We start from the raw sequence: 115343 nt of genomic DNA, 5'->3' as shown, positions 1-115343 counted from the left end.
GCAGCCAAAATGAATTTGATAAGGAGATGTTATGGAAAACACAACAAAGGCCTATGTGGCAATTACGGTTCAGTCCCTTATTATCGGACTGTCCTTTTTAATTGTAAAAATCGCTCTGACCAGTGTGGGCACCATGGAATTATTGGCTCATCGGTTCACCGTTGCCGCAGTAAGCGTGTTGATTTATCAGGCAATCCGGCCCCAAAACATTCAGGTGCGCTGGTCAGATTTTCTCAAAATTGCTCCTTACAGCCTGGCTTATCCCATCGGTTTCTTTTTATTTCAAACCCTTGGGCTGCAAAGCATCTCTTCTTCCGAAGCTGGGGTCATTTCTGCTATTATTCCGATCTTAACCTTGATCATTGCCCATGTGGTGTTAAGAGAAACCATCACGGCTCTGCAAAAAGGTCTGATGCTTTTGTCGGTATCGGGAATTATCTTCATCCATGTGATGAATGGTTTCAGTGTTTCCAATTACAGCTATTGGGGATTCTTCTTTATTCTGCTGTCGGCTGTCGCATTTGCCTTTTATACCGTATTGGCCCGAAAGTTAACTACCCAGTATTCCGTATTAACCATTGTATATGTGATTAGTATTTTGGGCTGTATTGTCTTCAATGTAATTTCAATTGCCCAGCATCTGTACGCTGGCGAACTGAGTTCTTACTTTCAGCCTTTTACCGATTTTACTTTTGTCGTCGCCATTCTCTGCCTTGGGTTTTTATCTTCCTTTATTACTTCACTGCTTTCTACCTATGCAGTCAGCCGGTTAGAAGCCACCAAGGTGGGGTTGTTCACTAATTTCTCTACGGTTATCAGCATTCTGGCCGGCACCATCTTCCTGCATGAGCCGATGTATTATTACCACTACATTGGAATTGCTGCCGTATTAGCCGGAGCCATCGGGTTTAATCTTTTGAAGTCACCCCGCAGAGAATAACCGGCAGCCTACCCCAAAAGCCTTATTTTTTATGATCAGTAAAACCTTTTTATGCAAAAATAGAAATTTAATTTCTGGAGATACAAATTTGATCCAATCAAAAAAGTTTCATCATTTCGCAATCAGGAATAGAGAAAGGAAGTTTATAGGATGGGAAAATCAAAAAAAATGCTTGCCTGTTTATTGGCAGCGATTATGTCGGCAGCCCCTATCACTGCTTTTGCGGCAGACACAGATATCATCGGCAAACTGAGCATGGACACCACCAGTTATATCATGCCCCCGGGAGGAATTTACGATTTTAAGGCCTCTCTTGACAGTTCAATGCTCAAACAAGAGGACGTCAAAGTTTGGTCTTCCCGAGACGGAATTGCTAAAGTTACCCCTATTGCGGGCACGGGAAAATATCGCATTACCGGATTGAAGCCCGGCACAACATATATTACTTCTGAAATCAAAGGCGTTCATGCGTCGATTCAGGTAACAGTGGAAACCGGCGCAAAACCCCATGGGGTGACCAACTGGACTACCTCTTTCATTCATCAGTCTGATCTTTCGTCCACAGTCAATGTGACCTTTCCAGAAGGTTCCACGGTAATGAGCATTGCCGCTTTACTGGAAAAGAACCGGGTATGCAGTGCCAACGATGTCCTTGAAGCGGCCAAAAGCACTCAGTTTGACAGTTATTCTTTCCTGAGCACCTTACCGAATGCCTCTGCCCGCTATTATAAATTAGAGGGATATCTCTTCCCCGACACCTATAATTTTTATCGGGAAGACAGTGCAGCCAACGCCCTCAAGCGCCTGCTGAACAATATGCAAAACAAGCTTTCTACACTGGAGGCACAGGCTGCAGCAGCAGGAATGACCACAGATCAAACATTAACAATAGCTTCGCTGATTCAGGCAGAAGCCGCAAATACCAGCGATATGTATATGATTTCTTCTATCCTGCATAACCGCCTGAGGGACGGGGCACAGAACGGGATTCCCAAACTTCAATTTGATTCTACTATGTATTATCCCTACCGTTCCAAAGCAGAAATACCAGCCGGTTTTTCCAGCACTTATAATACCTATACTATTTCAGGTTTGCCGGCCGGGCCAATCTGCAATCCCGGCTCGAATGCCATCGATGCCACACTTCATCCCACAAGCACCAATTATTACTACTTCTGCCACTCTGCTTCCGGAACACCTTATTATGCTTCTACCTTAGAGGAACACAATCAGAATCTGATTCTTGCCGGACTGCGGTAAGCCGATAGATAAAAAAGAACAGCACAGCTTCTGAGAAGAGCTGTGCTGTTCTTTTTTTGGCTCTTTTCTTCCACTTGATGGAATGGGCTCAGAAATAATTGCGTTCCTAATAAAAGTTCTGTTCATCAGCATTGCGATTCCTTTATAACAAAAAGGCAAAGTGCCTGAGAGATCATCCGACCAGAAGTTCTTTGCCTAAAATTTTGTTCCCCTCTTAGAAAAAGGAGTTGAGCATCGCTATTTTTGAAGGAAAACCTTTTATGGAAAGCGCAAACCAAAAAGTCCCCGGTCAAAAGACCGGGGACAATTTTATGCGATAAAGGCAGTTATCAGCCAGTGATAACGCCGGTTACAACGCCGGAACCAACGGTACGGCCGCCTTCACGAATAGCAAAGCGGAGACCCTCTTCAATAGCGATGGGGGTAATCAGCTCAACATCCATATCAACGTTATCGCCAGGCATGCACATCTCGGTGCCCTCGGGCAGAGAGATAACGCCGGTAACGTCTGTTGTTCTGAAATAGAACTGAGGACGATAGTTGTTGAAGAAAGGAGTATGACGTCCGCCTTCTTCTTTGCTCAGGACATAAACCTGGCCCTTGAACTTGGTATGAGGATGAATGGAACCGGGCTTTGCCAGAACCTGGCCACGCTCGATTTCAGTTCTCTGAATACCACGCAGCAAAACGCCCACGTTATCGCCAGCCTCAGCGTAATCCAGAATCTTACGGAACATTTCAATTCCGGTAACAACAACCTTGCGGCGCTCTTCGGTCAAACCAACCAACTCAACTTCTTCAGAAGTTCTCAGCTGGCCACGCTCCACTCTACCGGTAGCAACAGTGCCGCGGCCGGTGATGGTGAATACGTCTTCAACAGGCATCAAGAAGGGCAGGTCAGCCTTGCGCTCAGGGGTGGGGATAAACGAGTCAACTGCAGCCATCAAGTCCATGATGCACTTGTACTCGGGAGCATTGATGTCTTTGGAAGCACATTCCAAAGCCTGCAAAGCAGAACCGCGAATAATGGGTGTATCATCGCCCGGGAACTCATATTCGTTCAACAGGTCACGGATTTCCATTTCAACCAGATCCAGCAACTCGGGATCGTCAACCTGATCAGCCTTATTCATGAACACAACAATGTGCGGCACGCCAACCTGGCGGGACAGCAAGATGTGCTCTCTGGTCTGAGGCATGGGGCCGTCAGCAGAGGATACAACCAGGATAGCGCCGTCCATCTGAGCAGCACCGGTGATCATATTCTTAACATAGTCGGCGTGACCAGGGCAGTCAACGTGAGCATAGTGACGGTTTTCAGTCTGATACTCAACGTGAGAAGTGTTGATCGTGATACCACGTGCTCTCTCTTCGGGAGCCTTATCGATGTTAGCATAATCAACAAACTCAGAACTGCCGGCCAGGTTCAAAACCTTGGTGATTGCAGCAGTTAAAGTGGTTTTTCCGTGGTCAACGTGACCAATGGTACCAATGTTTACGTGCGGTTTGTTTCTTTCAAACTTTGCCTTTGCCATTGGAAATCCTCCTTTTTATTATACAATATCAATATTTTCTGTTAAGCTACGCCTATTCTAACAAGATAAAAGTGAAAAATCAAGCCCATTTAGACAGGTTGTTTACTCTTTCTTGGAGCGGTCTGAAATGATCTGCTCGGACACAGATTTCGGCACCTCAGAGTAGTGCGCAGGCTCCATAACGTACTGTCCGCGACCCTGTGTTTTAGAACGCATATCGGTTGCGTAACCAAACATTTCAGAAAGCGGAACTTCGGAATTGATCTGCTGGGCACCGGAAACAGCGTCCATACCCAGAATCATACCACGGCGAGAGTTCAGGTCACCAATAACGTCGCCCATGTACTCATCGGGAACGATAACAACAACCTTCATGATCGGCTCCATCAGAACCGGATCTGCTTTTCTCATCGCCTCTTTAAAGGCCATCGAACCGGCGATCTTAAACGCCATTTCAGAGGAGTCAACCTCATGATAAGAACCATCATACAGGGTGACCTTTACGTCAACTACGTTGTAGCCAGCCAAAATACCAGACAGCATTGCGCCCTGAATACCCTGGTCAACTGCCGGAATATATTCCTTCGGAATCGATCCGCCAACGGTAGCATTGACAAATTCATAGCCCTTGCCCGGGTTGGGTTCGACACGGATCTTAACGTGACCGTACTGGCCCTTACCGCCGGACTGTCTTGCATACTTGGTGTCCGCTTCCGCATTTCTGCGGATGGTTTCCTTATAAGCAACCTGGGGCTTACCAACATTAGCTTCTACCTTGAATTCACGCAGCAAGCGGTCTACGATGATTTCCAAGTGAAGCTCACCCATACCGGCAATGATGGTCTGGCCTGTTTCGGTATCGGTATATGCCTTAAAGGTGGGATCTTCTTCCGCAAGTTTTGCAAGAGCGATACCCATTTTCTCCTGACCGGCCTTTGTTTTCGGTTCAATAGCAACACGAATAACAGGCTCGGGGAATTCCATGGATTCTAAAATAACCGGGTGCTTCTCATCGCACAGGGTGTCACCTGTAGTGGTGTGCTTCACACCAACCGCAGCGGCAATATCGCCCGCATAAACGGTTTCGATATCCTGACGGTGGTTTGCGTGCATCTGAAGAATTCGACCAATACGCTCGTTATTGCCTTTGGTGGAATTGTAGACAGTAGAACCGGCATTCAAAGAACCGGAATACACACGGAAGAAGCACAGCTTGCCCACAAAGGGATCGGTTGCGATCTTGAAAGCCAAAGCAGAGAAAGGCTCTTCATCAGAAGAATGACGATCCTCTTCCTCTTCGGTATCCGGATTCACACCCTTAATGGACTCAATGTCTGTGGGGGCGGGCATATAAGCAATAATGGCATCCAGCAGTTTCTGTACGCCTTTATTCTTATAAGAAGTACCGCAGCAAACAGGAACCATCACATTTGCAAGGGTTGCCTTGCGGATGCAGGTCTGAATTTCTTCCTCTGTCAGAGCAACACCTTCCAGGTATTTCTCAAACAGTTCATCATCCTGCTCTGCAACATGCTCCAGCAGCTCGGTGTGATACTTCTCTGCCAGTTCCATCATATCCTCAGGAATCTCTTCCTGGCGAATATCTTTGCCCATGTCATCATAATACACATAGGCTTTCATCTCAACCAAATCGATGATGCCCTTAAAGACATCCTCACTGCCGATGGGCAGCTGAATCGGAACCGCATTGCACTTGAGGCGATCCTTCATCATCTGGACAACGCGATAGAAATCCGCACCCATGATGTCCATTTTATTCACATACGCCATGCGGGGAACTTTGTATTCCTCTGCCTGACGCCAAACGGTTTCAGACTGCGGCTCCACCCCTCCCTTAGCGCAGAAAACGGTAACGGAACCGTCCAATACGCGCAGAGAGCGCTCTACCTCAACGGTAAAGTCAACGTGGCCGGGAGTATCAATAATGTTGATTCTATGCCCCTTCCAAAAGCAGGTGGTAGCAGCAGATGTGATGGTGATACCTCTCTCCTGCTCCTGTGCCATCCAGTCCATTGTTGCGGAGCCATCGTGGGTTTCACCGATTTTATGGTTAATTCCCGTATAATACAGAATTCGTTCTGTAGTGGTTGTCTTACCGGCATCAATATGAGCCATGATGCCGATATTTCTTGTCATTTGAAGCGATACCTGCCTAGGCATAGTTTCCTCCTTAAATCTGAAAAATGTGTCCGCTCATTATGCAAAACACGGAAAATCTTTCGGTCAGCGCCGGAAAATTACCACCTGTAATGAGCAAACGCCCTGTTAGCCTCTGCCATTTTATGCGTATCATCACGCTTCTTAGCAGCGCCACCGGCACCATTAATCGCATCAAGGATTTCTCCGGCAAGTCTTTCTTTCATGGTCTTTTCGGATCTCAGTCTGGAATACTTTGTCATCCAGCGCAGACCCAGTGTCTGTCTTCTTTCGGGGCGAACCTCCATAGGAACCTGGTAGGTAGCACCGCCCACGCGGCGAGCTTTAACCTCTAAAGAAGGCATCACGTTCTCCATTGCCTGCTCGAAAACCTCGAGCGGGTCTTTTCCTGTCTTCTCACTGATAATGTCAAATGCACCGTAAACGATTTTCTGGGAAACCCCCTTCTTACCGTCCAGCATAATGTTATTGATCAGTCTGGTGACAATCTTGGATTTGTAAAGCGGATCGGGCAAAACATCACGTTTTGCGATAGAACCTCTTCTTGGCACTTTACTTCCCTCCTTCACAATAATGATATCATAGGTACTCGAAAGGACAAACTCCCGTGGGCCAGGGAGACGTTCTTAATTTATAAAAACGCCGCCAGTGTGTAAAAACACGCAGCCGTAAGGTTTCTGTCATGTTCGGTCAGCCCTTATTTTTTCGCTGCGCCGGGCTTCGGACGCTTTGCGCCGTACTTAGAACGGGCCTGCATACGTTTCGCAACACCCTGGGCATCCAGAGTTCCGCGAATGATGTGGTAACGCACACCAGGCAAATCCTTTACACGACCGCCGCGAATCATTACAACGCTGTGTTCCTGCAAGTTATGGCCAACACCGGGAATGTAAGCACTCACTTCAATTCCGTTGGAAAGACGTACTCTGGCGATTTTTCTCAATGCAGAGTTAGGCTTTTTCGGAGTTGCAGTTTTAACAGCAGTGCAAACACCACGTTTTTGGGGGGAATCCTGATCGATTGCAATTCTTTTCTTAGAGTTCCAACCTTTCAGCAGCGCAGGGGCCTTGGCCTTTCTTTCGCTGACTTCTCTGCCCTTGTGGACCAGCTGATTAAATGTGGGCATATGACACCTCCTCACTTGAATTTTATATGTTAAACAGGCATATATTTCCCGTATTAACCGTAAAGATACTTTAATTGCTTGTCTTTGTTTTCACCCGAATGGAATGATTTAACAAAATTTTTAATTGATTTTTTCAATTGCCGGCTTCTAACCCAAGAACAAAAGCAAAAAAACAAGTGACGAATTTTGTAAAAAACTCACAAAAACACAGCGGAATCCTGCCCAAATTCACGATAGTTCGAGCAGGATTTTCGCTGTTCCATTCGTAAATCATCACAATTGGTTATTTTATCACGATACCGCGTCGTTTGTCAATACCGGCTTTTCCGAATCCACTTCCACATCACCATAGCACTTCATGCCGGTGCCGGCGGGAATCAGCTTACCAATACAAACGTTTTCTTTCAGGCCCAGCAGCGGATCGACTTTTCCCTTAATGGCTGCATCGGTCAGCACGCGGGTAGTTTCCTGGAAGGACGCCGCAGACAGGAACGAATCGGTAGCCAAAGAAGCCTTGGTGATACCAAGCAGCATGGGGGTGCAGGTTGCCAGGTGAAGCTCCGCCTCTCCTGCGTCCATACGCTGCTGAACCATCTCGTTCTCGGTTTCAAAGTCGCTCTTATCCACCAAAGCGCTGGGCAGCAGGTTGGTGTCGCCTGCATCTTCCACGCGAACCTTCTTCATCATCTGACGCACGATAACCTCGATATGCTTATCGTTGATATCAACACCCTGCATCCGGTAAACGCGCTGAACTTCCTGAATCAGGTAATCCTGCACGGCCTGCGGACCGCTGATGGCCAGAACGTCATGAGGATTGACAGAACCTTCGGTCAGTCTGGTGCCGGCCTTTATTTCCTGGCCTTCCTTCACGCTGATGCGGGAACCGAAGGGAACCAGATAAGACTTTTGATCGCCGGTTTCCCGGTCAGTCACGACAACATGGCGGTTTTTCTTGACTTCCTCAAAGGAAATCACACCGGTAATCTCACTGATAATCGCCAAGTGCTTGGGCTTTCTGCCTTCAAACAGCTCTTCAACACGCGGCAGACCCTGAGTAATATCTTCTGCACTGGCAACACCGCCGGTGTGGAACGTTCTCATGGTCAGCTGTGTACCGGGTTCACCGATGGACTGCGCTGCGATAATACCCACAGCCTCGCCCACGTTGACAGGCTGGCCGTTGGCCAAGTTGGCACCGTAGCACTTCTTGCACACGCCGTGCTTCGCGCGGCAGTTCAGAATCGAACGAATCTTGATGTGAGTGACTTCCTTGGATACGATCAGTTCCGCATCCTGCTCATCCATCAGCTTATCTTTCGAGACCAAAATCTCGCCAGAGGCTTCATCGATAAAGTCATCCACCAAATAACGACCCTGCAAACGCTCGGTCAAAGGCTCGATAGATTCTCTGCCCTCGCGGATATCAAAGACCTCCAGACCATCAATAGCACCGCAGTCGTTCTCGCGGATAATGACTTCCTGCGAAACGTCAACCAGACGACGGGTCAGGTAACCGGAGTCCGCCGTTCTCAGCGCGGTATCAGCCAGACCCTTTCGGGCACCACGAGAAGAAATAAAGTATTCCAAAACGTTCAGGCCTTCACGATAGTTGGCCTTAATGGGAATTTCAATGGTACGGCCAGAGGTATTTGCAATCAAACCACGCATACCTGCCAACTGACGAATCTGGCTCATAGAACCACGGGCGCCGGAGTCCGCCATCATAAAGATGGGGTTGTAGCGATCCAATCCGCTTTGCAGCGCATCCGTTACTTCGTTGGTGGTTTTTTCCCAGATTTTCAGAACCGCATTATAGCGCTCAGACTCAGAAAGCAAACCATTGCGATATTCGTCGGTCACCATGTCGATCTGATGATCCGCTTCTTTAATCAAAGCCTTTTTCTGCTCAGGAATGGTTGCATCGCAAACCGCAACGGTAATTGCGCTCTTTGTGGAATATTTATAGCCCTGTGCCTTCACGCTGTCCAGCACTTCTGCTGTTCTGGAAGTGCCATGCTTGCGGATGCACCGGTCAATGATTTTACCCAGCTGTTTCTTTCCAGCCAAGAAATCAATTTCAAATTTCAACAGATTATCGGGGTTAGAACGGTCAACAAATCCCAAATCCTGAGGAATGGGCTGGTTAAAGATGATGCGGCCCACAGTGGAATCCACCATGCCGGTTACCATCTGGCCGTTAATCTCCATGGTGCGGCGCACTTTAATTTTGGCGTGCAAGCTGACCACTTTGGTTTCATAAGCCATCAGGGCCTCTTCCACGTTGCGGAACACCTTGCCTTCGCCCATCTCGCCGTCCTTCTCCAGTGTCAGATAATAGGAACCCAACACCATATCCTGTGTGGGAACCGCTACCGGACGTCCGTCAGAAGGTTTGAGCAGGTTGCCGGCTGCCAACATCAGGAAACGGGCTTCTGCCTGAGCTTCTGCAGAAAGCGGAACGTGAACCGCCATCTGGTCACCGTCAAAGTCGGCATTGTACGCAGTACATACCAGCGGGTGCAGTTTCAGTGCACGGCCCTCTACCAAAACGGGCTCAAAGGCCTGAATGCCCAAACGGTGAAGAGTAGGTGCACGGTTCAAGAGAACCGGGTGATTCTTAATCACGATTTCCAAAGCATCCCAAACCTCGGGCTTGGCACGCTCCACGGCCTTTCTTGCCGCCTTGATATTCCCGGCCAGGCCGGTTTCTACCAAGCGCTTCATGACAAAGGGCTTAAACAGCTCCAGCGCCATTTCCTTGGGAAGTCCGCACTGATACATTTTCAGTTCAGGACCAACAACGATAACCGAACGGCCGGAATAGTCAACACGTTTTCCCAAAAGGTTCTGGCGGAACCGTCCCTGCTTACCTTTCAGCATATCAGAAAGGGACTTCAGGGGCCGGTTGTTGGGGCCTGTGACCGGGCGGCCGCGGCGGCCGTTATCAATCAGAGCATCCACCGCTTCTTGCAGCATGCGTTTTTCATTGCGGACAATAATATCCGGTGCACCGAGTTCCAACAGTCTTTTCAGACGATTGTTTCGGTTAATCACACGACGGTACAAATCGTTCAGGTCAGAGGTGGCAAACCGGCCGCCGTCCAGCTGAACCATGGGGCGCAGATCCGGCGGAATCACCGGAACCGAATTCATGATCATCCATTCCGGGCGGTTGCCCGAAATGCGGAATGCTTCAATGACTTCCAAACGTTTTAAAATACGAACACGCTTTTGGCCGGAAGCATTAATGAGCTCTGCCTTTAACTCAGCAGATTCTTTTTCCAAATCGATTTCTGCCAGTAAGGTCTGAATTGCTTCTGCACCCATAGTGGCCTGAAAATCGTCTTCATATTTTTCGCGCATATCGCGGTATTCTTTTTCGTTGAGCATTTGCTTTTTTTGAAGCTCACGCACATTGCCCGGATCCGTTACAATATAAAGGGCAAAATACAGAACCTTTTCCAGCATACGGGGCGAAATATCCAGAATCAGACCCATGCGGGAAGGGATACCCTTAAAATACCAGATGTGAGATACCGGAGCCGCCAGCTCAATGTGGCCCATCCGCTCACGGCGCACTTTGGCACGAGTTACTTCCACGCCGCAGCGTTCGCAAACCTTGCCCTTGTAACGAATTCTTTTATACTTTCCGCAATGGCACTCCCAGTCCTTTTGCGGCCCGAAAATCCTTTCGCAGAATAGTCCGTCGCGCTCCGGCTTCAGGGTTCGGTAGTTGATCGTTTCGGGTTTCTTTACCTCGCCATGGGACCATTCCCGAATGGTATCCGGCGATGCAAGCCCGATTTTCATTGACTCAAATACGTTAAATTCCATATTGCAACCCCCTACTATTCCATATCATCGCTGTCGCTGCTGAACGGATCCTCGTCATCCTCTTCCTCTGAAAACAGATCCGGCTCCTCCTCCACAGTTTCCTCTTCCAGATCCGGATCTTCCAGAGTATAGCCTTCAAAGCTATCCTGTGTGGAAACAGTCGGTTCGTCAAAGGCATCGCTGGTTGGGGTAAAGCCCACATCGTCATCGTCAAAGTTCTGCTTCAGGTCAATTTCTTCGTTGTTGCCGTCCAGAACCTTTACGTCAAGGGCCAAAGACTGCAATTCCTTAATCAGAACCTTAAAGGATTCCGGCACGCCGGGTTTGGGGATATTCTGGCCCTTCACAATGGCTTCGTAAGTCTTGACACGACCCACCACGTCATCAGACTTCACCGTCAGGATTTCCTGCAGGGTATAAGCCGCGCCGTAAGCCTCCAGAGCCCAAACTTCCATCTCTCCGAAGCGCTGTCCGCCAAACTGTGCCTTACCACCCAAGGGCTGCTGAGTAACCAGCGAGTAAGGTCCGGTGGAACGGGCATGAATCTTATCATCAACCAAGTGATGCAGCTTCAGGTAGTACATATATCCCACGGTTACGGGGTTATCAAAAAGCTCGCCGGTACGTCCGTCGCGCAATTCTACCTTTCCGTCATCCCTCATTCCGGCGGCTGTCAAGCATGCACGAATGTCATCTTCATGCGCGCCGTCGAATACAGGGGTCATAATCTTCCAGCCCAGTGCTTTGGCAGCACGGCCCAGATGAACCTCCAATACCTGCCCGATGTTCATACGGGAAGGAACACCCAAGGGGTTCAAAACAATATCCAAAGGAGTGCCGTCCGGCAGGAAAGGCATATCCTCCTGGGGCAGAATACGGGAAACAACACCCTTGTTTCCGTGACGACCCGCCATCTTATCGCCTACTGAAATCTTACGTTTCTGGGCAATATAGCAGCGAACCACCTTGTTGACACCGGGGCTCAGCTCGTCGTGGCTGTTCTCACGGGTAAACACTTTCACATCAACCACAATGCCGTATTCACCATGGGGAACACGCAGAGAGGTGTCGCGAACCTCGCGGGCTTTTTCACCAAAGATAGCACGCAGCAAACGCTCTTCTGCGGTCAGCTCGGTTTCGCCCTTGGGGGTTACCTTACCCACCAGAATATCTCCGGCACGAACCTCGGCACCCACGCGGATGATACCATTTTCATTCAGATCGCTGAGCAGATCCTCATTCACGTTGGGAATATCCCGGGTGATTTCCTCCGGCCCCAGCTTGGTGTCACGGGCTTCGATTTCGTATTCCTCAATATGGATTGAGGTATAAACGTCGTCACGAACAATTTTTTCATTGATAAGAACGGCATCCTCATAGTTATAACCTTCCCAGGTCATAAAGCCAATCAGAGCATTTTTGCCCAGAGCAATTTCGCCGTTTTCGGTAGCAGGACCGTCAGCAATGACTTCGCCGGCTTCGACCTGCTGTCCTCTTTCCACCACGGGAACCTGATTGATGCAGGTACCTTGGTTGGAACGCATAAACTTTGTAACATGATAGGTGTCCACTTCGCCGTTATCCGCAGTGATACGGATCTCATCCGCACTGACGCTGCGAACAACACCCGCGCGCCTTGTCAGCACGCAAACACCGGAGTCAACACCCGCTTTGTATTCCATACCGGTACCAACAATGGGAGCCTCTGTTTTGAGCAGCGGAACCGCCTGCCGCTGCATGTTAGAACCCATCAGCGCACGGTTGGCGTCATCGTTTTCCAAGAAGGGGATCATGGCCGTTGCCACAGATACCACCATACGGGGAGAAACGTCCATATAATCCGCGCGGGCGCTTTCTACCTGCACGAACTCATCACGGTAACGACCGTTGATTTTGGGATGAATGAAATGTCCTTCGTCATCCAGCGGTTCGTTGGCCTGTGCCACGATAAAATCATCCTCTACGTCCGCGGTCATATACACCACGTCAGAGGTAACGCAGCCGTTTTCTTTATTCACACTGCGGAACGGCGCTTCAATAAAGCCGTACTCGTTAATGCGGGCAAAGGTAGCCAAATAAGAAATCAAACCGATGTTGGGGCCTTCTGGGGTTTCGATAGGGCACATACGGCCATAGTGGCTGTAGTGAACGTCACGAACTTCAAATCCGGCGCGGTCACGAGACAGACCGCCGGGGCCCAAAGAGGACAGGCGGCGCTTATGCGTCAATTCCGCCAGGGGGTTATTCTGATCCATGAACTGAGACAACGGCGAGGAACCAAAGAATTCCTTAATCGCTGCAACAACCGGACGAATGTTAATCAGTGAATGAGGCGTCAGAATCTCCAAATCCTGTGCCTGCAGCGTCATTCTTTCCCGAATGACACGCTCCAAACGGGAAAAACCGATGCGGAACTGATTCTGCAGCAGTTCACCCACAGAACGGATGCGGCGGTTGCCCAAATGGTCAATATCATCAATGTGGCCCAGACCCATGGCCAGGCAGTTCATAAAGTTAATGGAAGAGAAAACGTCATCAATAATAATGTGCTTGGGAATCAGCTCGTCTGCTCGAACACGCAGAGTTTCTTTCAGCTCTTCCTCGTCACCGCAGCTTTCCAGAATTTCTACCAGAACGCTGAAACGCACACGCTCATTCAGGCCGCATTCTTTTTTGGCGTCAAACGAAACAAAATCGTTCACATTGACCATGCCGTTAGAAATCACTTTGACTTCCCGCTCGCCCATCTGCACATAAGCAGTAGAAACACCGGCGTCGTCAATTTCAACAGCCTTGCTGTGGGAAATCACTTCGCCCGCTTCTGCCATCAGCTCGCCGGTCAGCGGGTTGATAATGGGGCGCGACAGCTGCTGGTCGGTAATTCTGCCGGCCAAATTCAGCTTTTTATTGTATTTATAGCGACCCACACGAGAAAGGTCATAACGGCGTGCATCAAAAAACAAGCCGTTGATGTGTGTCTGAGCACTTTCGATGGTGGGCGGCTCACTGGGGCGTAATTTACGGTAAACTTCAAACAGAGCCTCTTCCGTATTTTTGCAGGGATCTTTTTCAATAGTAGCCAAAATACGGTCGTCTTCCCCGAAATACTCGCGGATTTCCTCATCCGTGCTGAGCCCTAAGGCACGAATAAACACAGTAATCGGAATTTTACGGTTTTTATCAATCCGAACATAGAACACATCGTTGGCGTCGTTTTCATACTCCAACCAGGCGCCCCGGTTCGGGATAACCGTAGCACTGAACAGTTCCTTACCGGTCTTGTCATATTCCATCTTATAATAGACACCGGGGGAACGAACCAGCTGCGATACAATGACGCGCTCTGCGCCGTTGATTACAAAAGTACCGCTGTCGGTCATCAGCGGAAAATCACCCATAAACACTTCAGACTCTTTGATTTCTCCGCTTTCTTTGTTCAGAAGCCGGGCTGTAACCCGAAGAGCCGCAGCGTATGTGGTGTCACGCTCTTTACACTCCTCTACGCTGTAATTCGGTTTGTCATCCAGTTTATAGTTCACAAAATCAAGCACCAAATTCCCGGTGTAGTCCGTAATGCCGGAGACATCCCGGAAAACTTCTTTCAGACCTTCGTCCAAAAACCACCGATAGGAATTTTTCTGTACCTCTATGAGGTTTGGCATGTCCAGGACTTCATCAATCCGAGAGAAGCTCATGCGAGTATTTTTGCCTAATTGTACCGGTTTGACATTCACCATTGGCTCAATCACTCCATTCATATATTTCACCATCTTTGTAAGATAAACAAACTTTCTGTTGGTGCACACCACCGCTTCGGTAAAATTTTAAAAGATGCTCTTGCCTTTTTGAAAAAACCATGCTAAAATAGGATTAAAGTTAAGAGAAAATCGATACGTTTCCATGATGATGCAGTATATTATTTTATTACAATATATTGTATTTGTCAAGTATATCCTTAAATATAATTGGAATAATTCTGGCATACTAATCATATTTGTATATTTTACGCCTTAATATTTAAATTTTAAAAGCAGCCCTTCTGTTTATTCAGAAGGGCTTTTTATTTTTGTGCTAAAAAATACACTGAATGTTTTTGTAAGAAAAACAGGGATTCTGTCACGGTTTTCTACTAAGATAGAACCCCCACGGCACAAAACCGGAACCCGAATCTTTTGTGGAACAAACAAAAAAACTCCCCCGCCCTTTGTGAACAACCAAAACGGGAATTCACAAAAAGCAGGGGCGAAATGGGGGCAAAGGATAAAAAACGGAGCAAATAAGTCCGTTTGGCTGCCCGGGCTGCCAAATGCCTTTTCAAAAGATTCTCAAATTCTGATGATAAGGCAAAAAAATAGGCGACCCCCGGCAGGAGGAGTTCTCCAAGCCGGGGGCATTATCGCCTGCGGATCTTATAATCACAGTAAACGCCCCCGGCTGATGGTATCTTCAATTGTTATTGTTTTCTATTCCATCAACACAACTGGAAACGCAATAGATGGCAAACCAAATCTCATCCATCTGATTCGTAATTAAAACTAATTTTCTTTACTGAATTTCTAATAATATGTAATTTTACGACATAATTATATGCAAATAAATAAACTTTGTCAATATAATTAAAAAAGATAATAATTTATTATAAAATGATTACAAAGTTTTTGTGATATCGCTGTGAAATCTGTAGTCCGTTTTATTGCTTTTATTCTTTTTCGATGGTATTAACGAAAACTTTTTTCTTAAAATAAGAATTGATCCTGTTGTTTTATTGCCAACACTAAAATCATATTACGAGTTTGTTTTACGCTTGCATTTTTTATAAAATCACTGCTTTTCGGGATGGAACCGGCGGTTGACTTTCCCTTAAAAGGGAGTATACTAACAATACATTTTATGTGATGATTTTAACACAAACAGAAACCAAAATTAAAGGAGCATGCAAACCATGAGCGATACCTGCAACCAGTCCTGCAGCAGCTGCAGCAGTGATTGTTCCCAAAGAACCGCCGAGCCGGCCAGCCTGTTGGAACAGCCGCATCCGCTCAGCCGCATTAAAAAGGTAATCGGTGTTGTCAGCGGCAAAGGCGGCGTAGGAAAATCCTCGGTCACCTCGATGCTGGCAGTGTTGGCAAACCGAATGGGCCTTGCCAGCGGCGTTTTGGACGCGGACATTACCGGCCCCTCTATCCCCAAAATGTTTGGTGTAAGCGAAAAGGCAGTGGCCAATCATCTGGGCATCGTTCCCGTGACCAGCGGCACAGGCGTTAAACTGATGTCTGTGAATCTTCTTTTGGACCACACCACCGATCCGGTATTGTGGAGAGGCCCGATTGTGGGCGGCGTGGTCAAGCAGTTTTGGAAAGATGTGCTTTGGGGCGATGTGGATGTGTTATTTCTGGATATGCCGCCCGGCACCGGCGACGTAGCATTGACGGTATTTCAGTCCATTCCTTTGGACGGGATTATTTTGGTAACTTCCCCGCAGGATCTGGTGTCTATGATTGTGGCCAAAGCAGTCAACATGGCCGAAAAAATGAACATTCCGATTTTAGGCCTGGTGGAAAATCTGTCTTATGTGCAGTGTCCAGACTGCGACAAAAAAATAAAAGTCTTTGGCGAAAGCCACGTGGACGAAATTGCCGAGCAGCACCAGCTTCAGGTTTTAGCCAAACTTCCCATTGATCCGGCCTTGGCTGCCGCCTGCGACAACGGAGACATAGAAGGATATTGCGCTTCTCTGCTGGAACCCACCATTCAACTGGTAATGAGCTGGGAAAAAGCACAAAAAGCATAGCTCTAACATCCACGGGGAAATTTTCTAATAACCAAAAGGGACTGCACACTGTTTTTAGTGTGCAGTCCCTTTCTTGATAGAAACCATAGACTAAATTCGAAAATCAAATTTACAATCGGATGGTGTGGAAGAAAACGTATTTTCTTTTTGAACATGAGCCGGTGCCCCAGAATTTAAATATTGACGATAATATTGATCCTCTGCCGCATTCAGTCTGGTAAGAAAACTTTGTTCCATCGCCTGTTCTTGGGGGGGGGCCACATAATACCAGCTGCCTGCCGCACAGCCCATAACTGTTTGCCCCAACGGGCCGCTTTTTATTTCAAAAGTATCTGGCTGCAAATCCGATCCGGAAAAAACCACGGTTGCACCAGATTGGGACATAACGCGTGCACGTCCCTCATTGGGGTAGGCTCCGATTCCATCCTTAATATTCAAATAATCAATCAAGTTTTTGGGATCCTCTGTATTTTTGGGGGGAAGAATTCGGCCGCGACATCCGCGAAGCTTCTTTTGCAAGAGCTTTTCGATCAGGTGATACCACCGAAACATACTGTGCGGTTGCTTTTTCCGCTATGGATCTTATATTTCGATATTTGCCGTCATTCTGGTCATAGCGTGCCTCTGCCAATGATTTCGCCAGCTTGTCAACAATGCCGTCAAACTCTGCTTCGGTTGGGCGCTTCATTCCTTTATGAGGAATCTTCTCCCAATCCGGCCCACCAAGCCTTTGTAAAAACGAGGAATTCCCGACACTTGCACCCGTCATTTTACCGATGCCAAAACCAGACATACAACAACCACCCTTTCTTTTTTCAAATCCACAATCAATCGATTTGTTTCTTCCAAACCGGATCTTACCGTCTCATCATTTTCTTAGCTCTGAATGATATATCGGCTGAATCACTAAGAGTTTGATATACAGTAATTACCCATTCAAATCACCATCATATCGGTTTTCATAAAACGAAAGAAACCCATTTGGAAGGGCTTGTTGGTTAAGGCAGAATTTTCTCTTTGATTTGTGGCTAACAGCGAATTACCGATTTTTCTGGTATCCCTATGCCTGTTTCTTAAAATAATCGGACAAAATATATGTCTGGAGCAAAACCCAAACCATTCGATACAAAGATTAAACAGAAAATTCGTCCTGTCCCGGTGATAGAAATTCAATAACAAGCCAGTCCAACAGGAAAATCCATCTTCTCAAAAAACGCAAACCCAATGGGAACTCCAACCTCTTTTAAAACCAGATTTTCCTTTGCACTGATGTTCTAACAAACCGCCCCTCACTTCATGCTATCCCCTTGCAGCGGCTTTGAAATGATGCAGTAATCGAATTGACACTGCTGATTTGAATGTGATAAGCTGTTTTTACTTCATAAAACCGTTCTAATTTCAACCAGTAACTTTTAAAATTCATAGAGTTCCTCATTCTAATTGTTAGTTTCTTCTAACCCAAAAAAGAAAGAGGTGCGCCCAATCCAATCCTCTTTGGGCGCACCTAAATTGTTTTTTACATGCTCTTCTATTCCAAACAACTTTTTCTAATTATGGCAACGGCTGAGAAAAACGCACCATCTTGATTACATTTTGGGGATGATTTTCAAAGAGCATCTGTGCGTTATACTGTTCGCGTACCCCATAGTTCGAGAAGATCACCTGTTCCCCGTTAGCGTCCTGCATCCACCCGGTAATAGTTACCCAATGCCAGGTATTCTCTTTCATTTCCGGTGCCCGATGCCGCAGAATCAGCAAAGCCAGCGGATTCTTTTGGGCAATGGATGTTTTGACAAAAGCGAGCCGTTCTTCCCAATTGTTTCGAGAAAACATGGTGTGTGTCTGAAAATTCACTCCTCGATCTGCCGCAAACCGCAAAAAACGATTCGCAAAGCGCCGAGCCACCGGGAATCCTGCCGGCCCCGGCGTCATATAGCGGTATACCGCCTCCATACCGGAAATAAATTCTTCTTTCGAAAATCGATCCGTTTGCCCTTCATACAGACTGGCACAGGCAGAAAACTGGGCACTATAATAGGCAGCCAGATTTGCTCCGGTTACGCTGGCACAGCCAGCCTTCCTCTGAAAAGACCGCAAAAACCATTCCTGATTCCCGCCATATCCTGCTTGTGAACCATTTTCCCAAATGATTGGAAAGGAAAGTTCCTGTGTAACCATAACCTCACACTCCTATCATTCACATCTCAGGCACAACCTGTTTTGTCAGCCAAATCATAGCCAAATTCTCCCTTTTGTACACGAAAAGATAGAAACACAAACCACCTATAATTACATTCCGTTTCTGTCGCTCAAATGGCATCGAACTTGATAGAATGCAGGGCAAATGTACCACGCATATGATGCCATTTCAAACGGCGTTCGGCAAGAAGAAAACATGCATGTCTCGTTTCTTCATAATATGCCGGCGTCTGCAAAGAAGCTTAAATGTAATTTAAATATATATGATTTATATGTTATAGTATCGTTCTCTTGCTATTTTGTCAATAAAAATTTAAAAATTTATTTTAATGTTGCTTTTGCAACATACATCAAATACTTTTACTGTTATACTGCAAATACAATCAAAAAGAAAATTCACTGCTGAGGCAATGACCAGAAAGGATCGATGATGATGGCCGATTATTTCAAAATAACCGACACTATTTATGATATTACAGAAAAATACCCGGAGACCATTGCCCTTCTGGCAGCTCACGGGTTTGAAAACCTGAAAAATGACGCGATGCGCAAAACATTGGGAAGAACCATTTCGCTGGAAATGGCATTGCGCAGCAAAAAAATGAATTCGGAACTCTTTTTAAAGAAAATGATAGATACCATTGAACAAGGGCAGTATGCTGCTTCCACCGGGCTGTCTGCCATGAAAAAAGACACCGGCGCTCAGGTGCGAATTGAGGGCGTGCTCCCCTGCCCCATCCGTCTTCCTCTTTTGGAAAAGCTGGAATCCTGGCTGGGGGAACACAGCGATTTGGCCGCCAATGCGGACTATGACCTGAAAGCCGCCAGCATAGGGCTGGATTCCACCAAAGAAAAGGTGTTGGCCAGCGGCGGCAACCCGGATTCTTTGTCCGACTTATATCTTTCTGCAGGGTTTGACCTGTTCTTCGATAAAACCTTGATGGGGCAATATAAAGATGCGGGTGTATTTAAAGATATTTCGGGACTTTCTCATCTGAACCCTGACTTTGAAAATGACAAAATCAATTTAAAAGATCCTTTGGGTCAGTATACGATTATCGGTGTGGTAGCCGCTGTTATGATGGTCAACACTGCCGCTTTGGGCAATCGTCCTTTCCCCGAAAGCTGGGAAGATTTAATGCGGCCCGAGTTTGAAAACAGCGTGTCTATTCCCGTGCGGGATTTGGACATGTTCAACACGCTGATTCTTCACATTTATCGCTTTTATGGGGAAGAGGGCCTTCGCAAGCTGGGGCGTTCCATGCTGAGCAGCATGCACCCGGCCCAGATGGTGAAATCTCACAAACAGCAGGAACAGATTCCCGCCGTTTCTATTACTCCGTATTTCTTCACCCAAATGATCGACCCCAAAAGCCCCATCATTCCCGTATGGCCCAAGGAAGGCGCCATTATCAGCCCGATTTTTCTCTTGTCCAAAGAAAAATCCAGCGAGCAGGTTAAGCCCTTTGTAGACTTCCTTTTCTCCAAAGACGTGGGCGAGCTGATGTCGCTTAACGGAAAGTTCCCCTCCACAAACCCGATGGTGGACAACCGCCTGCGGAAGGATCAGGGCTTCTTGTGGCTGGGTTGGGACTATATTCACGAACATGATATCGGGGAATTGATTCACACCACAGAAAAAATCTTTTTTGATGCTATGGAGAGGTAACCGTTATGAATCTAACTATTTTTTCGGGTCCTCCCTCTTCGGGAAAGACCTCTGTTATCCTAAAAACTATCGCCTCTTATCAAAGCCGCGGAATCAAAGTGGGGGTCGTCAAATTTGACTGCCTTTATACCGATGATGACATCGCTTATGAAAAAGCAGGCGTGCCTGTAAAGAAAGGGCTTTCGGGAGCCCTGTGTCCCGACCACTTCTTCGCTTCCAACATTGAAGAAATCGTGCGCTGGGGCAATAGTATTGGTCTGGATTTGCTCATCAGCGAATCTGCCGGCCTGTGCAATCGCTGCTCCCCTTATTTAAAAGAAATCAAGGGTGTATGCGTCATCGACAACCTGTCGGGTATTAATACGCCAAAAAAAATCGGCCCGATGCTAAAATCGGCCGACGTGGTGGTAATCACCAAAGGGGACATTGTTTCTCAGGCAGAACGGGAAGTATTCGCCTCGCGGGTCAGCTCAGTGAATCCACGGGCCATCACTTTGCATGTAAATGGGCTGACAGGCCAGGGCGCCTATGAACTGGGTACCTTGCTGTACGATGAATCCCAAAAAGTGGATTCCGTTCAGGGAATGCAGCTGCGCTTCCCCATGCCTGCGGCGCTTTGCTCTTACTGCCTGGGTGAAACCAGAATCGGCGAAGCGTATCAGCTGGGCAATGTGAAAAAAATCGATTTGGGGGTGGGGAAATCATGATGGACTGGAGCATTCAGCGTCTTTTAAAAGAGTCCCCTTTTGTATCTGATTATTTTGAACAGAATAAACTGGATGTTTCCGGTTACGAAAGCATGACCTTCTCCCAGTTTTTAGATCATTTCAGCATACAAGAGCTGGAAGATCAGGCAATTGACAAAGAACGTCTTTTAGCCGATTTACCTGTGTTCCTCCGCCAGATGCAGGAGTTTTTAGGAATGAGCCCTTCTGCTTTGGTTCATTCTCTTACCATCCTGCCGGGGCACGATAAATCAGGCAAGCCCGAGGGCTTTGAACGCCTTACCGTAAACACTTCTCAAATCATCTCTATCGTTGGGCCCACCGGATCCGGAAAAAGCCGCCTTTTGGCGGATATTGAATGGGCAGCACAGGCCGATACGCCCACCGGCCGCAGCATTTTAATCAACGAAGAAGTGCCGGACAACAAGTGGCGTTTTTCTTCCAATAACAAATTGGTTGCCCAGTTATCTCAAAACATGAATTTTGTCATGGATTTGACCGTACAGGATTTCTTACAGCTTCACGCCCAAAGCCGCCTGTGCGAAGATCCGGACACTGTGATTGCCCGCATTATTGAAGAAGCCAACCGTCTGGCCGGCGAACAGTTCCAGATGGATACCCCGGTTACCAGCCTGAGCGGCGGCCAGTCCCGCGCTTTGATGATTGCCGACACCGCCATTTTAAGCGCTTCCCCCATTGTTTTGATTGATGAAATCGAAAACGCCGGTATTGACCGAAAAAAAGCGCTGAAGCTATTGGTGGCAGAGGATAAAATCGTTCTGATGGCTACCCATGACCCACTGCTCGCTTTGATTGCAGATCAGCGAATCGTGATTCAAAACGGCGGCATCCACAAAGTTATTTCTACCAGTGAAGAAGAAAAACAGTTGCTGGAAGAACTGGAAAAAATGGATTCGGTCATTCAAGGCGCCCGCCAAAAACTGCGAAACGGCAACTTTTTGTCCACTGCCGATTTGGCATAACGAAAATGATAACCTCTGTTTTATCGTTTAAATTAGGCAGCGCCAAAATTGCACTGCCTGATTCAAACAGGGCTTCATTCTCCTGATTTTTAAGAGAACCACATCAATGTGGTTCTCTTTTTCTTTTTCCTAATCAAGAATCATAACCGGCTCTCTGGGTTGATTGCTGCAAAAACAGGAGAAAAAGCATCTATTTCTCACTTTCGCCACAATGCAAAATACGCCTTGATGTAGCTTTAAAAAGCCGCTTCAAGACGCATCTGTTTTTATTTTATCTTCCCATTTCCAGTATTGTGAAAAAGGGTCAAAACAGCCTTATCGCTGAAAGGGAATGGAGAAAAACAACGTGGGAACCTTTGCTTCAAAACGAAGGATTTCCCCCGTAACCGGATGCCGCAATTCCAAAATTCCGGCATGCAGCCCCAAGCGGTGAAACGGGTTGGTTTTTGCCCCATATTTTTTATCGCCCACCACAGGACATCCCAGTTCTTTCATATGAACGCGAATCTGGTTCTTCCTGCCGGTTTTCAGGCGGATATCTACCAAAGCATTCCCGGGGGCCATTCCCACCACCTGATAATCGGTAATCGCCTCTTGGCCATCGCCGCTGCGCTCACTGGAATACATGAGCGTGGTTTTTGTTTCTTTCAGCCAGGTGTGAACTCGGCCGCTCAACGGTTGGGGACAACCCTCTACCACAGCGGTGTAGCCCCGGGTGAGCACCAAATCAGCCCATTGTTCCTGCAGGGCATATTTCAGTTCCGGAGTTTTTGCGGCCAGCAGAACGCCAGAGGTATCGCGGTCCAGCCGGTGTACCACAAAGATCCGTTTATCGGGATCATTCTCCCGCACATGTTCTGTCATTAAATGATATGCCGTCCGTTTTTTTTCTTCATCTGTGGCAATCGACAGCAATCCGGCAGGTTTGTTGATTACCAAAAGCTCCTCGTCCTCATACAAAATTTCCAGTCGGCGCCCTCCTCTTTGCAGGGCCTGAGGAGCCCACCTGACCTGTACCGTCTGCCCCGGACGAAGCGGATGGTCATATCGTGCGGCGGGCCGCCCCTCCACCAGCACAGCGCCCCGGGTCAGCAGGGACTTTACATTGTTTCGGGATTTTCCCTTTAAATTTTTCACCAGAAAATCCATCAGCATTGCGGGTTCTTCCACCCGCAGTTCTACCGGTACACATTGCCTCTTTTTTCCTTTTTTCTCTATCCCTGTTCTTTCTATCATAGATCCCCCTTTCATTTGGTAAAGAGCGGCTGAAAACAGCCCGCCCTATCAACGAATAATATGAATGACGTCCTTTCGCTCGGCAGCCCGGGGAGTATCTTTCGGATACCCCAAAGCCAAGGTGCCGAATACCTTGTGGGTTTCTGGAATGTTAAGCTCGGTCAGCAGGGAGCGCACCCGCTGTGTGGGGGGAAGATTCGGCAAATGATTGAGCCAGCAGGAACCAAGGCCCAAGGAATGCGCCGCTAACATCATGTTGCCCAAAGCCAGCGCAGAATCTGCCATAGAGTTCACATTCTTCACTTCATTGGACACAATAAGATAAGTGGGCGCATGAAATAAGAACTCCGAATCCTCGCGTTTGGCTTTTTCAATCAGCCTTACCACATAGGGGTGCGTTTCGGGGCCCGGTGTAACTTCACGCAAAGCCAACCGGATGGTTTCATTTATTTTCCCCAAAACCTGCGGATTTTGCACAGCAGTAAATTTCCAGCTTTGCAGGCCCCTGCCGGAGGGGGCATAGCTGCCGGCCAGCAAAATCAAATCCAAATCCTCTGCCAAAACCTGCTTATCCTGAAAGGAGCGGATGCTCCGTCTGGTGATAATATTCTTCAACACAGCATTCATAGAACCACTTTCTCTCTCTACAAAAGGTTTTTTCTTATTTTACAAGGATTAAAATGCAAAATCTTGCTGATTTTGTAAATTTATTAAATAATAATGTACCCTATTTTAAAAAGGATAAGCCCGAATCCTGTTTATTCCAAAAAATGGTTCTTTTCTTCCCACACATCACTAACCTGCCGAACAGTAAACCGATTCTCAAATCATAACCCTATCCACAATTCCTATCGCTCTATTATGCTGCTGTTTTTAAAGATTTTTACAGTTTCGTTCTCATGGTTTTCATACATTCCTCAAAATCCATCTTTTCATACAGCGCAATTGCGCGTCGGTTTTGACTTAAAACACCGAGCTCCACATAATCAGAGCCCTTTTTTTTTGACCACTGTTTCACTTCTTCTATCAAAATTGTTCCGATACCTTTTTCCTGTTCCAAAGGGTCAACCACCAGATCCGTTAAATAGGTAAAACGATGGGGCACCATACATCGATAAGGCGGTGTCTCTTGCTGCTGAATCAGTGCAAACCCCAGCAGTTTCTAATTTTCTTCCGCCAGCAGCAGATCCGCTTCTTCCGCTTCGATTATCTTTTTTAAAAATGCAATGTCTTGTTCTGCATTTCTAAAATAGTCCGGCTGAAGTTCGGCCATCTTTTGAAAAAGGATTGGATATAAATCATTTACCGAATCAATATCCGCAGCAACCGCTTTTCTGATCTTCATTTTTCTTCCTTTCCGGATTCTGTGTCACGTTTTCATTTTGGAATCAGGACTTATTATAACGAATGAGCATGAAAAAAGATAGCATGGAATTTATGCCCGTTTTAATTTTTTAATTGATTTGAACATTCCCATCAAATCAGGCCGCCTGTCGATAAACAGGCGGCCTGACAAATTCAATGATAAAATAGATGGTTTCAGCTCATTTTTCATGAGCAGGGTTTGGGCTTTTTCAAGATTTTTCTACCGGATAGCAAACCTCGGTCACCAGTTCTTCCGGGTTGTTGGTCTGTGCCGGGCTTACATGATAAATGCAGAACATGGGGCCAGAAAAAACATAACCGTTATCCCGAACCCAATTGGCCACAGCCCGGTTTACCTCGGTCACCTGATCGTAACTTCCCTGATAAATGGCAGAAGCCACTTGCACGGCGGGCACGGTTTGAAACACCACATGTTCTGTGTTTTGGTATTTTCCCTCCACAGCCATTTGAATTTCCACGTCAGGCGTCTGCTCTTTATGCTCTGCATCGTGAAACACAGCCATTGAATAGCAGGGATTTGCATAGCGAAGCTTTTGGGGTGCCGTTTCTGTCATCATCTGCTGCCACAAAGTCCCCTCCTGCTCATAAGCCGGAATCACCTGCCTGACACTTGCCACATACCGCTGTGGTATCTCTTTCAGCGTTACATTGTACTCCATTCCTGTTTCATCCTTTCCCAATCGATTGATGGTGGTTTCCAGAATGCGAAGCTGACGGTTTGTTTTTTCCGCCTGATCCAAAATCTCCGACTTTCGCAGCTGAAGATATTCCCGAAGCGACTGGGGATCCCCATAGACTTTTAAAAGTTCGGTAATCACAGACAAGCCAAAGCCCATCTCTTTCAGTGCCTGAATTCGTGCGGCAAGCGGCAGCTGTGACTCGCTGTAATACCGGTATCCGGTCCATTCATCCACAGTTTGCGGAACAAGCAAACCAATCTCATCATAATGGCGCAGCATACGGATACTGATTCGGGACAGTTTAGAAAAATCACCAATTTTCAGCATAATGATAACCTCACATATCTGTGTGTTTTTGAGCTCCTGTTCAGTATAAAGCATCTCACAGTGAGAGAGTCAATCGCTTAAAAGAGAATAAAACAGAAATCTTTTCAAAGAAAGGTTGTCACGAAATAGAAGATAACACTCTGCACTGGCCAAAAGAAGCGCCCGGGCTTATCTTCTTTCGGCTTTGCGGCGGGTATAACAAACCTCCACCACGCCGTTTTCCTCTTTGCTATCCTGTAACGCCAAGGGAAAACAAGAGCGTCCTTGAGAAAACAAAGGAGTCCCCTCCCCCAAAAGAATCGGCATGATTGTCAGGCGGTACTCGTCAATTAAGTCTTCCTCCATCAGCTGGTGAATCAAATGGGCACCGCCACAAACCCAGATTTTCTTCCCCGGCTGCGCCTTAAAACGGCGTACCCATTGAGAGACATCCCCAGAAAGGAACTGCACGTCTTTTGTATTTTTTATTTGACGATGGGTAAATACATAACATTCCAGCCCCGGATAGGCCCATTCATCTGGGGAAAGCTCTGTGACCACCTGATGATAGGTATTCCACCCCATTAAAACCGTATCCACTTCTTGGATAAACTCCCCATAGCCGTAATCGCCGCCGTACTCTGTTTCATGACCGCCCAGCCATGCCACCCCGCCCTTTGCATCGGCAATATAGCCATCCAAACTCATCGCAATATATAAAACCGTCTTTCTTTCCACTTTGATTTCTTCGCCCCTTCTCGGGATGCTGTTTTTATCATCTGCCCGCTTTCGTTCTCAAAGTTCAGCGATAACGATGCCCTAAAATACATCTAAAGCACAATTGAAACATGCCGCACTCTGCGGTAACATAAATCACTTACAAAAAAGTGTCCCTATATGAAAGTATTATATACCTCCATACAGGGAGCAACAAGCAGTCTTTTATTCCATTTGGTTACTTGGGTTTTCGCCGAGCCGTATTTTGCTCAAGGGCAGCCTGTCGTTTCTCGCACATCCGGCAGAAAAAAGTTCTGAAGCCTTTTTTCACAAGAGGAATCCATCAAAAAATCGGATTGAAGCTTCCCTTCATCCAAATGAAGCACCCGACTGCACACAGCCGTTAAAAACTCATAGTCGTGAGTAACGACAAATATCATTTTTCCTTCTTGTGCCAAGCGAGAAATCAATTGAGACACCCGAATCATACTGTCATAATCCAAACCACTGGTGGGTTCGTCAAAAATTAAGATTTCTTTTTTGCAAATGACACTCACCGCCACGGCAGTGCGCTGTTTTTGCCCGCCGGACAGCGTGTTGGGATGTCGTTTGCGGTAAGGCTCCAGCTCCAGCTGGCGCAAAGTGGAATCGCACAAAGCCGAATCCGGGTTCCGGATTCCCAACATACATTCTTCTTCCACACTTTCGGCAAACAGCTGGTACCCCACGTCCTGCATCACCAAATAAGAAAGCTTTAACCGTTCTTTATCCCCGACCCGCTTTCCCTTCCACCAAAACTCACCTTCATATTGGCGGTGCAAACCACACAAAGTTCTTAAAAAAGTAGATTTCCCCGCGCCGTTATGCCCAATCACACCGATTACCTCACCCGGCGCTGCGCTGACAGAAATCCCCTCCAGAACACATCTGGATTTATGGAACAGGCTAAGGTTTTTGATTTCCAGAACAGGAGCCTTTTGCACGGGTTCCGCTTTTCTTACCGCCAAATCGTCCAGTTCCATAGTGCGAAGCCCCATCCCGGCTCTTTGCTTCTGAGTCAATTGCAGAAACTCTTTCGGCCGGTAAATTCCCGCAATCTTTTTTTCATCCATATAAACAATGCGGTCTACTAAATCTTTTAGATAATAGAGCCGGTGTTCTGCAATCACCACGGTTTTCCCCTGTTCTTTCAGCAGAAACAACGTTCTTTTAAAATCTTCGATGGCATCGGTGTCCAAATTAGAGGATGGCTCATCCATCAAATATACATCTGGATTCATGGCGTAAACCGACGCAAAAGCAATCTTCTGTTTTTCACCGCCGGACAGCTCAAAAATACTGTTGCCCAAAAGGTTGCCAATTTTCAGCTCCTCTGAAATCTGATTGAGCCGCTCCTCCATTTGTTCCCGAGGATACGAAAGGTTTTCCATACCGAAAACGATTTCACTGTCAGTATCCACGTTAAAAAATTGAGTGCGGGGATTTTGAAAAACAGAACCCACTTCCTGCGCAATTTGGCACATAGGGGTTTGCGCGATTTCCATCCCCCCTACCGTCACCTGTCCCTGTAACATTCCCGGATAAAAATGGGGAACCAGCCCATTTATCAAACGGGTGACCGTTGTTTTTCCACAGCCGCTCCTGCCACAGAGCAAAACACATTCCCCCGGCGCAATTGTCAGGCAAAAATTCTCCAGTCCTTCGTCCTTCCCAGACTGGTATTGAAAAGAAACATCTTTCATTGAAATCAATGGGTTCACCCCCTTTACCAAATGACCGCAGCGCCCAAAAGGACTGTGAAAAACAGTGCAAAAGCAGCGTCGGCAAACTGAAACCGCAGCGGTTTCAGGCAAGTCCTTTGCCCCGGATTTTCGATTCCCCGGGTTACCGCCGCTGCGGAAAGCTCGTCTGCAATTTTAGTTGCCGAAAGCAGAAGCGGCACATAAATACATTCCACTGTTAACATAGGACTGCGAAAAAAGCCAGCCAAATCCGGCGACACGCCCCGCATACGCATGGCATCCTTAATCATAGACCATTCTTCTGAAATCATGGGAAAATACCGCAGCATCACCGCAAATGGAATGGTCACACTGCGCGGCATATGAATTCGATTCATGGCCGCCATAAATTCATTGACGCGTGTGGTAGAAACCAGAATGCCGCCCAGCATCACACAAGGGAAGATTTTGCGCATGAAAATGGCAAAAGTGACAATTAAAGTCCCAAGACCATTGAGAAGATATTCGGCACAAACCAACTGTATGATAAGAATCATTCCATAGCCTGCCACCATTTTCAGGGAAAACCGGGTCACGCCGCTCAAAACACCAAACACCAAAATAGCTGCAGTCATTCCAATTTCAAAGGCCAGCGACGGGGTTACCATCACCGTAATATTCCCCACCAAAAGCAAAAACAACTTGGTGCGGGGGTCTATCGAGATTCCTTTGGAAGAAGAACCTGTTTTGAAAACGGGCTTCATTTAAACAACACCCGCTTTTTGAAATTGTTTTTTAAGAAGCTTTTTGCCAAGCAGCGCACTGGCCAAAGCGCACAGCGCCGTGCCCACAATCATGGCCGGCAGCATCCAGCCCTGCATGGTAGAAAGCATGGTGGTCATATAAGAAGGTTCCGTTCCCTTAGCAATCAGGTAATCAGCATACGCTTTTTGATTGATCCAAAGCATCATGTAAGAGCCGATGGGATTTAGGGAAAACACCACATATCCCAAAATGTTCAGCTTGCTGCTCTGGAATTTTCCTGCTCCGGAAATGAGTTCTGCCACCACTGCCAAAATTAAATAAGCGACACACCACATCCAGAACATTCCCGTCACAAACATAATAACTGCCATTACCACACCCAAAATCAGAATCGGGCCGTGTTTCGGAACCTTGGCTACCATCAGCATATAAACCGGCCCGCTGACCAGTGCAATGGCAAGAGGGGTCAAATAAGTAAGCACTGGATTCGGAGCAAACAGCATGCCTCCCACCATGGTTGTTACAAAAAACAGCGCGCAGAAAATGCCCGTTGTAATCAAATCCCGAACCGAAAGTCCCTTTTTCAGCGATTGATATTCCATTTTCATTCTCCTTTTGTTTCGTTGCTTCGGCAAGTTTTTCCACCCATTTTCAGCGCCCGGCCCACATTGACAAGGCATCTGCAAAATGATACAGTATTACTGGTTAGCTAAAACTAACTGATAGTATAGTATAAAGGAAAATGACAGCCCGGCGCAATGTGTTTTGGGGCTTTCTGGCTTATTGAGATAAAAGTTCGTCCAATCCAGTGAAACAGGTGATAAAATGAATGTGGTGGAACAAGCTCGGATTCCTTATCTGCTGAAAAACGGTTTTGAAAAAAAGTGTGCTGTTCCGCAATATAACGCGGAAGGCCAGTGCTTTCAAATCCATCCCGATATCGGAACGGGATATTATTGGATTTACAGCTTTCAAAATCTATTCTCGTTTACCATCCATGATTTCATTCTTCATGATGATTTTTTAATTGACTGCAACATGCCGGAATATCTGAGCATGACTTATTTTGAATCCATCTCGGGAGCCGAGATAAACCCTTATAGGCGATTAAACGGCGACTGCTTGCAGGTATATTGCAGTGCAACCCGGGGATACCACGCCCTGATTCATAAAGAAGTTCCTGTCCGGTCGATCGGAATTGAAATCACACCCGATTATTACGAAACCTACTTACCGGAAAAATACCCCGAGGATTACCGAAACCCCTGCTCTGCTTTTATCAATTGGGATGAAACCGCCGTATTCCCAGAAATGCTTCTTCTCTTGCACCAGGTAAAACAATACCGGGGAACGGGGATGGCTGCCAGGCTATTTTATGAGGGAAAAGCCGCTGAGGCCGTATCTTTGATTGTGGAAAAAACAAAGCTGTGCCCTTCCCGACAAGTAACCCGAATTTCGCAGCTGGATTTTGAACAAATGGAGGCAGTAACGGTTTATATCGACAGCCATTTTTCAATGGATTTAAAACTGGAACAGCTTTGTAAAATAGCCTGCATGGGAAAAACAAAGCTGAAAACAGTCTTTCGCCAAATGCACCATTGCACGATCACCGAATACATTCAGCGATGCAGAATCCGTCAGGCAGAACATTTGCTGACTCACACCGATTTCAGCATCGGGCAAATATCGCAAACCGTTGGATATCGCAGTGCCAGCCGATTTTCCGTGCTGTTTCGCAAAAACACCGGCTTGCATCCTTTTGAATACCGAAAGCTGTCTTGGATTGGAAAATAACAGCTGCCAACAGAAAGAATCCGGGCCATTCCTTTTTGGAATGGCCCGGATTCTTATTTCGTTTCTTCTGGGGTTTGCCATAACCCGCCATGATAACAATAGATTTTCTGGGCGCCGCTTTCTGTTATTTTTTGAAAGGACTGCTTCGCCTGTTCCAAATCCAGCGCAAACTGGGGATTCGCCACAATCAGCCTGCCGTTTTCCAGCACTGCCGCATCCCCAGCCACAATGGTTCGGCCTTCTTCCAAAGAAAAAGAAAGATGCCCCGGGGTATGGCCGGGTGTGGCAATGACTTTGCAACCGCCGCACCAATCCAGAACATCCCCATCCTTAACACAGCAATCCACCGGAACAGTCTTTACGCTTCTTAACAGCTCGCAAAATTTCAGGCCGAATTCTTTTTGTTCCTCGGGCAAAAGCTCCTGCATCTGCTCTGCCTGCACCAATCTCAGTGATTTCTCTGTTCCGGAAATATAGGGTGCTTCCACTTCACTGGCCACTACCTGAACCTGCGGATATTTCTGTTTCAGCGCCCACAAAGCACCCATATGATCGTGATCCTGATGGGTAATTACCACATGGGTCAGTCGATGGCAGTCAAGCCCTTTGTCTTCGATAGCCTGCTCGATCAAAGGTAAAAAACCGATATAGCCGCAATCGATCAAAACCAAGTTTTTTTCATCCTGCAACAAAACCGGATAAATCACGTCATTTACTTCCCCAAACGAAAAAGGGATTTCCAGCATAATAATATTTTTCATTTCATTTATCTCCATTTTTACTTTTAAAGTTTTTAAACGAATGTCTGTTGTTTTGAGCAAAAACCGCTGAATTGCCCCAGTGAGTGTTCTTACCCCGCTGTTATGATACAATCCGGTTGCGTCCTTGTGCTTTGGCCTGATACAACTTGGCATCGGCAACCCGGATGATCTCATCTACATTATTTGATTCGCAGGCGGCGATGCCGCCACTGAACGTCATCCGAATCTGGCTTTGCCCCATCTGTAAATGACTGGCTTCCTCCCGCAGGGCATCCGCCAACTGATAAGCTTCTTCCAATGTTGTATTCGGCATAATCAGCAAAAACTCTTCGCCTCCATACCGCCCCACCACATCTTCGTAACGAATATTTTTCTTTAAAAATTGGGATAGGGTAATCAAAATCTGATTGCCTTCCAAATGCCCATAGGTATCGTTAATTTGTTTGAAAAAATCGATGTCAAAAATTCCGATCGCTAAAGGCTCCCCATCCTTTTTCCATCCGTTCATTTTGTTCTTTAGTGTCTCTACAATATACCGGTGATTGTAAATTCCAGTCAACTCATCTGTTATGGATAAAATCTGCAATTCTTTTGTTCGCCGGCGAACAATCTCTTCCAGATTGGCATTCAGGTATTCCAGTTCATTCTTTTGCCACAGCAACGACTCATAAGATTCTTCAATAGTCTTTGACATTTGATTAAAAGAACAGGTCAGCTCCCCCAGTTCATCGCTGCGGTCGGTTGGAATCTGCGCCCCCCATTTTCCACTGCAAATCTCCAAAACACTGCGATTCAGCATCCGAATGGGATGCAAGATTTTTTTGGCCATTAACACACCCAACACAAATGCCATTGCCAGAAACGCCGCCGCCGTTGCAGTCAGCTTTAAAAACAACATACTGTTGTGCTGGTTATAATCCCCTTTGGGCACCGCAATAATCAAATACCATCTCAGCGCATCTTTATAATAATAACAGCTGATGTCTAAATAATAATTCTCTTCTTCCAACCGGTATTCTTGGGTGTTGTTTTGAAAAGCGCCCTCCTTCTGAATTTGTTCCTGAATCAGATTCCAACTGCCGCTGAGAATGGGGTCTGAAGAATACTGCGCCTGAATCGGCACTAATTCTTCCTGCTGAAAAAGCAAATTTGGCTCTTGAGAGGAAGATGCAATCAGCATTCCACCGGGTTCCACCAAATACGCCTTGCCATTGGGGCTAATCGAAAGAGTGCGCAGATATTCTGAAAAACGCTCCAGCAGAATTTCGGTACCAAAAACCCCCACCACATTTCCTTGCTCGTCCAAAAGAGGCAGTGAATTCGAAATCATCAAGGCAGGCACACTGTTGCCCACATACACATTGGTCCAAAACGCATCCTTCAGCCGTTTGGCCTCTGAATACCAGGGGCGCAAGCGGGGTTCGTAATTTGGCTCTGTTCGGATAAGATGAAGCAAATCCCCATGGCGATCGGCACTGTAAACATACAATTCTCCATCTTTCATGCCCTGCTTCCAAGAAATCGTATACTGATCGTGATATTGCCCAACAGACACCACTCCGCCCACCTCGTTGGCAAAATAGGCAGAATCCACCAGACTATTTTCTGCCACTTCTTTGAGCAGAATATCGGCAAGTTTTTGTTCATCCCAAAGGTCCAACTGCCCTGTACCGGCAATGGCAGTATTCAGCTGATTCAGGCTCTCCTGAATCTTCAGGTAACTATCCAGATTTTCAAAAATACTTTGGCGTACTTTTTGTTCCATATCCACTGCAAAATCTTGTTTTATCGAAGAAAAGAACGAATAACTTTGGATATAAAACACAACCGCTACGGATATTACAGAAACAGTAACGGAAATAATAACCATTGTCCTCAAATGAATGCGGCGAAACGCTTCTAAAATACGACAATACAATAAACTCTCCCCCAAAACAATTGGAATAGTCACAGAAAGGCCCGGCCAAACGGGTGATGTCGCTTAAACATTCAAAGATTTCCCTTAAGGCTTTTAGCAGCAGAAAAACGTGCAGATTTTCCAGGCTTTGCTTCCCGCAAAGACTTTTCTATTCCACTTGTTTGAAACGTGTTCCTGCAAAGCGTTCGCGCCGCAGGTTTTACCCGTTATTCCTGCTATTTTTCACATATGGCCAGACATCGAACAAATTAGAGAGTCTTCATGTAAAAACAAAAATGAGTGGCAAATGTCCTTTTTACCGACAGATTTTCTTTCCTTGGTAAGAAAGGGCTAATGTCTGTAAAGCATACGCTTTTTCATCAATAAAAAATACCTGTTTCGGGTGTCTTATCAAAAAGTTTAACAGACCAGTTATAAATTGACAATATAGCATTGCCCTCGGGATACGTCAAGTAAAAAATAATTAATCTTTTCAAAATTGTTCTTCCGCCGTTAAACCAAAGGGCATTGACTTTTAATTCACCCTTTGATACGCTTTAGTTAGTCAATTCTAACTTATTTTTCTTTTTAGAACAATCAGCAGCTGCAAACCACCTATCTCTTCAAAAACAGCATCGGGAAGGATGAATCCAATGAGCAAACAAATCTGCATGTTAGAAAATAACCGGCAGCTCAGTTATCAAACTTATGGAAACGGCAGCAACACCCTGCTTTTCTTTCACGGACTTGCCGGAAGTTCCTGGCTGGGCCAAGAGTGGATCTCTGCCATCGAAAAGGCAGATGTTCGCTGTATTATTATCGAACGGATCGGTTACGGAGAATCCACACCCATCCCCATGAACAGCGTATCGGAATGGATTCCACTGGTTCAGCAGGCTGCATCACAGCTCCAGTTAAACTCCTTTCAGGTGGTGGGGTGCTCTGCCGGGGCTCCCTATGCCTATGCTACAGCCCTTGCCTTACCGCAGGCCACCCAAAAGATTTGGATTCTGGGCGGAGTTCCCGCCGTATATGAAGATTCTATTTTCCGTCATTACTCCGAAGAGGCTCAAACCGCCTATCAAAACTATGTGGTTGAACCGGTGAGCACCATACAGGAACAATATACCGCTCAACTTACCGCTGCATTACAACAGGCCGATGAAACGGTTCCCCGGCATGTGATTCAAACCTTGCAGGAAATTATCGATCAGAATTGCTTTGGCATGTCACAGGAAAGCAAATTGCAGCGCTTGCCCTGGAAACTGAATCTTTCGGCGATTCATCAGCCCGTTTCACTGCATCACGCTGTTTTGGATGAAATGGTTCCTTTTCATGCCGCAAAAGAAATGCCGACACTGCTTTCTAACGCTGTGTTTCAAGAGATTGACACCACAGATTTAATCCCCGAAGCCAGCCTGCATATTCAAAGTATCTTTAAGGCGTTTCTGGAACTGCTAAAAGAACTGTCATAAATAAAACAAAGTGATCTGGAAAGCCTGATGGACTTTTCAGATCACTTTAGTTTGAGAAACTATTTGAAAAATCGACTTTTCAATCTAGATAATTACCGTAAAAAACAAAGAACGAAAGAGAAGCAAGGGCCCGGCACTTCCTGCCTAACTTCCCCTGCTTCTCTTTTTCGGGATCATAGTTCCCAAATACTTTCGTTATCGGCTAGAGAACGGGTGCGTTCTCATTACTGTACTAAACTTTCTTTCAGATATCATTAAGTCTCTTAGAAAATTTGAAATTTAGACATCTCTTGATGAAGCACCTCTGCCTGAGCGGAAAGCTCTTCACTGGAAGCAGAGCTTTCTTCTGAAGTGGCGGCGTTGGTCTGAACCACAGCCGAAATCTGAGAAAGTCCCTGAGAAACCTGATCAATCGCAGCGGTTTGTTCTTGGGATGCCGTTTCAATATGTTGAGTGATTTCTCCGATTTTACTGGCCGTTTCAAAAATATCACTGAGAATTTGAGCTGTTTCTTCGGTAATGCGTGTTCCATCCTGAACCATGTTGGATGACCTTTGAATCAGCTGCTCCGCTTCCTTCGCCGCTTTTGCAGATTTGGCTGCCAGTTCTCTCACTTCTTCGGCTACCACAGAAAAGCCTTTTCCCGCAGTTCCTGCCCGTGCCGCCTCAATTGCCGCGTTCAGGGCAAGAATATTGGTCTGGAAGGCGATATCCTCAATCACTTTTGTAATATTGCTGATTTGAGTGGAAGCAGAATCAATTTCGCTCATAGAGCCTTCTAAATTTTTCATATAAGAATTGCCCACTTGAAATTTCTGGTTTGCTTCTTCCACCAGTCGAGCTGTCAGCTGAACATTTTTCAGGTTTTCTTCCGCCTGCTCTGAAATTTTCGTCACCGAAGCAGAAAGCTCTTCAATCGAGGCTGCCTGTTCCGTGGCTCCGGCTGCCAGCGCCTGAGAAGCATCCGACACCTGAGAGGCCCCTGCATTGACCTGATTTGCCGCCAAATCTATTTTGTGCAGCGTATGGTTCATCGAATTCGATATATTTTGCAGCGCAGCCTGAATCGGGGCAAAATCCCCCACATACTCGTTTTCGATAGAAATCCTCATATCCCCGTCTGCCATTTTAGACATCAGGCAAGAGATTTCTTGAATATAAGTCCGCAATGTCAGCGCTGTTTTGTGGAATACATCCCCCAAATATCCCAATTCATTTTTCGAGTTGATATGAAAATCCAAACTGAGGTTGCCCTGCTCCATATTCTCTGCCGCTTCAATCACTGTTTCAATGGGGCGCAGCGCTTTTTTTAGAGTCCATGAAATTCCAATCCCCAAACCGATGATTCCCAAAACTCCCAAACCGATCAAAAGCACCAAAATCCAATGTGCTTCTTGCAAAGCCTCTGATTTCGTTACCACAAAAGCACTGGACAGCGGCGTAGTGATTCCCGAAATTTGAACCGGGGTATGTACGATATAAGAGTCCTCTCCAAATACAGTGTCTGTGCTTTCCCAAAACTTTTGCTCGCCGGATTTGGCCGCAGAAAGAATTTGATCGCGCAGCGGGGTGTCTTTGCCGCCTTCTCCAAATTTGGTTCCCATCAAAGACTTCTCTTTGGAATGGGCTAGAAAAACCCCTTCGTTAGACAAAAGGTAACAATAAGCGCTGCTGTTGCCCCCCATGTCATATGCCAGATTGTTAATGGTATCCACCATAATGTCACAATTGGACACCCCCAGAAATTGGCCGGATTCGGTAAACATGGGTGTACTGATAGTAACCAGCCATACCAGCTCACCGTTTGTCAGCTGATAAGAGTACGGCTCTGTGATATGGGTGTGTTCGCTGTTCCTAGCCGGCGCATAGTAATCACTTTCGCTATAGGTGTCGTAATCATTGAAAACATCCAAACTGATGTCAGACTGACTCCGATAAAAATAATAAGAAATCCCGTTGGGGGTATCCGCCGCCAACGTGTTAGGCTCCCATGCCGTGTAAACAGAGAAAATTCGATTATCGGCCAAAACACTCCGCATCATGTTTTCCAGCAAACGCTTTCTTTCCTGTTCTGAAATATCTGCGCTGTGCAACTGGGTGAGAGTGTCGGCCAGGGCATCGGCCCGTGTCTTCATTGTCTCAAAATAATCTGCCGACAGATCGGCGCCGTTCTTTGCCAAAGAAGTGATTTCTGTTTTGATACTGCGCTCAACCATTGCAGTCATCTTGACACTGAGTGCCAAAATCATCGCAAAGATCACCACTATGGTCATAACAAGTAGCTGTAATGGAATTGAAAAAGTCATTCGCCTTGTTAATGGCACCGATTTTAGATACGATGCATCCGCCTCAGATCCACCTTTTTTTCTTTTGAACATTCTTTCAGCTCCTTTATCATAATACCCTTCCAACCATAAAAACAAATCCCTTCTAATAATGATTTCGTTAGAAAATGTCAAAAATTTACTTATAAATCAAATATATTTTATTTATTTTATGAAAATTTCAGTTCTCTCTATAAAACAAGCTTTTTTCTTCTGTTTTTCATTCTTTTTAAAAGAAAAAACGCAATCGATTCCGATTGCGTTTTTGTGTTCTTAAATTTTATTGTATTTTAAACGCTCAATATCTTTCCTTTTTTAAAACTCAATTAGTCTTCCTGATCCTGATTGATCCACAAGTTGGCCAGATGTACCGCTCCCCGGAATCCCACAAAGGGCGGATCATAAGGATGCAGCCTCCATTTGGTATCAGGATTTGAAATTTGAAGCTCCATGGGGTGCCCTCCCCACTCCAAAGCCTCTCCGCTTGCCATCAAGAAACCTTTGCGGTGCTTTTTGACGACCTTGCTCCACTGTTCTTCTGTATAATAGGGAATCTCATCACTGCCCATTTGCGGGCTGTCACACCAACAGCTTCCCTGAGAAAAGTGCATCTCGTTGCAGCCATAGGCCAAAATTCCTTTCACCACATCTGCATGGCCGCCTAGGGATAAAACCGCTTCGTCCGGGTGCGAGTGCACCATATGACGAAAATGGGGCAAAGCCGGCTCTAACTGTGCGGCGGCAATATTCTGCTCGTGCTGCAAAAAGGTTTCCTTCACCGGCAAGCCCATGATTTCGGCAATTTGCCGAATCCAGTCAATGGTGCCCTTTATTCCATAGGGACAGCCCAACAGATAGGGGGTTCCAAATCGTTTTTTCAGATGACGGGCGGCCGACTCCCCTTCCCTGCGAAGAACCAGATTCACATGCGCCGCACCTAGCTTTTGCAAATCACTCACTGATGTGTCCGAAGTCATAACACACAGGGGTTCGATTCCCAATGCGCCTTTTACCACCCGCACAATTTCTTCCGCATCGGCCTGAAAGCGGAACAAATCGGCACAGGAACCGATCAGATTAAAGGTTGGAGCAGGCGTTGCAGCAACCTGTTCGGGAAGGGTTTTGGCCAAAAGCAGAAGCGCTTCTTGTATTCCCCGGTGCTGCAAGATATCAAACCCGCCAAAACCAAAAGGAATCAGCCGAATTTCAGGGAACTGCGGCTGAAGTTCTTCACACAAAGCAGTAAGATCCGTCCCAATCATCTCTGGAACCGCTGACGGCAGCAAAAAGATGACCTTAGGGGTTTCTTGCTGCACCACATGACGAATGGTATCGTTTAACCGCTCGGTTCGGCCAAGAGAAATATCCGTTTCGTCAATGTGAGTGGAATAAAGACGGCAGGCCCCATTCACCCCGGTGCGCTTTAAAGTAACCCCGCTGTAAAACATATGCCCCATACACCCGAATTCCACCACCGCCGCTTCCCGTATGGTAGACAGCGTCCAAAGCGTTCCCATCCGGCCGGATGGGGTTGGTTTAAACCGATATAAGCCCATCTTTATTGTCCTCCTTCCCGAATCGTTTCAGCCACAGTCAGAATTCTTTGCAGGATTCCGGCCGTGCGGCCATAACCGGTCTGCCCATAAAAATCAAACATTTCTGACACACAGGGAATCGGACTCTCTTTTCCCGGAAGATACCCCAGACAAAAATCTGCCCCCATGTCCTTTAAAATTCGAACTTCGTCCTCTAAATTTACCATACGGCAAACAAACGGATCGTATCCCAAGCTGTTCAGCTTTTTTACATGCTCGCCGTCCTGCGGATAAAATTCCTCCAGATGCAGCAACAACGGTTCCATTCCCAAGTGGGAAAGATATACCGATAAGGGCAAAGGCAAATCCACCCGGCAGGATATCAAATATCGAAGACCCGCCAGCTTTGTTTTGGCCTGTTGCTCCAAATCCAACACCATTTTTCGTTCTTCCTCAAATATACCCGAAAAATTCAAGCCGAAATGTTCCCCCACGCTGTGATATGCTTGTTGGATCTCCTCCACGGAATAGCGGGTATGCAGCGAAACAGCGGGAATTCCGAATTCCCGCTCCATTCGCGCAGCCAGCGGCTGCGCATAGGGCGATACTACAAGATTCAAAGCAGCATCCGGTGCGTTTTGAATCTCCGCCAGAGAAGCGCCCGGGGCCAAATACCGCAGAGCAATTCCCTTTTGTTCCAGAGCGGGCAGCAGTGACGGCGCCGGAATGTGCTCCTCTTCCGGTGCGCGGCCCAACACATTCACCTGCTTTGCATCCGTTTGTCTTTCTTCCATTAATGCACCCAAAGCCTCCATGGTTTTCCAAGAGCCGGGGGGATAGCTGATATTTTTAAACTGCCCCAGCATCACATAAGTCACCCGAGCGCGAAGCTGCGGCTGTATTTCATGAAGCAGCCCTTCCATATCCTCGCCGATTAGCTCTGGCACACAGGTCAAAATCAGCAAAATGGCCTTTGCCCCCGCCTGATCCATTTGTTTTAAGGCATCTATCAGCCCTTTGCGGCAGCCGAACACCACTTCTTGAGAATCCAGCACGTAAAGCCAATGCAGTTCGCCCCGGCGGCCTTCCGGGTGGGGACTGAACAGCCGGGAATGAATGGTGCATTCCGGAGTTCCCACCAACAAAGAGGACAGGCCCTCAATGTCCCCCGAAATCACGGAAGCAATGCGCATCGGACAGTGATTTCCTGGAGAAACCGCCGAAGTCAGAAAGCGAATTCTGCTGTTGGATTTCACCTTGGAAAGCCGTTTTAAATGTTCCAGTTCTTTCAATTCGTTTCTCCTCCCTCCAGCAGCAATTGGGCCAGTGCCCGATAGTGGGCGGCCATATCGGAATCCGGAAAAGCCTCCACTACCGTTTTTCCCTGGGCTTCTGCCTGCTGCACCAAAGGATGGCGGGGAATCCGGTAAAGAACGGGAACCCCCATTTCCTGCGATGCTTTCTCTACCAATTCCTCTTCACCGCTGATGTTTTTTGCATTCAGAATCAGCCCCCGAAGGGAGGCATATCCCCGCTTTCCAAAGCTTTTCACTGCACTGGAAATGTTCGAGGCCGCATACAAAGACATCATCTCACCAGAAGTAACAATGCAAACCTCATCGGCATAGCCGCCCCGGATAGGCATGGCAAATCCGCCGCAGACCACGTCACCCAAAACATCGTACAGCACCACGTCAGGACAGTACACTTCGTAAGCCTCTAATTCCTCTAACTTTTCAAAGGCGGTAATAATTCCGCGGCCGGCACAGCCAACCCCCGGAACCGGACCGCCGGATTCCACACACAATACGCCCGAACTGCTTTTCACCACTAAATCCTCTAATTCTGCATCGCCTTTTTCCCGCAGCGTATCCAACACTGTGGGGATATTTTTTCCTCCGGTCAGATTTCGGCTGGAATCCGCTTTGGGGTCACATCCAATTTGAAGCACCGTCAGCCCCATGGCTGCCATAGCCGCCGCCATATTCGAAACTGTGGTGGACTTTCCGATTCCGCCCTTGCCATAGATCGCAATTTTCTTCATATTTGATTTCCTCCGCTTTGCTTCCTTCTGTTTCTTTTTATCCCTGTTAAACCATTGCATTTTCACCTTCTGCTCTGGCCAACAGATAAAAAAAGCCGGGTACAGCCTGCGTCTGTACCCGGAGCTGTTTTTCTTACTGCCCTTCCAATACCTGAACTAATTTTTCTGCCATCAGCCGTGTGGCCAGCGGGCCGAAGGTATTGAGAGAATCATCAAAATAGGAAACCCGGCCGTTTTTCACCGCATCCAGAGACTGCCAGACAGTGGATGCCTCTTGGGTTTTTACAAAGGCCTGAGAGGTTTCTATATAATCCTGAAAAATAATAATATCCGGGTTCATTTTGGCCACAGCTTCCAAAGACATTGACTCAAACTGCTCCGGATATCCTTCCGGCTGGGTAATTCCAAAGATATCGTAATGCTCTTTGGTGGCTCTTGAAACAAACGTCTTATCCTGCGAACGGAAAATAGCCACCGTTTGATTTGTCTGCTTGCTCAGCTTCTCTTTGGCCTGAGCCAGCACCTGCTCTGTTTGCCGAATGACTTCTTCGGCCCGTTGTTCCTTGCCCACAACCTCGGCGCAGGCTCTGGTCTGTTCCTGCCACGAAGCACTGAAATCCATCAGCACCACCGGCGCGATTTGCTGCAGCTGGGCATAAATTTTATCCAAACCGTTGTGTCCTTTAAATGTCACAATCACATCCGGATTGGATTCCAAAATCGCTTCTAAATTCAAATCCCGCGCACTGCCCAAATCAATCATTTGTGCAGTTCCCACATACGGTTTCATGGTTTCCCACGCTTCCATGGCCTTCATGGCGTTTCCGGTGGATGAACCGGTAGAAGCAACCGGGGGCGTATCCAGCGCAAAGAAATATTCCAAATAAGTTGAATGTAAAATCGCAATTCGTTCCGGCTTTTCATTTAAAACAACTTCGTTTCCTGCCGCATCGGTAATGGTTCTGGGCCATTGAGATACTGCGCTTTCACCGGGCTGCGGCGCGCTCTCTTGGCTGCTGGAATTTGCCGTTGAGGCACAGCCGGCCAACATCCCCGTCAAAAGGGCCGCAGAAAGCAATAGCCCTATTAATCGTTTCATATCAGGTTCCTCCTACCAGGTTTTGTTTGCTATGGCTAACTTATCATTGCCAGTATATCAAATCTTCCTGCCGATGGGAATGGAAGATTCCTGAACATCTCATGGATTATTCCTGAATGTTTCGCGCCACTGACTGGGGGAAACCCCAAAATGCTTTTTAAAAATGCGGCTAAAATAGAACGCATCCGCATATCCCACGCTTTTTGCCACCTGACTAACCGGAACAACACCGGTAACCAGTAGCTCTTTGGCCCGGTTCAAACGATAGGCCATCAGGTATTCCCCGGGGCCCATACCGGCCAGCTTTTGAAACACATAAAACAGCCGATTTTCGTTGACTCCGTTCTGTTCCGCCAGCCCTTTCACAGAAAGTGAGTCCATATAATGCTCCTGAATGTAAGACGCAGCCTGTTCAAATAAGGTATGAGTGCCGTCGTTGGCCCGGTTGCGTGTGTTGACAAAAACCTCTTCCAGCACACAGCGGAACAAGGCTTCTGTTTGAAACACCGGCAGTACTCCCGGCTGGTTTGATGCCTTCCACAGCCGGCACAAAAGACCTTCCATGCGAGGGCTGTATCCCATATCAAGTTCAAAATGGGTATCGGTCAGACAAATGCCCTTTGGTTCCGGAGCGCTGATTTCGTACAGCACAGAAATATATTCCCACCGGGCATTCCCCACCACGCGCTTGCCCAAACTCATATTTGCACCGCCGTGAATCACTTTGCCCACCTGTGCCAAATAAGGGGTTCCGTCAAATGAAAACTGCGCTTGTCCACTCATCGGAAAAATAAACCCGGGGTACGGCGCCGAATTTTGCATCCCAACAGCACCAGGTTCAATTTTATATTGATAAACTCCCTTTACTCGAAAGGAAAGATTTGAGAAATGCTCCACCAGATGATTGAGTTTCAAAACCAAAGGATCCCCTTTCTTTTTCCTGAATCTGTTTTCATTTAGCCCTTCTCTTCCCCTGCATAAAAGCATCTGTTCCTCTAAAAGTTAGAGCCTTCTAACTGAAAATTATATCGAAAGCAAAAAAGAATTGCAACTGGAAATCGGCGGCACAGCCCTTGCTGATACCGCCGATTGCAATATTATTTTCAAAATTTGTCTTAACAGATTATTCCTCTTTAGAATTTTCTTCACCGGTATCCGCTGATGGAAATACCTGAGTCATTGGCTGGTTGGGCTCCTCTGCCGCAGCACCCGTTTCTTGTGCCGCTGCTTGTGCACCGGCGGCTTCTTCGTCCAAAGTCTGAAGCATTTTATCCATACGGCCAAAGCGGCGGAACATAACGCTGTGGAACACCACCACGATAATCCAGCCAATTCCTGTTGCATAAGCCACAGCATCCATTCCCAACTGCGAAACCAGCAGGTACGATAAAATCACACGAACCGAAACATGAATCGTCGTGCCGATAAACGGAATATCCACGCGTCCGCTGCCGCGAAAATACCCCACAAAAGCACTACCCGTATAACTTAAAAAGTAACAGAAACACAGAATCTGAAGATATGAAGTTCCATAAGCAATGGTCTGAGCATTGTCAGAGGATACAAAAAAGTGCATCAGGGGTTCCGCCAAGAAAAACAGGCAAACAGAAAGAACAGCAACCACCAAAAGCATAATGCGCAAACCGGTCAAAAAACCTTCTCTTGCCCGTTGCTTTTTGCCCGCACCTGTATTCTGCGCCACAAAAACCGAGATAGATTCCGCACCGCTGTCGCCAACGGCCAGCACAATCCCCTCTACCCGGGTGGTGGCGGTATAGGCAGAAATCGCCGCCAAACCCATGGTATTTACCGCGCCCTGAACCAAAAGCTTGCCGATGTATAGGCTGGACTGGTGCATAGCGGAAACCAAAGAAAATTTAGAAATCCGGCCGATGAGAGCACCGTCATAGTGCATGTCTTCCCGGTGCACCCGCAAAAACGGCAGAGATCTCATAATATAAATAAAACACAACACTGCCGATAAAATTTGCGCCAGCACCGCAGAAAGAGCAGCGCCCCGCACCCCAAGCCCCATTTTTGCCACAAACAATACCGCCAGAACCAAACTGATTGCAATAGAAATAACCAAAAACAGCAAAGCGCTTTTGGTGTTGCCGATGGCACGCAAAACAGCAGCAAAAAAATTATAAAGAAAACAGGCTAAAAGCCCAAGAAAAATCGTATTTAAGTACTCCACCGCCAGATAAGAAACATTCTCGGGTGTTTGAATCAGCCGCAAAAGAAAGGGCGTGCCAAGCAGGCCCAACACACTGATCAGAATGGTAAACGAAGCTCCAAATACCAGTGACAGAAAAATTGCCTGACGCAAAGCGGGAAAATCCCTTTTCCCGTATAAAGATGCCATCACCACAGCAATTCCGGTGCAGCAGCCCCCTAAAACAAAAATAAATAAATTCATGACCGTGCCTGCAATGCCAACCGCAGCAAAAGCAGTTTCGCCCAAATAGCGCTCCACAATCACAGCAGAAATAAGGTTATAAAATTGTTGTAAAATATTACCGACCAAAAGAGGCAATGCCAACCGAATCAAATGCGGCCGAATCTTTCCTTCGGACAGGTGAACAGGTGAAGCCATACAAATCCCCCCCAAAAAACTGATAACTCTATTATATCGAAAATGAAACCATTGAATAATGCATATTTTAAGCTTATAATATAACATAACATTTATATTATAGAGGTTTTTCATGACGCATTTGGAAATCAAGGCTTTTTTGAACATTATTCAATACGGAAGTATTACAAAAGCAGCAGAAAAGCTTTACATCAGCCAACCCGCTTTGAGCCGAAGAATACAGACGTTAGAATCCGAATTGGGGTATCGGCTGATTCTGCGGCAAAAAGGGGTGCGCTCTGTGGAGCTAACGGATGCCGGGCGTGCTTTTATCCCCATTGCAGAACGGTGGCGAACCCTTTGGCAGGAATCGCAAAAAATTCGCCATTTGGATCGAAACTCCATTTTAAACGTGGCTTCTGTAGACAGCGTCAGCACTTATATTTTGCCCCCGGTTTTTCATCTCTTTTTGCAGTCTGCACCCAAAACGAACCTGACGATTCGGACACTTCATTCCTTTGACGCTTATCCTTCTGTTGAAAATGGATCGACTGATATCGCCTTTATTTCTGACGATCGGTACTATAAAAATGTAGAAACCATCCCCGCTTTTCGCGAAACCATGTATTTTGTTTGTGCCAGAGAATCCGACTATCCGCCTCAGGTGCATCCTTCTGCCTTGGATGCCAAAAAACAAATAAAACTGCCATGGAACCCGGAATACAATCAATGGCATGAATACTGGTTTGGTTCCACAACCCATCCTTTGGTGTTTCTGGACAAGATGTCCCTGATGGAACAATTTATCTGCCTGAAAGACAGCTGGGCTATTTTGCCTGCCTCTATTGCCAACCAACTGGAGCGTAAAATCGGAATTCAAGTACATGAAATGCAGGATGGCCCGTCTGATCGAATTACCTATTACCTTTTGGGAGCCGACCGCAAACCGGAACCCACAAACCGCCTGCTCCATTTTTTAAAAGAACATCTGGAAAAAATCGAGGGAATTTCATCCCTTTTAGTGCTCAACGAAGGATCCTGACCTGTAAAACATGAGAAGAACAAAGAAAAGACATCAAACCGGAGAATCGCACCGCAAAGGGTACGGTTCTTCCGGTTTGATGTCTTGTGCTAAGCTGTAAAAAAGGAATAACTTATAAGCAGATAAAAAGTTTAAAAACACTGCAGCCCTTTTCTAACGGCCGCTGGTTCTTGCTTGCTTAATCAGAATCCGTTGCCTGTTCCAGACTTCTTGTTACCACAAAATTCGCGTCTAGCCCTAAAATATTAGCTACTACAATGTCCCCTACATGAACCGGAGCCTGCAATGTCACGCTATCCAGCAGCTTCATCGCCGCAAAAATATCCTCTTTCGGAATATCCCGGTCAGTTTTTACCGGAACACGGGGAATGGAAGCCCCTTCAATCCGAACAGTGGAAGTAATTGTACGAGTCGGATGCAAAAGCTCCTTTTTGCCATAAATCGCGCCCCGTGGGCAGGCATTCCCGGTTACCGTGTAACCATTTTTCTCATCAACATGTAAATGACACCCTTTCGGACATACAATACAAATCAGTTCGGTCATTTTTTACGCCTCCTTCCCGATTGAAACAGTAATTACGCCATCCCGCACCTTTTCCAGCAACTTGGCGGGCAAAACGATTTTTTCCATTTCTCCGGGGGCCATGTGCTCTCTGGGGTACAGGGCAATTCGTTCGTCGCCGCTGGTTACCTGAATTTGCACCTTGTGGAAAATCTGATTCACGCGGAAAAAGACCTCTGCCGATTTTTCCACACCTTGGGGGCGTATTTTTTGCGGAACTGTATATCCAACTCCAAACCCGTTTTTCAGTTCGATGATGCTATCCTGAGAAGGACTTCCGCTCTGGCTGCACAGCGCGGCGGCCTTGCCGGCTCGTTCGCTTTCTGCGGAAACAAAATCTACCAGGTCATGCACATGGGCCACATTTCCACAGGCAAATACACCGGGAAGACTGGTTTCCATGTTTTCATACACCACCGGCCCGCTGGTGCGGGGATCTATTTGCATTCCTGCCTGGCGAGACAACTCATTTTCAGGAATCAAGCCTACCGACAGCAAAACGGTATCGCAGTCTAATACCTGCTCAGTTCCGGGAATGGGCATGCGCTTTTCGTCCACCTTTTGCACCACCACCTGCTCGACCCGCTTATCCCCGCGAATATCGGTAATTGTGTGGGACAAATGCAGCGGAATTCCATAGTCGTTCAGGCACTGCACAATGTTTCGGTTCAGTCCGCCGGAATAAGGCATCACTTCATAAACGCCCAGAACCTTGGCACCTTCCAGCGTCAAACGCCGGGCCATAATCAGGCCGATGTCGCCGGAACCCAAAATTACCACGCGGCTGCCCACACGAACCCCTTCCAGATTCATATAAAGCTGTGCGGCGCCTGCTGTGAACACACCGGCAGGGCGGCTTCCCGGAATACCAATGGCGCCCCGGGTGCGTTCCCGGCAGCCCATAGCCAAAACGACAGATTTCGCTTTTAGCTGCAAATAACCCAGCTTGGGATTAATCGCATAAATCGTCCTTTCAGCATCCATTTCCAACACCATCGTGCCGGTCAGTACATCTATGTCGCTGGCTTTCAGTTCATCAATAAACCGTTCGGCATATTCCGGCCCGGTCAGCTCCTGTTTAAAATGATGCAGGCCAAACCCATTGTGGATACACTGATTTAAAATTCCGCCCAGATCTGCCTGACGTTCGAGCAACAAAACGTCCTGCGCACCGTTTTTTCTTGCGGAAAGAGCAGCCGCAAGCCCGGCGGGGCCTCCTCCAACCACAATCACGTCATATTGCTGTTTCATGATTCGCCTGCCTCCTTATGCTCTTTGGTTCGGCCAAGAATAATCTTCATACCGGCCCGATCCAGCGGCACCTGTTCTTTGGGAATCCCCAGCTCACGGGCGATAATCGTCTGCACCCGCGGGCCGCAGAAACCGCCCTGACAGCGCCCCATGCCCGGTGTACATCTGCGTTTGATACCGTCTACTGAACGGGGCGCCAGGGAGCGGTGAAGTGCGTCCACAATTTCGCCTTCTGTTACCGTTTCACACCGGCAGACAATGGTTCCATACAAGGGATTCTGGCGGATGGCCTCTCCTCTGCCCTTGGCGTCGAGATACTTAAACCGCAAAACCTTTCTCTGGCCTGTAAACTTGGGGTTTTCCCCCAGAGCAAGGCCGGCCGACTCCAGCATCCGCACCACGTCCCGGGCGATGGCCGGGGCAGATGACAAGCCCGGAGATTTAATACCCGCAATATGGAAAAATCCATCACAGCTTTCGGAGGGTCCTACAATAAAATCATCCTTGGTAGCAACCGCGCGAATACCCGCAAAATTACGGATGGAATCTCGGAAATTAATAGAAGGCACGCTCTTGAGCGCTGCTTCCCTTACCTTTTGCAGTCCCTCAGCCGTGGTGGTAACGTCATCCGCCTGGGTATCCTCAGCATTGGGGCCCACAATCAGGTTTCCATGTACGGTAGGAGAAACCAATACGCCTTTGCCCACTTTCGTCGGACATTGGAAAATCACATGCTGCACCAATTTGCCTTGGGTGGTATCCAGCAAAAAGTATTCTCCCCGGTTAGGCACAATACGGAAGCTGTGATCGCCTACCATTTCGGCAATCCGATCTGAATGTGTTCCGGCAGCGTTTACCACAAATCTGGCTTTCACCTGCCCCTGAGAGGTTTCAATTGTGAAGCCCTCAGCTGTTTTTTTGATTCCTTTTACCTCGGTGTCCAGCATTACCTTGGCGCCGCCATCCACCGCGGCTTCTGCTTGGGCGCTGGCCAGTTCCCAAGGGTTCACCACAGCCGCACTGGGGGCATACAGGGCAAACAGGGCCTCATCTGCCAGGGACGGCTCCATTTGATGCAGCTCCTCTTTTTCCACAATGCGCAAACCGGGAACTCCGTTCTCGATGCCCCGCTGGTATAACTTTTCCACCATCGCTCGATCTTCCGGTGAAAAACCCAACACAAAGGAACCGATTTTTTTATAGAGGATGTCCAAATCATGACACAACTGCTCTATGATCCGGTTTCCCTCCACATTGTAGCGGGCCATTGCGGTGCCAGGTTCGGGATCATACCCGGCGTGGACAATGGCGCTGTTTGCCTTGGTGGTGGCAACCCCCACGTCATTTTCCTTTTCCAGCAAAACCGCGTTTACCCGGTAGCGGCTCAGTTCATACAACAGGGAGCAGCCGCACACCCCACCGCCGATAATTGCCACATCAAACATGTGTAGACCTCCTAATGAATCGATATGAGTGAAAAAAGCCAAGCAAAGAAGACTCATACTCCCCATGGGTCTTCTTTTGCCTAGCTCTTCTCTCTCTACATGGCAAGTTCAGTTTATGTTATTGTCAAGTCAAAATCAAACCTTAAAAGATAGCTGCCGCCAAGAAAGCACCCAAAAGACCGCCGCAGATAGGTCCGAATACCGGAATCCAGGAATAAGACCAGTCGGAATCTCTTTTGCCCTTAATCGGCAGAACTGCGTGAGCAATACGGGGGCTCAGGTCACGGGCCGGGTTCATCGAATATCCGGTGGTGCCGCCAAGGCTGGCGCCGCAGGCGAAGATGATAGCACCTACGCCAAAGGTTCCAAGTGCCGCTGCATCACCAACAGCAGTGTTCGCAATGCCCAGAATACCAAACACCAGTACAAAAGTGGCAATCACTTCACCGATAAAGTTGGTTCCGTAGCTGCGAATGGCAGGGCCGGTGCAAAATACACCAAGCTTAACATCGGGGCTTTCGGTATCGTCGAAATGATCTTTATACATGATATACACTAAAATAGCGCCTACAAATCCACCCAGCATTTCTGCAAGGATGTAACCGGGCACCAAAGCCCATTCCAAACGGCCGATAGCAGCAAGGCCAAGAACCAAAGCAGGGTTAAACATCGCGCCGCTGGCGGTAAAGATCAGTGCTGGAATCAAAACAGCGCAGGCCCATCCTAAGGTAATGACAACCCACCCGGAACCTTGGCCTTTTGTTTTGTTCAGAATTACGTTGGCTACCACTGCATCACCCAGCAGGACAAGAAGGGCTGTTCCTAGAAATTCATACAGGTAGTTTTGCACAAAAATTCCTCCTCAGCAGTTTGTTAACGGGATTATTTAGCCCAACCAAAAGAACGTTTTACGGCTTCTTTCCAACCTGTCAGCAGTTCTTGGCGTGTGCTATCTTGCATCCCGGGCTTAAAGTTTCTATCCAACTCCACATTCTGGCGAATATCCTCTTTGTCTTTGTAATATCCAACCGCAAGACCTGCCAGATATACGGCGCCCAGCGCGGTGCTTTCAATAATCTTGGGCCGCAGAACATCAATTCCCAAAATATCAGACTGGAACTGCATCAAGAAGTTATTGGCCGAAGCGCCGCCGTCAACGTGCAGCTCTTTCAGCACTACCCCTGCGTCTGCTTCCATGGCCTTCATAACGTCATAGCTCTGATAAGCAAGGCTTTCTACTGTAGCACGAACAAAATGCTCTTTTTCCACACCGCGGGTCAAGCCCACGATAATGCCGCGTGCATACTGATCCCAATAAGGGGCGCCCAAGCCCACAAAGGCGGGAACAACATAAACACCTGCACTGTCTTTTACCTTTTTGGAATATGTTTCGGTAAAGGCCGCATTGTCGATCATGCGCAGTCCGTCACGCAGCCACTGAATCGCCGCACCGGCCACAAACACGCTGCCTTCCAGAGCATATTCCACTTTGCCGTCCAGACCCCAGGCAATGGTAGTCAAAAGGCCGTTTTTAGAGGCAACTGCTTTTTCACCTGTGTTCATCAAAATAAAGCAGCCTGTGCCATAAGTATTCTTTACCAAACCTTCTTCAAAGCAGCACTGGCCGAACAAAGCTGCCTGCTGGTCACCTGCGATACCGGCGATGGGCACTTCTCCGCCCAGATATTCTGCATCGGTATTGCCGTACACATAACTGGAGGGTTTTACTTCCGGCAGCATCGATTTTGGAATGTTCAGTTCTTTCAGGAGCTCGTCATCCCATTCCAGGGTATGTATATTGTACATCATGGTACGAGAAGCATTGGTGTAGTCAGTCACGTGGCATTTGCCCTTGGTGAGCTTCCAGATCAGCCAGCAGTCCACGGTGCCAAACAGCAGATCGCCCTTTTCCGCTTTTTCTCTGGCGCCTTCTACGTTTTCCAGAATCCAGCGTACTTTGGTGCCGGAGAAATACGCGTCTACAAGCAGACCAGTTTTCTCTCTGACTACTTTGTCAAAACCTTTTGCCTTGAGTTCGTCACAATATTCAGCAGTACGACGGCACTGCCATACAATGGCGTTGTAAACCGGCTTTCCGGTGTGGCGATCCCACACAATGGTGGTTTCACGCTGGTTGGTAATACCGATTGCCGCAATATCAGAGGTATCAATGCCGCCCCTTGCTTTCGCTTCGGTCAGCACCGCCAACTGGCTGGACCAAATCTCCATAGGGTCATGCTCCACCCAGCCTGGCTGCGGGAAAATCTGTGTAAATTCCATCTGTGCCGAATTGATGATGTTTCCCTGCTTATCAAAAATGATACTGCGAGAACTGGTAGTGCCTTGATCCAACGCTATTAAATACTTACCCATTTTACCCATTGTGAACTCCTCCTTAAATTTATTTCAGCCACTGAAATATTTTACTTTTCATAACGAGCTGCCCAAGCCGGCGCTTTGGGAGAAGGTTTGCCCTCCATGACATCATAATAATAACTGCTGGTCATGGTTTTTCCGGGAGAAAGGGTTCTTGTGGACAGTACATTTGCAAAATAGACTGTGGAAGCACCGCAATCTGTCTGTCCGGTTACTTGACATTCCAACAGGGCCACGCAGTTCTGCACCACAGTGGGGAACCCGTTGTATTCTTTTGTTTCTACCTTAGACAATTTGTCGACGTCACGACCGCTGGAAAAACCGAAGCGCTGCAAGAACTCCATATCGGCTGTTTCTCCTACTACGGAAATATTAAACTTCCCTGCTGCAGCAATCTGATCATGAGTCAGGTTTTCTTTGCCTACGCAAACACAAAGCATCAGTGGTTCACTGGAAACCTGCATCACAAGGTTAGCAAGCAGTGCATTGCCGCCCCCTTTGCCGTCGGGCGCCCCGACCAAATAGACACCGTATCCAAGCTTGGAAAGACCCTCGTAATTCATACTTCTACCTCCTGTTTTATTTTTTAGAATTTTTTGCACTTTGTATGCAAAAGCAAACAAACCAGTTTTTATTAGAAAAAAGAGCAACAAAACACAGGGGGTTTTGGCCCCTGATTTTTGCTGCTCTCATCTCTCGCAATTTTAAATTCTATTGTCAGTGTGTTCGCCGAGGAGTGATTCTGCCTTTCCCTGATTCTTCTGCGGGCCAAATTGCCCGGAATTAAGTGGTTTTAAGCCACCTTACATGTTCCAAATTTTCTTACAGCTGGTAGAAACTGCCATGGCCCCCATGGCCAAACTGTCTACAGCATTTTTCTTGCTGCGAATCAGTCCGCCCGCAATAACGGGCATTTTAGCTGACTGACTGATTTGAGAAATAATTTCCGGCAAAATTCCGGGCAGTATTTCAATTGCATCCACATCGCTGGATTTGATGGTTTTATAAGCATTTTCAAAGGATTTGGAATCCAGAACAAAAAAGCGCTGAATGACAAACATTCCCTGTTCTTTGGCGTGCCGGGCCACAGTGGCCTTTGTTGTGATAATCCCGTCAGGGGAAAAATTGTTTTTGATAAACTGAATCCCGCTTCGGTCATTGGCCACGCCTTCCAGCAAGTCAATATGAATATAGAGTTTCTTCCCTTTTTCATGTACTTTATCTATCAAATCGTGCAGCTCACAGATGCTGCCGGATAACAGAAATATCACCTCACACGGAGATTCTATCGCCTCGTCCAAATCCGAAGACTCAAAAACCGCTGCAATCACAGGACTGCGTTCCAATGTTTCGGTAAACTCATGATTCATCTTTGTACCCCACATTTTCTTTTCTAAAATACTCCTGCTGTCTAATTATATGCAGGAATGAAGCAAAACTGAATAAAAAAACGCACAAAAAGCAGCCAGGCTGCTCTCTGCACGTCACAATTCTCAAGGCAGATGTTTGTAACCTATTTACATATACTTTTTATTTTTTTAGTATTATATTCCATTTTTAATCAAAGTTCAATTTGCAAAATAGACAAAATACACATAGCTCATCTAGTAGTGTTGCTGGGTCTTGCCGAAAAAACAGGCATTTGCTGAATTGTTAAAATAATAACACTAATTGTTGCATCCAAAATTTCAAAATAAAAGTGAGTTTTGGAACCGATTGTACCATAAAAAACGAAAAAAAGAAATAAAAATGACCAGTTGATTCCTCAAATTCCAGAAAGTACCACCCGAGATGCAGCCTTCCCCTTTTATGGTGAAGCCCGTATTTCCATTTGTTTTTAAGAAGGCCTGCAAGTCCCAATTGCAAAAAAACAAATCCCGTTTGACATTTGTTTTTTGTCTTTTTCCCGTATCCCGTATAATGAGCGAAACAAACTTACACACTAATATTATGATAAAGGAGGGAGCAAACATGATTAAAATAGCCATTATTATCGGAAGCACCCGCCCAGGACGTGTTGGGCCATCTGTCGCACAGTGGGTATATGAAATTGCAAAACAGCGCAGCGACGCTTCTTTTGAGATTGTAGACATTGCTGATTTTGATTTGCCGCTGTTGGACGAGCCGGTATCCGCCGCATACCATCAGTATTCCAAACCCCACACCCAAAAGTGGGCAAGCAAGATAGACGGATTCGATGGTTTTGTTTTTGTCACGCCGGAGTACAACCATTCCACCTCTGGTGCACTCAAAAATGCACTGGATTATATTTACGCGGAATGGAACAATAAAGCTGCCGGTTTTGTCAGCTACGGCTCTTTAAGCGGCGCAAGGGCAGTGGAACAATTACGCCCCATCATGGCAGAACTGCAAATTGCCGATGTGCGTGCACAGGTAGCCTTCTCTCTGTTTACAGATTTTGAAAATTTCAGTGTATTTAACCCCGATCCCCGGCATGCAGACGAGGTAAATGCGATGCTCAGCCAGCTGATTGCTTGGGCCGGAGCACTCAAACCTCTCAGAGAAAAGAAATAAAACAAATTCTTTTTCTCACACGGGCATATTGGATTTGACCAAGCCGGGGAAGCCGGTGATAGCCGACAAGAGATCCCGAAAGTAATTTTTTTAAATTTAAAAAATGCGCCGGATTGGGCAGAAACCCAATTCAGGCGCATTTTCGTTTTTTCCTTCTCTTTTCCGGCAAAGAGAGGCAAGCCCGGAACATTTATTTCAGCCTTCCCCAAATTCTTGTCATGATTTTTCCCGTTTCTTTTCCATCATCGACAGCATCGGCACTTTTTCTGCCAAAAACCCTTGTCTTTTTAACATCAGATCCGGATTGTTTAAAATTATTTCAAATACTATAAATAACCAGCACATAATTTTTTATTAAACTTTTTAATATACAGAGAGAAATGGAGGTTGTTTCGCCCACAGCCCCCTAGCCTACATATCCAACCGGGCATAACAAAACCGAACCAGATACATATCGCATAAAATCTAATATTGATTTGCTTGAGTCAGTCAAAACAAACAGCTGCTGCGAATCCATCCGTTTTAAAAAACGGCCATTTGGGGCTTTTTTCAATCTCTGTTACCGCCAGATGACGGTGTCACCGCTCCAGTTGACATCGCTCAAAAATAATCCAATAAAAAACAACGAGTACTGTGGATCCTGTCCGTCCGGGGGATCCCCGTGCTCGTTGTTTTTTATCTTTTAATATGAGAATGGCCGCACCAAGAAAAAATCCCTCAACCACAGAAACTGCTGGAAACCGTGGCTAAGGGATGGAGGGGAATATGATAAAAAAGTCGCAGGTTCAAAAGAAAGCTCTGCACTTTCTTAACCAAAAACTACTGGTGCGAATGCATTTTGCTTAGGTTAGTCCCTGAGAAAAGGAACTATTCCCCATCCGCTTTTTTAAAGGCACGAATTGTCGCCTTTAGCTCTTCGGGCTTATCGTAAAGCTTTAATACGGTGCTGCCCACAAAGGCACCGTCACCACCGGACTGCTTCACCATTTTAAAGTCTTCCGGGGTAGATACACCCACACCGCAATAAATCTCACGATCAATTCCGATGCTTCTCAAATGCTGGATGCAATCAGCCAGCGTGGGGAATTTCGGGTTGATTTTTTCCGGCTCTGCCTTGGCCTGCATATAGACAAACCCATTGGAATCCTGAGCCGAAGCAATTTCTTCGGGATGCATGGGGAACTGGACATAGCAAGAAACGCGAAGTCCCCGCTCAATCAGCTGGTTTTTAATAGTATCATCACAAAGTCCCACAAAAATCAGGTCTTTTAATTCGTTGTTCACGCAGAAATCTGCGAATTTTTCCACGCCGATTTCTTTCACGGTATTTTCATAGCTGAGAACAATCATATGAACGCCGGGATTTTCCGCTTTGATTCGCAGAATATTTTCCATATAGCGGTCATAGTCGTCACAAGCCTGAAGCGCAGAAGCCATGCGGCCTGAAATATACTCGCTTTCCAAATAAGGGTTGCGGGAAGGCAGATCGATCTCAATAATATCGCAGCCGCCTTCGGCGTACATTCCGGCGATTTTCGCGCTTTCTTCTAATGTGGGGTATCCGTTTGACAGATAGCAAATCAGTTTCATAAGCCTCATCCTTTATCCTTGATAGATCGTCCGGAACAGCTGGGCAAAGCCGGCCACATCCGGAATAATCGGGTTTGTTTTGGTGCATCCGTCCGCCAAAGCCATTTCTGCCATACCGTCAATGACGGCTTCATAAGCAGCCTTGTCGGGAACAAGCGACTGAATAGAGGTGGGAATGTCCATTTTAGCATTCAGGTTTCTAACCGCTGCTGCAAAATCGGTTTCCCCAACCGAAGCTGCCAGTTCGTCATAACGTTTTTTCGCTGCGGGATCGGCGCTGTTATACTCAATGATATAAGGCAGAATCACCGCATTGAGTAAACCATGGGCCAGACCAAAATAGCTGCCCAAAGTATGAGCCATGGAATGGACAATGCCCAAAGAAACATTGGTAAAGGCCAAACCTGCCACCATAGAAGCATTCAGCATTTTTTCACGATAATCCAGATTTGCGCCTTCCTCATAGGCTTTGGGCAGATACTGGAATACATCCTTTACCGCCTGAGCGGCAAGAGTATCGCTGACATAATTGGCCCGGCGCGAAAGATAAGCTTCTGCCGCATGAGTCAAAGCGTCCATGCCGGTTTCGGCCGTAATTTTCTTGGGCATAGAAGCAGTCACTTCGGGATCGCAGATGGCGATATCCGGCATCATTTCCATGTTGCCAAGGCCGTGCTTTATTTTCTTGTCGTCCGTAATCACAATGCTGCGGCTGACTTCACTGGCAGTGCCGCTGGTGGAGGGGATGCACACCATTTTCGCTTTGTTCCGCAATGTGGGGAACGAGTTGGGCGGCATAATATCTGCCAGCTCTTTCAGTTCCGGGTGCTCATAATAAATCCACATGCCTTTGGCCGCGTCCATGGCGGAACCGCCGCCCAAAGCGACAATTAAATCCGGCTGATAGGCCAGCATCGCCTTGGCGCCTTTCATCACAGTTGCAAAACTGGGATCGGGCTCAACGCCTTCGAACACCTCAGATTCGATTCCGCCTTCTTTTAAATAGGCCTGCACTTTATCCAGAATCCCGTTTCGTTTCAGAGAACCGCCGGATATCACGATCATGGCCCGGGTGCCTTTTAAGGCTTTCACATGCTCAAGGCAGCCTTGCCCAAATAACAGCTCGCTGCCCGCCAGCTTCATTGGTCTCATAATAGCCATCGCATTTCATCCTTTCTTTTTGCCCACTGCCAAATGGTTCCCGCTTCCGTGGGCCGGAAGCGAACCCTTTTATTTTTTAACGAAGCGCGTCGGTCAGTTCCTTTGTCAGTTCAAAAGAGACAGGATTCGTAATCACGCCGCCCTCTTTCAGGGCACTGCCGATAATTGCGCCGTCGGCTATCTGCATCTGTTCTTTTACATTTCCCTTATTTACGCCGCTGCCGGCCAAAACAGGAATATTGACCACCTTTTTTACCCGCCGAATCATTTCAATGGGGGTTTCCTGCCCAATGCGGGAACCGGTGACAATCAAAGCGTCAGCACCACTGTCTCTGGCATCCCGAGCCGAATCCTCCAAGCTAACACCGGAGAGAACCATGGTAGTGTGCTTCACCTGAATATCCGCCAGAATTTGAATGTGCTCGGCTCCCAGCAGTTTGCGGTAACGCATCGCTTCGGCAGCGCAGGGCTCAATAATGCCGCAGCCACCATAATGGACGGTATCCACAAACACAGGAATCCGGACAAAATCTCCGCCGATGGCCTGAGCAATGGAAATAGCAGATTTAAAGTCGCTCATTGCCGCATCAATGCCAATCGGGAGCGCTACACTTTGCCGCACCGCCATGCTGACAGCCGCCAGCGCCGTGCTCTGAGCCGTTTCCAACTCCACATAGAAGGGATCGTCCCCCATATTCTCTACAATAATCGCATCAACGCCGGCTTTTTCCAAAGTGACGGCATCCTGTACCGCTTGTTTCACAATTTTGTCCATATCGCCGCCGTAACGAGCGGTTCCCGGCAAAGGCAGGCAATGTACCATTCCCAGAATCAGTCCGCGTTCTTTTGCGCTAAAATCCAGTTTGCTCATGTGTTTTTACGCTCCTTCCTGATTTTCCTGATGCAGTTTATACAGGCCTTCCAGCACCACCCGGCAGAGCAAATCCTCTGCGTCGGTGCGCTCTTGGCCCCGCAGCTCGTCCTTTAAATTTTCTAAAACAGTGACCAGTGTCACCACACAGGCCCGAATCCCCATCAGCGAGGCGAGTGTTAAAATACAGCTGCTTTCCATATCAATTCCCGCAATCCCCAGCTTTTTCAGCCGGGCATAGGTGTCGGGAATCGGAACACCGCGTTCTTTTGAAAGACGCGACTCTTTCATCTGGGAATAAAAACCATCCATGGTGCAGTTAATTCCGTTGTGGTATCCCACGCCATGCTCTGCCACGGTCTGATTCATGCAGTTGATTAGGCCAATGTCCGCCACAGCGGGGTAGCTGTCGGGTACATAGGTTTTGCTGGTTCCTTCTTCCCGCATTGCAGCGCTGGGGATGATAAACTGCCCCAAAAGCTCATCTTTCAGTGACATAACGGTGCCCATGCGAACCGCCACCTTCATGCCGCAGGCATACATTTCTTCCACGGCAATGGCTGCGGAGGGCGCACCGATTCCCGTGGATGTCACGGTGATCTTCATTCCCTTGTACTCACCGGTATAGGTGTTGAACTCCCGGGAAAAAGCCACATGTTGTGCGTTGTCTAAATATTTGGCCAGCACCTCAACCCGCCAGGGATCCCCGGAAAAAATGACGTAAGGCGCAATGCTTTCGTCCGCTTTCAAATACAGTGTTTTCATGGGAAAATCCAACCCTTTCCGCGCTTTGGCGCATCATCGTTTTTGCTCTTTAAATTCCCGATACCTTGCCAGAAATTGTTCTTCGTCGGGGGCATTGGTGCTGCACCCCATCTTTTCTATAATAAAGGAAGATAAAATGCTGCCCATATTGCAGCACTCCACCGAATCGTAACCATTCAGATATCCATAAAGAAAGCCCGACATATAGGCGTCACCCGAACCGGTGGTATCTACCACATGTTCACAGCGGGCAATGCGGATTTCCGTCAAATCAAAGCCGCTTTCTGTTTTCTGGTAGCAGATGCTGCCCCGGCTCCCTAAAGTAATCACAATAATCTCTGCCTGTCCGTTCTCAAACAAATCGGTGATGGAACGCATTCCATACATACGCTCTATGGTTTCCCGCTCTGTATTATTGGCAAAAATAATCCGGCTGTAACCCAGCACCTGCCGCAGAAAATCCGGCGGAAATGCATCAAAGTCCGACTTCATGCCAAAAACCAAAGGCAGTTCGTTTTTGCGGCAGCGTTTCAAAAACTCCAAGTTGTCGGGGTAAGAACCCACCGTCATCACACCCAAGCGGGACTGCTCAAACCATTGGTCTTCCATGGGGCCCGCGTATTTTCCATCCATGGCGCCGGGGTAGAACACCGTTACATGATTGCGCTCGGCATCTTCCAACAAATAACAGTTAGAAGTGGTTTCTCCCTCTACTACCCGAATGGCCCCCGCACATACTCCGGCCTTTTCCAAATACTCGCAAAATCCAATCTCACGGTAATCTTCCCCCACCCGGATGTAAGGAACCGCTTTCATTCCCAGGCGAGCCAAATCATAAGCGATATTGACCGAGCAGCCGCCATAATAGATTTTAGCGTTATCCTTATTTTCCACAAGTGAAGTAAACCCCACTTTTAAGGGCGATAAAATCTTAATAATCCGATCCATGCTGACATAGCCGCTGGTCAGTACATCATACTGTTTCATAGGTTGCCCGCCTTTCCTTCCGGATCCTGTTCATTGGAAAGCAGTGCATCCAAATTTTCCAAAGGTAACACATGACCTAAATATTTGGCAATATCGGTCAAATGCACCTCATTTACCACCGGATCGTTGGTGGCCACACAATCCCGGATCACATGCACCTCATAGTCCAGATTATAGGCATCCGTTACGGTGGCGCGGATGCAGCAGTTGGTTTTGGTTCCCACCACAATCACACGGCGAATGTCATGTTCCCGCAAAACCAAATCCAAATCTGTGCCAAAAAAGCCGCTGTAACGGCGCTTGCGAATCACATAATCCTCCGGAAGAACGGTCAACAAAGGATCCAGCTCTTCCCCGCCGCTGCCCTCAATACAATTGGGGCGCATATTGATCAAATTTTTATCCGGCTTGCCTTGGCGATAGCAATGCTGTAAATACACCACCAAAGCGCCGTGCTTGCGGCAAACTTCCACTGCCTGATTGATTTTCGGAAGAACATTTCGGTTTTCCGGGTAAAATACCAGGCCTTTTTCATTGGTGAAATCATGCACCATATCCACCACAAGAATTACAGTTTTCTTCATAAAGCATTCACTCCAAGCTCTGCTTTCTTTTCTGTGCTATTTATTCCGCTTTAAAGCTGCGGATGTGATTGTTCTTCAGTTGGAGAGCCGATACCACTGCCAAAATCATGATGATCATGAAGTATGGAAGTGTATTCAGTAGTCCCGAAGCCGGCCCGGCCGAAATATTCAGGTTGATGGCCATAGCCTGCATTAAACCGAACAGCATGGCGTAAAGAGAAGTGCGCACCGGCTGCCCTTTGCCGCAGAAAATAGCGGCGATAGCAATAAAGCCGATTCCGGCGCTCATATTATTGGTAAACAGCGCCATTTTTTCCAACGCCATATTGGCTCCGGCCAAAGAGCAGCAAACTGCACCGATTAAAATGGCAATATACTTAATACGGTTGGTGGGGATGCCCACACTGACGGCGGCTTCCTCATTTTCACCCACCACTCTTACATATACACCGAATTTGGTTTTAAACATAATCACCCACATGATGAAAATGCCGATAAAGCTCAGGTAAGTGAGCGGCGGATGACCGCTTAGAATCGGGCCCAAAAAGGGAATATGCTGAATCACCGAAATGTGAATTTTAAGCGCTGCCACATCCACAATGCTGTTTACATTTAAATTGGGCAAACCCATGGCCTTGAGCACAAAAGCGCTGACCGAAGAGGCAATCAGGTTAATTGCCAAACCGGCGATAATCGGGTTGCCTTTTTTGGTGACGCTCATAAAGCTGAACACCAGCCCCAGCAAAAGAGAAATCAGCACACTTGCCAGAATTCCCAGATAAAGATTGCCCGTCAGCAGTACAAACAATACCGAGGTAAAGGCCCCCATCAGCATCATGCCTTCCAGTGCAATATTCAGCACATTAGCACGGTGGGCAAAGTTCCCGCCCAGCACACAAAGGATGATTGGCGCACTGTAAGACAGCATGTCATAAAGCACTCTTTGAAAATTCATGAGCCGGACGCCTCCTTTTTGCTGCGGGGTAAAAATTTTGCTTTGATGCGGGAAAAGACCATGGTATGCTCATCCAGAAAACGAATGGATAAAAACAAAATTAAAAGTCCCTGAATCACACCCACAATTTCTTTGGGAACATCCGTGAAAATTCCAATGGTATCGCTTCCGGTTTTCAGGGCGCTGTAAAAAATAGCTGCAATCAAAATTCCCACCGGGCTGTGTCCGCCCAAAAGGGAAATCAGCATGCCGTCCCATCCAAGACCGGGAGTACCGGAGAAATCCAGCGTATACTTAAACTTTTCACTGAGCATGAATCCGGCTCCTGCCAGACCGCTCAGCGCACCGCTGATGAGCATCATCACCACAATTTTGCGCGCCACATGCATTCCCGAAGCCTCGGCGAATTCCGGGTTACGGCCGATGGATTTAATTTCGTAGCCCAGTTTTGATTTATTAAACACCAAAAACATCAAAACAAACACCAGAATGGTCATCGGAAAAAACAAGGTCAGGCTGGTTCCCCCCAAGCGGTTCAGCATGGCGGAACCGGCCACAGGCGGCGTTGCCACATAACCGGAGGCAGGGTCCCGAAAAATTGTTTGGGAAAGCACCCGTAAAATCTCAATAATGGCATAGTTGAGCATCAGGGTCACAACCATCTCATTCACACGAAAGTAAGCTTTCAGCAAAGCCGGAATCAGCGCCAAAATCATACCGCACAGAACCCCGGCCAAAAGGCAGATTCCGATATGAACTACGGGTGACAACCCCTTGAGGGAAAATCCCAGTACACAGGCAATAAATGCACCGCCCAGCATCTGGCCTTCCACACCCATGTTAAATATGTTCGCTTTAAACGTGATGCCGATGGCAAGACCCGTTAAAATCAGCGGAGCCGCAAAATGCAAAGTCTTTAAAAATCCATTCCACTGAAACAGAGTATTTTTCAGCATTAGCCCATATACGTTCAGTGGATTTTCACCGATACAGGCGATGATAATTCCACCAACGAAAAAGGCACACAAAATCGGAAGCAAGGTGTTCAGCGTCTGTTTTGCAATATTCTGCTTATTCATGCACCGCTCGCCTCCTTGATTCCCGCCATCAGCAAACCAATTTCTTCCTTGGTCACCGATGCGGCGTCCACCTGCCCGATGATACGTCCTTTGTACATTACCGCAATCCGATCCGAAAGGCTCATCACCTCAGAAAGCTCGCTGGAAATCAAAATGACCCCCACGCCTTTCTTTGCCAGATCCAGAATCCGGTTATGGATAAACTCAATGGAGCCCACATCCACACCCCGGGTGGGCTGAGATGCAATCACCACTTTGGGGTTCGAACTAAACTCCCGGGCGATAATCAACTTTTGGGCGTTACCGCCCGAAAGCTGTGATACCGAACCTTCCGGATCCGCCACACGGATATCAAAATCCCGAATCATGTCATCCCGCTTGCTGCGGATGGCTTGGCTTCTCAGCAGACCCGTAGAGGCACACACATCACTTCGGCCGTGATAGCCGGCAATGGCATTCTCTTTTAAATCCATGGTGCGGCAAAGCCCCTGGGCATATCTATCCTCGTGAATCATTCCCACACCGGCATCGCGAATATCCGCTGGCCACCGGTTGGTAATGTCTTTGTCTTCCATCAAAACGCTGCCCTTTGTCACGGTCATCAAACCGGTAAGCACCTTAAGCAGCTCGCTTTGTCCGTTTCCTTCCACACCCGCAACACCCAGAATTTCTCCCTTGCGAACACTAAGACTAACGTCGCTGAGCACTTCTTTTCCCATGGTGTTGGTGGTGGAAATATTCCTCAGTTCATACACCGGCGCGCCGGAAATCTCCGTTTGCTCTTTGCTGACGCGCAGAACCACGTCGCGGCCCACCATCATCTGGGCTAATTCCCGTTCGCTGGTGTCTTTCGTTTCCACGTTCCCCACTACTTTTCCCCGTTTGATTACGGTAACGCTGTCAGAAAGGCTCATGACCTCCCCCAGCTTGTGAGTAATGACGATAATCGTTTTTCCCTGTTCCTTGAGCCTTTTCAGATTTTCAATCAGTTCTTCGGCCTCTTGGGGGGTCAGCACCGCTGTGGGTTCGTCCAAAATCAGAATATCCACATCACGGTACAGCATCTTCATGATTTCCACCCGCTGCCGCAGCCCCACGGATAAATCTTCCACCCGATCGGCGGCGTTCAGCTCAAAGCCGAAGCGGTCAATGGCCTGCTGCACTTTTTGCAGCTGCTTTTTGCCATTGAGAAAAGGAAGCCGCACTCCCTTTACTTCTCGGTTCATCTCAATACCCAAAACAATATTCTCACACACCGTAAGGCTGGGCACCAGCTTAAAATGCTGGTGCACCATCCCCAAACCGGCCTGAATTGCGTCAAGGGGTGACGAAAAATGAACCTCTTTTTCATGAATCAAAATTTTACCGCTGGTGGGCGTTAAAAGCCCATAAAGCATGTTCATCAATGTGGACTTGCCAGCACCGTTTTCGCCCACAATGGCCTTGATTTCTCCTTTTCGGACTGTCAGGTCAATGCTGTCGTTGGCGGTGAATTCTCCGAACTTTTTGGTAATGCCCACCGTTTCAATGACGTTCATTTTCATTCCGCCCTTTCACGTCAAATATCCAGCTGCGTTATTAAGGCAATTTAACATTGCTCAATGTTTTTACATCCAGTTTTTCACCAATTTGTGCATTGGTCACTTTGATGGAACCATTGTTGATCTGCTCGGCAACTCCGTTCAAATGCTCTTTGATTTCTGCCCACTTAGCCTTTGCGGCATCATCATTTTTGATAGCGGCTTCAATGGTGGCCAAATCGGTAATTCCGGTGGCTCCGGAAGAAAGGTTATAAGAAATTTCTTTGCCGGCACTTTCGCTCAGCTTGCCGTCCAAATACTGCTTGCCCAGCTCATAAACCGGAACATTGGTATTTTTCAGCACACTGGTCAGAATATAACCGGCCTGTGATACGTCTTTGTTCGCGTCTACCTGAATGGAAAGCTTTTTCACTTCTTTTGCCTTGGCATCAACGCCGTCACCCACAGAACCGGCAACTGTGTAAACAATGTTGGCGCCTTCGCTGTAATAGGTTCCTGCAGTGGTAGCACCCTTAGCGGTGTCTACAAATCCGGCGTCATAGGTGGAATAGAAAGTGTAAGAAACATCATTGCCCAGCTCTTTGGCTGCATAGTTTACACCCTCGGCAAAGCCAAAGCTGAACACTTCAATTCCGGCAGACTGAGTGCCGCCGATAAATCCGACCTTACGTCCCTCTGCTCCGGGAGTAAAAGAATACTTGGCGGTATCAAACAGCACAGGGGCATTTTCATTCACCTGTACGCTCAGCACACCCGCCAGGAAAGAAGCTTCGTTTACATTAAACATTACAGAAATCACATTCTTGTGAATGGCTTCGCCCTGTTCGTTCACATTGGGGTTTGCATTAAATACCACGAAGGTGGTGTCAGGGAACTGTTCTGCCAAGGGCTTCTCGCCGCCAACACCCTCAATCAGCGCCGTGAAATCATATTCCAGGGAAAAAATCAGGTTGTAGCCAGACTGGGCCAAAGTTTTCAGCGTGCCGGGATAGTCGGTGGTGCTTTCTACCACCTTTACCTCTGCGCCGGTTTGATCTTTGAGCTGATTGAGCCCATTGATGGCGGTCTGGTTGTACCCGTTGTCATTTGCACCCGCGGCGGAGCAAAGCAATGCAATTTTCTGGTTAGCAGCCTGTCCGTCCCCCGAAGCGGGAGCGCTGGATGAGCTTGCCGGAGAAGAGCACCCCGTAAACGCCAAAGACACGGTCAGTAATCCTGCGAGGACTGCGGAAAGAAATTTCTTCGTACCTTTCATTCTCTCATTACCTCCTGAACAAATAATTAAATTTAGTTTTGATACGCTGTGGTAAACCTATGAAAACGATTGCCAAGGCATGTCCCGCGCTGACATGCTCAGGCAGTCGGTTTTCCAAAAACAGGAATACAGAATACCTTTCCGCCGGCTATTGGCGGATTTGATCGATATAAAACTTGTGCAAATCGGTGCGATAAGCACATTTAAAGGATTCAATGACTCGTTCCTGGCCATTTAGTTCTCCATAAGTGTTGCAGCGAAACAGAATTAAGGGTTCACCCTGCTTTACACCCAGATATTCGGCTGTTTGATCGTGAGCCAAAACCGCCTCTAACGTGCGGCGTGCATGAGTGATTTTTACCCCGTAAACCTTTTCAATCACGGAATACAGTGACTCTTTGGTAAAGTTATACTGTTCCAACCCCGGAAACAAATCCAACGGCAAATAAGTAATTGTATAGTTAATGGGTACATTATTTGCGCAAAAGACACGTTCCATGCGAAAGACAGAACTGCCTTCGGGAATTTGCAGAGTACGAATGCGGCGTTTATCCGCTGGAATAACACCGGCACTGATAATTTTTGCGCTGGGCGTCATCCCCCGGGCCTTAATATCCTCCGTACAGCTGGTAATGGAAAAAAGGTCGTGAGAAATCTCTTCACTTCTGACATAAGTACCCTTTCCCTGAATCCGGTACAAATAGCCTTCTTTGACCAAATCGTCAATGGCTTTTCGCACCGTGATACGACTGATAGAGAACATTTCCATAAATTCTCTTTCGCTGGGAATCAGTTCGCCCACTTTGTATTCTTCGTTATTAATTTTTTCCACGATGGTGCGCTTCAGCATGGAGTACTTTAACACTTTTTCGCCCATTGTCTTTTTCCTCTGTTCTAAAATATATTTGTTTCTATTTCGGAACTTTACATTGATATGTTGTCATAACCAGTTGAGCTTATTATAGGGTAATTTTCGTGCAAGGTCAAGTATATTTTATTATTTTTTTGTGCACAAATGATGTCATGTCAAAAAAATACCAGTTGATACATTGATTTTTTGTTAACAATTTATATCGATTTTTGTCAGATAATGGAACCATACCGAGTCGAAAAAACAAAAAAAGATAGAAAAATCCCGATTTTTAAAGAATCGGGTCGATGTTACCCACAAGAAAAAACTCATCTTTTCTGTCTTTATTTTGAGGAATTCTTTGACACCCGCTGCCCCTAAAAAAGAAATTCTGATTTCAAATGATATGACATCAAAACAAAAAATTCGGTTGAATCTTTCATGTGATATGGGGATTTTATCAATTTTTATCGATATCACTTGACAAACCGTTAGATATGTTTATAATTAAGTAAGCTAAAGTGTTTACAGGAGGGGATTCGCCTTGGATTCCAACACAGATTACCCAAATAAAAATGAATTTTATCGTTTGGCCACGGAAATTAATGAGCTGTTTTATTCCATGGACGCCCGTTTTATCAGCGAACATCAATCTTTGTGCAATGAAGACCTTTCGCCCAAGCAAATGGTTTTGATGGATTTTGTCAAAAAAGAAACACAATTATCCATCAGTCAGCTGGCCGAACTGATGAATGTTACTTCCAGCGCAGTGAGCCAAATTGTAACCAAATTAGAAAAAGAAAAGTATCTGCTGCGAACCATTAACCCCAATAACCGAAGAGAAATCATTGTTCAGCTGGATCAGCGAGGGCACAATTACTATGCAAAAGAAGAGAAAATCAACAAAGAGATTATTGATCGCTTTTATGCCCGAATGGAGCTAGATGAAATCAGGCAATTGCGCGATATTTTAAAGAAACTTATGCATGCAATGGACGAGGATCGGGACGAAAACAAAAGCCATTCCAAAACAGAAAATCACCCATAAAAATGGTTCATTTTTAGCCTTCTTCGACAACGAAACACACGGTGAAAATTCATCTGTTTCAGTCAAGCCATAGCAAGGCGCACACAAGGACAAGAGAGGATTTCTAACAGTGAAATACTTAATGGAGTTTTTAAAACAGAATCAAAAAAGATTATGGATTATCCTTTTTGCAGCATTACTAGAAGTTTTCGGCACACTATTGGTTCCTTTTTTTGTAAAGGAAATTATTGACACCGGTATTGTGCAAAAGGATTTATCGGCCATTTTCAGAATCGGGCTGCAAATGCTGGCCGCGGCTGCCTTCACCGCTTTGCTCTCTCTTTGGGGCAGCTATTTATGCGCTGATTTGGCCGCATTAGCAGGAAAAGATCTGCGAAAAAAAATCTTTGACAAAACGCAGATGCTCTCGATCAAAGATTTTAACCACTTCGGCACCGCCTCGATGATTACCCGCGCCACGGGGGACATTACGGTCATACAGCAGTCGGTCATTCTGTTCAGTCAGATGATTCTTCCCACCCCGCTAATAGCCATTGCGGCAATTATCATGACTGCCCTGATTTATCCGTCGCTAATCGCCATTCCGCTGGTTGCTATCGTCATATTTTTTATTGTGATTTTCTTTTTGTTTCGAAAAGCCAAGCCCATCTCAGAATCCATCCAGAAAAAGGTGGATTCCGTCAACTGGGTTGTCCGGGAATCCATCATTGGCATCCGGGTCATCCGGGCCTTTGACAATTCGGAATATGAGCAAAAAAGAACCGACAACGCTTTTTCTGATTATGCCAATCACATGATTCGACTAAACCGGATTTTTGCTGCATTTAACCCTTTGGTATGGGCCATTATGGGAATTGCCATGGTTGCCGTGGTCTGGTTCGGCGGATATTTTGTGCTTCACGGGCAAATCCAGGTAGGAAGCATCGCAGCCGTTTCCGAATACACCATCCTGATGCTGGTGTTCCTGATGATGTCTGCCATGGTTCTTGTCATGCTTCCCCGGGCACTTTCCTGCCTGAAGCGTATTCAGGAAGTGCTGGACACTGTCCCGGAAATTCTGGATGCCGAAGACTGCAAAGTCACCAACACAGAAAACCCGCAAAAAATTGTATTTGATAATGTCAGCTTTTCTTATCAAGGCGCCGAAAAACCCGTGCTGGAAAATTTGAATTTTGTTTGCGGACAGGGCAAAACCACCGCCATTATTGGGGGAACCGGCTCTGGAAAAAGCACCATTGCCGCACTGATGCTGCGCCTTTATGACGTGGCCGGCGGCCAAATCCGGCTTGAGGGGGAAGACATTCGGAATCTGACCCAGCATCAGCTGCGCCAGCGCATCAGTTATGTGCCCCAAAAGGCCTTTTTGTTCAGCGGAACCATTGCGGACAACCTGCGCATGGGAAGCAATGATGCAACAAAAGACGAGTTGCGTCATGCCGCTGAAATTGCCCAGGCCGCTCCCTTTATTTCCACTTTAGATCTGGAATACGGCAGCCCGGTTGCACAAGGGGGCACCAACTTTTCGGGGGGACAAAAGCAGCGCCTTTCCATCGCCCGGGCGTTGGTGAAAAAAGCACCCGTTTATCTGTTGGACGACTGCTTTTCTGCGCTGGACTATAAAACAGACGCCGCTTTGCGAAGTGCGCTTCGGCAGGGAATGAAAGATGCTGCCGTGGTGATTATCGCACAGCGGATCAGCACCATTATGGATGCGGACCAAATCATTGTGCTGGATGCCGGACGAATCGCAGGAGTCGGCACCCACGAAGAACTGCTGAAATCCTGCGACGTATACAAAGAGATTGCGGATTCTCAATTGACAGAAAAGGAGAGAAGCCGAGTATGAGCGAAAAAGAAGAGTTGAAAGCCGACACCTCTATGGATGACAGCTTTGAAATAACCGATTTGCCCAAGGACACAAAAGGCGCCGTCAAACGGCTGTTTGGCCTGCTTCTCAACCAAAAGGGAGCCTTAGTTGTCATACTCATCGCCACCTTGGGGAACATCGGCCTGTATGCCTCTACCCCGCTGATTTTGGGCAAAGCCATCGATCAGCTGATTTGGGGAATTCAGCGTGAGGGGCTGGGCGGCGGATTCCCCATGCTGGCGGAATTTCTGGCTTTTCCTTTGCTGCTGTTATTGGCAGCCTATGTATTCAGTTCCTGCTTTTCTTTTTTGCAGGAATACACCATGGCCGCCGTGGGGGAAAACCTGGTATTGTCCCTTCGACAGAAAATGAGTGAAAAAATCACCAAACTGCCTTTGCGATATTACGATTCCCATAAAACCGGCGAACTGTTAAGCCGGGTCACCAATGATCTGGACCGGGTGGCAGAGGTTCTAAAAACCGGTTCCCTTCAATTTGTGAACGCCGTGTTCAATATCAGCATCAGCGCGATTATCATGATGACGCAAAGCGTCGGCTTAACGGTGCTGATACTATTCGCCATGTCGGTCAGCCTGCTTGCAACCAAGTGGATTTCGGGTAAAAACCTGACGGCAGCAACTGCAAATCAAACGGTTTTAGGCGAACTCAACGGAAAAATCGAAGAGTACTTCACCGGAAACCTGATTATTAAAAGCTTTAACCAGCAGCAAAAGGTACAGCAGGAATTTCAGGAAGTAAACGAACGGCAGTACGCAGCAAATAAAAAAGCCCAGTTTGTTATGTTTGCCATTTACCCCGCCATCCGTTTTCTGACGCAGCTGGGATTTGTGGTAACCGCCATTGTGGGCAGTATTCTGGTAGTTACCGGCCGAATGACCATCGGAACCATTCAGGCGTTTTTGCAGTATGTAAACCAGATTTCAGACCCCATCACCCAGTCCTCTTATTTTTTAAATTCCCTGCAATCGGCACTGGCATCGGCAGAACGGGTCTTTGAGTTTTTGGACGAAGAGGAAGAGCTGCCAGACACTGCCGATCCCCAAAGCATCCCTGCCCCCAAAGGAGCAGTCGAATTCCAGAACGTAAAATTCGGTTATGAGCCGGATGCCATCTTCATGCAGGACGTGAGTTTTTCGGTAAAACCCAACGAAATGGTGGCCATTGTGGGGCCCACCGGAGCCGGCAAAACCACACTGGTAAATCTGTTGATGCGGTTCTATGAACTCAACGGCGGAAAAATTCTGATTGATGGCACCGATATCAAGAAACTGCCCAAAAGCGATCTGCGCCGAATGGTGGGAATGGTTTTGCAGGACACCTGGCTGTTTCAAGGCACCATTGCCCAAAACATCGCCTATGGCAAAATGGATGCCACCCGAGAAGAAATTATTCAGGCGGCAAAAGCGGCCCGGTGCGATCATTTTATCCGCACTTTGGCACAGGGATACGACACCGTGATCTCCAGTGAAGACAGCAGTATCTCGCAAGGGCAGATGCAGCTGCTCACCATTGCCAGGGCGATGCTGGCAGATCCTTCTTTGATGATTCTGGATGAGGCCACATCCAGTGTGGATACCCGAACCGAGGTTGAAGTGCAAAAGGCGATGGCACGAATCATGAAAGGAAAAACCAGCTTTGTCATTGCTCACCGGCTTTCTACCATCAAATCGGCAGACATGATTCTGGTGATGAAAAACGGCACCATTATCGAAAAAGGAACCCATCAGGAACTGTTGGCCGGGGATACCTTTTATGCCGATTTGTATTACAGCCAGTTTGCAAATGGTGCTGCCAACGGATAATTGCGCGAAACACATGATACCAAAATCTATAAAAATAACAGTTACAGGGCAGGAAAGCTTGATTTGCTTTCCTGCCCTGCTTTTCATCTTCGTTATTTTTCACTTTGCAGACTTTACCGAGCCTGCCCGCATTCCATCCCGATGCTTTCATCCGTTTATCGAACCAAATCCAAATATGCACCATAACCCTGCTGTTCCATTTCTTCCTTGGGAATAAAGCGAAGAGAGGCGCTGTTGATGCAGTAGCGCAGTCCTCCCAAGTCTTTGGGGCCATCGGGAAATACATGTCCCAAGTGGGCGTCCCCTGTCTGACTTCGCACTTCGGTGCGCACCATGTGATGGCTGGTATCCGTCAATTCCTTCACCACAGAAGACTCAATGGGTTTGGAAAAGCTGGGCCACCCGCACCCGGAATCAAACTTATCCCCAGATAAAAACAACGGTTCTCCGGTGGTGACATCCACATAAATTCCCGGCCGGTTTAAATCCCAATACGGATTTTGAAAGGGTGGCTCTGTGCCATTGTTTTGAGTCACCTGGTACTGTATATCCGTCAGCTCCGCTTTCAATTCTTCCTTACTTTTAGCCGTGTAAAGGGCTGGACTGACCACCGCCTTTGCCGCCTGTTCCATCAATGCCGGCCCGATGTGACAATACCCGCCCGGGTTTTTCTCCAGATAATCCTGATGATATTCCTCCGCTGTGGTAAAATTTTTCAGGGGCAGCACCTCTACCGCCACAGGCTTTGTCAGGCTTTTCTGAAGTTCCCCAATACTGCTGCGAATCACGGGCAAGTCTTCCGGTTTTGTATAATAAATTCCAGTTCGGTACTGGGTCCCCGCATCCCCGCCCTGCCGGTTGACAGACGTGGGGTCAATTGCCTGATAAAACAGGTTCAGCAAAAAATCCAGCGGCAGCACCGTTTCATCGTAATCCACCCAAACAGTTTCTGCATGCCCGGTATTACGATAACAAACATCCTCATAAGAAGGGGAATCTGTGTTCCCATTGGCATACCCAACCCGGCTAGAACGAACTCCGCGAACTTGTTTCAGGTAACTTTGCAGCCCCCAAAAACAGCCGCCAGCCAAATAGATCTCAGACATTTCGGTCACTCCTTTTGTGTCATCTTTCTCTTTTTTTGCCAAACCTATGCGTCCATTTTCACTTTTTCTGTTCTGAGTCAAATTCTGCCACAGGACAGGCGCAAAGTCAACGGAATTCCGGGGAAAAACAACGTTTAAAAATCACGTATTGCCCCTATAAACTATCTTTTATTGAATAGCAAAGAAGATCGTGCTATAATAGCTAATGATGTTAGCTATTATAGCGATTCACATTTTGCTTTTTATATTGCGGCCGCAAAGGGAAAGGAGCCAATATGAATCAGGAAATAACTGAACCAAACCTTCTGGACGCTACAGAGCCGGACTACTTAAAGCTCGCCCGGCAACTGGCAGATGCAAATAAGAAAATGGTAAATATCCCAAACATTTATCGGATCACCGATATCTATAGCGGAGAAAGCTTCGTGTTAGGATATCTTGACGACAGTAAAAATCCGGTAAACCCCAAAGAAATCTGCAAAGTAATGCATGTCAGTTCTGCCCGGGTTGCCATGATTTTAAACCAACTGGAGCAAAAAGGGCTGATTGAAAGAAAACAGGATGCCGAAAACGGCAGACAAACCCTAATTTATCTGTTGCCGGCCGGCAAGGCTCAACGCCAAATCAATATAGAACGGTACAATGAACGTGCCATTCCTTTTTTAAAGGCTCTTGGGCCAAAAGATGCCGTGGAATATATTCGCCTGCAAAACAGAATTTCAGAAATCTATGAAAAATAATTTCCCGTGAAAGAAGAATCCAATGACTATGACCATGACCAAGAAATCAAGAAACAGGATGTTTTCCGTACTGCTGCTCAGTTCGATTATCGGCTCGCTGCTGCAAACGTCGCTGACCACTGCACTGCCTGCCATCATGAAGGACTTTGGGATAACCGCTGCCAGCGCCCAGTGGATGACCAGCGCTTATTCTCTGGCGATGGGAATTATGGTTCCCGCCACGGCCTTTTTACTGAAACGGTTCCCCACCAAAAAACTTTTTTTAACCGGAATGGGACTCTATGGCATTGGGCTTTTGTTTTGCGCCGCAACCCCCGTGTATTCCGCCTTTTTGCTGGGCAGGGTTTTGCAGGCTTTGGGCAGCGGCCTTTTGCTTTCTATGACTCAGGTGGTAATTTTAACGGTGTTCCCACCCGAACAAAGGGGAACTGCCATGGGAATTTATGGGCTGGCAGTGGGGGCCGCTCCGGTTTTGGCACCAACCTTAACGGGAATTGTCATTGACCGTTTTGATTGGCATGTTATCTTCTGGTTCTGCCTTGCGATTGTCGTTCTGGATCTTTTGTTTGCCTGCTTTGCCATGAAAGATGTGTTGGAAAATGAAAAGCAGTCTTTTGATCTGCGATCTATGCTGCTGAGCGCCATGGGATTTTCCGGCGTGGTAATCGGGTTGGGAAATCTGGGGTTAGACTCCTTTTTCAGCCTGTCCATAGCGGTTCCGCTGTTGATTGGCGCAGCGGCTTTGGTGGCGTTTTCCCTGCGGCAGCTGCGAATGGATTCCCCGTTTTTAGAGCTTCGCACGTTTCAAAACAAAGAATTCCGGCTATCGGTAATCATCAGTATGCTTCTTTACACGGTCATGATTTCCGGTTCTACTCTAATCCCTATCTACATTCAAATCGTTCACGGATTATCTGCCACCTTATCGGGCCTGATTATGCTGCCGGGTTCTTTGGCCATGGCAATTATCAGCCCCTTTGCGGGAAAAATATATGATAAATTTGGGATCCGGCGCCTGATTGTGGTCGGCAGTGCCTTTATGGCAATCAGCTGTTTGGGCATCTCTTTTGTCGATGAGAAAACCTCTGTTTTCTATCTGGCTTTTTTCTATGTAGTACGGTTAATTGCCATCAGCTGCATTATGATGCCGGTTGTCACATGGGGAATGAGTACTCTAAACAGCAAATACACGTCCCATGGCACAGCTCTTTTAACCTCTTTGCGAACCATTTCTGGGGCTCTGGGCGCCGCTGTGTTTGTGGCTCTTATGACATTCGTCACGAATGTTACGAGCGATTTTGCGAATATCACCGCCAATGTTGCCGGAATAAACGCCGCCTTTATCGGCATTACAGCAGTGTCTATTTTTCAGCTGGTGATTGTATTACTTTTCGTGGATCGAAAGAAAAAATCCCCGCAAAGCGGCACATGTCCGGTTTCAACCAACCAGTAACCATCAAAACAATCTTGCTAAAAAAAACAGCCGGGTGTGTTCTAGAACACACCCGGCTGTTTTTTAGCGTTTATTGCCGGATTTCACCCGATTCTACTATGCAAATGTTTTCGCAGGCTGCCCTTTGCCATAAATCTGCGGGATTAATGTTTCCCCACCAAAGCGCCACAAGCTCGCTCTCCTCTGCTGTCCATGCGCTCCAGATGCAGCGAGAAGCTGTTTTTGGTAAAGGTAATCAGCCCCTCATCGCGCATGCGGCAAAGCTCCCGAGAAAGGGCACTGCGATCCACATTCAAATAATCTGCCAAATCAGTTCTGGAAAAAGGAATTTCAAATTCACGAGAGCCATTTTTTCTGGCCTGTACATATAAAAAGCTGATAATCCGCTTTCGCAGGGATTTGTTTGAGATAATATCCAGCTTGCTGTCCAGATACACATTTTTTTGGGCGATGATTTGAAGCAGATTTTCAATGACCCGGCCCCGCAAACAACAGATCGGCATGCTGGGGTGAATAATCTGATCCATCTGAATATATAGAACCACACAATTCGTTGCCGCCAAAATGCGGTGCAGGCTTTGGCTGAGCCCGGCACAAAGCAAAGACTCCCCAAAAATATCCCCATTCTGCAATTCCGTCACCAAATTTCGGGTTCCGAACAAATCCTCTTTGTTGGTATAAACCACGCCGTTCAAGACGATTCCCACGGCTTTGAGCGTATCGCCCAAGGCCAAAATGGTTTCTCCCTTTTCATAGTGCTTTTGATAAGCGCCCAAACAGGCCAGTGCTGTCAGGGTTTCTTCTTCCGTAAAGTTCTGAAACAACTTTACATTTTTCAAAACAGACAGATATTTTTCCATGAAATTCTCCTTCTGTTGCCATGGCAACCGCAATCCAGAAGTATGTATGATAAAATACAGCTTGAGTTAGTTTAAGCTAACTATCTTATTTTTATTATAGACGATTCCCTGTGAAATAACAATCCCCAGCCAGAAAATAACGATTTTCTTTCTTTTCAACTGACGTTTTCTGCCGGATTGCTTTCCCGTGGATTCCATAAAAGGGTGGGCAAAAGGAATGGATAAACTAGGAATTGATATTGGAACATCTTCCATCAAGCTGGTGCTTCTCAATCAGAAGCAAGAAATTGCGGCCTCTTTTTACGAGCTTCATATGGGAAATATCCAGCCGGTTCTGCAAAAAGCGCTGAAAGCAGTGGAAGAAAAAATAACCGGCCGCGAATTATTCTGTATGGTCAGCGGCAGCAGCAGTGCGCTTTTGACCCGCCAGCTGCCCCTGAAAAAAGCCAATGAGTTTGCTGCATTGATGGAAGGCGCACTCTTTTTGTGTCCCAATGCTTCTTCTGTCATTGAAATGGGCGGCCAAAGTTCCAAATACATCACCAATTTACAGGCGGGGAAATCCCGGGCACAATTTGCGATGAACAATCACTGCGCGGCAGGAACCGGTTCGTTCTTTGAAGATCAGATGCAGCGTCTGGGCCTGCCCATGGGCGAATATTCCAACTATATTCAAAAAGCGCAAAGCATCCCCCGCATTGCCGGGCGTTGCAGTGTATTTGCAAAGACCGATATCATTCACCACCAGCAGGAGGGTGTTTCCTCCCCAGATATTCTGTTGGGGCTGTCTTATGCCATGGTGCGGAATTATAAAAGCACCATTGTAAAAAACCTGCCGGTGCAAAAACCTGTTTTAATCGCCGGGGGCGTGGCGTACAACCAAGGAGTTCTGCGAGCGGTAAAAGAGGTGTTCGGTCTTTCTGACGAAGAGTTGCTGATCCCCAACCATGTGCCTTGCCTGCAGGCTGCCGGAACCGCCTTACTGGCTGAAAAAAACAATCAGCCTGTTCTGCTTTCCAGCCTGCAACAAGCTGTAGAAAAGCTTTCGGGCGAAAAATCCAGCGAAATCATCCGTCTCCCTCGCCTGAACGCTCAGGGCAGCGATATCACCCGGTTACATCACTGTTCCCCGCAAGATCAAAGTTACTGTACCCCCTGTTCCCTTGGGATCGATATCGGATCCACCAGCACAAATCTGGTGCTGGCAGACAAAGCCGGGAATGTACTGGACTATCAATATCTGCGTACCCGCGGAAACCCCAAACAGGCGGTGCAAAACGGACTGGACAGCATTCGCTGCCGCTTTGGCGACACCATTGTTATTACCAGTGTGGGAACCACCGGTTCGGGACGATATCTGATTGGAAAATTAGTGGGAGCCGACGCCATTCGGGACGAAATCACCGCACAGGCAACGGCGGCTTTGTCCTTTGATCCGCAGGTGGACACCATTTTTGAAATCGGCGGTCAGGATTCCAAATACATCAGCTGCCAAAACGGTTCTGTATCTGATTTTCAAATGAACAAAATCTGTGCAGCCGGAACCGGTTCGTTTCTGGAAGAACAGGCAAACCGGTTTGGAATCCCCATTGAACAGTTTGGCAGCCGCGCATTAGCGGCTCATTCCCCAGTGGATTTAGGCGAACGGTGCACGGTTTTTATTGAAACAAATATTTCCACCTGTCTGGCGCAGGGAATGGATAAAAATGATATCACCGCCGGGTTGTGTTATTCGGTGGTGCGAAATTACTTAACCAAAGTAGTGGCCGGAAAGCCCATTGGAAACCGTATTTTCCTGCAAGGGGGCATTGCTCACAACCCGGGAATTGTGGCGGCATTCCGCCATTATTTCGGCGAAAAGCTATCGGTTCCACCTTTTTTTAGTGTTAGCGGAGCCCTTGGGGCGGCACTTTTAGCGCAAGAGGCAGTGGGAACCGGAACTACCAAGTTTTCTGGCTATCAGCTGCCCCAAAGCATAAATACAGCACCGGCCACAGAAAGCGAACGTGTGAAAAACAGCCACCGACTGCAAATGAAATCGAAACAGCTGTTTTTGGGCAGTTATGACGGACCTTTGGATCCCGCAAAAAAGACGGTGGGAATCCCAAGGGTGCTAATGATTCACCGCATGTTCCCAATGTTTCACGCTTTTTTCAAAGAATTAGGGTACAACGTTTTGCTCTCGGAAGAAACCAATGAAAAAACCGTACGGGACAGTCAGGAATATTCCAAAGAAGAAACCTGTTACCCAGTCAAACTGATTCACGGCCACATGCTGGAACTGGCACAAAAAAAGGTGGATTACATCTTTCTGCCCCGGCTGCACACCATGCAGCACGAAATCTCAAAAGTATCCTGCAATTACGGCTGTGTATATATGCAGACAGCCCCCCAAATCGCAGCCAAAGCCATCGGTCTGGAACAGACGGGAATTCCCCTGTTAAGCCCGGTCTTATCTTTACAGTTTGGGAAAAAACAAATCGCATCGGCAATGCTCTCAGTCGGAAAGCAGCTGGGTAAAAACCAGGTGCAGACCATGGCTGCCATGATGAAGGGCGTGGCCGCACTGGCCGCCTACGGATCTGCTATGGAACAGCTGGGGCAGCAGGCGGTTGACAGGCTGTCGCCCAATGAAATCGCTTTTGTGGTCATTACCCGGAATTACGGCCTGACGGATCCGGTTTTGAATATGGGAATTGCGAAAACCATCACCGAGCGGGGGTATCAGGTGCTAACCTTGCCCCATCTGCCCGCCCACGATATTAACACCAGCTGTGAGTTCCCAAATCTTTATTGGCCCTTTGGGCAGCACATTCTTTCTGGCGCTCAGCTGGTGCGGCAGCACCCCAATTTGTATGCCATTTATTTGACCAATCACGGCTGCGGGCCGGACACCATGCTCTCTCACCTGTTCCGGGAACAAATGGGTGACAAGCCGTATCTGGCCATTGAAGTAGACGAGCATTCCTCCCCCGTGGGGGTTATTACCCGCATCGAAGCCTTTATCAGCAGCCTGCAATCCAGAAAGAAAACCACCCAACCCATCAAATCCCTTCCGGCCTATGCAAAAGATATCCCTCACCCTGTGGTAAACATTCAGAACCATTTGCCAAAGGGCGAAAAAGATACGGTTTGCATCCCCTGGCTGTATCCCTATTCCCAACTCATTGCAGAGGATCTGACCCGGCAAGGCTACTCAGTAAAATGCCTGCCGCCCACATCGCCGGAAAGTCTTGCTGTAGGAAAATCTTTGACTCAGTCCAAAGAATACCTTTCTTTCGCTGCTTTGCTGGGCGATGTGATAACCCAAACGAAGAAAACGAATGACTGCCGTTTCCTTCTGTATCAAACCGAGGGGGCCGAGGCCGACGGGCAGTACAGTCGGGTGATCCGCGCTATTTTAAACAAAGAAGGGTACCAAAAAGCCAAAATCACGGCGCCCTGTCTGGAACAGCTGCCAAACCGGAACGAATCCCTGTGCCGCCGCCTCTTTTTGCTACTGCTGGCTGGTGATGTGGTTTTGTCCGCGCCTGCCCTCCAGCGTCAACCGCTTTTGGATCACATGTTAAAGCAGATTCAGAAAGGCAGCCTGTCTTTTCATACTCTTTTGCAGATGACACAAACAATTCAGCCAGAGAAAACAGACAGCAAGCGGCTTTTGGTGGTGGGGGAACCTGCCTGCATTTTCAATTCCTTACTGAATAATCATGTGCTGCGCCAAACAGAGCAGCAGGGATACCGGCTGCATTATAGCCCCATGAGCGAATATATGCTGTTTTTATGGAAAAGTCATTTGTCCGAATCCACACAGAAAAGCTTTGAAAATCAAATCCAAAAGGCAGCGGAATGTTTGGGGGCAAACAGCAGTTTTTCCACAGACTTTTCAAAACTGGTGGAAACGGCAGACAAAACTTTGCCCATGTTTTCGGGCGGAAACGGCCAATATCGGTTTGCCAAAAGCATCCTCGGCTTACCCGGTGTGCATGGAATCTTAAATGTGGCGTCCATGTATGAAAACACAGCCACCATTCTGAATTTATTGAGTGAAAATAGGGAACTGCCTTGCCTTTCTCTGTCTTTTGACGGCAACCCGGGAAGCCATGATGAACTGCGCATTTCTTCCTTTTTGTGTTATCTGTAACAGCATCTGCCGTCAAATGAGCACAAGGAAAGCAACGGACAAACCAAACATCAGCCACACCTAAAATGTTTTATTCAATCCTATTTTTGAAAGGAGGAAAACTGCAATGAAACATACGATTCAAAATTTGGAAAAATCAGTTGTTTTACGTCCGCAGAATTTTTTGCCGATAAAGCGCAATCAGATTTTAAGCCTTACCTTTTGCCGCAGAGAAAAAGAGTCCGCTGCCTTCTTCTCGTTTGATTCCGGAGAAGGAATCAGCAAAGAAAGTGCTGATCAAGACACTTTGTATGTGGTGTTAAGCGGCGGTGCCCAAATCGAAATCGAATCCGACGCACATATTGTTTGCGCCGGACAAGGAATTGCGGTTCCTGCGGGTGTTCCCCATGGAGTCCATGCAACCCAGCCTGTTCAACTGATGAAAATCGCCGTTGGCGAAATATAAAAAAACAAAGGAGTTTTCTTATGAATCCACTTCAATTTATCAAAAATATGGAACCTGCCACCGTGCAGAACCTGTCTCAAATGGTCCCTTATGAAAAGGGGATGGTGGCCAGCCAGACTTTGGCCCAGCAAGACTATTTCAGCGTAACCATTCTGGCGCTGGACTGCGGAACCGGCGTGGGGCCTCATGTGTGTGAAGGGGATGCTTTGGTCTATGCACTGGACGGAACCGGCGATGTCATCATCGACGGCAATCACCATACCGTCCAAAAGGGAGAATGCATCGTGATGCCGGCAGATTTTCCCCATGCGGTGAATGCTGGTGACGTCTCGTTTCAATTTCTTCTTACTGTGGTAAAACCACAGGCCTAACTTTATCATGAAATGAAAGGCGCCGGTGCGCCTCTCTTTCCCAAAGTAAGTTAGCTATAGCTAACATTTATTCACTCTATTCTATTGACAGAAAGGATTTTTATTCATGAAAATTTTCACAAAGATGTTAGGAGCTTTACTGGCCGTAACCATGCTTGCCGGCTGCAGTTCTGCTCCGCAATCCACCTCTTCTTCAGACAATTCGGGCGCACAGCAGTCCAGTGTGCAGAACAGCACCCAAGAACTTCCCGCACAAACCATCAAAGTCGGCGGCCCCTCGTCCCCACCCTCTCTGCCAATTTTAAGAATGATGGACTCCAAAGCAATGGGTGAAAATGTTACCATTGAATTTACCAAATGGGATGCAATGGAAACCCTGATGGCCATGGCCAATGACAGCTCAGTGCAATTCCTTGCACTGCCGCTGAACAGCGCCGTTTCTATGTACAACAAAGGGTTGGATGTTCAGCTGATGAACATTAACACATGGGCCGTTATGAGCATGATTACGGCGGATCCGGCCATCAAGGGATGGGATGATTTAAAAGGCGAAACCGTTTATATTCCCATCAAATCTTCTCCGGTAGATTATATGACACAAACCTTTATGAAAGAGCACGGACTTACGGTGGACAAAGATGTGAAGACCCAGTATACCAGCATTGCAGAAGGAACCCAACTTTTGCTCTCTGGCCAGGCCAAGGTTCTTGTCAGCATTGAACCCATGGTTACCGCCGCCAAATTAAAGAACCCAGAAATCCGCTCTATTGTGGATTACCAGAAGGAATGGCAGCAGATGACAAAAACAGAAACCGATCTTCCCAATGCCGGACTTGCCGCAAAAGGGGAGTTTGCAAAGCAGAGCCCCGAAACCGTTGCCCGCTTCCAGTCTGAATACAAAAGGGCACTGGAATGGGTGTTGGCAAACCCGAAAGAAGCCGGCGCTTTGGCAGAAAAATATCTGGGCATGAACCCAGAGGTTACCGCTGCCGCTGTTCCCAACATGGCGCTGCAATTTAAATCCGCTGCCGACAGCCGTGAGGAACTGGATCGCTATTACAATATCCTGTTTGGATACAGCCAGGAAAGTATTGGAGGCAAACTCCCCGATGATGCATTCTTCTATCTCCCGTAATAAAAAACCTTTCACCACCATAGCGGTGGTCATCCTTGTCTGGCAAATTGCCTCGCTTTTTACGCCGGACATTATGCTGCCCGGCCCTCTGCTTACTTTGCGGGGGATTTCCGGGTTTCTGCAATCCCCAGAATTTTACACTGCGCTGTGGTACTCCCTGATAAAACTGGTGATTGGCATTGGAATCGCCATAGTGATCGGCTGTGGAGCAGGAATTTTAATTGGTTCCATGCCCAAATGGTATGGATACGCCGAACCGATTGTAGATATGATGCAGTCCATTCCGCCAATCTCTTGGCTTGGAATTTCAATGATTTGGTTTGGCCTGACCACGGGCCCAACCATATTCATTATTATTCTGGCTGCCACCCCTATTCTGTTCATCAATGTGTATGAAGGTTTTGCCGGAATTGACAAACAGCTGATGCAAATGGGTCGGCTGTACCAGATCCCGCAAAAAAAGATATTGCGGCATATTATTCTGCCGTCGCTGAAAATTCCCTTTAAATCCGGCTTATTGGTTGCGGCCGGACTGGGCTGGAAGCTCACCATTATGGGGGAACATCTGACTTTGGCTAAGGGACTGGGCAATTTATTATCACAAGCCAGAATGAACCTGGAAATGTATAAAGTATTTGCTATTTCTCTATTAATCGCATTTTTATGGTTTGGAATCAAATTCGTTCTGATCCGGCTGCTCGATTCCTCCCCGAATTCCTCATCCAAAGCAAAGGAGTTGACACATTAATGCAAATTCGGTTAGAAAACATCTGCAAATGCTTTGACGGTGTTCCTGTTTTAGAAAACATCAATATGCATTTGCACAAAGGGAAAATCATTTGCATTGTGGGGCCCTCAGGATGTGGAAAATCCACTTTTTTGAATCTGCTCTCCCGTTTGGATCTCCCGGACAACGGAACCATTCAAATGGATGCTTCCACCAAAACAGCCTATGTGTTTCAAGAAGACAGACTGCTGCCTTGGGAAAGTGTTTACGATAATATTCGCTTTGTGAAGAATGCAGAAGATTCCCGGCAGATTCTGTCCCTAATCGAAGACGTGGGGTTAAAGGGGTACGAAAAACATCTGCCCGATCAATTGTCCGGCGGAATGCGGCAGCGTTGCTCTATCGCTCGTGCCTTTTATTACGGCTCTGATCTTCTATTAATGGATGAGCCTTTCAAGTCTTTGGATTTTAACCTGCGGTTTGAAATGATCGAAAAACTGCTGCTGCTTTGGGAAAAAAGTCAATGCGCCATTGTATTTGTCACCCACGAAATTGACGAAGCACTTCTTTTGGGAGATGAAATTTTGGTGTTTTCCAAACGCCCGGCTCACGTTTTGGAATCACTGGAAATCAAAACGCCCCAAAGAGAACGAAAGCTGGGTGATCCTCATTTATTATCCCTGCGTGCAAAAATTGTAGAAAACATTTTAAGGTAGCCTGACGATATCTTTCATAGCACAAAAAAACAAATCGCCCTCAGCAGGCTCATGCCTGTTGAGGGCGATTTCTATTTTAAGCTCTTGTCCCCCCACGAACGCTTCATGCTTTTCGGTGCTTATTATGAAAATAAAAATAAGATTGGATGATTCCAACTTTCTATGCACTCAGATTAAATTGCCGATTGCTATTTGGGCAAGATATGTTACGATAGATAAAATAGCAACATCAAAAACAGCGTAAAGCTATTTTGTGGGCTTTGATACCATTTAAAACGTTTCGGCATTCTATTGCGCAAAACAAAAAGAGCATCTTTTAAGAAAACGAAAACGGGAGGAATCATTGTGGTTTGTCATGATTTTCGATTTAAGTCTGAAGAAGGAACCGAAATATTTGTTTATGTCTGGACTCCGGAAGATCCAGCAACCATAAAGGGAATCGTACAGATATCCCACGGCATGGCAGAAACCGCAAAACGATATGAACGGTTTGCAAAAATTCTGACCAATTCGGGGTTTGCAGTTTACGCAAACGACCACAGAGGGCATGGAAAAACAGCCGGCACACTGGAAAAACTGGGCTACCTTGCGGATCAGGATGGGTTTCACTGGCTGGTGCAGGATCTGCATCAATTGAGCCAGATCATCCAAGAAAAGCATCCGGGTTTACCTTTGTTTTTGCTGGGGCACAGCATGGGTTCCTTTGCCGTTCAGCGGTACATCATGCTTTATGGCAATGAACTGCAAGGCGCAATTCTTTCCGGTTCTAACGGCAGACAGGGAATTGCACTGGACATGGGTCTGCGAATTGCGCAAAAAGAAGCAGAAAAACACGGCCGAACCGCCCCCAGTGAAAAAATGGATCAGCTTTTATTCGGCAATTTTAACCGGCGCTTTCGGCCAAACCGAACCTCATTCGACTGGTTGAGCCGAGATACCGCTGAAGTAGATCAATATATCAGTGACCCCTTTTGCGGAACAGTGTTTACCACAGGATTCTTTTATGATTTTCTCACTGGTCTAAAAGAATTGGAAAAACGTGAAAATCTGAATCAGATCCCAAAAGATCTGCCCATTCTGATCTTTTCCGGCGATAAAGATCCGGTAGGGAAAAACGGCAGAGGCGTTAAACGGCTGTTTCGCACTTACAAAAGATATGGGGTAAAAGATGTGGAACTAAGGCTATATTCGGAAGGCCGACACGAAATGTTCAACGAAACCAACCGGGATGAAGTGATGACAGATGTAATCACTTGGCTGAACTGCCATATGCCGCAGTAAAAAAGGACAGATGGGGCTTTTCGTTAGATGGCAGTGCTGTGAAACCACCTAACGCAGTTGCCCTTGGTAAAAAACCGGGATCTTCAGACGCGGTTCTGAAGGTCTTGTTTTCTGCCCTTTGCCGGGCACGAGAAGCCAGAAAAAACAATCAGCACGATTCAGAAATTCCCAACACCTGATGCACTGCTTTTCGAATTTCCAACACTCTGGTGTTGGTGAATTCCGGATAATCTTTGAACCATTTCATGTTCAAAGGCGAAGGATGCGGCAGAATATAGGCGGGTTTGCCATTGATTTGCTTGTTTTCAAAAGCCAATGCGGTAATTTTCTGCCCCGGAAAGAAAAACTCTGCTGCATAGCTTCCAATAATAATATAAATTTCATTTTCCACCAAAGACATTTCTTTTAAAAGCCATTGCCGGGAACAAATTTTAGGTGGGCGGCGGTCGCCGCCATTAGGCGATTTTCCCGGATAGCAATGTGCCATAGACACAATATAAAAACAATTCGGATTATAAAAATCCTCGTCAGATATTCCATACCACTCTTTGCGCAGCTTTTTTCCGCTGGCATCATCAAAAGGCCGCCCCGTTTCATGAACCTTTTTAGAAGGAGCCTGGCTAATCTGCATAATTTTCGCCCCGGAATTCCCCTGTATGACCGGATGCGGTTCAAATCCAAAATCCTCTTGACATAATCGGCACTGCAAGATTTGATTTTGCAGCTGAACAAGTTCCATTTGCTTTTTCTTTTGCTTCATTGTCCTCATCCCGTCTTATTATTTCTGATGTTTTATTTTTAAAATTGGTCTGCTCTGAATAAACCCGGCTGCATCTGCCACACAATATCTTCACTTTACTTTGCCACAGAATCCGAAGCTAAACCAGAAATACAGCAAGGTTTTTCTGCCAATCTAATTCAGAAAAAAACATTTTGTGCACAGCGGCCGCAAACTGCTCGTCCAAAATCCCAGGCATATCCCACATGATTAAAATGGGGCAATTTGCAAATAAATTGCCGTATGCTATAATTTTTGAGTACCAAACAAAGCATAAAGGAGGCGGTAGCTTGGCACAGCAATATACCAAAAAAATGATTCGCCAGGTATTTGTACAGATGCTGAACAAACGTCCACTGAACAAAATTACCGTTAAGGATATTGCTGAAGCATGTGAAATTAATCGAAATACTTTTTACTATTATTATACCGATGTTTATGTGCTTTTGTCAGAAATCTTTCAAACAGAGCTTCAAATTGTCATTGATAAATATAACGAAACCCTTTCTTGGGAAGAAAGCTTTATTGTGGCTGCCAAATTTGCTGTTGATAATAAAACCGCCGTTTATCATGTCTATAATTCCATGCAGAGAGAGACTTTAGTAAATTACATCTACAATGTGGCCGGAAACGTTATGATCCGCTTTGTGGAAAACGTGAGTGAAGGAATTCCTGCTTCTGAAGAAGACCGCAAGCTGATCGCTTCTTTCTATCAGTGTGCCCTGACCGAAATGGTTTTGCGCTGGATTGCCGCCGGCATGAAGGAAGATCCCGACACTGTCATTCGCCGGATTGGCCAGCTTTTTGCAGGAAACATTGAGGCATCTTTAAGGCACAGTGCGGCATTGCACGACTCCTGATCCCCTGCCTTTTTATTTTGTTTTTTCTCAAACATTCGAATGGAAACGCCCAAATACCCAGACATAAATTAGCAAATGATAAAAAATCGAACACTAGACCCTGTTTGCCTAATGAAGGATGCTAAAAAAACCGATATGATAGATTTACAGAAAACCTACACTGCGTATAATCCTTCCCAATCAACAAAGGATATTCGATGACTGATAGGCTGCGGCCGATCAAACAGAAAGTATCCGCAAGCATTGATTAACAGAATAAAATACGCTTTAAAATTTTAGAAAGAAGGGATCAACGTGAAATTAAAAACACATGATGATCGGCTGACTCTTACCCATGGAACTTATCATTCCTTAGTAAATGCCAGAAAGCCCAAGGGAATTGAAGAGAAACAGGCTTATCTAATCGGTACCGGAATCGGTGCGTTGGCTGCCGGTTGTTTTTTGATTCGTGATGCTCATATGGAGGGCAGCAAAATTACCTTCTTAGAGCAATTGGATATTCCCGGCGGTTCTTTGGATGGTGCCATCCGGCAGAATGCAGGTTATGTGGCCCGCGGCGGCCGTGAAATGGGTCATTGTTTTGAAGTGTTGTGGAGCCTTTTTAGTTCCCTCCCCTCCACCGAAGATCCCAGCATGACGGTGCTCGATCACTTCTTCTATACCAACTATGACGATCCCAACTTCAGCAATTGCCGCATTACCAAAAACCAGGGAGAGCGGTATGACAACGGAAAATTCAACTTAGGCCAGGATTTGGCAAAAGAATTGGCTTTCTTCGTTGCAATGTCTGATGATCAGCTGGAAAACAAATCCATCGAAGATATTTTCTCTGATGAGCTTTTGAACAGCGACTTCTGGACTTATTGGAGAACCATGTTTGCTTTCGAAAACTGGCATAGTGCTCTGGAAATGAAGCTGTACATGAACCGCTTTATCCACCACGTTGGCGGACTGCCGGATCTGTCTGCTCTGCAGTTCTCGCGCCATGACCAATTCACCTCTTTCGTTCTGCCTATGGTAAAGTATCTGGAAGAGCACGGCGCAAAGTTCCAATATGGAGTGACCGTCAATAACGTGGAATTCTCAATCACAAATGAGAAGAAAGCGGCCAAAAAAATCGTTGCAGTGGATAAAAACGGAAAAGATATTTCCATTGACCTGACCGAGAACGATTTGGTCTTTATCACCAATGGATCCATGACCGAAGGATCGGGTTACGGTGATGACAACACCCCCGCTCCCTTCAATAAAGAGCCGGGCGGCTGCTGGACACTGTGGAAAAATATTGCGGCGCAGTCTGAGGAATTCGGCAGACCCGAAAAATTCTGCTCGGATCCCGAAAAATCCAATTGGGAATCCTGCACTGTAACTTGCCACGACGAACGCGTTCCAAAATACATTGAAAAAATTACAAAACGTTCCCCCTATACCGGCCGCACCGTAACCGGCGGCATTATCACCGCCATCGACTCTTCTTGGCTGACAAGCTGGACCATCAACCGTCAGGAGCAATATTACGGCCAGCCGGAAAAAGACGTTATTGTTTGGGTTTATGGTTTATTCAGCGATATCCCCGGCGACTATATCAAAAAGCCCATGAGAGATTGCACCGGAAAAGAAATCACCAAGGAATGGCTGTATCATTTGGGCGTGCCCGAAAATGAAATAGAAGAATTGGCAGATTCCTGCACGGCTGTACCTGTTATGATGCCGTTTATTACTTCTCAATTTATGGTTCGTGAATCCGGTGATCGGCCTTATGTTGTTCCGAAGAACGCGGTGAACTTTGCGTTCCTTGGTCAGTTTGCAGAAACATTGGATGATCCGGGACGTGATACCGTGTTTACCATTGAGTATTCCGGACGTACCGCAATGGAAGCCGTATACGTCTTGACCGGAGTGGAAAAAGGGGTTCCGGAAGTATTTGGTTCCAGATACGATATCCGTTATCTGTTAAATGCCGGCACATGCCTGTTGGATGGAGAAAAGTTTGAAATGCACTTGCCTCCTCTGACAAAACGCAAGATTTTAAAACAACTGGCAGGAACTGATATTGAAGTGTTATTAAAAGAACATGGAATTCTTTAATCCTCTCATTTGATAATCTGATGAAAATCCCGAATTTACAAAAATTCGGGATTTTCGTTTATCAGTATTTATCTGTCTTTGGCCAGTTTTTGGTCATTTAACACCTGATAAAATTCTACTGCCACAAACAAAATAACGAGTGTGGCGGCCGGAAGGATAAGAAATCATAATCCACACCAAAGCGGCTATTCCGTGAAAACGATCTGCTGTTTTTCTGTTATAATGACTCTAGATCATGATGCAATGGAGGAAAACTCTGTGAGCCAACAAAATAAATTTGATCCAGCTTATCTTCCCACCATGGAAGAAATGCAAAGTTGGTATAACAATGAATTGCGCCAAAACGCCGTACAGTCATCAGAGGATGAGAAAGACATCCTCACAAATGAAACCCGCTCTTTTTTTCATGCATTTCGCAAATTAGAAAAAAGAGAGAATGTCCAACCGGTTACTGCGGCACCGGATAACGTATATTATCAAAAATATAAAGCGTATGTGGAACAAGAAAGCGAAAACAAATATTGTCAGATACAGGAACTAGAAAATTTAATACAGTACCATGAATTCTTTTTGCGCTGGGAACGAAGGCTAAATCGCGAAATCAGGAAGAGCAAACATTATGGAAGCAACTCTGCTACCAGATATCGGGTGGATTGTATCACCCAGCTGAAAACAGAATTGGCACTTCTGTTAGAGCGCTCTCCCGAAGCTTGGGCCGTTTATTATAAGCGCCAATTACTCAGTGATATCAAAACACAGCATCAACAGCGTTTGGTGACAGTACCCTATGTAAAAAACGCAAAGCAAAAAGTAATTGATTCTTTAAATTTGGGTGTTCCGGTTTACATTGTCGGGCATCTCGGCAGCGGAAAAACACAATTGGCAACAGAAGCAGCTCTGGATTTCACCATTCAAAACAAAATCCAAAAAGAACTGGAAGAATCCTTGGAACAATGGTACTGTTCCAACCCCAGTGCAACCGAAGCCGATGCAATCCAAAAATTCAAAGAGCTGAACGAAGACCGAAAAAATCACTATGAAACCCTATTGGCCAGCGGAAGTAAAGAAGAAGTGGAATCGTTACAGCCGCTTTTTATCTCTGGTTCTCACAATTTAACCTATGAAGATATGTTTGTGGAAAAAACTTTGTATCTCAAGCAAAGCTTTTCCCATGGCTCTTTTGTGGATTATCTGAATAGCATCATCGACGATTTTGATCAGTGGATGGGGGATCACCGGGAAAGACTGAGCCAAATGACCAATGAAGAACAGCTTCAGCTGAAAATTCAGATTTGGAAAAGTTTTTCGGATTTATTGGTGGCCAGCAACAGCGCTTTCGGAACAGAAATCCGGAAAACCGAACGGGAAATTTTGATGGCCGTAAAAGAAGGTCGTCCGGTTATTGTAGACGAACTAAACACCATTGCTATGCAAAACCTGATTGCCCTCAACGATATTTTGCAGCGCCATGCAGGCAGCACGGCATATATCACCGGGGTTGGCCCAGTTTTAATCAAACCCGGTTTTGCATTTATCGGTACCGGAAACCTATCCACCCAAATGGTTCATTATGAGGGAACCAACGAACTGAACCCTGCGTTTAAATCGCGCTTTGTCACCCTTGAATACAACTATGTTCCCCAAAAAATCACCGGTGCTTTAGAAGATCAGGAATTCCCGGAACAGAACGAACTTTTTCGTATCATAATCGCACGATTAACCGACCAGGCCGGGCGGCTTCCCCTTCCCGATCCCAAACGAACCCTAGAAGAACTGTTTCGCTTTTCTCAGTTGTGCCGGGTGACGCAAAATGTCTTTATGGGAAAATGGAAAGACCCCGATGACCCCCAGGATGCCAACACAGAGGAACTGGAACTGAGGGAATCGGTGCTGTCTATCCGCAATATTCTGCATGTTTTAGACAATTGGAATTTAGGGGAAGAAAAGGATTTGAGCAAAGCTTTGTGGGATGGTTTTATCAGTTCCATCACATATGCCGACGATCAAAACTATATTCTTTCACAAGCGGTGCGCTTTGGCTTTTTTCCTGCGGCAGAAGGTTGGAACATTCAGTCCAAAGGCATTGGTGCCGCCACCACTGCCTATGATGAAACTCGCACCCGCCCTTATCACTATATTCGTCCGGCTATGGAAACACTCAGCACTCTCGACGTGGTTCATCTTCTGTTTGGAGCCGGTCCGTCCAGAAAAGCACTGCCAAATGAGCTAAAGGAAATTTTCGAATCCTCGCCGGAAGACGCTTTGCGGATTAATGTACAAAAATATCAGGATTTTGATCAGAAAGTATCTCATTTGGAACATTCCAAAGCACTGTTAGAGTATCTGGAAAACAGCGGTGAAAAACCATGAAAGTGAATTTGTCCGTTGACGGAAAAGAGTTTAAAAATCAGGTTCAGGCGCTGAGAGAAAAACTGAACGAATGTCAGTCAAACGGAAGATTAGATGAAGAGTTTCAGCAACAATTAGAAGCACTGGCCAAAGCCGAAGAACAATTGCTGACAGAGCTGATTCCCTATTACCGGGTATATGCAAAGAACATCCAGCAAACCACCCTTGCTATTCACCCGATTTCACAGCGGGGAGCCTTTGGTTTTGAAGGTTTTTTAAAGTCGTTTGCCCGGATACAGGAAAATCTGTTTCTGTTGAGCAGCATCGAAAGACAAGTGCAATTTGCCCTTTTGGATTCGATGAATAAGTTTTCGGATCCCAAACAAATAGAAATGGAATGGAGCCTGCCCCTGAAAGAAATCAACGAAACCATTCCCTTTCTGAGCAAATTGCAAGATGGAACGCTGGTACTCTTGGGAATTCGAGGCGGCTGCTATCTGCTTTCCGGCCAGTCCTCCCCTGCCATTGCGGATCTGTCCGAACCCATAACAATTCAAAAAATTCTAACCGATCCGGATTTTCAGGGATTGGAACTTTGCTGCACCATCAGCGATGGTATATTCGTGATGCAAAGCGCAGAGGATACGCTGAATATTTTAGAACTGAAAAAAGAAAATCAGGAGTACCGGCTGGTGCTTCATACCGAGGAAAGCTGCGCTATTTCTGGTGTAAGCTGTTTGGAAACAATCGAAGACAATTATTTGGCGGTGGGAACCAATCAGGGGCAATTGCATTTTGTAAAATATGAAAACGGAAAATTAAAAACGGAAGAAACGTTAGATATTTTATCAAACCGAATTCGGCAAATCAAATGCTTGCAGGACGAAACAGGAAGTCGCAATACGCTGATAGCAATTGGCGATCAGGGCGGCCTTGCAGCGGTTTCTTTCCGCCAAGGTAAGAGAGTCATAGAAATGCACCGCGAAGATTTAAAGGGAAATCTATTTGACATTCAGTCTCAGCAAGGGACGGCCATCTTATTAAGCGAAGACGGCATTCTGTATTTACTGGAAGAAAATTTCGGAAATTGGGCTCTTAATGAAGGTGCAACGGTCAACGATCGTTTTTTTACCAATGTTTTGCCCTTCAGTAAATCAAATTACCTGCTGATGGATCTGGATGGAACATTCAATTTCTTACACATAAATCGAATTGATACCCCAAAAGACTTATGGGATCTGCCGTTGTATCAATAAGGGGGGAATGGCGATGTTTGAATGGGATGAGCAAAGTCTAATCGAAGAAGCCCAAAGGCACTGCGAAGAATTTTTGCAGAAAGAGCAACGTGCATTAGCAACTTTCACCGGGGATCCCAGTTTACTGTATTTGCCCGACGCAAAATTACAGCGTTTTCGCTTAGATCCGGCCAAAGGTGTGCTCTATTTGCCGCTGCAAAGTTTTTTGGAGCGGGAATTAGATGAGAATCAAATTCTGTGGCATATCTATTATGAACTGGCCCTATACCCCGACTGGAAAAAGCAAACCAGAAAATATCGATACAGAAAAAAAGGCTGGCAAAAAGAAATCGATCGCATGACCGCTTATCTTCTCAGCAAAGTAAAAGCTGAGTCGTTAGAAAAGGATCCTGCTTATCAGCCCCCCGTGCTTTCCCGCTATGTGGGAAAAGAGATTCTGGAATTCCTGCATGTCATGGATTATTACACCTCATTTTTAAGAGTTCTTCAGCTGTGCCCCATCTATAGAGATAAAGAATATTTTGAGAAAATAGTTCTCTCGATGAAGCAAAACGGCAAAACACTGGAATCCATTGCTCCACTGCCCGGGCACCGGGCGTTTGCCAACAGTTTTACCCTCATAGAACTTTATCAAACCCAACCCAAAGCAGACAGTTGGACACAAAACCCCTTTGAACAAACAATATTTCATCAGCCTTTATTTGATTTTGTTTCCAATCAACTCATTCGGCAAATCAACAAGGGCGCCGGAATTTTAGAGAGGGATCCCTTCTTGCGCTCTTTTGTTTTTCCAACCTTTGAGCAGTTGTGGAAAGACGAGATCGAAGAAATGGAGTTTTCGCCTTCTGTGGGGCAAACCGGAGAACCGGGAAAAGGAAACAGCCCTCCCTTTGAACCTTCCCCATCCAAAGAGGTTCCCGATTCTTTAGAGTCCACACAACAAGAAATTGATCAAATTTTAGAAGATATGCTGGAGCAGCAAGACCAGGTAAGTGAAAGCATTCAAAATGCCATGCTGGGTAAGGTGAATTTAGAACCCTATGGAATTACGCAATCGGATCAGCAATTGTTTCAATTCTATTCCAAGCAAATGAAAGCGGAACGAGATCAAATGCGGCAATTTTGGAAAAAGCTAATCGGCAACGCCAAAAAAGAAGTCAGCGTCAAAAAAGAAGATCAAATCAAAGGAAAACTGGATGTCAACAGCCTGATTCACTCCTATCCGGAGTTAACCGAAGCAGAAAAAAAGGGGAATTACAAAAATCTTCCCATTTTTAACCGATATGTTCTGGAACCCCAGGCAAATATCTTGCCGGAACGAATTGAGATTTCTTTTGTGATCGACAACTCCGGTTCGATGAACGCGTCCAAAATAGAAGCTGCCAGAAAAGCCTTGGCCGTAACACTTTTATCCATCGATGATTTTAACCAATATTTAAAAAGCAATGCGGAACAGCTCAATCAAAAAGTGTCTGTTTTAAGCGAAACCTGGTTTTTTGGCAGTGCCTATTATCATGTAAAAAAATTTAACGATAAAAGTGCAAAAGAAAAAGAAAAAAGTGATATTATCCGCTCTATTGTCAAACTTGATGCAACAGATGGAGCCACAGATGACGCCGCCTGCCTGCGAGAAATTTGCAGCCGCATTACACCTTTGCAGCAAAGTGAACTGCAAAAGGGAAAACAAATCAAAATTATCTTTGAAATTACAGATGGCGCTTCCAGTTTTCCTGGTTCTGCCAAAGAAGCGGTAAAGGACTTGCTGTCAAAAAACGTTGAAATTTACGCCTTTCAAATCGGAAAGAACAACAGCACCAATGAAAAAATATTTGATTTTGTCTGGAACGAAGGATACAAACAGCCCCGTGGAGTGATGATTGGGGAGCAGGTAGAAAAACTGCCAAAAGAGCTGCTGAAAGCCGTTGGTAAAAATATGCAGTCTGTTTTTCATTCGCGCTCTGGGGCATTTTAAATATTCTTTGGTTTTAAAGAAAGAATACCCACAGGTTTTTATTCCGGCATGGTTGGTTCCCAAATATTTTAGGCGGATTTTTTTCAAGAGAATAGCTGTATTCCTGTCCCCCTGAGCGAAGGGCATCAAAAACTCGACATAAATTTTGAAAGATGCTATAATACTCTCGTTTTTATTCGAAAAAGGAGTGCGTAAATTGATAAAAGAGATGCGCAAAAAAAGAGCCATTATTTTTTAGAGAACCAAATCTATCTGGAGGTGATTGAAAAATAAAAAATTAAGGAGAATGAATCTATGAGTAATCCAATAAAAAATCAAATTCCCGACCCGAATGCTATTTTCGCAAATGAGTATAAAACTACTTGTTTTTTGAAAAATATCGTTACCGCACCGAATATTATCATCGGTGACTACACTTACTATGATGATGATGTTCAGGATCCCACAGGCTTTGAAAAAAGCAATATTCTGTACAACTGGCCTGATTTTGGAGATAAGCTGATCATCGGAAAATTCTGCTGCATTGCCAGCGGAACACAGTTTGTGATGGACCCCGCCAATCATCGCATGAGCAGTGTCACCACCTACCCTTTTAACGTATTCGGCGGCGCATGGACAGAAAACACCGCCCCCCATCTTTCTGAGCTTCCTTTTAAAGGAGATACTATCATTGGAAATGATGTGTGGATTGGACGGGAATGCTTGATTATGCCTGGGGTTAAAATTGGCGACGGAGCCATTGTGGCGTCACGTTCAGTGGTCGTTAATGATATTCCAGCCTATACCATCGCAGGCGGCAATCCTTCTAAAATAATAAAAAAGCGTTTTGAAGACGAAGAGTTAATCGAGCTTCTTTTAAAACTGAAGTGGTGGGACTTTGAGCCGGAACAATTGGTGAAGGCGCTGCCCCTTCTGTGCGACTCGGATTTATCCTCAGTCAAAAAACAAATAAAAGATAGATTACAGATACAATAAGAAGATTCTGAATTGTATTTGCCTTTTTACCACAAAAGCAAAATGCACCTCAATTGAGGTGCATTTTCTTTTTTATTCGGTTGTTTCCAGAAACACAGGGCTTTTGCTTTGGTAGCAGTTACCCCTTTCTCGAACCATGTGTTAAGTTTGATTTAAAAATACATATTCCAATCCCCTGCTTACAGAATGCCAAGGGTTTTTAGATAAGCTTCTGCAATTAGGCTATGGCCGTAATCCAGCGGATGAACCCCATCCTCAGAAATAATTTCAGCAGGAATGCCCTGTTCCATTTGCCGGGCAAACAGGAGCGGCAGGTCAATGGAATAATCCGCATATTCGCCAACCAGCCGGCGAATCACCTTTGCTTTGGGGTCAAAATCCACGTGCCAGCTTGCCTTCTGCGGATCCGAAGAAAGCAGATATGGAACCATCAGCATCATTTGGGTATCCGGAAGATCACAGCGCAGGTTTTCCAGCAAAGTGCGCACGTTTTTCTCAAAGGTTTGCTCTGAAACAGGACTGCCTTCCACCCAGCCATTCCAGGTATCGTTAATTCCGATCAAAATCGAAATAAAGTCCGGCTTATGAGCCAGAACATCTTTGTTATAACGCCTTAGCAGATCGGCGCTGGTGTCGCCGGAAACCCCTCGATTCAAAAAAGAAACGTTGGCATTGGGGAACAGCATGCGATATTGGGCGGCGATTTTGGCCGGATAGCCGTTCCCCAGATGATCCGGTACTTCCCGCACTCGCGAAGCGTCCGTAATCGAATCCCCATAAAACAAAACAACCGAATTGGTTTTAAAAAATGGATTCATTTGCTCTCTTCCCCCTTATAAAAGAAATGCAAAATACCGAGAGCCGCAGCTCGTCCATCCCAAGCGCAAGGCCATCGGAACAGACCAGAAATGTTCGGCCGAAAAAACGTTGACCGAATGTATTTTAGATTTTTTGTTTTCTTATCGCGCCTGCAAAGAGGATAGAATATCCAGAATTTCCTGTTTGCCCATCGGTTCTGCATGTCCCATCACACATACTGTAAAATCAAAGGCTGTGATAGCTTTCGTCAAAGCTTGTAGCTTATCTTTGTCCAAAGAGCAATGATTGTAATAGTCCACCCCAATTGCATCGCCAATGAACAATACGCGTTCCTGAGGAACCCATGCGCAGATGCAGCCTTCGCTGTGGGGTGACGGGATATGATGTAACTCTACAACAATATCTCCCAAATCAATTTCCATCGTTTCATGGAACGTCACAGCGGAAGTCACCACTTGTATCTCAGCAAGCCGGGAATACTCGTTCCGAATACTGGTATCTGCAAATTCAATTTCCACCTGTGTTTGCAGCCTGTTTGCCATTTCGGAATCGGTCCATTTCCACTGCGCCATTTCCTTTAATTTTTCGTTGGTCTTTTTATGGCAAATGGTCACTCCTTCTGCGGCGTGCATGCCAAAGGTATGATCCCAGTGCCAATGAGTGACTGCAACAAAATTCGGTTTTCGCATTCCTCTTTCTGCGATCGCCTCATGGAATAATTCCACATGCGCTTTTGAATTGCCTGCATCCACCATCAAAGAATACTTTTTTCCGTTAATATATCCAAGAGCCGGTCGATCCGCCTCTTTTCGATGCGTACTGTAAAATACGCGGTCGGTTAACTGCTTTAACTGCATAAAATAATTCTCCTGTTATCTTGGTATTGTGACCCAAGTCCTCATCTTTCAAAACAGATGATTGTGTAAAAGCAATCGGCCAAACATTACTTTTTAGAAAAAAATATGCCTGACCTGACTGTTTTCATTGCCTTTTATGATTTATTTAAAAGTGATAAAAGGCAGCTACCCGGCTCAAATCAGCTTATTTTGATTCATTTATTTTTCTACATCAACCACCAGGTTCCATCCGGCATATCGTACAATATTCCGGGAAACTGACGAACGACCTCACCGGTATGAACGCTTCGGACACAAATTTCTTCTCGATAATCCATATCTTCATACCACTTCGAAAAGTATAGAACATCACCATCCCGGTGAACCAGACTTTCGGATGCATCCACCTGAAAGCATACTTTCTCTGGCCAAATCAGTTCAAATTCCCCATCAGAGCCATGCCGGTATAAAGAAAGCGGTTCTAGGCTCAGATGCATATTATAGCAATCTTTTACAGATGACAACGGCAGGTTGGCAATGCGCTGCATCGAGCAATCGCTTGGCTGCACATGAAATATCGAGATCTCTTTGCTGTTAAAATCAACTGTTAATACAGCGATAAAGCCCTGATCCCAAATAGGACGCTGGATGTAAACATTTTTCTTCCGTTCAAACGGTGTAAACACTTTTCCATCGGGATAATGTATCAGATGCATGGTCGAACCTTCAAACTCTTTGCCTCTTTGAAGCATTTCTTCCGCTTCGTATATATCCCCTGTCCACTCAGCAGAAAAATACCAATCATTTGTGCCACTTACTTTGTCCAACGGCATACTGGAAAGCTTTTCAATCTTTTTAATATTCATGACATCTCACCCCTCCCTCAATTACCAATAAAGTGCTAATAGCTTTATGATCTGCTGCCTGCAATCAATTACAAACTTACCGTAATTCAGATTTGCTTGGGAAACCACCATTTTAATGCGTCTGCTCACCAGCAGCACCATAATAGGATCCACGCGATTCGCAACATGGCATTTTATTTTTCAGCAACCGCCTCAAACGTAACAATCGCTTCTGGACTGGAAGGATACTGCCCCCATTGATAATCGGCAGAAATAACAATATCTTTAAATCCGATCCATTCCAGGATGGATCGAAACTCTTCTACCCCATACCATCGCAATGGAAAATACTCTAATTCCGTTTGCAGAAGCACACCTTCCCGCCACTTTTCATATCTTCCATGAGATATCGTGTATTGATTGATATAATCGACTTCCACTGTTTTATTTTCTAAGGTAATAATATCCCCATTCGGGCATTCCCAGGTTTTTGTGGAAACTGTTCCGATTGAAATATCTGTCTGCAAAAACAGGTCAAGAATCAGTCTGCCACGATTTGATAAATGCTGATAAAAGTTTTGTAATGCCTGAATGGAATCTTCGCGTTTATGCAATAAAAGAAAAGTTCCGGTTGGCACGATAATCGCATCATACTTTGTGTCTTCTGAAAAAGACTCCATCTTTGCCTCAAAAAGTTTTGGGCTTAACCCCCTTTTTTTACAGTTACGACGACAAAGATTCAGCATTTCTTTTGAGCTGTCAAATCCCGCAACCTGAATACCTTGTTCTAAAAGCGGTATCAGTATCCGGCCGGTTCCTGTTGCCGGTTCCAAAACAGGCCCAGTGCATGTCTTTAACCGCTCCCTATAAAATTCCACATCTCCAAAAGAATGGCCGATGGGCTTATCCATATCATATACTTCAGAAGATAATCTACCATAATAACTCAGCATCGCAACTCTGCCTTTCTGTGAATTGAATTTTGTCTGACATGCTCACTTTATTATACAGGGCATTCCGGTTTTTCTGCCGACTGGTTTTCATGGTGAAAGGATAACACAGTTCATCTGCTCAAAGCAAGCGAATTTGTTTTTATGTGCGAGACCATTTTTGCAGAATGGATTTTTCTTTCATTTTCTTATTCAACTTCATTGGTATTAAGCAATCCATACATAGAATCTAAAGACAAAACCAGTCTTGCAAACGCAAACTAAAGCTCTGCCCGCATTACCGCTTGTGGTTAAGCGAAAAGGTGGTTAGCCTTTGAAAAAGCATACAGCCTGATTCTCTGGTTGTAATAAAAATAGAAAAGAACCACATTTCAAAGAACGTGGTTCTTTCCGGTTTCAGATTGTACAGAAAACAATTCATAATATTTGTTTTTGTTTTGAAGCAATTCTTCATGAGTGCCCTGCTCTTTTATTTCTCCATCTTCAATGACCAAGATATTATCAGCATTAAAAATGAAATGATTGAATTTATGTGCAATGATAATCCCCAGCTTATTTTTTAAAATTTTGTGGTATAGCTGTGCAATTTCAAATTCAGAAATGGGATCTAGTGCCGCATTGGGCTCATCTAAAAGATACAAATCAGCATCTTTTAAGAATGCCCTGGACAACGCAATTTTCTGCCATTGCCCCATCGAAATCTGGGTTCCGTCGTCAAACCAATTCCCGATTTGAGCATGAAGCGGAAGAAAATTGCTTTGAAATACAGCTTGCACCTCTTTGATTCTGTCTTCCTCATCGATTGCTTTTAAATTGCCATAACCGATATTTTCTTTTACGGTGGCTTCATACTGGGTAAAGTCTTGAAACACAGTTGCAATCAGCGCCATATATTCTTCTTTATTAATTTGCTTTAGATCTACACCATTAATATAGATTTCACCCTCATATTCGTCATAGAAACCAATCAGGATTTTGGCTAAAGTTGTTTTTCCTGCTCCATTCTCTCCTACAATAACGGTTAACTGATCCCTTTTTAAAGTGAAACTCATATTCTTAATGGTGTATTGAGATTTCCCCTTGTATCGAAAGGATAAATTACGCACTTCAATCGAATCTATTTTTTTGATTATCTGTAAATTTTTATCCCCCATTTCTTTAGACGGCAAGTCTAAAAATTCAAAAAACAGGTTGATATAAAGGGAGGACTGCTTAATCGTCGAAATGGTATTTAACGAAGTATCCACGCCTGATTTTGTCGCAATAATTGACCGGGTATATGTAATAATATTACCGATTAAAATAACCCCGATATAACCGGAATAGATAATAAAGGAAAATACCAAGCCATTAATTAAAATTTCGATGACTGTCAATATCGTTAAAAAGAGATTCCGTTTCTTCGAAAGTTTGATATCTTGTCCATTAAACTTTTCTGATTCTTTTCTATATTTTTGAATAAAGAAATCAAACAAGTGATATACTGTCAATTCTTTAAAATGACGTCCTGAAGTGATTAAATAATTCCAATACCAAATTTTTCTGGCCCCCGTGGCACGAGATGTTACGATATCGTATTGCTCTTGATTTAACTGATTGGTAACGATATATTTCACGGCAGGCAGAATCATAATTACAACAATAATCCATGCCTTAAAGTGAATTAATATGAGGATATGAGACACGATGCCCGTGATGCTGCCAATCAGCTGAATTAATAAATTGATGGTTTCTAATAGCTGCGTGCCATTTTGACTTTGAGCCAGCTGAAGCTGATCGTATATTTCACTGGTTTCATAATCCGATAAATTCATATTTTTAATTTTCTTTTGAAGAAGAGTCTCAATATATAATTTAAAGTTTAGTGAAAACTTCAAATTATATTGCTGCCATATGACTTGCACTATCGTTTGTATAATATCGATTGCGATATAGAATAAAACTAAAATCGCAATGAGTTTCATGTCCAGTGTTCCGATTTGTATATAATTAATAATTGACTGCATAATCAAAAGCGAACAAACCGGAAATAAACTTAATAGAACTGTGGTGACTAAGGACATAAATAAAAATTTTTTATCTTGTAATTGAATCAGTGAGATACTTCTTTTGATGTTTTCTATTCCCTTTTTATTTTTCTTCATCTATTTTAATCCCAATACTAATTTCAAGCTATCTGTTTTTCCGAATACGGCCAGAAATGCAAGAACCACTCCTGATAAATCAGTTAAAAACAAAGCTTCCCCTTCAAACAATTCCTTCATCGCACCAAAATCATAAACGCCATCATCCGATTTATATTGTTTTATCTGGTCCAGCATCCAGTCAATTTGCATCTGCAAGGTATTTATAAAATCCGGTTCATTGGTTTCAGCAAAGAACGCCATACGAATAAACAGCATCCCCGCATAGCCATGACAAATCCCAATTTTATATAACTGATACTCCTGAACTTCTCGATTAATGATTTTACACAATTGTCGTTGATAGAAATTTATTTTTTCCAGATCTTCATTGTATTTTGATGCAGTATAAAGCACAGAAGCCGTTCCCAAATTTCCATAACACCACCCTGCAAAATTAGGGCGATAAATATCATTGTATTTTTGGTTTAAGTAATCTTCCACCGATAATTGGGTGGGCCATCGTATTGTATGATCTGAAAACACTTGGAACGAATCATACAGATGGAACAGTTTTTGAATCGCTGATTTTAGCCCGTCAACCTCATATCCAGAATAATATGCTTTGGACAAAGCTAAAAGAGGGCCCGCCATTCCATGTGCAGCCCCAAAATTGATATGTCCATTTGGGAAGTCACGCTTTTCATCTTCCCTTTTTTGCTCGCCCACGGGAATATGATATCGAATTAACTTTTCCCCTTGATAATTGTAGTCCTGAGATAAGTCCACTAAATAGATAATGATCTTTTCGATCGTTTTTTTCTGTTCCATGTCCCATTCAAACTCCAAAAGATAATTCAGTATACCAGCCATTCCAAATACCATGTCATAGTGATTCATATTCGTCCCAAACCGGTCTGGAGTTTGTTTCAGAAACTTGTCTGCCTGTATTAATAATAATTTGTTTAAGGAGTTTGAAAAGCTATGTAATATCCCCGCACTTTCCACAAATTTATGTACCGAAAAACAGATATTTCCGAAACCGGCTATCATCCCTAATTCTTCTGTTTCAGGCGGAAACCGTTCTACTTCTTGTTTTATGCCCAAACACAAATGATACCCCATTTCTATCCCGATTTCCTTATCTTCAAAAAAGTCCAGCCCGCAAGCAATCGTCAGCAATAGATCCGCATATTGATCCGGACTGATTCTCTGCTCTTTATATAATTTAAAAACATCGGAATAATACTGATTTAGAAAGATATCGATCTCATTTAAAGAATGTTCTGAAACGATTTTTGAATCAAGACTTTTTAACAATTGAAATCCCTCACTTCTCTCTTTTCAGCATTGCGAATTCTTGAAAAGATTTACACTGTTTGATTGCTGTTTGATTCCAGTATTGTTTTTCAAAAAACCACAATTCCTCTTCCTGATTTCTCACATAGACATTAGGGCTTGAATATCCCCACGGTATTAAGGAATGGACAATTGCTTCCTACTTCTACATAAGAGCTAAAAAGCGTTAGTATGAATAGAGCTAACAAGGCTGCACCGGAATAAGCAAAAAACTGATTTTCTTGTTTTTGTTCCATACTTATTCTCTCCTCTGGTCTGTTGTGATGTCCTCAGATAATTTCTTTAAACTCATTAATTTTTTTAAAATATAACATTACAAAAGCCTAAATGTTTTAATGTTTATGTGTTAGCATTTTTACTGTAAAATTAGCACCTTAACTGGCCGGGAGCGCCTGCGCGGCAAACAGTCATATCGCTGGGGGAGCAAGCGCAGCTGATTTTACTCCAATTGATAGCAAGTTTCGGAACGGCAATGCCAGCCCGTTCAGATGAGTTTTCGGCTGCTGCTGATACCTTTGTAAAATCCAAATCAAAATCATCAAATTTTCCCATGATATTTTTCCTCCTATGATACATCTAGGCTTTTGTAATTAGCAAAAATAAGGGTGCCTTATTGGCCAGATAAATGTTTCATCCTTTCTAAGGAATGAAAAACGGTATGTCGAATTAGGGACAAACAACGGCTTTCATATTCAATTACCCCTGTCATGCGGTTGCAAAACATGTGCACTAATGAAAATTGAATCTCTTTTTTTGTGTTTGTCAGCTGTGTTTGACTTTTTATTTTGTCACGAAAGCTTCGAAAAGCATTTTGCCGTTTTAAATAGGAATTTCTTAACGGAAGAAACCGTTCGTCTATTTGTTCCAGATGATCTTTTTGAATGAGTTCAAACCACCTTAAATATTTTAATCTCTCTTTCTTAAATTCCGGTTTATTGGAATTTTTCAGCCCTTCTTCATTCAATGTTTCAAATAATTCTTCCACTGAATCGGTAAGGCACAAAAACGCTGAAATCATGCCGACAAAGTAAACCATTTCTTTTTCGTCTTCATCGTTGACTTTAAACTGTTCGAGCATCGCGATGACCCAAAGACTATCTTGATAAAAAACTTCATGCAGTTCCTCTATGCATCCTGTTCCGCCATAACGATTTACTTCCAGCTCATAAGTATCAAAAACAGCGTTACCCACAACACCTTTTTCCCTCCATTGACAGAGGAAAGAAGTTAATTCATATAAACTGTGAATTGCCTCTTCTGATGTGCGGTACTGCAATCGAATTCGCAAGTGGTTTTGATCGTCCCGATAACGGATAAAAAAGAATCTTTCTGGTAAAAGCTGATTCAATGAGGGCTTTAACAGCTTGGTTAAAAATTCTGTTTCGCGATTATCGACTCCATATAGTTTAAAATAAATCCATCCATTCTCTGCCAGAAGATACCGATGGTTCGTATTTTGCAGCAAACAACTTTTTCTCGTTGACCTGTTTGCTTTTGGATTCTCCCTTGCCACAAAGGAAAATACATACTCCGCAAGATAATGATTCTGATTTTCATCTCGCACAATGGATTGCTGAAATGTTTTATCTTCCATTTCTCGCAGATTAACGATTTGTTTCTTTTTCAGAATCTCATATAGGTACTCTTGATACTCCTTTTGTGTGATATCAATGACCAAACGGTTGTCCCCTTCTGCAAGATATAACATTTCATCCAGCTGATAACGCTCTTTAAATAGCATAAAATCTTTTTCAAAGGTTTGCAGCGTCTCTAAATGAAAAAAATCAGGGAATAAGAACCACATTTTCGGATAAAGAATGACTTTTTCAAATACGATCCTTGGAATATAAGGGTATGAATTCTGATATAAAGAAAATATTCTGGAAAGCGGAAAGGATTCATACTCTTCCGAAATGGTGATTAATAGCTTTTGTATTTTGCTGCCTAAATCCACATTTAACATATGGTTGGTGGTCACTTTTACCATTTGATCTGTTTTTAAGGATTTGATATATAACTGCTTATTATCCTGTATCCCAATCGCCAAATCACGAAGTAAAATTTCACCCTCTAAATTTTGTTCGGTATTTCCCATAGCGATATAATGAGCATACGTTTTATGAGTACTGATAATATTGGCAATTCTTCCTGATGTTGGCGCTTCTCTAATTTCGGCAATACAATAATTATTTTTTGTTTTCTCAATCATTTTTCCATATATCTGATTGTAAGCATGATAAGAAGATGGATCGTATACCTCTGAAAACCTTTGAAACATTTTTCCGGCACTGGTAGAGCCTACATTCGGGCCTATTGCAAGTCGGTATTCATTTTGATCATTTTTAAAGATAAATGTATTTAAATCAAAAGAACTTCCATAGATAAGCTCTTCCTCATCCAAATGAAGCCGATCAAAATCAGATAAGCTTAAGTGAATTTCTTCACTCTTACTCAGGTATGCGTCCAAGATTTTTTGATCCAAAACCGATTTAATCGCCAATTCCCGATCGCTGTCTTTGAATTCAGATTCAAACGAAAAGTAATTTAATCCATGAAAAGATTTTTCATCGATTACTTCATAGATGGGCACATCAACATTTGGGCCGTATTTTTCATAAAATTTGTTTTTAAACTGATTTAGATTTTTTGTTTTTGTTTGATTGACTGCTAATTTTGCAAATTTTTCTACGAAGTTTTCTAGAATTTCTTTGATATCTTCCGATAAAATATTTTGCTGAAATTGTAAACCGGCATCGACTTTTAAGTAGTTATCTGCCTGATAGAAAGCAGACATTCTTTGATAAATGGATTGAAGCAATTCGACATTAGGCGAACTATTTTCATATCTCTTAATCATATCTTGCAGTTCACTTAAATCTTTTAATAGATCAACCTTACAATTGGTTTGTTCCAACACTGCAAGCACATGCTGCAAGGGGTCGTTACAGAAAGATGGTAAATGCAGGTTTGTAATTAATATCTCGTTTTCTATTAGCTGTAATAATGTATGGTTCACTAATTCAGTTGGAATTCCAACGTATTCATTAGCGATGCGCTCCATCAAGGAATGGCATGGAATAAAATCTTTCGCTTCTTTCGCAAGAAAATCAATTAATCCGGTTTTTCTAATATGGCTTTGCAACAGAACCTCTTTCCGATCTTTTGTCCCAAGCAAACCATGATTTGAGCAAAAAGGATTTTTAATTCTGTCACCCTGAGGATACAGGATCGGATTCATTTTTAGATCAAGATGTTGTAATAGATCCAAATCTTTCTCTAACTGAGAAATGATATAAGACATCCAAAGTTCATCTACTGTTGCCTTCTTTCGAAACTTTTTTGAATCAATCACAACAGAATCTTCTTTTCCCCACGAACCTAAGCCAACACGGGCCCAGGTTCCAAAGGGAGTTGGTCGGCTTGAAGCACGAATTAAATATCGAGTAAGCGATTTATTTAACATTTTTATTTTTTTATTTTTTTTGATATGAGCCTCTGTGTCCTCTAAATACGAATGGTATAAAGATTGACTCGAGATCAGTAATGATTCCAAAAAAGCATCTTCTATTCCATTCTCCTGGATATATTCTTTTGCAGATTTTTTGGATTGAAGATAACGGCACACATGAAAAGAAGGCATAGACGGAACCCTTATCATGAAAACAGTATGACAATCATATTTCACAACAAATCACCTTATAAGATAGAGCCCAAAATCAAGCTCCACTTCCTTTCTCCCAATCGGGTTCATTGATTCCGGCTGCACTGTAAATTGGTAACATAATTTATGCAAGGCTTTGCCCGACACATACAATCCCAATTCCCCGCTATTCTGAAAATTACTCTTTCTTCCTCTTATCCCTAGTTTTATTTCACTTTTTGTTTTTTCAACCTTTTCATAAGATCTGCTATTTTCATTTCCTGATTGACAGAAAGTATCAAACGTATAAATTTCTGAAATTCTTCCAATATTTTAGGTTTTTTATTCCATAAAATCAATAAAATACAGAAAATAATTTGTTTAATTTATATAAACACTAACATTTATGGAAAATAATGTCAATAACTTACCCGCAATATATCTATTCATTTTTTGCTTTATTTGTTGTGTGATCCACACAGTTCATTTGTATTAATTTCCATTATTTTTTTGACAGTTCCAGCGGAACCGAATCCCTTGCTCCTCTAATGATTCTACCGATTGCTTGCAATTAGGCTTTTGTCTATTCTTCGGTGTGGTTCTCATCTGCACCTATGTGAAAAAAACATTCTTATGGGGCTTGGCAGAAATGCTGCCGCCGGATTTTACTTTTTTATTTTCCAAGCCAAATCTGTTTCCACTGTATCCATTTAACGCAGTGTTCTTGCCATAACAAAATAAAAAACCGATGGAAAGGACAAGCCTTCTTCCATCGGTTTTTTTATTTGTTCCGTACATAAAACCCTTCTTATCATTCAGATGGTACGCTTTGCTTCTCTTTGGCCGGCAATGCATCATTTTCCCACAGAAAAAGAGCGGCCGCACGAACCCTCCTGCGCATAACACTCCATTATAAACACAAACCCTTTTTCACAGGGCAAAGCGGCCGCGGCGGAGGAACCTGCCGCGATTTTTTTGTATCAGCTTTCCGTTCTGGGCAACCAGCTCCCCCCGCAGATAAACCTGATCAATAGTCCCCGTCAGTTCTTTTCCTTCAAACGGGGAATAGCCGCAGCGGGACATTTGCCGGGAAGCGGCGATCACCTCTTTACAGCCGGGATCCAGTATTACAATATCCGCGTCAGAGCCTTGGGCAAGAACCCCCTTTTGCGGGTACATCCCATACAGTTTTGCGGGATTTTCACAAAGCACCTCGCACATTTTTTCCTTGGTGAGCCGACCCTTGCAAACACCTTCCGAAAAAATTAGCCGCCCGCATGTTTCCGCCCCAGGCATTCCGCCGGGAATTTTTCGGAAGTCAGACTTTCCAAGCTCTTTTTGGGCTAGCGTAAAGGAGCAATGATCGGTGGCGACCGTCTGAATTTCTCCGGCGGCCAGTGCTTCCCAAAGCACCTGATTGTCTCTCGGTTTTCTCAGGGGCGGCGCAATAATATACTTTGCCCCCTCAAACCCGGGCAGTTCATACAGGCTGTCGTCCATACACAGGTATTGGGGGCAGGTTTCCACATAAACCGTCTGCCCCCGCCGGCGCGCCGCACGGATTTCGTTCAGCCCTTCCTCACCGGTCAGGTGAACGTCGATTACCGGGGTATCGATTACCTCTGCAAAATGCAAAAGCCGGCCGATGGCCTCGGCCTCTGATGCCGGGGGGCGTGTAAGATAATGCGAGCTAACCTTTGAAATCCGCTCATCTGCGGCATATTCCTGCTGCAGGGCAGCAATCATCCCGGAATTTTCACAATGCACCCCGGCAATACCGCCTACCTCTTTCAGGCGTTGTAAAATCTTGAACAGCGTTTCGTCATCTACTTGGGTATCATAGGTCAGATATAGCTTAAACGTTGTGACGCCTTCGTCCATGATGTCATGGCACTCTGCATGAATTTCGGGGGTCCAGTCGGTGATGGCCATATGAAATCCGTAATCGCATGAGCAGCCGACAGACGCCTTTTGTTTCCAGTTTTGCAGCGCATGGCGCATAGTTTCACCCCGGTATTGTGTGCAGTAATCCACAATAGCCGTGGTTCCGCCGACTACGGCGGCAGCCGTGCCAGAAGCGAAATCGTCTGCCGTCACGCAATTGGCTACCGCCAGATCAAAATGCGTATGCGCATCGATAAATCCCGGAAAAACCAGCTTGCCCGCAGCATCTATGATCTGTGCGTTTTCCGTGGGCAAATTCTCTCCGATCTGAGAAATTTTTTCCCCATCAATGAGCAGATCCGCTTTTTTGCTCCCCTGCGGGAAAATAAGGAGTCCATTTTGAATGAGTTTTTTGTTCATGGCCGCCTCCCACAACGTTTGTCTTTGCATCTGTTTTTAAGAAAGAATCAAATAAGGGTAATCCTGATATACCGTGTCAATGACATTGGCCAATTCTTGAGGTAATTTTTCGTGTTTGCCGCCTACCGTATAAGATAAGTAATCGCTGCCCAATCGAACCTGTACGCTTCCCTGCTGATCCGTAAAGGCAAAGCCATCATTTTTGGAATCCTCCATATCCTGCGCGGCAGCAAAGAGTGTAAATTTTTCCTGATAGGGCGCGGAATCATAAGGACAGAAGCTGCGACAGTTTCCGCATTCGTTGCACATATAATCCACATGAATGATTTGGTGCATTTGTGCTCCCGGAACGCGGATTGCAATATTCGCGCGGTTTGGACAAACTTCCGTACAGTTCTCGCAGATAAAATCGCAGGTCAAACAGCGGGTATCACTCTGGGTTTCGTCCATTTCAGGTTCGGCCAAATTGCCCTTCTTGGCATAAAACGCCTCTTCTGTATTTTGGGAAGGACGGTTGATTCCTATGGTATCACCCAAAATGGCTTCGCAGGCCTTCTTTGCACCTGCAATCGCACGAACCACAACCGAAGCGCCCTCCTGCCCATCTCCTGCGGCATAAATCCCTTTTACAGAGGTTTCGTTGGTCGCCGGATTGACCTTTACAAATCCTTTTTCAGATACCTCGATCCCATTCTTCTCATAGAAGCTGCCGTCAACGCGTTCTCCGATAGAGGCAATCACGGTATCCGCCGGAACCTCCACCGTCTCATCTGTTTCGATGACAGCTCTCCTGCCGGAAGCATCCATATCGCCCAGCTTCATCTTTCGGCACAACAGCTTGCTGCCGCGGTGCGCCACCGGAGCCAGCAGCTCGCGGAAAATAACGCCGTCTTCCAATGCCATGGCAAGCTCTTCTTCCTCCGCCGGCATATATCGTTTTGTCCTTCTGTACACCAGCGAAACAGTTTTCACGCCCTGATTCCGAACAGCCGCGCGGGCCGTATCCATTGCGGTATTGCCGCCGCCCACCACAGCCACATTTTCCCCAAGGGAAAGCGTGCCGCTGCTTTCTCGGAATTCCCGCAGAAAATGAAGTGCGTTTGTGGCAACACCCTCCTGCAGCTTCAGCGGAATCTCTTTATGCGCACCGATGCAGAGAATCGCAGCGTCGGCCTTTTCGTCCGCCATTAATTTTTTTACGTCTTCCACGCGGGTGTTCCTAATAAACTCGGCCCCTGCCGCCTCTGCCAGCCGCACGTCCTTCATTACCTGCTCTTCCGGAACGCGGAATTCCGGCACAATGTTGGTTACAACGCCACCCGGCACCTTGTTTTCGTCAAACACCTTCACCCGGCAGCCGGCGCGGCCGAGAAAATATGCCGCCGAAATGCCCGCAGGCCCACCGCCGACAATTACCACGGTTTTGCCGTTGGGCTTTCCGGGTTTGATTTCCGGCAAAACAGTATCATAGCCATTGCGTGCGGCAATCAGCTTGTTAGCGCGGATTTGCACAGGGGATTCGTAAAAATTCCGGGTACAAACCGACATGCAGGGGTGCTGACAGATTATGCCCGTCATAAAAGGAAGCGGGTTCTTGTCTAAGATGACGCGCAGCGCCTCGGGATAGTTTTCTTCCTTACATAACCGCCCATACGTCGTGATCTCCTGATGAATCGGACAGGTTTCCATACATGGGGCGATAAAGCAGTCGGTCAGCGGAACCTTCCTGCCGTTTTTACGGTTCGGCAGCGGTTTTATGGGCTTTACGTGATGCGGATCGGTCTTTGCCTCTGCCGCAAGCCGCTCCACTGCCTTGGCATCTACGCCAGAAAAAGCCTTCGGCTCTTTTTGCATCAGCAGCTCCGCAATCTGGACCAACCGGGTATATCCACCCGGTTTCAGCAAAGTTGTTGCCATCGTTACCGGCCAAATGCCTGCTTCTATCACAGACTGAATATTAAAATAATCACAGCCGCCGGAATAAGCAATGCGCAGCTTGCCGTCAAAATCACGAGAAAGCCGCGTGGCAACCGCCAAAGACAAGGGATACAGCGACTTGCCGGACATGTACATTTCCTCGCTGGGCAGTTCATTTGCCTTAACGTCAACGGGGAAGGTATTGGTAATTTTGACGCCGAAGCTCATCCCTTTCGATTCTGCCAGTTCGTTCAAACGCCGCAGCATCGGGACAGCGTCCTCATACTGCAAATCGTCTTTAAAATGGAAATCAGTAAACTGAATATAATCGTAGCCCATCTCATCCAGCGTTTTGCGGGCATACTCATATCCCAGAAGAGTGGGATTGCATTTAATAAAAGTGTTCAGGTGTTTTTCATTGATTAGGTACGAGGCAATCCGCTCAATTTCTTGCGGAGGACAGCCGTGGAGCGTGGAAAGCGTAACCGAGTTGCAGATGTCGGCATTCATTTGCTCAATGTCATCCGCCGTGACCTTTCGGAACAGTTCTTTATTTTCCACCAGCCAGTTTTTGCACTCCCGGAAAATCGGCGTATCCGAAGCATCCTTCATTCCCTCAATGAAACAATCCACCTTTTCGGTCCGGATTCCGTCCAAATCATACCCAACAGACATATTAAACTGAAAACCATCGGGGCTGCCCAACCCCCATTCTTTGGAAATCACCTTCAGAACAAACCACGCCTTGACATATTCATCAAAGGCCTGGGGGACATAAAGCTCGGTTGACCATTCACAGTTGTAACATTCATCATCGGCTAAAATACAGGGCTTGCTCACCGGCAGATCCCGGCCATCCAGCTTCTGCACGGTTTTCAGTTCAAAAAAGCGGGAACCGCCGTAATAAGAGGCAATAATATTCTGTGCCAGCTGCGTGTGCGGCCCGGCAGCCGGGCCAATTGGAGTTTCGAGTTTTCCCCCAAACATTTCATAGTGTCGAGTCGGATCCGCACGGTAAGCTCGGCGTAATCCAAAGCAACTGCCTTTTTTCTTCTCTTCTAATACCCAGGCCATCAGATTGCCGAACGGGATTGGGGTCATAATATCACTCATGATGCTTATTCCTCCACATCTTTTTATCACTTAGTAACGCCTTATCTGGAATTGATTTTATCCCAAAGCTTTTGGCTTTCTTTCCGAATTTCCGCCATAGCTTTTTCTTCGTCGATTGTGTGCAAAACGCGATCCTTCATCAAAATCTGGCCGTTACAGACAGTGGTTGTCACACATCTGCCGTTCATGCCAAACAGAATATGGCCGTTGGCGTTATCTGCGCTCATCGGGGTCGGCGGGTTGTAATCCATGACGATCACATCGGCCGCAGCGCCGGGTTTTAGCACACCCAGCGGCGTTTTAAAATATCGGTTGGCAATCTTTGCGTTGTTTTCAAACAGCATTTGCGGAACTTCACCCCAAGCAGCATTCGGATCGCACAAATGGTGCTTGTGCAGGATATTCGCAACCTTATAGGATTCCACCATATCATGCGTGTAGCCGTCGGTTCCAAGTCCGGTCAGGATGCCTCGGTGCACCATCTCCATGGTGGGCGGGCAGCCGCAAGCGTTGCCCATATTGGATTCCGGATTATGAACCACCATCGTATTTGTATCGTGAATCAGCTCCATCTCGTGAGCATTTACATAAATACAGTGTGCCAACAGGGTCTTAGGGCCAAGGATATCCCAGTCATACAGCCGATCGACAATCCGTTTGGAATGTTCCTTCAGACACTGGTGCAAATCATAAATTCCCTCGGCAACGTGAATGTGAAAGCCTGCCCCCTCCGGCAGTTCCTTGCGGCAAAGCTCCATGGTTTCATCTGAAATGGTAAAGCTGGCGTGCATGCCCATCATGCCCGCGATCATGTCGGAAGTATCTGCCTGTGCATAGCGGATAAAATCCACGTTTTCCTCAACGGCGGCACGGGATTTTTCTTTTCCGCCCCTGTCTGAGATTTCATAGCAAAGGCAGGTTCTCATGCCCAGCTCCTTTGCGGCTTCTGCAATGGCAAACAGAGAGCCGGGAATCTCACCAAAGCTTGCGTGATGGTCGAAAACAGTGGTGCATCCATTCTTAATACACTCTATGTAGGTTTCGATCGCAGAAAGTTTGGTTTTGCGGTTATCAAGATTGCGGTCAACCGTCCACCACATGCCGTCCAGAATATCAAGGAACCCTTTCGGTTGATACCCGTTGATGCTGATACCCCTGGCCATGGCGGAATAGATATGCTCATGGGCGTTGATGAACGCCGGCATAATCACACCGCCCTTGGCATCAATAAAGTCCGCTTTGGGGTATTTTCTGCTCAGCTCCGGAAATTCTCCCGTTTCCTTGATCTTGCCGTCCTCGATCAACACCGCTCCGTTTTCTCGGAACGGATTTTCCGGGTCTCTGGTCACGAGTCTTCCGTTTCCAATTAACAACATTTCCGTTTACTCCTCACACAATGAATTTACAGTGATTCTGAGAAGGACACCGCATAAAACCTTGTTGTGGCTTTCAGCCACACGCTGAAATAACAGATCTGCTGTGCGTGTATCTGCAAACGCAGGGTTCCGTGGCCTTCCTTTTCGCAGTTCAGGGCTTCTCAGCCAAAAACGAATCCCCAAAATCGGCATTCCCTTTTATTGCCAGTGTAACACGAGTTTTCAGCCATTACAAGCATTAAATATAAAAATTTTTATGTCACAACAAAAAATTTGTTAGTTTTAAAATTTTGAAATAAAAAGAGGACTTCCTGAGTGATATTTTTAAATTGATAAGGCAATAAAAAAGTTTGTTACAAAAATATTTAGTATATCAAAAAATTTTTTGTATTTTTCGCAAAATATCCTTGCAAACCAAAATTTTTATGATATAGTAGATTTATAAAAATATTTTTGTCTTGGCTGCCAGAAGCAGCGCAAAATGCCGAATCTTGGGCAAAATGATTCCTGCGCACAGCCGCCCACATGCACAATTTCAGACAAACCGGGCGAAGAAACCAAGCCGGCCGACCGGGCCGCTCTTCCTCATTGAGAAACACCCTGTACGCAGAAACCAATAAAACAAATAAGGGAGGAACAGCAATCATGGGACAGGATCTGAAATGGAAGATAAATACGATGCCAAAAACGGATGATCGAAATCTTCCTCTCATGTCCGAATCGGAAGTTCGGAAAGCACGCACCTTTCATCAAAGCTTTCCGCAATATTCGATAACACCGTTGGCCGATTTGAACGCAATGGCAGAACACCTTGGAATTGGAAGACTTGCGGTGAAAGACGAGTCTTATCGCTTTGGCCTGAATGCCTTTAAGGTGTTGGGCGGTTCTTACGCAATGGCCCGCTACATAGCAGAAGAAACGGGTAAGGATATTTCTAATCTGCCATATCACACCCTGATCTCTGATGAGCTGCGAAAAGAATTTGGTCAAGCGACCTTTTTTTCTGCCACAGACGGAAATCACGGGCGCGGAGTGGCCTGGGCAGCCAATAAAATGCGCCAGAAAGCTGTCATTTATATGCCCAAGGGCTCCACACAAACCCGCCTGAATAATATTTTGGCCGAAGGTGCCACCGCTACCATTGAAACAGTCAATTACGATGAGTGTGTGCGCATGGCGGCTGCGGCCGCTTCAAAAACACCCCACGGTGTCGTGGTGCAGGACACCGCCTGGGAAGGGTATGAGAAAATACCCGCTTGGATTATGCAGGGGTACGGCACCATGGCAAACGAGGCAGACGAACAGCTCGGCGAGCGCCCAACCCATGTGTTTGTTCAGGCAGGGGTCGGCTCTTTGGCAGGCGCCGTTGTTGGTTATTTCACCAATAAGTATAAAGAGAACCCACCCACCATGGTTGTGGTAGAAGCCGACGTTGCCGCCTGCCTTTATCAAGGAGCCATGGCGAACGACGGAAATATCCGCATTGTAGACGGCGACATGGATACCATCATGGCGGGGCTGGCGTGCGGTGAGCCGAACATTACCTCTTGGGATATTCTGAAAAATCACGCCGCATGCTTCATCGTCGCCAAGGACCCCATTGCCGCGCGGGGAATGAGAATGCTGGCTGCTCCTGCCCGCGGAGACATACCGGTCATTTCGGGGGAATCCGGCGCAGCCCCCTTCGGTGCACTGGTGACAATTATGACGGATGAAGGCTGCCGGGAATTGCGCGATGCGCTGAAGCTTGACAAAGATTCCCGCGTGTTGCTCTTCTCCACAGAAGGCGACACAGATCCCGAGCGCTACAAAAATATCGTCTGGGAAGGCAAAGAGCGCTGAGCGAATAAACGGTACGAAATATCTTACTATTATTTTCAGGGAGGATTGCAGAATGGCTACTTTAAGTGCAGCAGAATTTGCGAAGATCAAAGAGAAGGCTAACGAATACCGAAAAGACATGACTGCGTTTCTGCGCGCCATCGTCCGGAATCCCGGCGAATCCAGCGATGAACAAAAGCATGTGATGACAATTCAGGCTGAAATGGAAAAGCTTGGATTTGACGAAATCCGCATTGACGCAATGGGCAATATCATCGGCTTTATGGGCAACGGAAAAACCTTAATCGGCTTTGACGGGCACATCGACACCGTGGGCATCGGCAATCGAGACAACTGGAAGTTTGACCCCTATGAGGGGTATGAAACAGAAAGTGAAATCGGCGGCCGCGGCGTATCTGACCAGCTGGGCGGCGTTGTTGCCGCCGTGTATGGTGCAAAAATCATGAAGGACTTGGGCCTTTTGAATGACAAATACCGCGTGATGGTTGTCGGCAGCGTACAGGAAGAAGACTGCGACGGCCTGTGTTGGGAATACATCTGCAAAGAGGATAAAATCCGCCCCGAATTTGTTGTTTCCACCGAGCCTACCGATGGCGGCATCTATCGCGGTCAGCGTGGACGCATGGAAATCCGCATTGACGTAAAAGGCGTTTCCTGCCACGGCTCTGCCCCGGAACGCGGTGACAATGCGATTTATAAAATGGCCGATATTCTACAGGATGTCCGCGCTCTGAACAGCAACGACGACACCGATTCCACCCGGATTCGCGGCCTTGTAAAAATGTTGAATCCCCAATACAACCTGGAATATCAGGAAGCGCGGTTCCTCGGCCGAGGGACCGTCACCTGCTCCGAAATCTTCTTTACTTCTCCCTCCCGCTGTGCGGTTGCAGATTCCTGCGCTGTTTCTCTGGACCGCCGCATGACGGCCGGCGAAACCTGGGAAAGCTGCCTAGAAGAAATCCGCTCCCTCCCGGCAGTGCAGAAATACGGTGACGACGTAAAAGTATCTATGTACCGTTATGATCGTCCTTCCTGGAAAAAACTGAGCTACCCCATCGAATGTTACTTCCCGACTTGGGTGATTCCAGAGGATCATCCGGTGACAAAAGCAATGCAAGAGGCTTATTCCAATCTATACGGCAATTCCCGCGTCGGCTCAGCAGAAACACTAGAAGAGCGCAAAACACGCCCGCTGACCGACAAATGGACCTTCTCGACCAACGGTGTATCCATTATGGGGCGCAACGGGATCCCCTGCATCGGTTTTGGCCCCGGCGCAGAAGCGCAGGCCCATGCACCGAATGAAAGAACCTGGAAAGATGACCTGTGTGTCTGCGCAGCGGTATATGCGGCACTGCCTTCCTGCTATGTGGAATAAGATAATTTCTATAGCGTCTTTAACCAATGCTCTCTAAATTTTAAAATAAGGGTGAATGTTAGAATGGCTAATAAAAATTTACAGGATCTTCTTCAGGAATTAAATACTTTGAATTGCAGCGGCATGTACCAAAACGACTTTTTCCTTACCTGGGAAAAAACACTGGATGAATTAAAGGCTACATGGACAGTCGCAGACGCGCTCCGTTATCTGCGGGAACATAACATTTCCACCAAGGTGTTCGATTCCGGGCTTGGCATTTCTCTGTTCCGCGACAATTCCACCCGCACCCGCTTTTCCTTCGCTTCTGCCTGCAATCTGCTCGGCCTGGAGGTTCAGGATCTGGATGAGGGTAAAAGCCAAATTGCCCACGGCGAAACCGTTCGGGAAACCGCAAACATGATCTCTTTTATGGCAGACGTCATCGGCATACGCGACGATATGTATATTGGAAAAGGCAACGCATACATGCACGAAATCGTGGATTCTGTAAAGCAGGGCTATGAGGACGGTATTCTGGAGCAGAAACCGACTTTGGTAAGCCTGCAGTGCGACATTGATCACCCCACCCAGTGTATGGCCGACGCAGCTCACGTCATCCATGAATTGGGCGGAATCGAGAACCTGAAGGGCAAAAAGATCGCTATGACATGGGCCTACTCCCCCTCCTATGGCAAGCCGCTTTCTGTTCCTCAGGGAGTCATCGGACTTTTTTCCCGCCTTGGTATGGAAGTCGTTCTGGCTCACCCGGAGGGGTATGAGGTTATGCCGGATGTTCTGAAGGTAGCAGAACAGAACGCAAAAGAATCTGGCGGATCTTTCCATGTCACCAATGACATGAAAGAAGCCTTTGCCGACGCCGATGTGGTATACCCCAAATCCTGGGCACCGTTCGCCGCAATGGAAAAGCGCACCAACCTGTATGGCAACGGCGACATGGAAGGAATTCAGGAACTGGAAAAGCAGCTTCTGGCTCAGAATGCCGCTCATAAAGACTGGTGCTGCACAGAAGACAGGATGAATCTGACCAAAAACGGCAAAGCGATTTATCTGCACTGCCTGCCGGCAGACATCAACGGGGTTTCCTGTGAGGAAGGCGAGGTAGCCGCTTCTGTATTTGATGCGGCACGCGATTCCCTTTATAAAGAAGCCAGCTACAAGCCCTATGTAATTGCCGCCATGATTCTGCTGGCAAAATTTAAAGATCCGGCAAAACTTCTGGCGGAATTGGAGCAAAAGGGTACCAAGAGAAAATTTGCGGAATAAGCATTTTTATTCTGTTCCGGGCCGCGTCAAACCTGTTCTGGCGCGGCCTAAAATTTTTTTGATGTGAGGAATTGCGTATGAAAAAGAAAAGAATTGTTCTTGCACTTGGCGGGAATGCACTGGGCAATACGCTTCAGGAACAGATGCAGGCGGTGAAAATCACTGCCAAAGCAA

General features: G+C 46.1%; 93 protein-coding genes (1 of these 93 cut by a window edge). 32 read left to right on the top strand and 61 right to left on the bottom strand.

Going from position 1 to position 115343, the window contains the following annotated elements:
- The first annotated feature begins 31 nt into the window (after positions 1-31).
- Together C1A02_RS01045 and mltG are read left to right on the top strand one after the other, a co-directional pair.
- Entirely contained in the window at positions 32-940 is a 909-nt protein-coding gene (locus tag C1A02_RS01045) for a DMT family transporter (protein ID WP_101696355.1), read from the top strand.
- Between the two features lie 150 nt (positions 941-1090).
- On the top strand, positions 1091-2200 hold the full coding sequence (mltG, locus tag C1A02_RS01040) for an endolytic transglycosylase MltG (protein ID WP_101696354.1): 1110 nt from the start codon (positions 1091-1093) through the stop codon (positions 2198-2200).
- Positions 2201-2529: 329 nt separating this feature from the next.
- On the opposite strand, the gene tuf is transcribed toward mltG, so the two are convergent.
- The 6 genes from tuf to rpoB form a co-directional block, all read right to left on the bottom strand.
- On the bottom strand, positions 2530-3735 hold the full coding sequence (gene tuf, locus C1A02_RS01035) for an elongation factor Tu (protein ID WP_101696353.1): 1206 nt from the start codon (positions 3733-3735) through the stop codon (positions 2530-2532).
- A gap of 102 nt (positions 3736-3837) precedes the next feature.
- The gene (gene fusA / locus C1A02_RS01030; RefSeq protein WP_101696352.1) at positions 3838-5916 is read right to left on the bottom strand and encodes an elongation factor G; all 2079 of its coding nucleotides are present in this window, start codon (positions 5914-5916) and stop codon (positions 3838-3840) included.
- Between the two features lie 77 nt (positions 5917-5993).
- Positions 5994-6464: a 30S ribosomal protein S7 gene (rpsG, locus tag C1A02_RS01025; RefSeq protein ID WP_207204863.1), complete on the bottom strand. Its 471-nt coding sequence runs from the start codon at positions 6462-6464 to the stop codon at positions 5994-5996.
- Between the two features lie 146 nt (positions 6465-6610).
- Positions 6611-7039, bottom strand: coding sequence for a 30S ribosomal protein S12 (gene rpsL, locus C1A02_RS01020; protein WP_101696350.1), 429 nt, complete (start codon positions 7037-7039; stop codon positions 6611-6613).
- Between the two features lie 291 nt (positions 7040-7330).
- Entirely contained in the window at positions 7331-10876 is a 3546-nt protein-coding gene (gene rpoC, locus C1A02_RS01015; RefSeq protein ID WP_101696349.1) for a DNA-directed RNA polymerase subunit beta', read from the bottom strand.
- A 14-nt stretch (positions 10877-10890) separates the two neighbouring features.
- Positions 10891-14613: a DNA-directed RNA polymerase subunit beta gene (rpoB, locus tag C1A02_RS01010; RefSeq protein WP_101696348.1), complete on the bottom strand. Its 3723-nt coding sequence runs from the start codon at positions 14611-14613 to the stop codon at positions 10891-10893.
- Positions 14614-15818: 1205 nt separating this feature from the next.
- On the opposite strand from rpoB, the gene C1A02_RS01000 reads away from it, so the two are divergent.
- The gene (locus C1A02_RS01000) at positions 15819-16667 is read left to right on the top strand and encodes an Mrp/NBP35 family ATP-binding protein (protein WP_101696346.1); all 849 of its coding nucleotides are present in this window, start codon (positions 15819-15821) and stop codon (positions 16665-16667) included.
- A 90-nt stretch (positions 16668-16757) separates the two neighbouring features.
- Here C1A02_RS01000 and C1A02_RS00995 read toward each other — a convergent pair whose 3' ends face one another.
- The 4 genes from C1A02_RS00995 to C1A02_RS00985 all read right to left on the bottom strand — a co-directional run bounded on the left by C1A02_RS00995 (position 16758) and on the right by C1A02_RS00985 (position 18845).
- Positions 16758-17117, bottom strand: a complete 360-nt coding sequence (locus tag C1A02_RS00995; RefSeq protein ID WP_101696345.1) for a hypothetical protein — start codon at positions 17115-17117, stop codon at positions 16758-16760.
- Positions 17110-17460 carry a hypothetical protein gene (locus C1A02_RS00990; RefSeq protein ID WP_101696344.1) on the bottom strand — a complete coding sequence of 117 codons (351 nt, stop codon included), beginning with the start codon at positions 17458-17460 and terminating at the stop codon, positions 17110-17112. The genes C1A02_RS00995 and C1A02_RS00990 overlap by 8 nt, the downstream gene beginning before the upstream one ends.
- Before the next feature lie 501 nt (positions 17461-17961).
- Positions 17962-18090: a hypothetical protein gene (locus C1A02_RS13810; RefSeq protein ID WP_279385490.1), complete on the bottom strand. Its 129-nt coding sequence runs from the start codon at positions 18088-18090 to the stop codon at positions 17962-17964.
- A 128-nt stretch (positions 18091-18218) separates the two neighbouring features.
- A complete protein-coding gene (locus C1A02_RS00985; RefSeq protein ID WP_101696343.1) occupies positions 18219-18845 on the bottom strand; it encodes a hypothetical protein in 627 nt (208 codons plus the stop codon).
- Between the two features lie 454 nt (positions 18846-19299).
- Here C1A02_RS00985 and C1A02_RS00975 point away from each other — a divergent pair, with 454 nt between their 5' ends.
- Genes C1A02_RS00975 through C1A02_RS00965 form a run of 3 tightly spaced genes read left to right on the top strand, consistent with a single transcriptional unit; the run spans position 19300 to position 22243 of the window.
- Positions 19300-20535 carry an ABC transporter substrate-binding protein gene (locus C1A02_RS00975; protein WP_101696341.1) on the top strand — a complete coding sequence of 412 codons (1236 nt, stop codon included), beginning with the start codon at positions 19300-19302 and terminating at the stop codon, positions 20533-20535.
- Between the two features lie 5 nt (positions 20536-20540).
- A complete protein-coding gene (locus tag C1A02_RS00970) occupies positions 20541-21242 on the top strand; it encodes a GTP-binding protein (RefSeq protein ID WP_101696340.1) in 702 nt (233 codons plus the stop codon).
- Positions 21239-22243, top strand: a complete 1005-nt coding sequence (locus C1A02_RS00965; protein ID WP_101696339.1) for an ATP-binding cassette domain-containing protein — start codon at positions 21239-21241, stop codon at positions 22241-22243. The genes C1A02_RS00970 and C1A02_RS00965 overlap by 4 nt, the downstream gene beginning before the upstream one ends.
- A gap of 315 nt (positions 22244-22558) precedes the next feature.
- On the opposite strand, the gene C1A02_RS00960 is transcribed toward C1A02_RS00965, so the two are convergent.
- The 9 genes from C1A02_RS00960 to C1A02_RS00925 form a co-directional block, all read right to left on the bottom strand.
- The gene (locus C1A02_RS00960) at positions 22559-23479 is read right to left on the bottom strand and encodes an RluA family pseudouridine synthase (RefSeq protein WP_101696338.1); all 921 of its coding nucleotides are present in this window, start codon (positions 23477-23479) and stop codon (positions 22559-22561) included.
- A gap of 48 nt (positions 23480-23527) precedes the next feature.
- Positions 23528-24106 carry a nitroreductase family protein gene (locus tag C1A02_RS00955; protein ID WP_101696337.1) on the bottom strand — a complete coding sequence of 193 codons (579 nt, stop codon included), beginning with the start codon at positions 24104-24106 and terminating at the stop codon, positions 23528-23530.
- Between the two features lie 256 nt (positions 24107-24362).
- Positions 24363-24635, bottom strand: a complete 273-nt coding sequence (locus C1A02_RS13680; RefSeq protein ID WP_306437203.1) for a GNAT family N-acetyltransferase — start codon at positions 24633-24635, stop codon at positions 24363-24365.
- Between the two features lie 6 nt (positions 24636-24641).
- Positions 24642-24824: a hypothetical protein gene (locus tag C1A02_RS13675; RefSeq protein WP_243577872.1), complete on the bottom strand. Its 183-nt coding sequence runs from the start codon at positions 24822-24824 to the stop codon at positions 24642-24644.
- 229 nt (positions 24825-25053) lie between these two features.
- A complete protein-coding gene (locus tag C1A02_RS00945; RefSeq protein WP_101696336.1) occupies positions 25054-25872 on the bottom strand; it encodes a MerR family transcriptional regulator in 819 nt (272 codons plus the stop codon).
- A 168-nt stretch (positions 25873-26040) separates the two neighbouring features.
- The gene (locus C1A02_RS00940; protein WP_243577871.1) at positions 26041-26589 is read right to left on the bottom strand and encodes a dihydrofolate reductase family protein; all 549 of its coding nucleotides are present in this window, start codon (positions 26587-26589) and stop codon (positions 26041-26043) included.
- A gap of 248 nt (positions 26590-26837) precedes the next feature.
- Complete coding sequence (locus tag C1A02_RS00935) at positions 26838-28319, bottom strand: ABC transporter ATP-binding protein (RefSeq protein WP_101696335.1); 1482 nt, start codon at positions 28317-28319, stop codon at positions 26838-26840.
- 14 nt (positions 28320-28333) lie between these two features.
- Positions 28334-29053, bottom strand: a complete 720-nt coding sequence (locus C1A02_RS00930) for an energy-coupling factor transporter transmembrane component T family protein (RefSeq protein WP_101696334.1) — start codon at positions 29051-29053, stop codon at positions 28334-28336.
- Positions 29054-29656 carry an MptD family putative ECF transporter S component gene (locus C1A02_RS00925; RefSeq protein WP_207204862.1) on the bottom strand — a complete coding sequence of 201 codons (603 nt, stop codon included), beginning with the start codon at positions 29654-29656 and terminating at the stop codon, positions 29054-29056.
- Positions 29657-29879: 223 nt separating this feature from the next.
- Between C1A02_RS00925 and C1A02_RS00920 the strand changes: the two genes are divergently transcribed.
- Positions 29880-30848, top strand: coding sequence for a helix-turn-helix transcriptional regulator (locus tag C1A02_RS00920; RefSeq protein ID WP_101696332.1), 969 nt, complete (start codon positions 29880-29882; stop codon positions 30846-30848).
- Positions 30849-30901: 53 nt separating this feature from the next.
- Here the strand turns inward: C1A02_RS00920 and C1A02_RS00915 are convergent, their stop codons facing one another.
- Positions 30902-31609, bottom strand: a complete 708-nt coding sequence (locus C1A02_RS00915) for an MBL fold metallo-hydrolase (protein WP_101696858.1) — start codon at positions 31607-31609, stop codon at positions 30902-30904.
- Between the two features lie 100 nt (positions 31610-31709).
- A complete protein-coding gene (locus tag C1A02_RS00910; protein WP_101696331.1) occupies positions 31710-33527 on the bottom strand; it encodes a diguanylate cyclase in 1818 nt (605 codons plus the stop codon).
- Positions 33528-34159: 632 nt separating this feature from the next.
- Between C1A02_RS00910 and C1A02_RS00905 the strand changes: the two genes are divergently transcribed.
- Positions 34160-34981: an alpha/beta fold hydrolase gene (locus C1A02_RS00905; protein WP_164997122.1), complete on the top strand. Its 822-nt coding sequence runs from the start codon at positions 34160-34162 to the stop codon at positions 34979-34981.
- Positions 34982-35244: 263 nt separating this feature from the next.
- Here the strand turns inward: C1A02_RS00905 and C1A02_RS00900 are convergent, their stop codons facing one another.
- The 7 genes from C1A02_RS00900 to C1A02_RS00870 all read right to left on the bottom strand — a co-directional run bounded on the left by C1A02_RS00900 (position 35245) and on the right by C1A02_RS00870 (position 44579).
- Positions 35245-37359 carry a methyl-accepting chemotaxis protein gene (locus C1A02_RS00900; protein ID WP_101696329.1) on the bottom strand — a complete coding sequence of 705 codons (2115 nt, stop codon included), beginning with the start codon at positions 37357-37359 and terminating at the stop codon, positions 35245-35247.
- Positions 37360-37631: 272 nt separating this feature from the next.
- Positions 37632-38861, bottom strand: coding sequence for a nitrogenase component 1 (locus C1A02_RS00895; protein WP_101696328.1), 1230 nt, complete (start codon positions 38859-38861; stop codon positions 37632-37634).
- A 2-nt stretch (positions 38862-38863) separates the two neighbouring features.
- The gene (locus C1A02_RS00890) at positions 38864-40132 is read right to left on the bottom strand and encodes a nitrogenase component 1 (protein WP_101696327.1); all 1269 of its coding nucleotides are present in this window, start codon (positions 40130-40132) and stop codon (positions 38864-38866) included.
- The gene (locus tag C1A02_RS00885) at positions 40129-40884 is read right to left on the bottom strand and encodes a nucleotide-binding protein (protein ID WP_101696326.1); all 756 of its coding nucleotides are present in this window, start codon (positions 40882-40884) and stop codon (positions 40129-40131) included. The genes C1A02_RS00890 and C1A02_RS00885 overlap by 4 nt, the downstream gene beginning before the upstream one ends.
- A gap of 133 nt (positions 40885-41017) precedes the next feature.
- A complete protein-coding gene (locus C1A02_RS00880) occupies positions 41018-41983 on the bottom strand; it encodes an iron-siderophore ABC transporter substrate-binding protein (protein WP_101696325.1) in 966 nt (321 codons plus the stop codon).
- Positions 41984-42082: 99 nt separating this feature from the next.
- Positions 42083-42904 carry a helix-turn-helix domain-containing protein gene (locus C1A02_RS00875; protein WP_243577870.1) on the bottom strand — a complete coding sequence of 274 codons (822 nt, stop codon included), beginning with the start codon at positions 42902-42904 and terminating at the stop codon, positions 42083-42085.
- Between the two features lie 202 nt (positions 42905-43106).
- Entirely contained in the window at positions 43107-44579 is a 1473-nt protein-coding gene (locus C1A02_RS00870; RefSeq protein WP_101696323.1) for an MATE family efflux transporter, read from the bottom strand.
- A 112-nt stretch (positions 44580-44691) separates the two neighbouring features.
- Here C1A02_RS00870 and C1A02_RS00865 point away from each other — a divergent pair, with 112 nt between their 5' ends.
- Complete coding sequence (locus C1A02_RS00865) at positions 44692-45600, top strand: LysR family transcriptional regulator (protein WP_101696322.1); 909 nt, start codon at positions 44692-44694, stop codon at positions 45598-45600.
- A 178-nt stretch (positions 45601-45778) separates the two neighbouring features.
- Here the strand turns inward: C1A02_RS00865 and C1A02_RS00860 are convergent, their stop codons facing one another.
- From C1A02_RS00860 to C1A02_RS00830, 7 genes are all read right to left on the bottom strand, one after another.
- On the bottom strand, positions 45779-46144 hold the full coding sequence (locus tag C1A02_RS00860; protein WP_101696321.1) for a DUF1667 domain-containing protein: 366 nt from the start codon (positions 46142-46144) through the stop codon (positions 45779-45781).
- A gap of 3 nt (positions 46145-46147) precedes the next feature.
- Positions 46148-47413: an NAD(P)/FAD-dependent oxidoreductase gene (locus C1A02_RS00855; protein WP_101696320.1), complete on the bottom strand. Its 1266-nt coding sequence runs from the start codon at positions 47411-47413 to the stop codon at positions 46148-46150.
- Positions 47410-48858, bottom strand: a complete 1449-nt coding sequence (locus C1A02_RS00850; RefSeq protein ID WP_101696319.1) for an NAD(P)/FAD-dependent oxidoreductase — start codon at positions 48856-48858, stop codon at positions 47410-47412. Before C1A02_RS00850 ends, C1A02_RS00855 begins: the two co-directional genes overlap by 4 nt.
- Positions 48859-49000: 142 nt before the next feature.
- Positions 49001-49708: an MIP/aquaporin family protein gene (locus tag C1A02_RS00845; RefSeq protein ID WP_101696318.1), complete on the bottom strand. Its 708-nt coding sequence runs from the start codon at positions 49706-49708 to the stop codon at positions 49001-49003.
- A gap of 32 nt (positions 49709-49740) precedes the next feature.
- A complete protein-coding gene (glpK, locus tag C1A02_RS00840) occupies positions 49741-51231 on the bottom strand; it encodes a glycerol kinase GlpK (RefSeq protein WP_101696857.1) in 1491 nt (496 codons plus the stop codon).
- 50 nt (positions 51232-51281) lie between these two features.
- A complete protein-coding gene (locus tag C1A02_RS00835; RefSeq protein WP_101696317.1) occupies positions 51282-51797 on the bottom strand; it encodes a flavin reductase family protein in 516 nt (171 codons plus the stop codon).
- 240 nt (positions 51798-52037) lie between these two features.
- Entirely contained in the window at positions 52038-52604 is a 567-nt protein-coding gene (locus C1A02_RS00830; RefSeq protein WP_101696316.1) for a glycerol-3-phosphate responsive antiterminator, read from the bottom strand.
- Positions 52605-53205: 601 nt separating this feature from the next.
- Between C1A02_RS00830 and C1A02_RS00820 the strand changes: the two genes are divergently transcribed.
- On the top strand, positions 53206-53769 hold the full coding sequence (locus tag C1A02_RS00820) for an NADPH-dependent FMN reductase (RefSeq protein ID WP_101696314.1): 564 nt from the start codon (positions 53206-53208) through the stop codon (positions 53767-53769).
- Between the two features lie 867 nt (positions 53770-54636).
- On the opposite strand, the gene C1A02_RS00810 is transcribed toward C1A02_RS00820, so the two are convergent.
- From C1A02_RS00810 to C1A02_RS00760, 11 genes are all read right to left on the bottom strand, one after another.
- Positions 54637-55359, bottom strand: a complete 723-nt coding sequence (locus tag C1A02_RS00810) for a tryptophan synthase subunit alpha (protein ID WP_101696312.1) — start codon at positions 55357-55359, stop codon at positions 54637-54639.
- 12 nt (positions 55360-55371) lie between these two features.
- Entirely contained in the window at positions 55372-56514 is a 1143-nt protein-coding gene (locus C1A02_RS00805) for an iron-containing alcohol dehydrogenase (RefSeq protein ID WP_101696856.1), read from the bottom strand.
- An 82-nt stretch (positions 56515-56596) separates the two neighbouring features.
- Positions 56597-57391: a BtpA/SgcQ family protein gene (locus C1A02_RS00800; protein WP_101696311.1), complete on the bottom strand. Its 795-nt coding sequence runs from the start codon at positions 57389-57391 to the stop codon at positions 56597-56599.
- A 6-nt stretch (positions 57392-57397) separates the two neighbouring features.
- Positions 57398-58156: a nucleoside phosphorylase gene (locus C1A02_RS00795; protein WP_101696310.1), complete on the bottom strand. Its 759-nt coding sequence runs from the start codon at positions 58154-58156 to the stop codon at positions 57398-57400.
- A 33-nt stretch (positions 58157-58189) separates the two neighbouring features.
- Positions 58190-59143, bottom strand: a complete 954-nt coding sequence (locus C1A02_RS00790; RefSeq protein ID WP_101696309.1) for a carbohydrate kinase family protein — start codon at positions 59141-59143, stop codon at positions 58190-58192.
- Positions 59140-59727, bottom strand: coding sequence for a cysteine hydrolase family protein (locus tag C1A02_RS00785; RefSeq protein ID WP_101696308.1), 588 nt, complete (start codon positions 59725-59727; stop codon positions 59140-59142). The genes C1A02_RS00790 and C1A02_RS00785 overlap by 4 nt, the downstream gene beginning before the upstream one ends.
- A 40-nt stretch (positions 59728-59767) precedes the next feature.
- Positions 59768-60682: an ABC transporter permease gene (locus C1A02_RS00780; protein ID WP_101696307.1), complete on the bottom strand. Its 915-nt coding sequence runs from the start codon at positions 60680-60682 to the stop codon at positions 59768-59770.
- Positions 60679-61761, bottom strand: coding sequence for an ABC transporter permease (locus C1A02_RS00775; RefSeq protein ID WP_101696306.1), 1083 nt, complete (start codon positions 61759-61761; stop codon positions 60679-60681). The genes C1A02_RS00780 and C1A02_RS00775 overlap by 4 nt, the downstream gene beginning before the upstream one ends.
- Positions 61758-63299, bottom strand: a complete 1542-nt coding sequence (locus C1A02_RS00770) for an ABC transporter ATP-binding protein (protein ID WP_101696305.1) — start codon at positions 63297-63299, stop codon at positions 61758-61760. Before C1A02_RS00770 ends, C1A02_RS00775 begins: the two co-directional genes overlap by 4 nt.
- A 40-nt stretch (positions 63300-63339) precedes the next feature.
- Positions 63340-64557, bottom strand: coding sequence for a BMP family lipoprotein (locus C1A02_RS00765; protein ID WP_101696304.1), 1218 nt, complete (start codon positions 64555-64557; stop codon positions 63340-63342).
- A 148-nt stretch (positions 64558-64705) separates the two neighbouring features.
- Positions 64706-65434 (bottom strand): GntR family transcriptional regulator, encoded by a 729-nt coding sequence (locus tag C1A02_RS00760; protein WP_101696303.1) that lies wholly within the window; start codon positions 65432-65434, stop codon positions 64706-64708.
- A gap of 517 nt (positions 65435-65951) precedes the next feature.
- On the opposite strand from C1A02_RS00760, the gene C1A02_RS00755 reads away from it, so the two are divergent.
- From C1A02_RS00755 to C1A02_RS00745, 3 genes are all read left to right on the top strand, one after another.
- Positions 65952-66455 (top strand): MarR family winged helix-turn-helix transcriptional regulator, encoded by a 504-nt coding sequence (locus C1A02_RS00755; RefSeq protein WP_243577869.1) that lies wholly within the window; start codon positions 65952-65954, stop codon positions 66453-66455.
- A 109-nt stretch (positions 66456-66564) separates the two neighbouring features.
- The gene (locus C1A02_RS00750) at positions 66565-68301 is read left to right on the top strand and encodes an ABC transporter ATP-binding protein (protein ID WP_101696302.1); all 1737 of its coding nucleotides are present in this window, start codon (positions 66565-66567) and stop codon (positions 68299-68301) included.
- Positions 68298-70145 carry an ABC transporter ATP-binding protein gene (locus tag C1A02_RS00745; protein ID WP_101696301.1) on the top strand — a complete coding sequence of 616 codons (1848 nt, stop codon included), beginning with the start codon at positions 68298-68300 and terminating at the stop codon, positions 70143-70145. Before C1A02_RS00750 ends, C1A02_RS00745 begins: the two co-directional genes overlap by 4 nt.
- 155 nt (positions 70146-70300) lie before the next feature.
- Here C1A02_RS00745 and msrB read toward each other — a convergent pair whose 3' ends face one another.
- The gene (gene msrB, locus C1A02_RS00740; protein WP_101696300.1) at positions 70301-71251 is read right to left on the bottom strand and encodes a peptide-methionine (R)-S-oxide reductase MsrB; all 951 of its coding nucleotides are present in this window, start codon (positions 71249-71251) and stop codon (positions 70301-70303) included.
- Between the two features lie 275 nt (positions 71252-71526).
- Here msrB and C1A02_RS00735 point away from each other — a divergent pair, with 275 nt between their 5' ends.
- Both C1A02_RS00735 and C1A02_RS00730 read left to right on the top strand, forming a co-directional pair.
- Entirely contained in the window at positions 71527-71991 is a 465-nt protein-coding gene (locus C1A02_RS00735; protein WP_101696299.1) for a MarR family winged helix-turn-helix transcriptional regulator, read from the top strand.
- Positions 71992-72013: 22 nt separating this feature from the next.
- Entirely contained in the window at positions 72014-73444 is a 1431-nt protein-coding gene (locus C1A02_RS00730) for an MDR family MFS transporter (RefSeq protein WP_243577868.1), read from the top strand.
- A 143-nt stretch (positions 73445-73587) separates the two neighbouring features.
- Here C1A02_RS00730 and C1A02_RS00725 read toward each other — a convergent pair whose 3' ends face one another.
- Positions 73588-74304 carry a Crp/Fnr family transcriptional regulator gene (locus C1A02_RS00725; protein ID WP_101696298.1) on the bottom strand — a complete coding sequence of 239 codons (717 nt, stop codon included), beginning with the start codon at positions 74302-74304 and terminating at the stop codon, positions 73588-73590.
- Positions 74305-74521: 217 nt separating this feature from the next.
- On the opposite strand from C1A02_RS00725, the gene C1A02_RS00720 reads away from it, so the two are divergent.
- The 7 genes from C1A02_RS00720 to C1A02_RS00690 all read left to right on the top strand — a co-directional run bounded on the left by C1A02_RS00720 (position 74522) and on the right by C1A02_RS00690 (position 83120).
- Positions 74522-78445, top strand: coding sequence for an acyl-CoA dehydratase activase (locus C1A02_RS00720; protein WP_101696297.1), 3924 nt, complete (start codon positions 74522-74524; stop codon positions 78443-78445).
- Between the two features lie 106 nt (positions 78446-78551).
- A complete protein-coding gene (locus C1A02_RS00715; protein ID WP_101696296.1) occupies positions 78552-78890 on the top strand; it encodes a cupin domain-containing protein in 339 nt (112 codons plus the stop codon).
- A 20-nt stretch (positions 78891-78910) separates the two neighbouring features.
- Positions 78911-79261, top strand: coding sequence for a cupin domain-containing protein (locus C1A02_RS00710; protein WP_101696295.1), 351 nt, complete (start codon positions 78911-78913; stop codon positions 79259-79261).
- A gap of 106 nt (positions 79262-79367) precedes the next feature.
- Positions 79368-80396 (top strand): ABC transporter substrate-binding protein, encoded by a 1029-nt coding sequence (locus C1A02_RS00705; protein WP_207204861.1) that lies wholly within the window; start codon positions 79368-79370, stop codon positions 80394-80396.
- Complete coding sequence (locus tag C1A02_RS00700; RefSeq protein WP_101696294.1) at positions 80371-81144, top strand: ABC transporter permease; 774 nt, start codon at positions 80371-80373, stop codon at positions 81142-81144. The genes C1A02_RS00705 and C1A02_RS00700 overlap by 26 nt, the downstream gene beginning before the upstream one ends.
- Complete coding sequence (locus C1A02_RS00695; protein ID WP_101696293.1) at positions 81144-81839, top strand: ABC transporter ATP-binding protein; 696 nt, start codon at positions 81144-81146, stop codon at positions 81837-81839. The genes C1A02_RS00700 and C1A02_RS00695 overlap by 1 nt, the downstream gene beginning before the upstream one ends.
- Before the next feature lie 345 nt (positions 81840-82184).
- Positions 82185-83120, top strand: coding sequence for an alpha/beta hydrolase (locus C1A02_RS00690; protein ID WP_101696292.1), 936 nt, complete (start codon positions 82185-82187; stop codon positions 83118-83120).
- 148 nt (positions 83121-83268) lie between these two features.
- On the opposite strand, the gene C1A02_RS00685 is transcribed toward C1A02_RS00690, so the two are convergent.
- A complete protein-coding gene (locus C1A02_RS00685; protein WP_101696291.1) occupies positions 83269-83880 on the bottom strand; it encodes a uracil-DNA glycosylase family protein in 612 nt (203 codons plus the stop codon).
- Positions 83881-84188: 308 nt separating this feature from the next.
- Here C1A02_RS00685 and C1A02_RS00680 point away from each other — a divergent pair, with 308 nt between their 5' ends.
- From C1A02_RS00680 to C1A02_RS00655, 6 genes are all read left to right on the top strand, one after another.
- Positions 84189-84758: a TetR-like C-terminal domain-containing protein gene (locus tag C1A02_RS00680; RefSeq protein ID WP_101696290.1), complete on the top strand. Its 570-nt coding sequence runs from the start codon at positions 84189-84191 to the stop codon at positions 84756-84758.
- A gap of 294 nt (positions 84759-85052) precedes the next feature.
- Positions 85053-86846 (top strand): oleate hydratase, encoded by a 1794-nt coding sequence (locus C1A02_RS00675; protein WP_101696289.1) that lies wholly within the window; start codon positions 85053-85055, stop codon positions 86844-86846.
- 258 nt (positions 86847-87104) lie between these two features.
- Positions 87105-89216, top strand: coding sequence for a P-loop NTPase family protein (locus tag C1A02_RS00670; RefSeq protein WP_243577867.1), 2112 nt, complete (start codon positions 87105-87107; stop codon positions 89214-89216).
- Complete coding sequence (locus tag C1A02_RS00665; RefSeq protein ID WP_101696288.1) at positions 89213-90451, top strand: hypothetical protein; 1239 nt, start codon at positions 89213-89215, stop codon at positions 90449-90451. Before C1A02_RS00670 ends, C1A02_RS00665 begins: the two co-directional genes overlap by 4 nt.
- Positions 90452-90464: 13 nt before the next feature.
- Positions 90465-92423: a vWA domain-containing protein gene (locus tag C1A02_RS00660; RefSeq protein ID WP_101696287.1), complete on the top strand. Its 1959-nt coding sequence runs from the start codon at positions 90465-90467 to the stop codon at positions 92421-92423.
- A 294-nt stretch (positions 92424-92717) separates the two neighbouring features.
- Positions 92718-93398, top strand: coding sequence for a CatB-related O-acetyltransferase (locus C1A02_RS00655; protein ID WP_101696286.1), 681 nt, complete (start codon positions 92718-92720; stop codon positions 93396-93398).
- Between the two features lie 179 nt (positions 93399-93577).
- Here C1A02_RS00655 and C1A02_RS00650 read toward each other — a convergent pair whose 3' ends face one another.
- The 12 genes from C1A02_RS00650 to ssnA form a co-directional block, all read right to left on the bottom strand.
- Positions 93578-94216: an SGNH/GDSL hydrolase family protein gene (locus C1A02_RS00650; protein ID WP_101696285.1), complete on the bottom strand. Its 639-nt coding sequence runs from the start codon at positions 94214-94216 to the stop codon at positions 93578-93580.
- Between the two features lie 141 nt (positions 94217-94357).
- The gene (locus C1A02_RS00645) at positions 94358-95074 is read right to left on the bottom strand and encodes an MBL fold metallo-hydrolase (protein ID WP_101696284.1); all 717 of its coding nucleotides are present in this window, start codon (positions 95072-95074) and stop codon (positions 94358-94360) included.
- Positions 95075-95280: 206 nt separating this feature from the next.
- Positions 95281-95919, bottom strand: a complete 639-nt coding sequence (locus C1A02_RS00640) for a hypothetical protein (protein WP_101696283.1) — start codon at positions 95917-95919, stop codon at positions 95281-95283.
- Between the two features lie 173 nt (positions 95920-96092).
- Complete coding sequence (locus tag C1A02_RS00635) at positions 96093-96851, bottom strand: class I SAM-dependent methyltransferase (protein WP_101696282.1); 759 nt, start codon at positions 96849-96851, stop codon at positions 96093-96095.
- A 368-nt stretch (positions 96852-97219) separates the two neighbouring features.
- On the bottom strand, positions 97220-98992 hold the full coding sequence (locus C1A02_RS00630; RefSeq protein WP_101696281.1) for an ABC transporter ATP-binding protein: 1773 nt from the start codon (positions 98990-98992) through the stop codon (positions 97220-97222).
- On the bottom strand, positions 98993-100096 hold the full coding sequence (locus C1A02_RS00625) for a lanthionine synthetase C family protein (RefSeq protein WP_279385492.1): 1104 nt from the start codon (positions 100094-100096) through the stop codon (positions 98993-98995). It abuts the gene before it with no gap.
- A gap of 326 nt (positions 100097-100422) precedes the next feature.
- Positions 100423-100566 carry a hypothetical protein gene (locus C1A02_RS13365; protein ID WP_164997121.1) on the bottom strand — a complete coding sequence of 48 codons (144 nt, stop codon included), beginning with the start codon at positions 100564-100566 and terminating at the stop codon, positions 100423-100425.
- Between the two features lie 130 nt (positions 100567-100696).
- Positions 100697-100882: a hypothetical protein gene (locus C1A02_RS00620; protein WP_101696279.1), complete on the bottom strand. Its 186-nt coding sequence runs from the start codon at positions 100880-100882 to the stop codon at positions 100697-100699.
- Between the two features lie 58 nt (positions 100883-100940).
- Positions 100941-103970, bottom strand: a complete 3030-nt coding sequence (locus C1A02_RS00615) for a lantibiotic dehydratase (RefSeq protein WP_164997120.1) — start codon at positions 103968-103970, stop codon at positions 100941-100943.
- 930 nt (positions 103971-104900) lie between these two features.
- Positions 104901-106274, bottom strand: coding sequence for a dihydropyrimidinase (gene hydA / locus C1A02_RS00605; RefSeq protein ID WP_101696276.1), 1374 nt, complete (start codon positions 106272-106274; stop codon positions 104901-104903).
- 36 nt (positions 106275-106310) lie between these two features.
- The gene (ygfK, locus tag C1A02_RS00600) at positions 106311-109304 is read right to left on the bottom strand and encodes a putative selenate reductase subunit YgfK (RefSeq protein ID WP_101696275.1); all 2994 of its coding nucleotides are present in this window, start codon (positions 109302-109304) and stop codon (positions 106311-106313) included.
- 41 nt (positions 109305-109345) lie between these two features.
- Positions 109346-110680, bottom strand: a complete 1335-nt coding sequence (ssnA, locus tag C1A02_RS00595) for a putative aminohydrolase SsnA (RefSeq protein WP_101696274.1) — start codon at positions 110678-110680, stop codon at positions 109346-109348.
- A 645-nt stretch (positions 110681-111325) separates the two neighbouring features.
- On the opposite strand from ssnA, the gene dpaL reads away from it, so the two are divergent.
- The 4 genes from dpaL to arcC form a co-directional block, all read left to right on the top strand.
- A complete protein-coding gene (gene dpaL / locus C1A02_RS00585; protein ID WP_101696272.1) occupies positions 111326-112522 on the top strand; it encodes a diaminopropionate ammonia-lyase in 1197 nt (398 codons plus the stop codon).
- Between the two features lie 52 nt (positions 112523-112574).
- Entirely contained in the window at positions 112575-113903 is a 1329-nt protein-coding gene (locus C1A02_RS00580) for a YgeY family selenium metabolism-linked hydrolase (protein WP_101696271.1), read from the top strand.
- Between the two features lie 63 nt (positions 113904-113966).
- Positions 113967-115169: a knotted carbamoyltransferase YgeW gene (gene ygeW / locus C1A02_RS00575; RefSeq protein ID WP_101696270.1), complete on the top strand. Its 1203-nt coding sequence runs from the start codon at positions 113967-113969 to the stop codon at positions 115167-115169.
- 77 nt (positions 115170-115246) lie between these two features.
- Positions 115247-115343, top strand: the 5' portion of a protein-coding gene (gene arcC, locus C1A02_RS00570) for a carbamate kinase (protein ID WP_101696269.1). Its footprint extends 842 nt past the window's final position; 97 of the gene's 939 nt are visible here — the first part of the coding sequence; its start codon is at positions 115247-115249; its stop codon lies off the right edge, out of view.

This window comes from Clostridium minihomine (assembly GCF_900240385.1).
GTDB lineage: Bacteria > Bacillota > Clostridia > Oscillospirales > Acutalibacteraceae > Faecalispora > Faecalispora minihomine.
This window is presented reverse-complemented; position numbering and strand designations above follow the sequence as displayed.

Coding starts and splice junctions, on each gene's coding strand:
- C1A02_RS01045 (WP_101696355.1), top strand. CDS start 32: ATGGAAAACACAACAAAGGCCTATGTGGCAATTACGGTTCAGTCCCTT.
- mltG (WP_101696354.1), top strand. CDS start 1,091: ATGGGAAAATCAAAAAAAATGCTTGCCTGTTTATTGGCAGCGATTATG.
- tuf (WP_101696353.1), bottom strand. CDS start 3,735: ATGGCAAAGGCAAAGTTTGAAAGAAACAAACCGCACGTAAACATTGGT.
- fusA (WP_101696352.1), bottom strand. CDS start 5,916: ATGCCTAGGCAGGTATCGCTTCAAATGACAAGAAATATCGGCATCATG.
- rpsL (WP_101696350.1), bottom strand. CDS start 7,039: ATGCCCACATTTAATCAGCTGGTCCACAAGGGCAGAGAAGTCAGCGAA.
- rpoC (WP_101696349.1), bottom strand. CDS start 10,876: ATGGAATTTAACGTATTTGAGTCAATGAAAATCGGGCTTGCATCGCCG.
- rpoB (WP_101696348.1), bottom strand. CDS start 14,613: ATGGTGAATGTCAAACCGGTACAATTAGGCAAAAATACTCGCATGAGC.
- C1A02_RS01000 (WP_101696346.1), top strand. CDS start 15,819: ATGAGCGATACCTGCAACCAGTCCTGCAGCAGCTGCAGCAGTGATTGT.
- C1A02_RS00990 (WP_101696344.1), bottom strand. CDS start 17,460: ATGTCTGGTTTTGGCATCGGTAAAATGACGGGTGCAAGTGTCGGGAAT.
- C1A02_RS13810 (WP_279385490.1), bottom strand. CDS start 18,090: ATGAATTTTAAAAGTTACTGGTTGAAATTAGAACGGTTTTATGAAGTA.
- C1A02_RS00985 (WP_101696343.1), bottom strand. CDS start 18,845: ATGGTTACACAGGAACTTTCCTTTCCAATCATTTGGGAAAATGGTTCA.
- C1A02_RS00975 (WP_101696341.1), top strand. CDS start 19,300: ATGGCCGATTATTTCAAAATAACCGACACTATTTATGATATTACAGAA.
- C1A02_RS00970 (WP_101696340.1), top strand. CDS start 20,541: ATGAATCTAACTATTTTTTCGGGTCCTCCCTCTTCGGGAAAGACCTCT.
- C1A02_RS00965 (WP_101696339.1), top strand. CDS start 21,239: ATGATGGACTGGAGCATTCAGCGTCTTTTAAAAGAGTCCCCTTTTGTA.
- C1A02_RS00960 (WP_101696338.1), bottom strand. CDS start 23,479: ATGATAGAAAGAACAGGGATAGAGAAAAAAGGAAAAAAGAGGCAATGT.
- C1A02_RS00955 (WP_101696337.1), bottom strand. CDS start 24,106: ATGAATGCTGTGTTGAAGAATATTATCACCAGACGGAGCATCCGCTCC.
- C1A02_RS13675 (WP_243577872.1), bottom strand. CDS start 24,824: ATGAAGATCAGAAAAGCGGTTGCTGCGGATATTGATTCGGTAAATGAT.
- C1A02_RS00945 (WP_101696336.1), bottom strand. CDS start 25,872: ATGCTGAAAATTGGTGATTTTTCTAAACTGTCCCGAATCAGTATCCGT.
- C1A02_RS00930 (WP_101696334.1), bottom strand. CDS start 29,053: ATGAAGCCCGTTTTCAAAACAGGTTCTTCTTCCAAAGGAATCTCGATA.
- C1A02_RS00925 (WP_207204862.1), bottom strand. CDS start 29,656: ATGGAATATCAATCGCTGAAAAAGGGACTTTCGGTTCGGGATTTGATT.
- C1A02_RS00920 (WP_101696332.1), top strand. CDS start 29,880: ATGAATGTGGTGGAACAAGCTCGGATTCCTTATCTGCTGAAAAACGGT.
- C1A02_RS00915 (WP_101696858.1), bottom strand. CDS start 31,609: ATGAAAAATATTATTATGCTGGAAATCCCTTTTTCGTTTGGGGAAGTA.
- C1A02_RS00905 (WP_164997122.1), top strand. CDS start 34,160: ATGAGCAAACAAATCTGCATGTTAGAAAATAACCGGCAGCTCAGTTAT.
- C1A02_RS00900 (WP_101696329.1), bottom strand. CDS start 37,359: ATGTTCAAAAGAAAAAAAGGTGGATCTGAGGCGGATGCATCGTATCTA.
- C1A02_RS00895 (WP_101696328.1), bottom strand. CDS start 38,861: ATGGGCTTATATCGGTTTAAACCAACCCCATCCGGCCGGATGGGAACG.
- C1A02_RS00885 (WP_101696326.1), bottom strand. CDS start 40,884: ATGAAGAAAATTGCGATCTATGGCAAGGGCGGAATCGGAAAGTCCACC.
- C1A02_RS00880 (WP_101696325.1), bottom strand. CDS start 41,983: ATGAAACGATTAATAGGGCTATTGCTTTCTGCGGCCCTTTTGACGGGG.
- C1A02_RS00870 (WP_101696323.1), bottom strand. CDS start 44,579: ATGGCTTCACCTGTTCACCTGTCCGAAGGAAAGATTCGGCCGCATTTG.
- C1A02_RS00865 (WP_101696322.1), top strand. CDS start 44,692: ATGACGCATTTGGAAATCAAGGCTTTTTTGAACATTATTCAATACGGA.
- C1A02_RS00860 (WP_101696321.1), bottom strand. CDS start 46,144: ATGACCGAACTGATTTGTATTGTATGTCCGAAAGGGTGTCATTTACAT.
- C1A02_RS00855 (WP_101696320.1), bottom strand. CDS start 47,413: ATGAAACAGCAATATGACGTGATTGTGGTTGGAGGAGGCCCCGCCGGG.
- C1A02_RS00850 (WP_101696319.1), bottom strand. CDS start 48,858: ATGTTTGATGTGGCAATTATCGGCGGTGGGGTGTGCGGCTGCTCCCTG.
- glpK (WP_101696857.1), bottom strand. CDS start 51,231: ATGGGTAAGTATTTAATAGCGTTGGATCAAGGCACTACCAGTTCTCGC.
- C1A02_RS00835 (WP_101696317.1), bottom strand. CDS start 51,797: ATGAATTACGAGGGTCTTTCCAAGCTTGGATACGGTGTCTATTTGGTC.
- C1A02_RS00830 (WP_101696316.1), bottom strand. CDS start 52,604: ATGAATCATGAGTTTACCGAAACATTGGAACGCAGTCCTGTGATTGCA.
- C1A02_RS00820 (WP_101696314.1), top strand. CDS start 53,206: ATGATTAAAATAGCCATTATTATCGGAAGCACCCGCCCAGGACGTGTT.
- C1A02_RS00810 (WP_101696312.1), bottom strand. CDS start 55,359: ATGAAACTGATTTGCTATCTGTCAAACGGATACCCCACATTAGAAGAA.
- C1A02_RS00800 (WP_101696311.1), bottom strand. CDS start 57,391: ATGAGCAAACTGGATTTTAGCGCAAAAGAACGCGGACTGATTCTGGGA.
- C1A02_RS00795 (WP_101696310.1), bottom strand. CDS start 58,156: ATGAAAACACTGTATTTGAAAGCGGACGAAAGCATTGCGCCTTACGTC.
- C1A02_RS00790 (WP_101696309.1), bottom strand. CDS start 59,143: ATGAAACAGTATGATGTACTGACCAGCGGCTATGTCAGCATGGATCGG.
- C1A02_RS00785 (WP_101696308.1), bottom strand. CDS start 59,727: ATGAAGAAAACTGTAATTCTTGTGGTGGATATGGTGCATGATTTCACC.
- C1A02_RS00780 (WP_101696307.1), bottom strand. CDS start 60,682: ATGAATTTTCAAAGAGTGCTTTATGACATGCTGTCTTACAGTGCGCCA.
- C1A02_RS00775 (WP_101696306.1), bottom strand. CDS start 61,761: ATGAATAAGCAGAATATTGCAAAACAGACGCTGAACACCTTGCTTCCG.
- C1A02_RS00770 (WP_101696305.1), bottom strand. CDS start 63,299: ATGAACGTCATTGAAACGGTGGGCATTACCAAAAAGTTCGGAGAATTC.
- C1A02_RS00765 (WP_101696304.1), bottom strand. CDS start 64,557: ATGAAAGGTACGAAGAAATTTCTTTCCGCAGTCCTCGCAGGATTACTG.
- C1A02_RS00760 (WP_101696303.1), bottom strand. CDS start 65,434: ATGGGCGAAAAAGTGTTAAAGTACTCCATGCTGAAGCGCACCATCGTG.
- C1A02_RS00745 (WP_101696301.1), top strand. CDS start 68,298: ATGAGCGAAAAAGAAGAGTTGAAAGCCGACACCTCTATGGATGACAGC.
- msrB (WP_101696300.1), bottom strand. CDS start 71,251: ATGTCTGAGATCTATTTGGCTGGCGGCTGTTTTTGGGGGCTGCAAAGT.
- C1A02_RS00735 (WP_101696299.1), top strand. CDS start 71,527: ATGAATCAGGAAATAACTGAACCAAACCTTCTGGACGCTACAGAGCCG.
- C1A02_RS00730 (WP_243577868.1), top strand. CDS start 72,014: ATGACTATGACCATGACCAAGAAATCAAGAAACAGGATGTTTTCCGTA.
- C1A02_RS00725 (WP_101696298.1), bottom strand. CDS start 74,304: ATGGAAAAATATCTGTCTGTTTTGAAAAATGTAAAGTTGTTTCAGAAC.
- C1A02_RS00720 (WP_101696297.1), top strand. CDS start 74,522: ATGGATAAACTAGGAATTGATATTGGAACATCTTCCATCAAGCTGGTG.
- C1A02_RS00715 (WP_101696296.1), top strand. CDS start 78,552: ATGAAACATACGATTCAAAATTTGGAAAAATCAGTTGTTTTACGTCCG.
- C1A02_RS00710 (WP_101696295.1), top strand. CDS start 78,911: ATGAATCCACTTCAATTTATCAAAAATATGGAACCTGCCACCGTGCAG.
- C1A02_RS00705 (WP_207204861.1), top strand. CDS start 79,368: ATGAAAATTTTCACAAAGATGTTAGGAGCTTTACTGGCCGTAACCATG.
- C1A02_RS00700 (WP_101696294.1), top strand. CDS start 80,371: ATGATGCATTCTTCTATCTCCCGTAATAAAAAACCTTTCACCACCATA.
- C1A02_RS00695 (WP_101696293.1), top strand. CDS start 81,144: ATGCAAATTCGGTTAGAAAACATCTGCAAATGCTTTGACGGTGTTCCT.
- C1A02_RS00685 (WP_101696291.1), bottom strand. CDS start 83,880: ATGAAGCAAAAGAAAAAGCAAATGGAACTTGTTCAGCTGCAAAATCAA.
- C1A02_RS00665 (WP_101696288.1), top strand. CDS start 89,213: ATGAAAGTGAATTTGTCCGTTGACGGAAAAGAGTTTAAAAATCAGGTT.
- C1A02_RS00660 (WP_101696287.1), top strand. CDS start 90,465: ATGTTTGAATGGGATGAGCAAAGTCTAATCGAAGAAGCCCAAAGGCAC.
- C1A02_RS00655 (WP_101696286.1), top strand. CDS start 92,718: ATGAGTAATCCAATAAAAAATCAAATTCCCGACCCGAATGCTATTTTC.
- C1A02_RS00650 (WP_101696285.1), bottom strand. CDS start 94,216: ATGAATCCATTTTTTAAAACCAATTCGGTTGTTTTGTTTTATGGGGAT.
- C1A02_RS00645 (WP_101696284.1), bottom strand. CDS start 95,074: ATGCAGTTAAAGCAGTTAACCGACCGCGTATTTTACAGTACGCATCGA.
- C1A02_RS00640 (WP_101696283.1), bottom strand. CDS start 95,919: ATGAATATTAAAAAGATTGAAAAGCTTTCCAGTATGCCGTTGGACAAA.
- C1A02_RS00635 (WP_101696282.1), bottom strand. CDS start 96,851: ATGCTGAGTTATTATGGTAGATTATCTTCTGAAGTATATGATATGGAT.
- C1A02_RS00630 (WP_101696281.1), bottom strand. CDS start 98,992: ATGAAGAAAAATAAAAAGGGAATAGAAAACATCAAAAGAAGTATCTCA.
- C1A02_RS00625 (WP_279385492.1), bottom strand. CDS start 100,096: ATGGGGTATCATTTGTGTTTGGGCATAAAACAAGAAGTAGAACGGTTT.
- C1A02_RS13365 (WP_164997121.1), bottom strand. CDS start 100,566: ATGGAACAAAAACAAGAAAATCAGTTTTTTGCTTATTCCGGTGCAGCC.
- C1A02_RS00620 (WP_101696279.1), bottom strand. CDS start 100,882: ATGGGAAAATTTGATGATTTTGATTTGGATTTTACAAAGGTATCAGCA.
- C1A02_RS00615 (WP_164997120.1), bottom strand. CDS start 103,970: ATGCCTTCTTTTCATGTGTGCCGTTATCTTCAATCCAAAAAATCTGCA.
- hydA (WP_101696276.1), bottom strand. CDS start 106,274: ATGAACAAAAAACTCATTCAAAATGGACTCCTTATTTTCCCGCAGGGG.
- ygfK (WP_101696275.1), bottom strand. CDS start 109,304: ATGAGTGATATTATGACCCCAATCCCGTTCGGCAATCTGATGGCCTGG.
- ssnA (WP_101696274.1), bottom strand. CDS start 110,680: ATGTTGTTAATTGGAAACGGAAGACTCGTGACCAGAGACCCGGAAAAT.
- dpaL (WP_101696272.1), top strand. CDS start 111,326: ATGGGACAGGATCTGAAATGGAAGATAAATACGATGCCAAAAACGGAT.
- C1A02_RS00580 (WP_101696271.1), top strand. CDS start 112,575: ATGGCTACTTTAAGTGCAGCAGAATTTGCGAAGATCAAAGAGAAGGCT.
- ygeW (WP_101696270.1), top strand. CDS start 113,967: ATGGCTAATAAAAATTTACAGGATCTTCTTCAGGAATTAAATACTTTG.